The 112353-nt window shown below is 61.6% G+C and carries 117 protein-coding genes and 1 riboswitch (2 of these 118 cut by a window edge); of the genes, 55 read left to right on the top strand and 62 right to left on the bottom strand.

The window, feature by feature from the left end; genetic code table 11:
• Positions 1–22: the 5' portion of a glycine--tRNA ligase subunit alpha gene (locus tag ASG47_RS06215; RefSeq protein WP_061907854.1), read on the bottom strand. Its footprint begins 902 nt before the window's first position; 22 of the gene's 924 nt are visible here — the first part of the coding sequence; its start codon is at positions 20–22; its stop codon lies beyond the left edge, outside the window.
• Between the two features lie 87 nt (positions 23–109).
• Between ASG47_RS06215 and ASG47_RS06210 the strand changes: the two genes are divergently transcribed.
• Complete coding sequence (locus tag ASG47_RS06210) at positions 110–931, top strand: phosphotransferase family protein (RefSeq protein ID WP_162243225.1); 822 nt, start codon at positions 110–112, stop codon at positions 929–931.
• Between the two features lie 28 nt (positions 932–959).
• On the opposite strand, the gene ASG47_RS06205 is transcribed toward ASG47_RS06210, so the two are convergent.
• The 3 genes from ASG47_RS06205 to ASG47_RS06195 are packed head-to-tail and all read right to left on the bottom strand — an operon-like array spanning position 960 to position 2747.
• Positions 960–1181, bottom strand: coding sequence for a hypothetical protein (locus tag ASG47_RS06205; RefSeq protein WP_061907852.1), 222 nt, complete (start codon positions 1179–1181; stop codon positions 960–962).
• 12 nt (positions 1182–1193) lie between these two features.
• Entirely contained in the window at positions 1194–2036 is an 843-nt protein-coding gene (locus ASG47_RS06200) for a S49 family peptidase (protein WP_061907851.1), read from the bottom strand.
• A 45-nt stretch (positions 2037–2081) separates the two neighbouring features.
• Entirely contained in the window at positions 2082–2747 is a 666-nt protein-coding gene (locus tag ASG47_RS06195; protein WP_200913567.1) for a tRNA1(Val) (adenine(37)-N6)-methyltransferase, read from the bottom strand.
• A 209-nt stretch (positions 2748–2956) separates the two neighbouring features.
• On the opposite strand from ASG47_RS06195, the gene ASG47_RS06190 reads away from it, so the two are divergent.
• Positions 2957–3976 (top strand): polyprenyl synthetase family protein, encoded by a 1020-nt coding sequence (locus ASG47_RS06190; RefSeq protein WP_061907849.1) that lies wholly within the window; start codon positions 2957–2959, stop codon positions 3974–3976.
• A gap of 3 nt (positions 3977–3979) precedes the next feature.
• Here the strand turns inward: ASG47_RS06190 and ASG47_RS06185 are convergent, their stop codons facing one another.
• From ASG47_RS06185 to ASG47_RS06175, 3 genes are all read right to left on the bottom strand, one after another.
• Positions 3980–4855, bottom strand: a complete 876-nt coding sequence (locus ASG47_RS06185) for a 4-(cytidine 5'-diphospho)-2-C-methyl-D-erythritol kinase (protein ID WP_061907848.1) — start codon at positions 4853–4855, stop codon at positions 3980–3982.
• A gap of 5 nt (positions 4856–4860) precedes the next feature.
• Entirely contained in the window at positions 4861–6579 is a 1719-nt protein-coding gene (locus tag ASG47_RS06180) for a tetratricopeptide repeat protein (RefSeq protein ID WP_061907847.1), read from the bottom strand.
• Between the two features lie 96 nt (positions 6580–6675).
• Positions 6676–8322, bottom strand: coding sequence for an electron transfer flavoprotein-ubiquinone oxidoreductase (locus ASG47_RS06175; protein WP_061907846.1), 1647 nt, complete (start codon positions 8320–8322; stop codon positions 6676–6678).
• Positions 8323–8388: 66 nt separating this feature from the next.
• Between ASG47_RS06175 and ASG47_RS06170 the strand changes: the two genes are divergently transcribed.
• From ASG47_RS06170 to ASG47_RS06155, 4 genes are all read left to right on the top strand, one after another.
• Entirely contained in the window at positions 8389–9198 is an 810-nt protein-coding gene (locus tag ASG47_RS06170) for a uracil-DNA glycosylase (RefSeq protein WP_061907845.1), read from the top strand.
• A gap of 300 nt (positions 9199–9498) precedes the next feature.
• Complete coding sequence (locus ASG47_RS06165; protein WP_061907844.1) at positions 9499–10830, top strand: MFS transporter; 1332 nt, start codon at positions 9499–9501, stop codon at positions 10828–10830.
• Positions 10808–11344, top strand: a complete 537-nt coding sequence (gene moaB, locus ASG47_RS06160) for a molybdenum cofactor biosynthesis protein B (protein ID WP_061907843.1) — start codon at positions 10808–10810, stop codon at positions 11342–11344. Before ASG47_RS06165 ends, moaB begins: the two co-directional genes overlap by 23 nt.
• 108 nt (positions 11345–11452) lie before the next feature.
• The gene (locus tag ASG47_RS06155) at positions 11453–12406 is read left to right on the top strand and encodes a glutathione S-transferase family protein (RefSeq protein WP_061908089.1); all 954 of its coding nucleotides are present in this window, start codon (positions 11453–11455) and stop codon (positions 12404–12406) included.
• Positions 12407–12449: 43 nt separating this feature from the next.
• On the opposite strand, the gene ASG47_RS06150 is transcribed toward ASG47_RS06155, so the two are convergent.
• The gene (locus ASG47_RS06150; protein ID WP_061908088.1) at positions 12450–13931 is read right to left on the bottom strand and encodes an MDR family MFS transporter; all 1482 of its coding nucleotides are present in this window, start codon (positions 13929–13931) and stop codon (positions 12450–12452) included.
• Between the two features lie 353 nt (positions 13932–14284).
• Here ASG47_RS06150 and ASG47_RS06145 point away from each other — a divergent pair, with 353 nt between their 5' ends.
• Positions 14285–15433, top strand: a complete 1149-nt coding sequence (locus ASG47_RS06145; RefSeq protein ID WP_061907842.1) for a PA0069 family radical SAM protein — start codon at positions 14285–14287, stop codon at positions 15431–15433.
• 102 nt (positions 15434–15535) lie between these two features.
• Here ASG47_RS06145 and ASG47_RS06140 read toward each other — a convergent pair whose 3' ends face one another.
• Complete coding sequence (locus tag ASG47_RS06140; RefSeq protein WP_061907841.1) at positions 15536–16210, bottom strand: HAD family hydrolase; 675 nt, start codon at positions 16208–16210, stop codon at positions 15536–15538.
• A gap of 79 nt (positions 16211–16289) precedes the next feature.
• Positions 16290–16871: a hypothetical protein gene (locus ASG47_RS06135; RefSeq protein WP_061907840.1), complete on the bottom strand. Its 582-nt coding sequence runs from the start codon at positions 16869–16871 to the stop codon at positions 16290–16292.
• A gap of 177 nt (positions 16872–17048) precedes the next feature.
• On the opposite strand from ASG47_RS06135, the gene ASG47_RS06130 reads away from it, so the two are divergent.
• The 3 genes from ASG47_RS06130 to ASG47_RS06120 all read left to right on the top strand — a co-directional run bounded on the left by ASG47_RS06130 (position 17049) and on the right by ASG47_RS06120 (position 19873).
• Complete coding sequence (locus tag ASG47_RS06130; RefSeq protein WP_061908087.1) at positions 17049–17633, top strand: ribonuclease HII; 585 nt, start codon at positions 17049–17051, stop codon at positions 17631–17633.
• A gap of 106 nt (positions 17634–17739) precedes the next feature.
• Positions 17740–18873, top strand: coding sequence for a site-specific DNA-methyltransferase (locus ASG47_RS06125; RefSeq protein ID WP_061907839.1), 1134 nt, complete (start codon positions 17740–17742; stop codon positions 18871–18873).
• 190 nt (positions 18874–19063) lie between these two features.
• Positions 19064–19873 (top strand): alpha/beta hydrolase, encoded by an 810-nt coding sequence (locus ASG47_RS06120; protein WP_244487045.1) that lies wholly within the window; start codon positions 19064–19066, stop codon positions 19871–19873.
• 2 nt (positions 19874–19875) lie between these two features.
• On the opposite strand, the gene ASG47_RS06115 is transcribed toward ASG47_RS06120, so the two are convergent.
• The 5 genes from ASG47_RS06115 to ASG47_RS06095 form a co-directional block, all read right to left on the bottom strand.
• Positions 19876–20109, bottom strand: a complete 234-nt coding sequence (locus ASG47_RS06115) for a hypothetical protein (RefSeq protein WP_061907837.1) — start codon at positions 20107–20109, stop codon at positions 19876–19878.
• Between the two features lie 63 nt (positions 20110–20172).
• Positions 20173–20637 (bottom strand): GNAT family N-acetyltransferase, encoded by a 465-nt coding sequence (locus ASG47_RS06110; RefSeq protein ID WP_156464007.1) that lies wholly within the window; start codon positions 20635–20637, stop codon positions 20173–20175.
• Positions 20638–20644: 7 nt separating this feature from the next.
• Positions 20645–21178, bottom strand: a complete 534-nt coding sequence (locus ASG47_RS06105; RefSeq protein WP_061907835.1) for a YcxB family protein — start codon at positions 21176–21178, stop codon at positions 20645–20647.
• Between the two features lie 20 nt (positions 21179–21198).
• Positions 21199–22209 carry a hypothetical protein gene (locus ASG47_RS06100; RefSeq protein ID WP_061907834.1) on the bottom strand — a complete coding sequence of 337 codons (1011 nt, stop codon included), beginning with the start codon at positions 22207–22209 and terminating at the stop codon, positions 21199–21201.
• Positions 22206–23033: a hypothetical protein gene (locus ASG47_RS06095; protein ID WP_156464005.1), complete on the bottom strand. Its 828-nt coding sequence runs from the start codon at positions 23031–23033 to the stop codon at positions 22206–22208. The genes ASG47_RS06100 and ASG47_RS06095 overlap by 4 nt, the downstream gene beginning before the upstream one ends.
• Positions 23034–23434: 401 nt before the next feature.
• Here ASG47_RS06095 and ASG47_RS06090 point away from each other — a divergent pair, with 401 nt between their 5' ends.
• A complete protein-coding gene (locus ASG47_RS06090; protein ID WP_061907832.1) occupies positions 23435–23650 on the top strand; it encodes a cold-shock protein in 216 nt (71 codons plus the stop codon).
• A gap of 81 nt (positions 23651–23731) precedes the next feature.
• Positions 23732–23911 carry a hypothetical protein gene (locus ASG47_RS06085; protein WP_061907831.1) on the top strand — a complete coding sequence of 60 codons (180 nt, stop codon included), beginning with the start codon at positions 23732–23734 and terminating at the stop codon, positions 23909–23911.
• Positions 23912–23941: 30 nt separating this feature from the next.
• Here ASG47_RS06085 and mutY read toward each other — a convergent pair whose 3' ends face one another.
• Positions 23942–24970, bottom strand: coding sequence for an A/G-specific adenine glycosylase (gene mutY / locus ASG47_RS06080; protein ID WP_413813452.1), 1029 nt, complete (start codon positions 24968–24970; stop codon positions 23942–23944).
• Positions 24971–25395: 425 nt separating this feature from the next.
• Between mutY and ASG47_RS06070 the strand changes: the two genes are divergently transcribed.
• The 14 genes from ASG47_RS06070 to gcvPB all read left to right on the top strand — a co-directional run bounded on the left by ASG47_RS06070 (position 25396) and on the right by gcvPB (position 39121).
• Entirely contained in the window at positions 25396–25914 is a 519-nt protein-coding gene (locus tag ASG47_RS06070; RefSeq protein ID WP_061907829.1) for a DUF721 domain-containing protein, read from the top strand.
• Between the two features lie 90 nt (positions 25915–26004).
• Positions 26005–26844: a thioredoxin domain-containing protein gene (locus ASG47_RS06065; protein WP_061907828.1), complete on the top strand. Its 840-nt coding sequence runs from the start codon at positions 26005–26007 to the stop codon at positions 26842–26844.
• Positions 26845–26900: 56 nt separating this feature from the next.
• On the top strand, positions 26901–30362 hold the full coding sequence (locus ASG47_RS06060; protein ID WP_061907827.1) for a chromosome segregation SMC family protein: 3462 nt from the start codon (positions 26901–26903) through the stop codon (positions 30360–30362).
• 51 nt (positions 30363–30413) lie between these two features.
• Positions 30414–30677 (top strand): ribbon-helix-helix domain-containing protein, encoded by a 264-nt coding sequence (locus ASG47_RS06055; RefSeq protein WP_061907826.1) that lies wholly within the window; start codon positions 30414–30416, stop codon positions 30675–30677.
• The gene (locus ASG47_RS06050; protein ID WP_061907825.1) at positions 30677–31006 is read left to right on the top strand and encodes a type II toxin-antitoxin system RelE/ParE family toxin; all 330 of its coding nucleotides are present in this window, start codon (positions 30677–30679) and stop codon (positions 31004–31006) included. Before ASG47_RS06055 ends, ASG47_RS06050 begins: the two co-directional genes overlap by 1 nt.
• A 315-nt stretch (positions 31007–31321) precedes the next feature.
• Entirely contained in the window at positions 31322–31705 is a 384-nt protein-coding gene (locus tag ASG47_RS06045) for an AtpZ/AtpI family protein (protein WP_061907824.1), read from the top strand.
• An 18-nt stretch (positions 31706–31723) separates the two neighbouring features.
• A complete protein-coding gene (locus tag ASG47_RS06040; RefSeq protein ID WP_061907823.1) occupies positions 31724–32494 on the top strand; it encodes a F0F1 ATP synthase subunit A in 771 nt (256 codons plus the stop codon).
• 65 nt (positions 32495–32559) lie between these two features.
• On the top strand, positions 32560–32787 hold the full coding sequence (locus ASG47_RS06035; RefSeq protein WP_046103481.1) for a F0F1 ATP synthase subunit C: 228 nt from the start codon (positions 32560–32562) through the stop codon (positions 32785–32787).
• Positions 32788–32888: 101 nt separating this feature from the next.
• Entirely contained in the window at positions 32889–33527 is a 639-nt protein-coding gene (locus ASG47_RS06030; RefSeq protein ID WP_082461110.1) for a hypothetical protein, read from the top strand.
• A gap of 5 nt (positions 33528–33532) precedes the next feature.
• Positions 33533–34021: an ATP F0F1 synthase subunit B gene (locus ASG47_RS06025; RefSeq protein WP_200940862.1), complete on the top strand. Its 489-nt coding sequence runs from the start codon at positions 33533–33535 to the stop codon at positions 34019–34021.
• A 428-nt stretch (positions 34022–34449) separates the two neighbouring features.
• Positions 34450–34540, top strand: a riboswitch (glycine riboswitch).
• Positions 34541–34686: 146 nt separating this feature from the next.
• Positions 34687–35844, top strand: coding sequence for a glycine cleavage system aminomethyltransferase GcvT (gcvT, locus tag ASG47_RS06020; RefSeq protein WP_061907821.1), 1158 nt, complete (start codon positions 34687–34689; stop codon positions 35842–35844).
• A 9-nt stretch (positions 35845–35853) separates the two neighbouring features.
• Entirely contained in the window at positions 35854–36219 is a 366-nt protein-coding gene (gene gcvH / locus ASG47_RS06015) for a glycine cleavage system protein GcvH (RefSeq protein WP_061907820.1), read from the top strand.
• A gap of 2 nt (positions 36220–36221) precedes the next feature.
• Positions 36222–37577: an aminomethyl-transferring glycine dehydrogenase subunit GcvPA gene (gene gcvPA, locus ASG47_RS06010; RefSeq protein WP_061907819.1), complete on the top strand. Its 1356-nt coding sequence runs from the start codon at positions 36222–36224 to the stop codon at positions 37575–37577.
• On the top strand, positions 37574–39121 hold the full coding sequence (gcvPB, locus tag ASG47_RS06005) for an aminomethyl-transferring glycine dehydrogenase subunit GcvPB (RefSeq protein WP_061907818.1): 1548 nt from the start codon (positions 37574–37576) through the stop codon (positions 39119–39121). Before gcvPA ends, gcvPB begins: the two co-directional genes overlap by 4 nt.
• Positions 39122–39170: 49 nt before the next feature.
• Here the strand turns inward: gcvPB and ASG47_RS06000 are convergent, their stop codons facing one another.
• The 3 genes from ASG47_RS06000 to ASG47_RS05990 form a co-directional block, all read right to left on the bottom strand.
• Positions 39171–39749 carry a hypothetical protein gene (locus tag ASG47_RS06000; RefSeq protein ID WP_061907817.1) on the bottom strand — a complete coding sequence of 193 codons (579 nt, stop codon included), beginning with the start codon at positions 39747–39749 and terminating at the stop codon, positions 39171–39173.
• Between the two features lie 19 nt (positions 39750–39768).
• On the bottom strand, positions 39769–40263 hold the full coding sequence (locus ASG47_RS05995; protein ID WP_061907816.1) for a peroxiredoxin: 495 nt from the start codon (positions 40261–40263) through the stop codon (positions 39769–39771).
• Between the two features lie 85 nt (positions 40264–40348).
• The gene (locus ASG47_RS05990) at positions 40349–41167 is read right to left on the bottom strand and encodes a protein-disulfide reductase DsbD domain-containing protein (RefSeq protein WP_061907815.1); all 819 of its coding nucleotides are present in this window, start codon (positions 41165–41167) and stop codon (positions 40349–40351) included.
• Between the two features lie 109 nt (positions 41168–41276).
• On the opposite strand from ASG47_RS05990, the gene ASG47_RS05985 reads away from it, so the two are divergent.
• On the top strand, positions 41277–41852 hold the full coding sequence (locus tag ASG47_RS05985; protein ID WP_061908084.1) for a YqgE/AlgH family protein: 576 nt from the start codon (positions 41277–41279) through the stop codon (positions 41850–41852).
• A 25-nt stretch (positions 41853–41877) separates the two neighbouring features.
• Here ASG47_RS05985 and ASG47_RS05980 read toward each other — a convergent pair whose 3' ends face one another.
• The 12 genes from ASG47_RS05980 to coxB form a co-directional block, all read right to left on the bottom strand.
• The gene (locus ASG47_RS05980) at positions 41878–44751 is read right to left on the bottom strand and encodes an EAL domain-containing protein (protein WP_061907814.1); all 2874 of its coding nucleotides are present in this window, start codon (positions 44749–44751) and stop codon (positions 41878–41880) included.
• Between the two features lie 182 nt (positions 44752–44933).
• On the bottom strand, positions 44934–45551 hold the full coding sequence (locus ASG47_RS05975; RefSeq protein WP_061907813.1) for a GNAT family N-acetyltransferase: 618 nt from the start codon (positions 45549–45551) through the stop codon (positions 44934–44936).
• Positions 45552–45554: 3 nt separating this feature from the next.
• The gene (locus ASG47_RS05970) at positions 45555–46817 is read right to left on the bottom strand and encodes a M16 family metallopeptidase (RefSeq protein ID WP_061907812.1); all 1263 of its coding nucleotides are present in this window, start codon (positions 46815–46817) and stop codon (positions 45555–45557) included.
• A gap of 60 nt (positions 46818–46877) precedes the next feature.
• Positions 46878–48272, bottom strand: a complete 1395-nt coding sequence (gene thrC, locus ASG47_RS05965) for a threonine synthase (protein ID WP_061907811.1) — start codon at positions 48270–48272, stop codon at positions 46878–46880.
• A 70-nt stretch (positions 48273–48342) separates the two neighbouring features.
• The gene (locus ASG47_RS05960; protein ID WP_061907810.1) at positions 48343–49107 is read right to left on the bottom strand and encodes an SURF1 family protein; all 765 of its coding nucleotides are present in this window, start codon (positions 49105–49107) and stop codon (positions 48343–48345) included.
• Positions 49104–49457, bottom strand: a complete 354-nt coding sequence (locus tag ASG47_RS05955; RefSeq protein ID WP_061907809.1) for a DUF983 domain-containing protein — start codon at positions 49455–49457, stop codon at positions 49104–49106. The genes ASG47_RS05960 and ASG47_RS05955 overlap by 4 nt, the downstream gene beginning before the upstream one ends.
• Positions 49458–49526: 69 nt before the next feature.
• Entirely contained in the window at positions 49527–50363 is an 837-nt protein-coding gene (locus tag ASG47_RS05950; RefSeq protein WP_061907808.1) for a cytochrome c oxidase subunit 3, read from the bottom strand.
• Between the two features lie 2 nt (positions 50364–50365).
• Positions 50366–50932: a cytochrome c oxidase assembly protein gene (locus ASG47_RS05945; protein ID WP_061907807.1), complete on the bottom strand. Its 567-nt coding sequence runs from the start codon at positions 50930–50932 to the stop codon at positions 50366–50368.
• On the bottom strand, positions 50932–51096 hold the full coding sequence (locus ASG47_RS20590) for a hypothetical protein (protein WP_156464004.1): 165 nt from the start codon (positions 51094–51096) through the stop codon (positions 50932–50934). The genes ASG47_RS05945 and ASG47_RS20590 overlap by 1 nt, the downstream gene beginning before the upstream one ends.
• Before the next feature lie 14 nt (positions 51097–51110).
• Positions 51111–52046 carry a heme o synthase gene (locus ASG47_RS05940; RefSeq protein ID WP_410494050.1) on the bottom strand — a complete coding sequence of 312 codons (936 nt, stop codon included), beginning with the start codon at positions 52044–52046 and terminating at the stop codon, positions 51111–51113.
• Positions 52047–52115: 69 nt separating this feature from the next.
• The gene (ctaD, locus tag ASG47_RS05935; protein WP_061907806.1) at positions 52116–53810 is read right to left on the bottom strand and encodes a cytochrome c oxidase subunit I; all 1695 of its coding nucleotides are present in this window, start codon (positions 53808–53810) and stop codon (positions 52116–52118) included.
• Positions 53811–53831: 21 nt separating this feature from the next.
• Positions 53832–54821, bottom strand: coding sequence for a cytochrome c oxidase subunit II (gene coxB, locus ASG47_RS05930; protein WP_082511598.1), 990 nt, complete (start codon positions 54819–54821; stop codon positions 53832–53834).
• Positions 54822–55143: 322 nt separating this feature from the next.
• Here coxB and ASG47_RS05925 point away from each other — a divergent pair, with 322 nt between their 5' ends.
• Together ASG47_RS05925 and ASG47_RS05920 are read left to right on the top strand one after the other, a co-directional pair.
• Positions 55144–55647, top strand: a complete 504-nt coding sequence (locus tag ASG47_RS05925; protein ID WP_061907805.1) for an invasion associated locus B family protein — start codon at positions 55144–55146, stop codon at positions 55645–55647.
• A gap of 14 nt (positions 55648–55661) precedes the next feature.
• Positions 55662–55907, top strand: coding sequence for a hypothetical protein (locus ASG47_RS05920; RefSeq protein ID WP_061907804.1), 246 nt, complete (start codon positions 55662–55664; stop codon positions 55905–55907).
• Between the two features lie 3 nt (positions 55908–55910).
• On the opposite strand, the gene ASG47_RS05915 is transcribed toward ASG47_RS05920, so the two are convergent.
• From ASG47_RS05915 to ASG47_RS05905, 3 genes are all read right to left on the bottom strand, one after another.
• A complete protein-coding gene (locus tag ASG47_RS05915) occupies positions 55911–56474 on the bottom strand; it encodes a shikimate kinase (RefSeq protein WP_082511597.1) in 564 nt (187 codons plus the stop codon).
• Between the two features lies 1 nt (position 56475).
• Positions 56476–57291 carry a class D beta-lactamase gene (gene blaOXA, locus ASG47_RS05910; RefSeq protein ID WP_061907802.1) on the bottom strand — a complete coding sequence of 272 codons (816 nt, stop codon included), beginning with the start codon at positions 57289–57291 and terminating at the stop codon, positions 56476–56478.
• A 204-nt stretch (positions 57292–57495) separates the two neighbouring features.
• The gene (locus ASG47_RS05905; RefSeq protein WP_061907801.1) at positions 57496–57759 is read right to left on the bottom strand and encodes a DUF1127 domain-containing protein; all 264 of its coding nucleotides are present in this window, start codon (positions 57757–57759) and stop codon (positions 57496–57498) included.
• Positions 57760–57899: 140 nt separating this feature from the next.
• Between ASG47_RS05905 and ASG47_RS05900 the strand changes: the two genes are divergently transcribed.
• From ASG47_RS05900 to ASG47_RS05885, 4 genes are all read left to right on the top strand, one after another.
• Positions 57900–58787: a LysR family transcriptional regulator gene (locus tag ASG47_RS05900; RefSeq protein WP_162243224.1), complete on the top strand. Its 888-nt coding sequence runs from the start codon at positions 57900–57902 to the stop codon at positions 58785–58787.
• Positions 58788–58857: 70 nt separating this feature from the next.
• Positions 58858–60474, top strand: coding sequence for an exodeoxyribonuclease VII large subunit (gene xseA / locus ASG47_RS05895; RefSeq protein WP_061907799.1), 1617 nt, complete (start codon positions 58858–58860; stop codon positions 60472–60474).
• Positions 60475–60522: 48 nt separating this feature from the next.
• Positions 60523–60744 (top strand): DUF2093 domain-containing protein, encoded by a 222-nt coding sequence (locus tag ASG47_RS05890; RefSeq protein WP_061907798.1) that lies wholly within the window; start codon positions 60523–60525, stop codon positions 60742–60744.
• Positions 60741–61904 (top strand): glycosyltransferase, encoded by a 1164-nt coding sequence (locus tag ASG47_RS05885; protein WP_061907797.1) that lies wholly within the window; start codon positions 60741–60743, stop codon positions 61902–61904. Before ASG47_RS05890 ends, ASG47_RS05885 begins: the two co-directional genes overlap by 4 nt.
• Here ASG47_RS05885 and ASG47_RS05880 read toward each other — a convergent pair whose 3' ends face one another.
• Together ASG47_RS05880 and ASG47_RS05875 are read right to left on the bottom strand one after the other, a co-directional pair.
• Positions 61905–62144 carry a DUF4170 domain-containing protein gene (locus tag ASG47_RS05880; protein WP_061907796.1) on the bottom strand — a complete coding sequence of 80 codons (240 nt, stop codon included), beginning with the start codon at positions 62142–62144 and terminating at the stop codon, positions 61905–61907.
• Positions 62145–62147: 3 nt separating this feature from the next.
• Entirely contained in the window at positions 62148–63002 is an 855-nt protein-coding gene (locus tag ASG47_RS05875) for a 3'(2'),5'-bisphosphate nucleotidase CysQ (RefSeq protein ID WP_082511596.1), read from the bottom strand.
• A 271-nt stretch (positions 63003–63273) separates the two neighbouring features.
• Between ASG47_RS05875 and ASG47_RS05870 the strand changes: the two genes are divergently transcribed.
• The gene (locus ASG47_RS05870) at positions 63274–63789 is read left to right on the top strand and encodes a DUF6101 family protein (protein WP_156352083.1); all 516 of its coding nucleotides are present in this window, start codon (positions 63274–63276) and stop codon (positions 63787–63789) included.
• A 264-nt stretch (positions 63790–64053) separates the two neighbouring features.
• Here the strand turns inward: ASG47_RS05870 and ubiA are convergent, their stop codons facing one another.
• Positions 64054–64983 carry a 4-hydroxybenzoate octaprenyltransferase gene (gene ubiA / locus ASG47_RS05865; RefSeq protein WP_082511623.1) on the bottom strand — a complete coding sequence of 310 codons (930 nt, stop codon included), beginning with the start codon at positions 64981–64983 and terminating at the stop codon, positions 64054–64056.
• Positions 64984–65104: 121 nt separating this feature from the next.
• Between ubiA and ASG47_RS05860 the strand changes: the two genes are divergently transcribed.
• From ASG47_RS05860 to ASG47_RS05845, 4 genes are all read left to right on the top strand, one after another.
• Positions 65105–65854, top strand: coding sequence for a 16S rRNA (uracil(1498)-N(3))-methyltransferase (locus ASG47_RS05860; protein ID WP_061907793.1), 750 nt, complete (start codon positions 65105–65107; stop codon positions 65852–65854).
• A gap of 75 nt (positions 65855–65929) precedes the next feature.
• Positions 65930–67300 carry a glutamate--cysteine ligase gene (locus ASG47_RS05855; RefSeq protein WP_061907792.1) on the top strand — a complete coding sequence of 457 codons (1371 nt, stop codon included), beginning with the start codon at positions 65930–65932 and terminating at the stop codon, positions 67298–67300.
• A 72-nt stretch (positions 67301–67372) separates the two neighbouring features.
• Positions 67373–68644 carry a phosphoribosylamine--glycine ligase gene (purD, locus tag ASG47_RS05850; RefSeq protein ID WP_061907791.1) on the top strand — a complete coding sequence of 424 codons (1272 nt, stop codon included), beginning with the start codon at positions 67373–67375 and terminating at the stop codon, positions 68642–68644.
• Positions 68645–68786: 142 nt separating this feature from the next.
• On the top strand, positions 68787–69665 hold the full coding sequence (locus ASG47_RS05845; protein WP_061907790.1) for a patatin-like phospholipase family protein: 879 nt from the start codon (positions 68787–68789) through the stop codon (positions 69663–69665).
• Between the two features lie 100 nt (positions 69666–69765).
• Here ASG47_RS05845 and ASG47_RS05840 read toward each other — a convergent pair whose 3' ends face one another.
• Positions 69766–70212, bottom strand: a complete 447-nt coding sequence (locus tag ASG47_RS05840) for a helix-turn-helix transcriptional regulator (protein WP_156464003.1) — start codon at positions 70210–70212, stop codon at positions 69766–69768.
• A gap of 98 nt (positions 70213–70310) precedes the next feature.
• On the opposite strand from ASG47_RS05840, the gene ASG47_RS21055 reads away from it, so the two are divergent.
• Positions 70311–71018 carry a LuxR C-terminal-related transcriptional regulator gene (locus ASG47_RS21055; RefSeq protein ID WP_156464002.1) on the top strand — a complete coding sequence of 236 codons (708 nt, stop codon included), beginning with the start codon at positions 70311–70313 and terminating at the stop codon, positions 71016–71018.
• A 4-nt stretch (positions 71019–71022) separates the two neighbouring features.
• Here the strand turns inward: ASG47_RS21055 and ASG47_RS05830 are convergent, their stop codons facing one another.
• Positions 71023–71472 (bottom strand): nucleoside deaminase, encoded by a 450-nt coding sequence (locus ASG47_RS05830; protein WP_061907787.1) that lies wholly within the window; start codon positions 71470–71472, stop codon positions 71023–71025.
• A 109-nt stretch (positions 71473–71581) separates the two neighbouring features.
• On the opposite strand from ASG47_RS05830, the gene mutL reads away from it, so the two are divergent.
• From mutL to ASG47_RS05815, 3 genes are read left to right on the top strand one after another with little or no spacing between them, the layout of a single operon-like run.
• Complete coding sequence (mutL, locus tag ASG47_RS05825) at positions 71582–73402, top strand: DNA mismatch repair endonuclease MutL (RefSeq protein ID WP_061907786.1); 1821 nt, start codon at positions 71582–71584, stop codon at positions 73400–73402.
• Positions 73402–73908 (top strand): metallophosphoesterase family protein, encoded by a 507-nt coding sequence (locus ASG47_RS05820; RefSeq protein WP_061907785.1) that lies wholly within the window; start codon positions 73402–73404, stop codon positions 73906–73908. The genes mutL and ASG47_RS05820 overlap by 1 nt, the downstream gene beginning before the upstream one ends.
• The gene (locus ASG47_RS05815) at positions 73905–75443 is read left to right on the top strand and encodes a VOC family protein (RefSeq protein ID WP_061907784.1); all 1539 of its coding nucleotides are present in this window, start codon (positions 73905–73907) and stop codon (positions 75441–75443) included. The genes ASG47_RS05820 and ASG47_RS05815 overlap by 4 nt, the downstream gene beginning before the upstream one ends.
• Here the strand turns inward: ASG47_RS05815 and ASG47_RS05810 are convergent.
• Positions 75440–76507, bottom strand: a complete 1068-nt coding sequence (locus ASG47_RS05810; protein WP_061907783.1) for a citrate synthase — start codon at positions 76505–76507, stop codon at positions 75440–75442. The two genes, ASG47_RS05815 and ASG47_RS05810, sit on opposite strands and share 4 nt — an antisense overlap.
• 84 nt (positions 76508–76591) lie before the next feature.
• Here ASG47_RS05810 and ASG47_RS05805 point away from each other — a divergent pair, with 84 nt between their 5' ends.
• Positions 76592–77740: a citrate synthase gene (locus tag ASG47_RS05805; RefSeq protein ID WP_061907782.1), complete on the top strand. Its 1149-nt coding sequence runs from the start codon at positions 76592–76594 to the stop codon at positions 77738–77740.
• Positions 77741–77832: 92 nt separating this feature from the next.
• Here the strand turns inward: ASG47_RS05805 and edd are convergent, their stop codons facing one another.
• From edd to ASG47_RS05780, 5 genes are all read right to left on the bottom strand, one after another.
• On the bottom strand, positions 77833–79647 hold the full coding sequence (gene edd / locus ASG47_RS05800; protein ID WP_061908081.1) for a phosphogluconate dehydratase: 1815 nt from the start codon (positions 79645–79647) through the stop codon (positions 77833–77835).
• 124 nt (positions 79648–79771) lie between these two features.
• Complete coding sequence (gene pgl / locus ASG47_RS05795) at positions 79772–80467, bottom strand: 6-phosphogluconolactonase (protein ID WP_061907781.1); 696 nt, start codon at positions 80465–80467, stop codon at positions 79772–79774.
• Positions 80464–81948 carry a glucose-6-phosphate dehydrogenase gene (zwf, locus tag ASG47_RS05790; protein WP_061907780.1) on the bottom strand — a complete coding sequence of 495 codons (1485 nt, stop codon included), beginning with the start codon at positions 81946–81948 and terminating at the stop codon, positions 80464–80466. Before zwf ends, pgl begins: the two co-directional genes overlap by 4 nt.
• A gap of 12 nt (positions 81949–81960) precedes the next feature.
• A complete protein-coding gene (locus tag ASG47_RS05785) occupies positions 81961–82902 on the bottom strand; it encodes a BadF/BadG/BcrA/BcrD ATPase family protein (protein WP_061907779.1) in 942 nt (313 codons plus the stop codon).
• Positions 82903–83072: 170 nt separating this feature from the next.
• Complete coding sequence (locus tag ASG47_RS05780; RefSeq protein WP_061908080.1) at positions 83073–83720, bottom strand: DUF2161 domain-containing phosphodiesterase; 648 nt, start codon at positions 83718–83720, stop codon at positions 83073–83075.
• A 174-nt stretch (positions 83721–83894) separates the two neighbouring features.
• Here ASG47_RS05780 and cobU point away from each other — a divergent pair, with 174 nt between their 5' ends.
• The 3 genes from cobU (at position 83895) to ASG47_RS05765 (ending at position 86179) form a co-directional block, all read left to right on the top strand.
• The gene (cobU, locus tag ASG47_RS05775; RefSeq protein WP_061907778.1) at positions 83895–84428 is read left to right on the top strand and encodes a bifunctional adenosylcobinamide kinase/adenosylcobinamide-phosphate guanylyltransferase; all 534 of its coding nucleotides are present in this window, start codon (positions 83895–83897) and stop codon (positions 84426–84428) included.
• A gap of 185 nt (positions 84429–84613) precedes the next feature.
• On the top strand, positions 84614–85510 hold the full coding sequence (locus ASG47_RS05770) for a cation diffusion facilitator family transporter (RefSeq protein WP_061907777.1): 897 nt from the start codon (positions 84614–84616) through the stop codon (positions 85508–85510).
• Between the two features lie 192 nt (positions 85511–85702).
• Positions 85703–86179, top strand: coding sequence for a hypothetical protein (locus ASG47_RS05765; RefSeq protein ID WP_061907776.1), 477 nt, complete (start codon positions 85703–85705; stop codon positions 86177–86179).
• Here ASG47_RS05765 and ASG47_RS05760 read toward each other — a convergent pair.
• Together ASG47_RS05760 and ASG47_RS05755 are read right to left on the bottom strand one after the other, a co-directional pair.
• Complete coding sequence (locus tag ASG47_RS05760; RefSeq protein WP_061907775.1) at positions 86146–86742, bottom strand: hypothetical protein; 597 nt, start codon at positions 86740–86742, stop codon at positions 86146–86148. The genes ASG47_RS05765 and ASG47_RS05760 overlap by 34 nt on opposite strands.
• A gap of 5 nt (positions 86743–86747) precedes the next feature.
• Positions 86748–87404 (bottom strand): hypothetical protein, encoded by a 657-nt coding sequence (locus tag ASG47_RS05755; protein WP_061907774.1) that lies wholly within the window; start codon positions 87402–87404, stop codon positions 86748–86750.
• Between the two features lie 105 nt (positions 87405–87509).
• Between ASG47_RS05755 and ASG47_RS05750 the strand changes: the two genes are divergently transcribed.
• Both ASG47_RS05750 and ASG47_RS05745 read left to right on the top strand, forming a co-directional pair.
• Entirely contained in the window at positions 87510–87764 is a 255-nt protein-coding gene (locus ASG47_RS05750; RefSeq protein WP_061907773.1) for a DUF2164 domain-containing protein, read from the top strand.
• 81 nt (positions 87765–87845) lie between these two features.
• On the top strand, positions 87846–88202 hold the full coding sequence (locus ASG47_RS05745; protein WP_061907772.1) for a DMT family protein: 357 nt from the start codon (positions 87846–87848) through the stop codon (positions 88200–88202).
• On the opposite strand, the gene ASG47_RS05740 is transcribed toward ASG47_RS05745, so the two are convergent.
• From ASG47_RS05740 to ASG47_RS05730, 3 genes are all read right to left on the bottom strand, one after another.
• Entirely contained in the window at positions 88195–89412 is a 1218-nt protein-coding gene (locus tag ASG47_RS05740) for a GTP-binding protein (protein WP_061907771.1), read from the bottom strand. The two genes, ASG47_RS05745 and ASG47_RS05740, sit on opposite strands and share 8 nt — an antisense overlap.
• A gap of 54 nt (positions 89413–89466) precedes the next feature.
• Positions 89467–90651 (bottom strand): zinc metallochaperone AztD, encoded by a 1185-nt coding sequence (gene aztD, locus ASG47_RS05735; protein WP_061907770.1) that lies wholly within the window; start codon positions 90649–90651, stop codon positions 89467–89469.
• 140 nt (positions 90652–90791) lie between these two features.
• Positions 90792–91739: a zinc ABC transporter substrate-binding protein gene (locus tag ASG47_RS05730; protein ID WP_061907769.1), complete on the bottom strand. Its 948-nt coding sequence runs from the start codon at positions 91737–91739 to the stop codon at positions 90792–90794.
• A gap of 115 nt (positions 91740–91854) precedes the next feature.
• On the opposite strand from ASG47_RS05730, the gene ASG47_RS05725 reads away from it, so the two are divergent.
• From ASG47_RS05725 to ASG47_RS05715, 3 genes are all read left to right on the top strand, one after another.
• The gene (locus tag ASG47_RS05725) at positions 91855–92658 is read left to right on the top strand and encodes an ATP-binding cassette domain-containing protein (RefSeq protein WP_061907768.1); all 804 of its coding nucleotides are present in this window, start codon (positions 91855–91857) and stop codon (positions 92656–92658) included.
• A gap of 167 nt (positions 92659–92825) precedes the next feature.
• Positions 92826–93644 carry a metal ABC transporter permease gene (locus ASG47_RS05720; RefSeq protein ID WP_061907767.1) on the top strand — a complete coding sequence of 273 codons (819 nt, stop codon included), beginning with the start codon at positions 92826–92828 and terminating at the stop codon, positions 93642–93644.
• On the top strand, positions 93634–94050 hold the full coding sequence (locus ASG47_RS05715; RefSeq protein ID WP_061907766.1) for a Fur family transcriptional regulator: 417 nt from the start codon (positions 93634–93636) through the stop codon (positions 94048–94050). The genes ASG47_RS05720 and ASG47_RS05715 overlap by 11 nt, the downstream gene beginning before the upstream one ends.
• Before the next feature lie 3 nt (positions 94051–94053).
• On the opposite strand, the gene ASG47_RS05710 is transcribed toward ASG47_RS05715, so the two are convergent.
• The 7 genes from ASG47_RS05710 to ASG47_RS05680 form a co-directional block, all read right to left on the bottom strand.
• On the bottom strand, positions 94054–94431 hold the full coding sequence (locus tag ASG47_RS05710; protein ID WP_061907765.1) for a GFA family protein: 378 nt from the start codon (positions 94429–94431) through the stop codon (positions 94054–94056).
• A gap of 52 nt (positions 94432–94483) precedes the next feature.
• Positions 94484–95047 (bottom strand): 16S rRNA (guanine(966)-N(2))-methyltransferase RsmD, encoded by a 564-nt coding sequence (gene rsmD, locus ASG47_RS05705; protein ID WP_061907764.1) that lies wholly within the window; start codon positions 95045–95047, stop codon positions 94484–94486.
• A 3-nt stretch (positions 95048–95050) separates the two neighbouring features.
• A complete protein-coding gene (locus tag ASG47_RS05700; protein ID WP_061907763.1) occupies positions 95051–96931 on the bottom strand; it encodes a pseudouridine synthase in 1881 nt (626 codons plus the stop codon).
• Between the two features lie 106 nt (positions 96932–97037).
• Positions 97038–97742 (bottom strand): hypothetical protein, encoded by a 705-nt coding sequence (locus ASG47_RS05695; protein ID WP_062630150.1) that lies wholly within the window; start codon positions 97740–97742, stop codon positions 97038–97040.
• An 85-nt stretch (positions 97743–97827) separates the two neighbouring features.
• A complete protein-coding gene (gene lspA, locus ASG47_RS05690) occupies positions 97828–98394 on the bottom strand; it encodes a signal peptidase II (RefSeq protein WP_061907761.1) in 567 nt (188 codons plus the stop codon).
• Positions 98395–98530: 136 nt separating this feature from the next.
• Positions 98531–101503 carry an isoleucine--tRNA ligase gene (gene ileS / locus ASG47_RS05685; protein ID WP_061907760.1) on the bottom strand — a complete coding sequence of 991 codons (2973 nt, stop codon included), beginning with the start codon at positions 101501–101503 and terminating at the stop codon, positions 98531–98533.
• A gap of 75 nt (positions 101504–101578) precedes the next feature.
• Positions 101579–102760, bottom strand: a complete 1182-nt coding sequence (locus ASG47_RS05680) for a hypothetical protein (protein ID WP_061907759.1) — start codon at positions 102758–102760, stop codon at positions 101579–101581.
• Positions 102761–103228: 468 nt separating this feature from the next.
• On the opposite strand from ASG47_RS05680, the gene ASG47_RS05675 reads away from it, so the two are divergent.
• Positions 103229–104359 (top strand): helix-turn-helix transcriptional regulator, encoded by a 1131-nt coding sequence (locus ASG47_RS05675; RefSeq protein WP_061907758.1) that lies wholly within the window; start codon positions 103229–103231, stop codon positions 104357–104359.
• Here the strand turns inward: ASG47_RS05675 and ASG47_RS05670 are convergent.
• From ASG47_RS05670 to ASG47_RS05660, 3 genes are all read right to left on the bottom strand, one after another.
• On the bottom strand, positions 104356–105330 hold the full coding sequence (locus tag ASG47_RS05670) for a bifunctional riboflavin kinase/FAD synthetase (RefSeq protein ID WP_061907757.1): 975 nt from the start codon (positions 105328–105330) through the stop codon (positions 104356–104358). The two genes, ASG47_RS05675 and ASG47_RS05670, sit on opposite strands and share 4 nt — an antisense overlap.
• Before the next feature lies 1 nt (position 105331).
• Positions 105332–106210, bottom strand: a complete 879-nt coding sequence (locus ASG47_RS05665) for a TIGR01459 family HAD-type hydrolase (RefSeq protein WP_061907756.1) — start codon at positions 106208–106210, stop codon at positions 105332–105334.
• 89 nt (positions 106211–106299) lie between these two features.
• Positions 106300–107580: an EAL domain-containing protein gene (locus ASG47_RS05660; protein ID WP_061907755.1), complete on the bottom strand. Its 1281-nt coding sequence runs from the start codon at positions 107578–107580 to the stop codon at positions 106300–106302.
• A 195-nt stretch (positions 107581–107775) separates the two neighbouring features.
• Here ASG47_RS05660 and ASG47_RS05655 point away from each other — a divergent pair, with 195 nt between their 5' ends.
• From ASG47_RS05655 to ASG47_RS05645, 3 genes are all read left to right on the top strand, one after another.
• Positions 107776–109206 carry a sigma-54-dependent transcriptional regulator gene (locus ASG47_RS05655; RefSeq protein ID WP_244487044.1) on the top strand — a complete coding sequence of 477 codons (1431 nt, stop codon included), beginning with the start codon at positions 107776–107778 and terminating at the stop codon, positions 109204–109206.
• Between the two features lie 465 nt (positions 109207–109671).
• Complete coding sequence (locus tag ASG47_RS05650; protein WP_061907754.1) at positions 109672–110211, top strand: outer membrane protein; 540 nt, start codon at positions 109672–109674, stop codon at positions 110209–110211.
• 157 nt (positions 110212–110368) lie between these two features.
• Positions 110369–111157, top strand: a complete 789-nt coding sequence (locus tag ASG47_RS05645) for a class I SAM-dependent methyltransferase (RefSeq protein ID WP_061907753.1) — start codon at positions 110369–110371, stop codon at positions 111155–111157.
• Between the two features lie 2 nt (positions 111158–111159).
• Here ASG47_RS05645 and ASG47_RS05640 read toward each other — a convergent pair whose 3' ends face one another.
• A complete protein-coding gene (locus ASG47_RS05640) occupies positions 111160–112146 on the bottom strand; it encodes a DMT family transporter (protein ID WP_082511591.1) in 987 nt (328 codons plus the stop codon).
• 27 nt (positions 112147–112173) lie between these two features.
• Positions 112174–112353, bottom strand: the 3' portion of a protein-coding gene (locus tag ASG47_RS05635) for a hypothetical protein (protein ID WP_061907752.1). It continues 15 nt past the right edge of the window; 180 of the gene's 195 nt are visible here — the last part of the coding sequence; the start codon falls outside the window, past its right edge; its stop codon occupies positions 112174–112176.

Genomic DNA, 112353 nt, shown 5'->3' with positions numbered 1-112353 from the left:
TGTGAGCGGGGCGGTTGGTCATCGGTAAAGTCCTGCACTTGTGCGGGACAAACCTCTAGTTTGACCGCATGGTCGGGTCAATGGCGCAGAGTGGAGGCTGAAACGGGTGTTGGACGACGCAGCGGTGTTGGCGGCTCTCGGTTTTCCCCATGCTCCACTCCTGGGCTCGGGCGGCGAGGCTTGTGTTTATAGCTTAGGGAGCACTCGTGTTCTGCGCCTTATGCGACCGGGCGCGCGCTTTTCTGATGCGCAAGCGAAGGCGCGCCTCCTCAAAGCCATCAAGTCCAATGCCCGGCATCTTGATTTTCTCACACCAGAAGTGCTGGCCATCCATAAAATAGGCAAGCGCATCGCGGTTATCGAACCCACGCTACCCGGCGTCCCGGTGTCGAAGATGCTCGAGATAGTTTCGGGTCTGGAGCGGGTTCGCCTCATCCAAAATTATCTCGACGCCGCCGCGTCTATCTTTTCCATTGTCCTGCCGGCGAACGGCTTCGGGCCACTCACGGGAGATGATGCTCTCCGCCGTGGTTCTTGGAGAGACTACGCAAAGACCCGCATCCTTCGGAGCGCCGGGCATTGTCCCGAGGACCTCCGTGCCGCTGTTCTGGCTCAGGCGGATAGTCCGTTGGATGAACCATCAAAGCCGGCTCTGGTCCATCTGGATTATTTTCCAGCCAACGTTCTCGCCGAAGGAGAACGCATTACGGCCGTTCTCGATTTTGGCGCGTCGTCCGTAATCGGTGACGCTCGTTTCGAACTCTGGAGTGCTGTGGCCTATCTTGATGCAGAGATTTCACCAGCCGCAACCGACGCTGACAGGCAGCAAGCACAGTCATGGCTGGCTGACGCGGGTTTGATGATGGGTTCAGTCCAGCGAAACGATGGCTCGCTGCTTACTGGTCTTTCGCCGCCGACGATGCCGCCCTGATGGCGTGGTGCCGGCGAATTCTTCTGACCTAGCGGTCGTCCCGATCATTCGGCCTGAACGTTCCATCCTTATCGCGTTTGAGGTCGATGACGTCGGGGCGCTGGCGTTCGGCCAGGTCGCGCTCGCGGCGCAGGCGCTTGGCGTCTTCCGCGTCATTGTCGAACTTGCTCGTCCAGTCGCGCCAGATGCGCCTGACGCCGAGATAGACGATGACGGCGAGTGCCGCGAAAATCAGAATGCGTAACGGCATGACACTCTCGACCTAAAGTCCCAGCCGCGCCCAGAGCGCGCGATCCTCAACACTTGTCGCTAGTTCCTCTACCACACCGCTCGCCGAAAAGCCGAGGCGGGGCATGGCAAAGAACGGGCGTTTTGCCGCGATGGGTTTGAGCACAATGTTCTGGCCATAGCGTTCGCGCAGCACCGTGTGGAGTTCACCAAGACTATCCACCAGCCCAAGATCGAGGCCGCGCAGGCCTGGCCACCATTCGCCGGTAAAAAGCACATCGTCATCGGCCTTGAGCCGACCGGCGCGATGCCGTTTGACGTGCTCGATAAAGACCTGATGGATGTCTAGCTCAAAGCGCTTGATGCGTTCGACGTCTTCGTACTTTTCGGGCAAGAACGGATCGAGTGTCGATTTATTGCGCCCAGCGGTATGCACGCGCCGTTCGATGCCAAGCTTTTCAAGCGCCCCGACAAAGCCGAAGCCAGCCATGATGACGCCGATCGACCCGACGATCGATGAGGGATCGGCAATGATCTCGTCGCCCGCCACGGCAATGAAATAGCCGCCCGATGCGGCCGCATCTTCGACGAAGACGAGTACGCGCTTGCCCTTCTGGTCGGCCAATTGCCTGATGCGATTGGAGATCAACCGGCTCTGCACCGGCGAGCCACCCGGCGAGTTGACGACGATGGCGACCACCGGCGCCGCCTTCATATCGAAAGCGCGTTTGAGGAGCGGATCGACCGAGTCGATATTCAGCCGCCCAGGCCGCTGATCGGCAGCAATCACACCTTGCAGGCGAACCACAGGAATGACGGGAGGGCGGCGCAGCAGCCGGGCCAGAAAATTAGGCTTGGGGGCGACCGTCTCAACCATGTCCTCTCCTTTATTTTCCAGTGATTTAGGCATGGTTTTAAGGATTTACCAGTCGAGCGCTGCCTGCCCACGGAAAATTGCGTCGAATTCGGGTGCCAAATCGCGCCCTGCCGCGCCGTGCAAGGCGCGGGTGGCCTTCAGTGTCAGCGGCGCCCGCGATCCTTTTGTGCCGCGCACCAGCAGGCGCGTCGCGTCTTCGCCGCTGCGCGGCGAGATCGGCAGCACGGTGACGCCGCCGAAGCGTGGCGCTATGGCATTGAGCAAATGCACGAGGCCTTGCGCAGGATAAATCACGATTAATTCGCCGCCGCCCCTCGCGCACCCTGCCGCGCAGCGCGCCCAATTTTCGAGTGCCGAGCCATCCATGTGCCGCGCGTCCGCCCGGCTTGTTTCGGGCGCCAGCGTCCCCTGCCCCGCCTCGAAAAATGGCGGATTGGCGATCACGACGTCGAAAAAATTCTCAGCCAGACCCGCCGCGCGCTTCATGGGTCCAGGCGACATAATGTCGAGCGGGAGAACTCTCGCCCTCTCGCCAAATCCGTTGTCGTCAATATTTTGTGCGGCAAGGTCAGCCGTCGCGACATCCCGCTCCACCAGTACGGCCTCTTTAGCCCGGTCGAGCGACAGCGCCACGAGCCCAGCCGTCCCTACGCCGGCACCAAGATCGAGAAGTTGTCCCGTGCCCGCCCGCACCGCAGCGCCTAAGAGCACGCTGTCCAAACCAGCCCGAAAACCCTTTTGAGGTTGCGACAGAGTGATCCGGCCACCCAAAAAGGCATCGCGCGTTGTGGTTTGGTGTTTTACAAAGTCACTTGGCTGGTCTAGGGACATCGCACCCTGATGGCTGGTTCAGCGCGAGTTTATTGCGCTGATCTCACAGGCTCAACCGATTTGCTGCCGTGCGGCAAACGAGGACGGTAATGGCGGTCTCTGTTCTGACCCAAAAGAATGACATCCCGGCAGGCAATGCGGTCGACAAGCTGTTGGCAGCAACCGCCGATGACATGGCTAGGGTCAATAGCCTGATCCTGAGCCGTGCCGATTCCCATGTCGAAATGGTGCCCGAGCTCGCGCGCTACCTCATCGAGAGCGGCGGCAAGCGTCTGCGCCCGATGTTGACGGTCGCTGCGGCCCTGCTCTTCGGCAAGGGTGTGGGCAATGAGGTCAATTTCGCCGCCGCCGTCGAGTTCATGCACAATGCGACGCTGCTTCACGACGATGTCGTCGATGAAAGCGATATGCGCCGCGGCAAGCCAGCGGCCCGCATGGTCTGGGGCAACAAGGCCTCGATCCTTGTCGGCGATTTCCTCCTCGGCCAGGCCTTCATGATGATGGTCGAAACCGGCGATATCGAAGCGCTTGGCGTGCTTTCTGCCGCATCCGCCGTCATGGCCGAAGGCGAAGTGTTCCAGCTTGCCAAGACTGGCGACCTGACGACCACAGAAGCCGATTATGCCGAGGTCATTCGCGCCAAGACGGCGATCCTCTTCAAGGCGGCCTGCGAAGTCGGCGCCATGTCGGGCGGCGCCGATGCCGCCGGGCGCGCTGCACTCGCCCAATATGGCCTCGAACTCGGCAATGCCTTCCAGCTTGTCGATGATGCCCTCGATTATGGTGGGCAGTCCGGTGCGCTCGGCAAGAATGTCGGCGACGACCTCCGCGAAGGCAAGATGACCCTGCCGGTGATCCTCGCGCTTGCCGATGGCAATGAAGCCGAACGCGCGATCATTGCCGGCGCTCTCGGCAAGGCCGATGCGTCGGAGCTCGAAGTCAATCAGGTGGTTGCGATCTTCAATCGGCACAACACGCTTGGTCGCACGCTCGAAAAGGCACACGCCCACGCCGAAGCCGCTGTCGCCGCCCTCGCTTCCTTGCAAGACAATGAGATGAAGACCCTGCTCGCCGATGTGGTGATGCACAGCGTCAGCCGCGCATCGTAACGCTTAAGGCGTCAGCAATGGCGCCGCTGCGACCCAATGATCGGGGTTGCGCTCGCGCATGAGTTGCGCGGCCTGATAGGCCTGTCCCTCCGAGCCGAAGAGCCCGAACACCGTCGCGCCTGATCCCGACATGCGCGACAGGATGCAGCCTTGGGTCTGCGCGAGATCGTCGACGATCTCCCCGATCACAGGCACGAGCTTGACCGCAGGTGGCTGCAAGTCATTGCGCGTTTCAGCCAGCCACAGCCCCAATTGCGCCGGTCGCGTCATCGGTTCCGGAAGCGCCGGCAGGGGGTAATTGTCATGCGCCCGTAGCCGCCGAAACACGTCTGGCGTCGAAACCGGCACGAGAGGATTGACCAAGACGACATGGCAATCGGGAAACTGCGGCAGCGGCGACAGGATCTCGCCCACGCCACGCGCCACCAACGGCCGGCTGATCAGGCATGCCGGCACATCGGCACCAAGTGTCGACGCGAGATCAGCCAGTTCCGAAACCGGAATGGGCGCCGAGGACATGTCCGCCAGAATGCGGAGGGCCGCAGCAGCATCCGCCGAGCCGCCACCGATGCCGGCCGCAACCGGCAGGTTCTTGACCAGATGCACCGCGATCCCATCGGGCACAGTTCCCGGCCAGCGCTGCCGGAAGGCGCCGATGGCGCGGAGCACGAGATTGACGCCACCGCCGCTCAGTGCCGATGCGAAAGGGCCCGAAATATCGAGCCTATCTGCGTCGGCGGGCACGGCCTCCAACTCGTCCGCCACATCGGCGAAGACGATCAGGCTTTCAAGGTCATGGTAGCCGTCTTCACGGCGACGGGTAACGTGCAGCGCCAGATTGATCTTGGCTGGCGCTGCCTGAACGACCGGTTCAGTCATGCAGTTTATTCCGTCGCGGTTTCCGGCGTGAGACCCTTGGTCAGCTTGGCATCGACGCGCTGGGCAACATTGCCCACTTCGTCGACCGACCGGGCGACCTTCCACTGGAATTGAGCCTCAAGGTGCCGTCCGGCCTTCCAATAGGCGTCGCCCAGATGGTCGTTGATCTCGGCATCATTGGGTCGCAGCATGACGGCGCGCTCAAGCGTTTCCACGGCTTCGTCGATGCGGTTGAGCTTGTAGAAAGCCCAGCCCAGCGAGTCGACGATATAGCCGTCCTGCGGCTGCGCGTCGACGGCCTGCTCGATCATGGTCAGCGCCTCGTCGAGGTTCATATCCATGTCGATCCAGGAATAGCCGAGATAGTTGAGAACGGCCGGCTGGTCCGGATTGAGCTTGAGCGCCTTGAGGAAATCGGCCTCAGCCTTGGGCCATTCCTTGGCGCGCTCATAGGCGATGCCGCGGACATAATAGAAGCGCCAATCGGCCGGTGCTTCGCCACCCGAAATTTCGAGCGCCTTGGTGTAGGCGTCAGCGGCTTCGGTATATTGTTCGTCATAGCGCAGGAGATCGCCGAGCACCGAAACGGCGTCGAGATCGTCAGGGCTCGTCGATACGATATTGCGCAACCGGCGCAGCGCTTCGGCGCGGTCACCCATGGCATCGAGATTCTGGGCAATGCGCACAACCGCAGTCGGCTTCATAACCGACGAGGCGGGAATGGACTCGTAGATCTTATTGGCCGCATCGTGCTGGGCGTCGGTATCGAGCAACTGCCCGACCGCGAGCGAAATCACGTCGGCGTTGGGCTCGAGGTAACGGCCCAGCTGCAGAAAGACGAGCGCCAGGTCCTTGCTCCCATCGCGCGACAGCGCCACGCCGATACCGTGGAACATCTCAGCCGCGCCGATCTGCACATTGGTCGTGAAGACGCCCGGCCGGCGCTTGGCCTCTACCGCTTCCTTGACCACGGTCACGAGCGGATGGGTCAGCCCTTGGTCTTCGAAAGTCTTGATGACTTCCGTAGCTTCGTCGAACTTCCCGTCATTGGCCAGCATCCGCGCATAGACTTCCACCATGCGCGCGACATAGGGCTCGTTCTCGAACGATTTGGCCGCCAGTTCCAGCGCCTTGGCCTTATCGCCCGAAGCTTCCGCCATCAGCGCACGGTGGAACACGAGGAAATCCTCGAGCCCCGTTGCACCAAGCTTGCTCATCAACTCATCGGCTTCGGCATAGCGTTTTTCGCCGACGAGAGCCCAGGCCCGAAGAATACCAGCGGTAATACCGGTAAACGTATCTTGCGAGATGGTTTCGAGCGCGTCTTCAGCCGCAGTATAGCGGCGCTCTTTTAGCGCCTCGGTCGCAACGACCAAATCGGCGAGTTCATTTTGACCAACCAGCTCGATCAGGCGCTTCGCGACCTGCGAGGCCTGCCCCATGTCGCCATTGGCGGCAAAGGCAATGAACGAGCGTTCGACCAGAACCGGATTGTCCCAATCGCTCTGCGCCGCCTGGTTGAAATAGCGGGCGGCTTCATCGGTGCGCAGTTCATTGAGCGCCTGGCGCCCGGCGAGATAAGAGCCGGTGGCGCTGGGCTTGAAGAGCTGCAGCATGTCTAGGAGGCCCTTGGTATCCGTCTGGGCGGAAGCGGCGGGCACGAGTGACATGGCCAGGATCGCCGCCATGAAAGGCCGCACCAGTCGGTTGGAAAGCAAGGTCACGTTGCAGAAGTCTCCCTATGCCGCAGGCGGCACGATTTGGCGGCAAAGATTGTCTGTTTTACGGCCGCGCCGCAAGGCCACGCATGATTTGACCGGTCACATTCCGCTGTAATTGGGCCCGCTACCACCTTCCGGCGGCACCCAGGTGATGTTTTGGGCCGGGTCCTTGATGTCGCAGGTCTTGCAATGCACGCAATTTGCCGCGTGAATTCTAAAGACCGGCCGCCCCTCTTCTTGGGCAACTTCATAAACACCCGCGGGGCAATAGAGCGGCGCCGGCTCGCCATAGAGCGGCAGGTTTTTCTCGATCGGAACGCTGGGATCGGCGAGGCGCAAATGCACCGGCTGATCCTCGTCATGCGCGAGATTGGCGAGAAACACTGACGACGTCCGATCGAACGTCACTTTCCCATCGGGCCGTGGATAGCTGCGCCCCACCACATCCTTACGCCGCTTGAGTTTTGCATAGTCCTGCGCCCCGTGCTTGGTCAGCTTGATCGGCGAGCGACCAAAGATCGAGGCGATCCAGAGATCGGCGCCAATCGCCAGCGACCCCGCAATCGTCCCCAACTGCCCCCAGAGCGGCTTGGCATTGGCGACGCCCTTCAATTCCTTCTCGATGCCGGTGCGCATGATACTCTGCGCAAAATCCTCAAGCACATCCTGCTGCCGGCCTGCTGCAATCGCCGAGCCCACCGCATCCGCCGCACCAATCCCCGAGAGAATGGCATTGTGAATGGCCTTGAGGCGCGGGGCATTCATGAAGCCAGCCGAACAGCCGATCAGCCCACCGCCCGGAAAGGCCAGCGTCGGAATGGATTGCCAGCCCCCAGCCGTCACCGCCCGCGCGCCATAGCTGACGCGTGTCCCGCCATCCAGAAGCTTAGCAACGGACGGATGCGTCTTGAACCGCTGAAATTCATCAAAGGGCGATAGGGTCGGATCGGCGTAATCGAGATAGGTAACGAGGCCGACATAAAGCTTGTTGTCCTCGGCATGGTAGACAAAGCCACCGCCCGCCGTGCCGTTGTCGAGCGGAAAGCCGAGATAATGGTCGACCTGGCCCGCATGGTGCTTGTCGCCCGGGATTTCCCAGACTTCCTTGATCCCGAGCCCATATTTCTGCGGCTCCTTGCCGAGCGCAAAGTCGCCGATCAAGGCCTTGGCAAGCGAACCGCGCGCGCCTTCCGCGATCAGCGTATATTTGGCCTTCAGGGCGATGCCCTCGGCAAAGCCTGGCTTGGGATTGCCCTCGGCATCGCGCCCGAGATCCCCGGTAATCACCCCGCGCACCGGCCCATCGCCGCTGCGCAGCACATCGACCGCCGCGGTCATCGGAAAAATATCGACGCCCAATTCCATCGCCTGTTCGCCGAGCCACTGCACCAGCCGCCCGAGGCTGACGATCACCGCGCCCGGCGTCTTCATCTGCGGCGGCACCAAAGCATGGGGCAGCGCAAAATCGCCCTTGGCCGTCAGATAGTGGTAGCTGTCCTTGGTGACATTTGGCCCCACCGGCGAACCCTTCAGCCGCCAATCGGGAATGAGCGCGTCGAGCCCCACCGGGTCCATCACGGCGCCCGAAATGATGTGCCCACCGATCTCGGCAGACTTTTCCACCACCGTGACGGCGATGTCGGGATGGCGCTGCTTGATGCGAATGGCCGCGGCCAGCCCCGCAGGACCGGCGCCGACGATCAATACATCGGTCGAAAGCGTCTCGCGATTGCCCGCCTCAGCCATCTTCTCTAGTCCTCGTGAATTTTAGGCGACTGGTCGCCTCTCGCGCGGTGTGACATAACGAGCCTCATGTCTCAAGTTCGAGAACTCGACAAGGCCGAACTGCTTGCCGTGCTGGATTGGTATCGCGCCGCCGGCGTGGATCTTGCCGTTGGCGAAGACCCTGTCGACCGCTTTGCCAAGCCCGCCGCGCCGCAACCTGCCCAACAGGCACGCCAGGCCGCAACGCCCAATGCCCCCGCCCCGATCCCGGCCACCGCTGCGATCACCGGCGACCCCAGCGAAGCACGCCGCCTTGCCGCCACCGCGCAGTCGCTCGACGAGTTGCGTACCATTCTCGAAGCCTATAACGGCTGCAGCCTCAAATTCCGCGCCACCCAGCTCGTCTTTGCCGATGGCAATCCCGAGGCCAAGATCGTTCTGATCGGCGAAGCTCCCGGCGCCGAAGAGGATCGCCAGGGCAAACCTTTTGTCGGCCGTTCGGGTCAATTGCTCGACCGCATGCTTGGCGCCATTGGCCTCGATCGCACCAAGGTCTTCATCGTCAACACCGTCCCCTGGCGCCCGCCCGGCAATCGCACGCCGACGCCCGAGGAAATGGAGCTTTGCCTCCCCTTCCTCAATCGCCAGGTCGAACTCGTCGCCCCGCGCCTCGTCATGACGCTCGGCGGCCCCGCCATGCAGACCGTCTTCAAGACCACCTCCGGCATCATCAAAATGCGCGGCCGCTGGCAGGATGTGTCCATCGGCACGCACGAGGTCCCGGCGCTGCCAACGCTGCACCCTGCCTATCTGCTGCGCAACCCGGCGGCCAAGCAGCAGGCCTGGGCGGATCTGCTGAGTTTGAAGATGAAGATGGATAGTTTGGGGCTGAGTTGAGCGCCCCGCGCCATCGAGTTTGCCGACACCCCCTCCCATCCTCCCCCATCTAGGGGGAGGTGCTGGATCGAGTTTGGCGCACCTTCTCGTCAAAACCACCAGCACGACACCTCCCCCTTGATGGGGGAGGCCGGGAGGGGGTGACCCACGCTCACTGCATGAGCGCCTCCATCAGCAGAAGCTCACCCACCCAACTTTTTCCCGCCCGTCCCTAATTCCGCCCTATCGTTTCAGCTTTGTCGCGTTATGGTCACCCTCGCGTGATTTGCAACGTTTGACCGCCCACATATTTCGAGCGCCATGGCTTCCGTCGTCAAAATCTATGCCCTTTTTCTTGGCTCGGCTCTGTTGATGTTCGGAGGTGGCCTGCAGGGGCTGCTGCTCTCGGTGCGCGGCGCGGAGGAGCACTTTTCGCTCCTCGCTCTTGGTCTGATCGGCACAGGCTGGTCGGTAGGCTTTGTCGCCGGCTCCATCGCCGTGCCGCTGATCGTGCGCAAGGTCGGCCATATCCGCGCCTTCTCGGTCATGGCCGCCATCGGAACCATCACCATCCTGCTCAATCTCTTGTGGATCAACGACGTCGGCTGGATCGTGCTGCGCGCCTTGTCCGGCTTCTGCTTTGCCGGCGCCGCCATGATCGTTGAAAGCTGGCTCAACGAAGTCGCCGACAACAAGAGCCGCGGCACGATCTTTTCGATCTATGTGACCATCAACCTTGCCGCCTCGACCGTCGGCCAGATGGCCATGTCGATCACCGGCACCGCCGGCTACCTGCCCTTCGTCATCGGCGCCATCAGCTTCATTTGCGCCCTGATGCCACCGGCCCTCACCTCGAGCCCGCAGCCGCGCCCGCTGGCCTCCGCCAAGCTTGACCTGCCACTTCTTATAAAAACTTCGCCCGTCGCTGCCGTTGCTGCCTTTTGCTGCGGCATGGCCAATGGCGCGTTCGGCACGCTGGCCCCGGTCTATGGCTATGAGCAGGGCCTTGATTCCACCGGTATCGCGCTACTCTTTGCCATCGCCGCCATTGCCGGCGCGGTCGCGCAAATCCCATTCGGCCGTCTCTCGGACCGCATCGATCGCCGCCTCGTCATGATCGGGCTCGCCGCCTGTTCGGCGGTCGTCGGCGTCCTCATCGTCGCCATCAATCCAGCCGCGGGCTGGATGATGTATATCCTCTTTGCCCTCTATGGCCTTGCCGCCAACCCGCTCTACCCAATCGCCGTGGCTCATGCGAACGACTTTGCCAGCGACGGCAATTTCGCCAAGATTGCCGGCGGCATGTTGCTCATCCTCGGCGTCGGTCTCGCCATCGGCCCAGCAATCGCCTCGGTACTGATGAGCAATATCTCGCCTGCCGCGCTCTTTATCATCACAGCCATCTTTCACGCTGTCGTCGCGGTCTTTGCCTATCTCCGCATGCGGGTGCGCAAGAGCGTCGATGCTTCGGAACGCGCGCCGTTCCAGCCTATGGGCAATGACAAGCAGGTTACGCCAGAATCGATTGTGCTAGATCCGCGCGCTGATATGGATCAGGAAGAAGAGATGGTGCTGCGGTCCGAAGCTGCCGTGCCCGATGAACTGATCGAGACCCCGGAGAATGAGCGCCATGTTCAAGACGGAACAGTTTGAAGACCGGGCGTTCAAGCCGCTGTCCATCGCCGTCATTGCCGTGTCGGATACGCGCACGCTCGAAACCGATACCGGCGGCGCGCTGCTGAAGTCGCTCCTCGAAGCCGATGGCCACAGCTGCCATGACCGACAAGTTGTGCGCGACGATATCCAGCTCATCCGCGCGGCCGTTCAGGCTTATGTCGCCGATCCGAAAGTCGACGTCATCCTCACCACCGGCGGCACTGGCTTTTCCGGCCGCGACGTTACGCCGGAAGCGGTCGAGCCACTGTTCGACAAGCGGATGGAAGGGTTTTCCGTCCTCTTCCATCAATATTCGGCAACAACGGTCGGCACCAGTTCGCTCCAGTCCCGCGCTACGGCGGGCCTCATCGGCACCACCTTCGTCTTCTGCCTCCCCGGTTCGCGTGGCGCCTGCCGCGATGCCTGGGAAGGCATTCTGACCCATCAGCTCGACTACCGGCATAAGCCCTGCAACTTCGTCGAACTGATGCCGCGCCTTAGCGAACGCTGATTTTCAATCCCTGTCGAACAACCCGTTCGGCAATGAGGCCTTTACCCGATCCGCATTGAGGCGCACTTGCAGGGCAAGGAACAGCGCAATGCGGAAAGGGTTTTTGCCATGCTCGTCAACGGAAAATGGACTGCCGACTGGCAGCCGGTTCAGGGTGTCGACGCCAAAGGCGGCTTCGTGCGCCAGACCTCGTCCTTCCGCAATTGGGTCACGCCAGACGGCAGCGCCGGTCCCACTGGCGAAGCCGGCTTTGCCGCAGACGCCGGTCGCTATCACCTCTATGTCGCGCTCATCTGCCCCTGGGCCTCGCGCACACTCATCGGTCGCACTCTAAAGGGCCTCGAAGGGGTCATCAGCGTTTCGATCGTCGAGCCCGAGCTCAGCGCCGAAGGCTGGCGCTTTGCCCAGCCTGATCCGATCAATGGCGCGACCTATATGCATGAGATCTACACCAAGGCCGATCCGCAAGTGAGCGGCCGCGCCACCGTGCCGGTGCTCTGGGACAAGAAGCTTGGCACCATCGTCAACAACGAGAGCGCGGATATCCTCCGCATGCTCAATTCCGGCTTCGGCGCCTTGGCGTCCAACCAATACGATCTCTACCCGGAAACCTTCCGCGCCGAGATCGACGCCCTCAACGACTATATCTATCCGCGCCTCAACAATGGCGTCTATCGCGCCGGCTTTGCCACCACCCAGCAAGCCTATGACGAAGCCTATGTCGATGTCTTTGAAGCGCTCGACACGCTTGAAGACAAGCTCGAGGGCAAATCATTCCTCTTCGGCGAAGCGCTGACCGAGACCGACATCCGCGCCTTCGTGACGCTTGTCCGGTTCGACGCCGCCTATCACGGCCTCTTCAAGACCAATCTCAAGCGCATCGCCGATTATCCGAACCTGCAGGCCTACATGCTGCGCGTGCTCGACGTGCCGGGCGTGCGCGCCACGGTCGATATCGACCACATCAAGCGCGGCTATTATTCGATCAAGACGCTCAACCCCAATGGCATCGTCCCACGCGGTCCCGCCATTCCTGGGCTTTACGAGCCAGCCGCCAAATAGGGCAAAGAAAAAGGGCCGGGGTTGAACCCGGCCCTTCGTGTTTCTAGTGGCCCATTGCCGGGCCGCCGTGACCGCCTTCCGGCCTCTTCACGAAGAAGGCCGCGACGATCATCAGCACCGAAACCACTGCACCGCAGAGGAAGCCCGCACGAATACCGGCGGCCAGTGCATCGACTTCACCAAGCCCAGCGGCAGCACCCGAAGCGGTCTGCAGGCTCATCACCGCCACGAAAAGCGCGATGCCCGCAGCACCCGCCACCTGCTGTACCGAGCCCAGAATAGCGCTCGCATGCGAATAGAATTTTGGCGGCACCGAGCTCATCGACGAGGTGAAGAGCGGGGTGAAGGTGAAAGCCAGACCAATGCTGAGGACGATATGGCCGGCGATCACGCCCCAGATCGGGGTATATTGGCTGACCATGGTCAGCGCCCACATCACCGCCGACACGGCGATTACGCCGGGCACCAGAAGCGGCCGCGGCCCCACCCGGTCATAAAGCCGGCCGACGACAGGCCCAAGCACACCCATGAGCAGGCCGCCCGGCAGCAGGATCATGCCCGTCTGCAGCGTATCGAGGCCAAGCACCTTCTGGGTATAGATCGGCAAGAGGATCGAGCTACCGAGCAGCGCCACCATCGCGATCGCCATGGTGATCAGCGCCAGCGTATAATTCCGGTGCTGGAGGGTCCGCAGATCGAGCAGCGCCTTGTCGTCATTCTGCAGGCCGAACTGACGCTGCACAAAGAGCGCCATTGAAACCACACCCACGACAATCGGAACCCAGGCCGGGACCGCCGAGCCATGCTCTGCGCCTTCCCCGAGGCTCGAGAGCCCATAGACGATGCCGCCAAAGGCAAAGGCCGAGAGGATTACCGACAGGATATCGAGCGGCGCGAAGCGCGGCGTCGACACATTGCGGATACGGCTCGCCCCGATCACGAGCGCTAGGATCGCGATGGGCAGGGTGAAATAGAACATGAAGCGCCAGTCGAAATGGGCAAGGATAAACCCGCCGATGGTCGGGCCGATGGCCGGCGCCACCGACATGACAATCGAGATATTGCCCATGATTTTGCCGCGGCTTTCGGGCGGCACCAGCGTCATGACGGTCGTCATCAGCAGCGGCATCATGATGGCCGTACCAATGGCCTGCACCACGCGCCCGGCGATCAGCAGTTCGATCCCTGGCGACACGGCGCAAATAGCCGTACCCACGGCGAAGACGGTCATGGCGATCATATAGATCGGCCGCGTGTTCAGCCGCTGCAGCAGAAAGCCGGTGATCGGGATCACCACGGCCATCGTAAGAAGAAATGCCGTCGTCAGCCATTGCGCGGTGCTGGCGCTGATATCGAGATCGGTCATCAGGTGCGGAATGGCGACGCTCATGATGGTTTCGTTGAGAAACACCACGAAGGTCGACACCAGCAAAAGCGCGATCACCAGCCGATTGCGCGCGGCATTGTCCGGATGGTGCGGTGCGCTTTGCGGCAAGCCGTCGAAGCCAACAGTATCAGTTGTCATTTCCAAACCCTCTCTCAAGCGCGCGACATCCGTACGACGCTCCGCGTCTTTACGGTTCGACATCGCTCTTTTATTTTTTCTGCGACAGGGGATGTCAGCAGCCACAAATTGCTGGCCGATTGGAAGCATATTCAGGCCCGATCGTCTGGTCCCGATGCGCCACCCCTTAAACAGTTGCCCTTGATAGGATCTCCGCTTCAAAGCGTCCAGTCCGAGCGTCGCAACGCTGCAATGCGAAACAAAAAGTGAGAACATAAGTAGAACTTTGTTCTTGTTGCGTTCCACTCCGATTGCTAGATTCGGTGCTGTTCCCGGTTCGATTCCGAAGCGTGCTGGGATTAGGGAGATTTCTCATGGCCCTCTATCAGGCCCCGTCTTTCGAAGCGCTCGAACGCTTGAGCCAGAGCCGCGATGCGGACCTCGCCCGGCGCGAGCTGCTCAATTCCGATCGCATCCGCGGTCGTGGCGCCCAGACCAACCGGTCCGGGCGCTTCGAAATCCATGCGCGCGAGAATTTCGACGATGGCTGGGGTTCGGTCGAAACGCTGCCGACCTTTGAAACGGTCGAACATGCCGAGCGCGCCAAATCCATCATCACCAGCAATGACAGCCCCGATATCGGTTTCGAGCGCTCGATCAACGCTTATCGCGGCTGCGAGCACGGCTGTTCCTATTGCTATGCCCGCCCCACTCACGCCTATCTCGGCCATTCGGCGGGCGTCGATTTCGAGCGCGAAATCTACGTCAAGACCAATGCCGTCGAAGCCCTGCGCGCCGAATTGTCGGCCAAGTCCTATCGGCCCAAACCCATCGCCATGGGCACCAATACCGATCCCTATCAGCCGGCTGAACGCAAGCATAAGCTGACCCGCTCCATCCTCGAGGTCATGCTCGAAACGCGCCATCCGGTGATGATCACCACCAAGTCGGCGCTGATCCTGCGCGATCTCGATCTCCTGACCGAATTGGCCAAACTGGGTCTCGTGAAAGTCGCGATTTCGGTGACATCGATGGATCACAAACTCAGCCGCAAGATGGAGCCGCGCGCGTCCTCGCCTTCCCGTCGCCTCGAAGCCATCCGGCTCCTCAGCGAAGCCGGCGTGCCCACCGCGATCTTTGCCTCACCGATGATCCCGGCGATCAACGACATGGAACTCGAACGCATTCTCGATGCCGGCAAAGCCCAGGGCGCGCTCAGCGCCTCGATGATCCTCCTCCGCCTTCCCGGCGAAGTCCGCGACGTGTTTCGCGAATGGCTCCTTCGCCACTTCCCCGATCGGGTCCGCCACGTGCTCTCGCTGGTCCGCGACACCCGCGGCGGGAAAGACTATGACTCCCGTTTCGGCACCCGCATGACCGGAGAAGGCCCCTACGCCACCCTCCTCCGCCAACGCTTCGAAAAAGCCCGCGAACGTTACGAACTCGACGCCAAACTCCCAAGCCTGCGCACCGACCTCTTCATCCAGCCCCAGCTGGAAAGCAAACAGATGAGTTTGTTTTAGCGGTTGGCAATGGCCCCTCTTATTCCTCTCCCCCTCGGGGAGAGGTGGCTCGGCCGAAGGCCGAGTCGGTGAGGGGGATTTCTCAGTGAGCTCCAAGGTCCACTAAGCTAAAACGCGACCTTTGACAAACTCCAGCAACGCCGCATCCCGATAATCCCGCGCCGCCAGCGTCGCACCGGCCTCGACCAATTGCGCCGGCTCAAGCCCCGTCGCCATGCCGATCGTCGCAATTCCCGCCGACGTCGCCGATTTCAGCCCCGCGCGCGAATCCTCGAACGCCACACAGTTCGCCGCTTCCGCCCCCAATATCCGCAGCCCTTCGAGATAAGGCAGAGGATGCGGCTTGCCGTGTTCCAGCTCGTCCGCGATCACCAGCCCCTTGAAGCGAGGCCGCGCGCCGATCGAATTCAACAACTGCTCGGCATTATCCCGCGGTGCATTGGTCACCGCCACCGCCGGCAAACCGATCGAATCCGCCCAATCGAGCAATTCGAACAGCCCATGCACTGGTTCGATCCCTTCAGAAGCCAGTTCGCGGAACAGCGCTTCCTTGCTCATCATGATGTCCCACTGCCGCTCTTTGGTCTCGCCCGGCAAAAAGCGCGCGCCGATCGCCTCATTAGCGAGCCCCTGCAACTCCCGCCCAAAGCGCTCGCGATCGAAATGATGACCATAGGGCGCAAAGGCTCGGTTGAAAGCCTCAAGATGCAGCGGATCGCTTTCCACGAGAGTGCCGTCGATATCGAAAAGCAGGCCAGCGCCAGGCTTGAGTGTCATGGTTCGTCCCTAAATAAGCGGCGCGAAACCACACGAACGCAGCGCATTCGTCAACAGCTCTGTTGGCGTAGGGGATGCCTCAGTACTGCGCGATCTTGCGCGCATTGGTCGCCATGAAATCGAGCGAGGCCATGACGCCCTGTAGCGACAGCCAGATTTCAGCCGGCTTACCCTCGCCGACAATCGGCACGACGAGCTTGAGCGATGTGCGCTCTTTCATCTGCTCGATCAGGCTCAGCGCCAGCTCGGGATCGGCGACGAAATACTGGTTGGTCGTGTTAAAACGCGTCTCGATTTCCGCGCCCATATTGAGCATCACCGGAACCGAGCCGGAAAACAGCAGCCGCATCGGCCGCGTTTCGTCATAGGCGGTTTTGTCGGTCGCAATGGTGATCGCCACATCGAGCGTGCCGTCGAGCCGGTTGCGGATCAGCGTCAGCTTATAGGCCGGCAGATTGGCGCTGTTCCTCGTCTGGCTCCCTGTGCTGGCAAAGCAGGAATAGCCATAAAAGTCGGTCGCATCCTCGTTGATATTGTCCGGGCACGAGGCGAGCCAATCGCGAAAATATTCCCGCCATTCTCCGCTCGAATGATGAAACGGCTCGGCAAAGGCAGGCGAAGCGAAGGCGATCAAGGCCACAAGGGCCGCGGGCAAGCGCATAACAAACTCTCGTCTTTGCCCCCCGGCCAGACTCTTATACCAGTGCGCTTGAGAAAAAGACCAGACGATGACCGGCAGGAGCTGATGGCACGCAAGGCGGCAACAGCAGCAATTTTGGAAACCAGCGCAGAGCTCTTCGCGCCCGAGGTTGATTTCCCCGACTTTTCCCACGAAGCCATGGCCTATGCCCGCGGCGCCCATTGCGTCGTGGGCGTTGATGAAGCCGGCCGCGGCCCCCTTGCCGGGCCCGTCGTCGTTGCCTCCGTGCGCCTCGATCCCGAGCGCATCCCGCAGGGCCTCAACGACTCCAAAAAACTCACCGCCGAGCGGCGCGAAGAGCTCTTTGCCGAAATTCTCGCCGTCGCCGATGTGTCAGTCGTCAGCGCCCCGCCCTCGGACATCCTCAGTCTCAATATCCGCGGCGCGACCCTTGCCGCCATGGCGCGCGCCGTCCGCGCCCTTCCCTGCGCTGCCGATTGCGTCCTCGTCGATGGGCGCGACGTCCCCCCCATGCTCCCCTGCCCCGGCATTGCGCTGATCGGCGGCGATGGTCGCAGCGTCTCGATCGCCGCCGCCTCCATCGTTGCCAAAGTGATGCGTGATCGCATGTGCGCAATCATGGATTGCGATGCGCCAAATTTCGGCTTTGCCGGCCACAAGGGCTATGGCACGGCGGCCCACCTCAAGGCGTTGAATTTGCACGGCCCTTGCCGCCATCACCGCTCGGCTTTTGCCCCGGTAGCCGCGCTTCTCGTCACGTAGACCGTGGTTGTAGTCGAGAGTTAACCCCTCGCTAACCCCTTGCGAACGCTCCATTAACCCTGACAAAGTACAAAGGCAGGGTTAGTACTGCGTTAGGGATAGTTGCATGTTGCGTACCGCGCGTACGGCCCCGTTGGCCGATGCGGAGGAGGCTGTTCGCCTTCCGATCGACACCATTCTTGTGGGCGATTGCATCGACCACATGAATGCCTTGCCGGCCGGCTCCGTCGATCTCATCTTTGCCGATCCGCCCTATAACCTGCAACTGGCCGAGGGGCTCACGCGCCCCGACCAGTCAAAGGTCGATGCGGTCGATGATGATTGGGACAAGTTCGATTCGTTTGCCCACTATGACGCCTTTACTCGCGGCTGGCTGAAGGCCGCCCGCCGCGTCCTGAAGCCCGATGGCGCCATCTGGGTCATCGGCTCTTATCACAATATCTTCCGCGTCGGCACGGCGCTCCAGGATCTCGATTTCTGGATGCTCAACGACGTCATCTGGCGCAAGGCCAACCCGATGCCCAATTTCCGCGGCACCCGGTTCACCAATGCGCACGAAACGCTGATCTGGGCCTCCAAAAGCCAGAAGAGCCGCGTGACCTTCAATTATGAAGCCATGAAGCTTGCCAATGACGACACGCAGATGCGGTCCGATTGGCTCTTCCCGATCTGCACAGGCGCTGAACGTCTCAAAGACGAAGACGACGGCAAGGTCCATCCGACCCAAAAGCCTGAAGCCCTGCTTTTCCGCATTCTCAACGCGACGACCAAGCCGGGCGATATCGTGCTCGACCCGTTCTTCGGCACCGGCACAACCGGAGCCGTGGCGCGCAAACTTGGCCGCCACTTCATCGGCATCGAGCGCGAGGACACCTATGTCGCAGCGGCCCGCCAGCGCATCGCTTCGATCCGCCCTGCAGTGTTCGATGCGCTGCAATCGGTCACCCCGAAGCGCAAGGAAACCCGTATTCCCTTCGGGTCTCTCGTTGAACAAGGCTTGATCGAACCGGGTGCGCAACTTTTCGACTTAACGAAACGTTACTCTGCTATGGTTCGTGCAGACGGCTCGCTCGTCTCAGGTCCGCACCAAGGGTCGATCCACAAGGTCGGCGCATTGGTTCAGGGCGCTGAGGCATGCAACGGGTGGACCTTCTGGCACCACGACTTTCTTGGCGTAACCGAGCCCATCGATGTCCTCCGGGCAAGTGTGCGCCAAAAACTTGATTTGCTTTCTGCCTGATCCTGACCTCCAATCACTCAGGCTCTTAAACTGGCCGCTGGTTTGCCCCAGCGGCCTTTTTGTTTTCGGAAATCGTGATGCCGCGCCCCGCGGCGATAGCCATTCAATAAATCGATGCGCGGACAAACAGGAGACGAAACATTTTCGTCCTCGCTGACGTTGCTGCGTCGGTTTGATGAGGGCGTTAGCCGTGTGGTCGTTGCTTCAGATATTCAATGCGTTAACGCCCAAGGACGCGGGGGCTGAGAAGATCGCACGCGACCTTGCCTATGGCGCTGAGCCGCGCCAAAAGCTCGATATCTATGCGCCGCGCAACGCTTCTCGGCCGCTGCCGGTGGTCTTTTTCATCTATGGCGGCTCCTGGATGGATGGGGATCGGCACAATTACGATTTTGCCGGCCGCGCGCTCGCGGCCCTCGGCTATGTAACCGTCGTCGCCGATTATCGCCTCCTGCCCGAAGTCGAATATCCGGCCTTCCTCGATGATTGCTTCATGGCTTTGAAATGGGTCGAAGCCACTATCTCGGAATTTGGCGGGGACTCCTCACGGATCGGCCTGATGGGCCATTCGGCTGGCGCCTATAACGCCATCATGCTCGCGCTCCATCCGAATTATCTGGCGCAGTCAACCATAACCAAGAGCGTGCGCTGCGTCGTCGGGCTGTCAGGGCCATATGATTTCTTTCCCTTCGACGGCAAAATCACCATGCGCACCTTTGGCGCCGTCCCAAATCCGCGCGACACCCAGCCCATCGAGCATGTCAGGAACACGGCCGCCCCCATGTTCCTCGCAACCGGCGACAAGGACGGGCTGGTCTACCCAAGAAACACCGTAGCCTTGGCCAAGCGCTTGCGCGGTGTAGGTGTGACCGTCGAGGAAAAACACTATCCGCAACTCGGCCACCCACAGACCCTCATCGCCTTCAGCCGTCCGGGACGACGTATGGCCCCGGTGCTCGACGACGTGGCGAAATTTCTAGACTCCAACCTCAAGGTTTAAGCCTACCAGTTGGATTCCAGAGCTTGTCGCACCTGCGCATCCGACCATTCCGCCGGCACCCACACGGCCACTTGCTGCCCACCCTGCTCGACATAGGCATGGCGCATCGGCGTCGCCCCTTGCGCGCCGGGGTGTTCGTCATGATCGTATTCGGCAAATTCGTGGCTGAAATCCTTGCCCTGCCAATCACCCTCATGCAGCCAGCGACCCGTAAAATTTCCCTTGGAAGCATCCATTCGCATCTCCTCTTTGAAGAAGAATGCGCGAACCTGCCCGTCGCTCCCAGGAAAATGGTTTGGTCAGCCAAACCCGTTTCGGGGCAGCACCATAGTGATCGATCGAGTCGGCGTACCCATCTCGGAGGCATCACATTCTTCGGTTTTCTGCCAACCGCGATGCTGGTAAAAGTCTATGGCATTCCTATTGAAGACGCGAACGTCAAGCACGGCCGCGCCATTCTCCTCCGCATGGTCCATCAAGGCTTTTCCCAAGCCGCTCCCTATCGCCTCGGGATGCACGTGAATTGCATGCAGATATGATGCGTCTAGGTCAAACATACCGAGGACAACGCCATCGCGCTCGGCGACCACAAAGTTCTGCAAACGGGAATCGACATAGCCATGCGCCGGGCGTTCGCCCCGATAGCGCATTACGGATGCGGCATGCACATGAGGCGCCCAATGGGTCAACCACGAGAGATCGAGAAGACTTTTGAGTGCGTCTTTGTCTCTAACGTCGGCCGGCCGAATGCGGATAAGGGTCACGGATACCTCATTTCCATTTCCGCGCCATCGCCTGCGGCGCAGCCGCTGCGATGACGCCTTCGATGTCGGCGCGCTGCTCGGGTGACAGAAAGCGTAGTGGAATGATGCGGCGCAGGTTCTGCGATTCAAAGAGCACGATCAGCTTGTCGTTGTGCTCGACGCGGAAAAGGTCGCTCCAAGGCAGCTTCGTATTGCCGAGATCGGAATGAGCCAGATAGTGGGCCTCGTCCCAAGCGATCGAGTAGGGTTTTCTAAGGCTCACCTGCTGTTTGAAAATCCGGCGCGCTGTGCCCGGGTTGATGACCCAGACCACAAAGGCCGGCCCGGCAAGCACGGCCAGCGGCGAAACGATTGTGAAGGCGGCAATGGGGAGGGCATTTCCCGCGTCCCAAACCAGAAGGCCGAATATCGTCGAGAGGGCAGCCGAGAGAAACAAAACGCTCAAAATCCCGCGCGGCCGCCGCAATGAATTGATGAATTGCAGCTTGTTGGCGTCGGCCAGATCGTGCGGAAGCAGTTGGATGTCGGCGGTACGGTTCATTCTGATCTCGGGATTGAATGTCAGCAATCGGCAAAAGCTGGTCCGATATCGAGCGGACAACCGATCTGGTCCGCAAGGTTTTGCGCAAATTCATTGAGCCCATCGGTCTTGGGATCGGCGGCAAGAAAGAGCGACTGGCCCTCGGAGTTTGGCGCGGCACTGTCGCAAATGGCGTAGAGCGTGGCGCCGCCGCTGCCTTTGGCAGGTGTCAGGCGGACAACCTCCAGTCGGCGAATGGCCGATCGCGGGATGACGTAGAGTTGGCTCGAGAGAACCACCAAGGCCTCGCCGCCTGCCGCTATGCTCAGCCTGGGCTCGGTACTAATCCCCGCCTCCAGTCGACGGGCATATTCGAGCTGCGTCTCCAGTGGCGCGCTGGATTGCGGTGGAGTGCCGCCAATCGAAAGGGGCCGGAGCCGCTGGCTCGACGAAACCCATTGCCTCTCCACTTCGCTCAGCGTCAGGCAAAGCCCCGTGGCAATTTCCATATGGCACGCGGACCTAAGGCGCGGATTGTGCTCCTCCGCCGGGTTCTGGAGCTTGTCCGATTGCAGATGCGGCGGCCACGCCGTCAGCCGGATTTCCGCCAGGTCCGAGGTCCAGGCCGCCACAACCGTGTTCCAGCGACGGCCGATCGGCGCGGGGCCAAGGGTTTTGGCGATATGCTCGGCGGTGCAACGGAGATTGAAATCCGCATCGTCCGCAAGCCAGACAAGGCCGCTAAAGCGGCTGATCGGGAATTGCGGCGGTGTGCGATCATGGACATAGGCCGCCCATGGCCGCATTGCCCCCGGCAATTGCTCTGCCTCCGGCAGCAGCAAAGTCGGCCAATTATAAATCGGGTCCGAAACGATGCCATTGCGCGCTTCGATCGCCGAACGCGGCTCATCGAGCGGCAGCCCCCAGGCAGTCAGCAAGGCCGTGATCGGATTTTCTCTTCCGCTACCGGCAAGGTCCCGCGCAGGCGGACCGTCCGGCGCGGACACAGCCCTCTTCGGCTTTGGTCCGAAAAGGTCGCGCAGGATATTCATGGCCGCGGCGTTTCGTAGTTGCAAAGCGGTGGACGCGGCGTGCCCCTTTCGGTCGCGCTCATGCCCGCATACCAGCCCGCGCCCATGGCGATGAACCTGACCTCCGCAAACAGCCACGCATTGGTATTTTTGCCCTTCGTGCGCTCGGCAGCGAGTTCCATGAAGGCAATGCCCGGTCCCCCATCCTCCTCACAGCCAACTTTCCTCGCGTTTTCGCGGATGAGATCATCGAAATAGCGATCGCGCAGCCCCTGATTGGCCCGAATTTCGGCGATATTGGGCACATCGGCGCAGTCGCCGGTCAGCACTTGGATGCCCACCGGCGTGCTCAGTGGATCGTCCTTGAAAAAGGCAATCGTGCCCGCCCGTAGGTTCTCGGCAAGGAAGCGCAGATATTCCGTGTTGGCGGTTTGCGCATCCCAGCCTCGTGTCTGTTGCACCGTGCTGGGCAGCCCAGGACCATCAAGGAAGCAGCCGCGCTCGCCCAATTCAGCATAGTCGTCAATCCCCGAGGTGACGGCCGCGACCTCGGGATCGTCAATCCGGATCTGACTTTTCACAGCCGGCGGCGCAATGACGCAAAGGCTCGACGGCAGCAAAATCCAGTCTCCCGTCCGGACTGTTTCCGGATTTTCTTCCGCTTCGGCAACCACCGCGCTCATTGCGTCTGCGGAAAACCCTGCCGCGACAGCAAGGTCGGTGGTCTCCGGGCCAATCGCGCAACCCTGCCCCACCAAAAAGTCGTCGAGGTCCTCTGCCAAAGCTGCGCTCGCTCCGGGAATTTGGGCGAAGAGGCAGCAAAGGGCAAAAAGGGCGCGCTTCATCAAGACACATCTCACAGTCCAATCGAACGGAACCATGATGGCGCAGATGGGGCTATAATTCGACCGCTGCTGGAAAAAAAGCATTTAAAAGCCGACGGCGTTCAAGACCACAATAGAATGCCGCCTCGTCCTGTCGTTTGAGACCAAAAGCGACGGTCTCTTTTTTACGAACAATATCTTAGGTCTTTGCCGGCCTCCGAGGCTGACAAACGCCCGCCTTGCCAAAGACACGATTGAATGCGATAAGTGCAGCATACGTTTTCAGCCTAAGTCGGCTGTGTCTGCCGGTCATTTCCGGTCCTCGGCGCTCTGATCTACTTGCGAACGTTCTAGACCCTCTTGCATGTCGCAGGGGGAAACCGCTCGTTTCGCTTCGGCTCCGAGCTACCCAGGAATACAAAATGTCCCGCATCAACGGCACTGTAAAATTTTTCAACGCCACCAAGGGTTTTGGCTTCATCACGCCCGAAACCGGCGGCAAGGATCACTTCGTTCACATTTCGGCTGTTCAGCGCTCGGGCGTTGATGGCCTCTATGAAAACGACAAGGTCAGCTACGAAGTAGAAACCGGTCGTGACGGCCGTGAATCTGCTATCAATCTCACGCTCGCTCAGTAAGCAGCGTTCTAAAGCTCACGGATAGGCCGCCCTCCGGCGGCCTTTCTCGCCCCGATTGGGCTTTCAACCACGGGGAAACATATGAAGCCAAATATCACCGCTCTCGAACGCGCGTTCGAGCTTGCCAAAAGCGGCAAATTCACCAGCGTCACCGAAGTAAAGCAGGCTATTGCGCGCGAAGGCTATTCCGCCAGCCAGCTTGAAGGGCCGATGCTCGCGCGCCAGTTGCGCGCTCTCGTCAAGGCGAGTTCGCCGGAATAGGCGCGTCTCTGCGCCGGGCGTGCAAGTGCGTTATTCCAACCCCGCCTGAGCCAGCACCTTTCTGAACAGCGTCGGCAATGCCTCGCCTTTTAGCGCGCTCGCGGGTGCCCACCAGCCATTTTCAAGTTCATCTGGCATAACTTCGGCCGACCATATTTCGAGCTCAAGCCGGAAATGGGTAAAGATGTGGACCACCTGTCCCCGGTGCCGCCACTCCGCTGCGACGGGATGCATCACCGCTCCAGGCTCTGCGCTCCATTCCGATGTCGGCACCTCGGTCATGCCCGCAAGAAGCCCTTTGCCCGGTCGAGACTGGAGATAAACGTCGCCGCTCGCGTCGGTCATGACGAAGGCATGGCCACGTCGGGTCGGACGTTCCGCCTTTACCGGCTTAATCGGAAACATGGTTGGATTGCCCGTGCGGGTGCCGAGGCAATCGGGCTGCAGCGGACAAATCAGACAAGATGCGGTCCGAGGCGCGCAGATCGTGGCGCCCAAATCCATCATGGCCTGCGCAAAATCACCCGACCTCTTTGGCACGCTCAGTTGCAGGGCGGCCCGCAACTCCTCCTTCGCCTCACGCACCGGAACCGGCAGCGCATAGTAGCGCGCAAGGACACGGTCGAGATTGCCATCGAGCACCGCAATCTCCTCATCAAAGCAGATCGCGGCAATCGCAGCGCTGGTATAGGCGCCAATCCCCGGTAGCGTCTGCAGCCCGGCCGAAGTGTTGGGAAACACGCCGCCATGCTGCTCCACCACCGCCTGGGCGCAGGCATGAAGATTGCGCGCCCGCGCATAATAGCCAAGCCCAGCCCATTCGCGCAGCAATGCGTCGAGCGGCGCCGCCGCAAGATCATGCACCGTCGGCCAAAGCGCGGTAAAGCGCAGGAAATAATTGCGAACAGCGGCAACGGTCGTTTGCTGCAGCATCACTTCGCTCAGCCAGACCCGATACGGGTCCGGCCTGACCCCTCGCGCTCGATCAGAAGGCGGCACGCGCCACGGCAAATCCCGCGCATGCCGATCATACCAGACAAGAACTGCAGCAGCGTCGATGGGATGGGGATCGATGAGGGGCATGGTGCAGGGATATAGGCTCCGGCCAATGCGCCGCAAGTCCAGTGATTGCGGGCACCTCCTCAACTATTCGTTCCACCCCAAGTCCTCGGCGTCATTCCCGCGAAAGCGGGAATCCAATTCCTCGGAGGCAAGATTCCACCTTTGCGAGAATGACGTCGTGAAGTCAGGCGACAATTTGACGTCTTCACCGCCCCTACCCCACCCACTGGACTTCCCTCGGGCTTGACCCGAGTGCCAATGCGGGAGGCACAAGTATTTAAGCGAAAGCAGGTGACCCTCGGGCCAAGCCCGAGGGAAGTCCATTAGGTAGGGCGTAGACGTGTCGCACTTATTGGAGCCAGCAAGAGTGACGCCGCACCCGCCCCCTTGCCCCAACCCGCCCCACTCGCTACTTCCCATCCATGGCCGAAGAAAAGCTGCCCGAACCAAAACGCCGCAATCGCACGCTCAGCGTTGCCGATGTGCTTTCGGGCGCGCTCGATCCGGTGTTGAAAAAGCGCGGTTTCGCCACGCGTGACATCATCACCCATTGGCGGGTCATCGCGCCGCGACCCTATGATCAGACGACCATGCCAGACAAACTGGTCTGGCCCCGCAGCGCCGGCCATGGCCATGAGGGCGCGGTGCTCTATCTCCGCTGCGGCCCTGGCCAAGCCCTCTTCGTGCAGCATGCCGCGCCCGAGATCGCCACGGCGGTCAATCGCTATTTCGGTTATCTCCTCGTCAACGAAGTCAGGCTCTCGGCCGAGCCATTCACCCCTGGTTCAGGTGCCAAGCGGCAAAAAACCCGCGAGCCAAGCCAGAACGAGATCGCCAAGGTGGGGGCCGCAGTTGAAAAAATCGACGATGAAGATTTAAAGGCCGCCTTGCGTGATCTGGGCCTGGCGCTGGCCGGCCGATCGGAGCGTAAGGACGGATAGTCCGTTCACCCCCAAGTGATAATCGTGCCCACTTGCCGACATCAACGCCATGTGTAGTGTCGCGCAGACAATGTTCAGGAGCCTAAAGCCGTGAAATTCAATCGCCGTGAGACCCTTATTCTTGGTGCGGCCGCTTCGGCGCTCAGCCTTTCGGGCATCAGCGCAACGCAAGCCGCGGACGGCGATGTGGTCGATCCGGCTAAGCTTGCCGCTCCTGCTGGCAATATCGCCGACAAGGTCGAAGGCTCCGCCGACGCCCCGGTCACCGTCTACGAATATGCTTCGCCGACCTGCCCGCACTGCGCTGAATTCCACAACAACACTTATGCGCCCTTCAAGGCCGCTTATATCGACACCGGCAAGGTCAAGTTCGTGGTGCGCCCCTTCGTGCGCAACGTGCTCGACGCCGCCATCTTCATGCTGGCCGAAGCTGCCGGCGAGACGAATTACGAAAACGTCCTCGCCACCTATTTCCGCACCCAGGGCGAATGGGGCGTGTCGCAGACGCCGCGCGACGCGATCTTCACCATCGCAACCCAGCTTGGTTTCACCCAGGAGACCTTTGACGCTGCCCTGACGAATCAGGACCTGTTCGCTGGCATGGAAGCGATGCGCGATCAGGCGCTGAACGATTTCGGCCTTCAGGGCACTCCGACCTTCTATATCAATGGCAAGACGCTGTCGGGCGCGCAGACGCTGGAACAGCTCTCTGCTGAAATCGACCCGCTGGTCCCGGCCGATTTCCAGCCGACCACCGGCACCACCACCGAAACTCCGGCCGCAACCACCCCGGCTGCTCCGGCCACCGATGCGACGACGCCGGCAACGCCTGCTCCCGCGACCACCACGCCGGCACCGGCAACGCCCGTCACCCCGACCGATACGATGGCCCCGGCCGATACCATGACGCCGGTCACCCCCGCTCAGTAAGATCTTTGCAAGATCCCCGCCCCTAGTGGCGGGGATTATGCTATTGGGGTGGCTCCATGAAGTTCACCCGCCTCAAACTCCACGGTTTCAAATCGTTCTGTGACGAGACAGTGCTCGTCATGGAACCTGGGCTGACCGGCATTGTCGGCCCCAATGGTTGCGGCAAGTCTAACCTTGTCGAAGCCATGCGCTGGGTCATGGGCGAAAATTCATACAAGGCCATGCGCGCCTCGGGCATGGACGACGTCATCTTTTCCGGTTCCGGCAATCGGCCCGGCCGCAACAGTGCCGAAGTCACCCTCGTCCTCGACAATATCGACCGGACAGCACCCGCCGCCCTCAACACCGCCGATGTCCTCGAAGTCACCCGCCGCATCGAGCGCGAACAGGGCTCGGTCTATCGCGTCAATGGCAAGGAAGTGCGCGCCCGCGACGTTCAATTGCTGTTTGCCGATGCCTCGACCGGCGCCCATTCCCCCGCCATGGTCCGTCAGGGCCAGATCGGCGAGCTTATCGCCGCCAAGCCGACCGCCCGTCGCGCTCTCCTGGAAGAAGCCGCCGGCATTTCCGGCCTCCACTCGCGCCGGCACGAAGCCGAATTGCGCCTGAAGGCAGCCGAGGCCAATCTCGAGCGCGTAGACGACGTCATCGCCCAGATCGAGACCCAGCTCGAAACCTTAAAACGCCAGGCGCGCCTTGCCATCCGCTATCGCGGTCTCTCGGGCGATATCCGCCGCGCCGAAGCCACGCTCTTTCACATCCGCTGGGTCGCCACCCGCGTCGCGGAAAAAGACGGCGAAGCGGCCCAGGCCGTGCTCATCCGCAAGCTCGCCGACGCCACCCATGCCGAGCGCCTGGCGCAGAAAAGCGTCGAAGAGGCCGAAGCCGCTCTGCAGCCCCTCCGCGAAAAAGAAGCCGTCACCAGCGCCATCCTGCAGCGCTACAAGATCCTCTACGAGCAATTGAGCGATGAAGCGCGCCGCATGAGCCAGCGCCGCGCCGAACTCGAAGAGCGCCTGCGCCAGATCGCCGAAGACGGTACCCGCGAACGCGCCCTTGTCGAAGAAAGCCAGGAAAGCCTCGCCGCCTTCGCCGAAGAAGAAGCCCAGCTTGCCGCCGAGGAAGAAGACGCCGAAGCGGGCCTAGAAACCGCGCGTCTCGCCACCAACGAAGCCCGCGACGCAGCCCTTGCAGCCGAAGCCGACGTGCGCCGCCTTACCGACGCCCTAGCGCAAATCCGCGCCCGCCGCACCCAATTCCTGCGCGCGGCGCAGGATGCCCAGATCCGCCTCGACCGGCTCGAACGCGAACTCGCAACCGTCGAAGCCGAGAAATCCGAACTCGCCCTCAGCCTTAACAGCGACGATCGCGTCATCACCGCCCGCGAAGGTCTCGCCGAAGCGCAAGCCATCACCGAAGCTGCCGAACAAGCCGCCCTCACCGCCGAGGAAGACGCCGCCATAGCCCAGGCGCAACTCGACCACATGCGCCCGCGCCTTGCCGAACTCGATGCCTTCCTCGCCGGCCTCGAATCGGAAGCGTCCACCTTGGGCAAGATGCTCAATGTCGGCTCCAGCCTCTGGCCGGCCATCGTCGATGAACTCAAGGTCGAGCCCGGCTACGAAACCGCCCTTGGCGCCGCGCTCGGCGATGATCTTGACGCCTCTTCCGATGCCGGTGCGCCGCTCCACTGGTCCATCGCCATCGAAGGCTATGACGATCCGCCCCTCCCCCAGGGCGCTGAACCCCTCTCGCGCTATGTCACCGGCACACCGCTCCTCAAACGGCGCCTGGACCAGATCGGCCTTGTCAGCGAATTCGACGGCGAAGGCCTCATGCCCGCTCTCTGGCCCGGCCAGCGTCTCGTGACGCTCAACGGCGCCATGTGGCGTTGGGACGGCTTTGTTGCCGCCGCCGATGCCCCGACCGCTGCCGCCCTTCGCCTCGCCCAGCGCAATCGTCTCGCCGAACTCGACGAGGAAATCCTCCGCGCCAAGGCCGAACGCAACGCCTACCGCCGGGACATCGACGCCCAAACGCAAAAGCTTGACCTCGCCCGCCAGGAAGAGCGCCTCCGCCGCGAAGACTGGCGCAAGGCTCAGCATGGTATCGGCGTCGCCCAGGCCGAACTCGATACGGCCCTCAAAGCCCAGGGCGAAATCGCCACCCGCCATTCAGCCCTCGTGGAAGGCGAAGCCCGCCTGCGCACGAGTCTCGAAGAAGCCGTCGCCATTCGCGAAGAGGCCGAAATCGCCCTCGAAGACCTCGGCGACGAAGACGACAACAGCGCCCAGCTCGACGCTGCGCAAGCTCACCTTGCCCGCCTCCGCGAAAAAGCGAACGAAGCCCGCCTCCGCCTCGGCTCTTTTGAAAACGCCGCCCGCATGCGCCGCGCCCGGCTCGACCAGATCGCCCGCGACAGCGCCGCCTGGCGCCGCCGCCATGAAGCAGCGTCCGCCCAATTGGCGACACTTGACCAGCGCGTCGCCGCCATCAATACCCAGATCGTCGAAATCGACACTGCCCCAGACGGCTTCGCTAATCGCCAGGCCCAACTCGAAGACCAGATCAGCGACGCCACGCTCGACTACCAGGAAGCCAGCGACCGCTTCGCAAAAGCGCAAACCGCCTGGCGCGACCACGAAAAGAGCCTCCGCACCGCCGCCGATGCTCTTTCCGAAGTCCGCATCGAGCTGACGCGCATCGAAGAGCGCCTCAAGGGCACCATGGCCCAGCGCCAGCAGATCGAGCGCCAGATCGAGGAAACTCTCGGCATCCCCGCCAGCAAAACCCTCGAAGCCTCCGGCATCCGTCCCGAAGAAGCGCTCCCGCCGGAATCAAGCATCGAGCAAAAGCTTGAACGCCTCAAATCCGAGCGCGAGCGCCTGGGCGGCGTCAATCTCTCCGCCGAAAAGGAAGCAGCCGAGGTCCAGGAAAAGCGCGACACCATGGTCGCCGATCGCGACGACCTGATCGAAGCCATCGCCAAACTGCGCAGCGGAATCTCCGCCCTCAACCGCGAAGGCCGCGCCCGACTTTCCGAAGCCTTTGAAAAAGTGAACGCCTTCTTCCAAGAACTCTTCACCACCCTTTTTGGCGGCGGCACGGCCGAACTCACCTTTGTCGAAAGCGACGACCCGCTCGAAGCCGGTCTCGAAATCATCGCCCGCCCGCCCGGCAAGAAGCCACAGACCATGACGCTCCTCTCCGGCGGCGAACAGGCGCTGACCGCCATGAGCCTGATCTTTGCCGTCTTCCTCACCAATCCCGCGCCCATTTGCGTGCTCGACGAAGTCGATGCGCCCCTCGACGACGCCAATGTCGAGCGCTTCTGCAATCTCCTCGAAAGCATGCGCCAGCGCACCAATACCCGCTTCATGGTCATCACCCACAACCCCATCACCATGAGCCGCGTCGACCGCCTTTTCGGCGTCACCATGGCCGAACGCGGCGTTAGCCAACTGGTCTCGGTCGATTTGCAGACGGCAGAGAGTTTTCGCGAGGTCGAGCAGGCTTGACGTTGCAGCACGGGCACGCCTGTATTACTTGTAATACAAAGGAGAACCGTGATGGCTGAGCTTTCCGATCCCGTTACCTTGCGTCTCCCGCAAGACATCCTGAGAGACGTCGAGAGAATCGCCGCCGGCTCTGAGCGAACGCGAAGCTGGATCATCGTGCGCGCGCTCAAATATTACCTCGCACAAGAGGCAGAGGGCGGTATCTGCCTTTCGGTACTGCGCGGCCGTGAAGAAGCGGCCGAGGGCGGTGGCGAAGACCTGGAAGATGTCATCGCCGAACTGGACGAGATTATTCGCAAGGGCAAAGCGGCCTAATGCGCGTCAAGGTTTCGAGAGAAGCCAAGCGCGATATTCAGCGTGAAATCGATTATCTTAAGGGAAAGACGATCTCGGGTATCCTAACCTTTCGCTCGATCATTGAACGCGCGCGTCAGCTTCTCGCAAGTCAGCCATCTGCCGGTCGAGCGCGCGCGAGCCACCTTCCGATCCGCGGCGCGCAGCGCATCATAGTTGATGGCTGGTGCTTCGATTATGACGTGATTGACGGCTCTGTCTGGCTACAGCGCGTGACGCACTCGATTGCTACACCTTCGTTGAAATACGACGACGACTTCGATTACGAAAAAGACGATCCGGACAGTTAGACCGTCGCGCGATCGGCCCGCGGTCGAAGGCCATGATTGCGTGGTCTACCTACCGCCTGCCACCACCGACATGGCCGCACAAGTTGCCCGCTTTGCAACCCAGCCCCTCCCGGGAATCTCTCCTTGAGCCACGGCTTTACCACAATTGACCTGTGGACAGCATGCCGCACCCGTGGATTTCGCGAAAACATAACGCAAAATCAAGAACTTACATCTTCGTCACTTGCCTTGACACCTTTTGGGGCCACCACTATGTTGCGCCCGACCTGAAAAGGCACCGGAAATTCCGGAACAGGCGGGCCAGGGAGAAACGGGATGGCAAAGCCGCCCAATATCCAGGGCAAGCCGGAAAAAGACAGCGAAGTGACTCGCGATCTTGCATCGCGCATTGCTTCTGCCAAGCGGGAACAGGTACTCAAGGACGCTAGAGCCTCGGGTGGTGTCTCGGGCGATATGAGCGGAATGGCGCGCGGTATGCGCATCGCCACCGAATTCATAGCTGCCATTCTGGTGGGGACCTTTGTCGGGTATCTCATCGATCTTGGCCTGGGGACCAGCCCTTGGGGTTTGCTCATCCTGTTCATGGTGGGCTTCGCCGCTGGAATCCGAAACGTCATCCGCGTGGTGACGGACCTGAATGCCGCATCGCCTCCCCCGCCTTCATCGGGCGCGGAAGACGAGAAGCGGACCGATAGTTGATGACGCTTAGAGGGCTCCATGGCCGGTACTGACCCGATCCACCAGTTTGTCATCTATGACCTTTTCCCGATTCATATCGGGGACGAGGCTGCGGGTAACGCCCTCAATCTTTCCTTCACCAATTCATCCCTGTTCATGGTCGTGACCGTCGCTGTCCTGACCGCGTTCATGGCGATGTCGGCCTCCAAGGCCAGCATGGTGCCGGGCCGTTTCCAGCTCGCGGGCGAATTGGCCTATAGTTTCGTGGCCAATATGCTTCGAAGCTCGGCTGGCACCGAAGGCATGAAATTCTTCCCGTTCGTGTTCTCGCTTTTCGGCTTCGTGCTGGTGGCGAACCTTCTCGGGATGTTCCCCTATTTCTTCACCGTCACGAGCCACATCATCGTCACCGCAGCGCTCGCACTGCTCGTGATTTCGGTGGTGATCCTCTACGGTTTCTTCCGCCACGGTCCGAAATTCCTCAAGCTTTTCGTTCCGGCAGGCGTTCCGGGCTATGTGCTGCCCATCGTGGTGCCGATCGAAATCATTTCGTTCCTGTCGCGCCCGATCAGCCTTTCCGTTCGTCTGTTCGGCAATATCCTTGCCGGTCACATCACCCTCAAGGTGTTCTCTGGTTTCGTGGTCAGCCTTGGTGCCCTCGGCGCTCTTGGTTGGCTCGGCGCTCTGCTCCCGCTCATCATGACGGTGGCAATCACGGCGCTAGAACTGCTCGTCGCAGTGGTGCAGGCCTATGTGTTTGCAGTGCTGACGTCGATGTACCTCAACGACGCGGTCCACCCATCACACTAAGACGTTGAGTCCCTCAAACGGCGGCTTTTCGCCGGTAATACTTTGACCCTCGAAAGGACAAACAAATGGATGTTGAAGCCGCAAAGATGATCGGCGCTGGTATCGCAACCCTGGGTATGGCTGGTGCCGCCCTCGGCGTGTCGAATATCTTCGCAAACTTCCTCTCGGGTGCCCTGCGCAACCCATCCGCAGCTCCGAGCCAGACCGGTAACCTGATTTTCGGTATGGCCATGACCGAAGCTCTGGGCATCTTCTCGTTCCTGGTTGCTCTGATCCTGCTGTTCGTCGCCTAATTCGCGACCAACGAATTTTATCGCAGCCGGACACAAGGGTTCGGCTGCGGTTGCATTCGGCGCCCGCGCTGGATGACCGGATTTAACGGGATCTCGACCAGATGGTAACGCAAGCCTACGCTCAAGAAGCGGTAACGCCGACCGAGGAAAACCTCGACCACGCTGTCGACGCCACCCATGGCGAAGGCGTGGACGCGCACGATCCGACCGCCGACACTCATGCCACCACCGAAGCGCATGGCGAGGGGCATTCCGATGTCTTCCCGCCCTTCGATCCGGCAACTTTCCCCAGCCAGTTGCTCTGGCTCGCAATTTCCTTTGCCGCGCTTTATCTGTTGATGAGCAAGGTCGCCCTGCCCAAGGTCGGCTCCATCATCGAAAAGCGCCAGGCAACCATCGACGCCGATCTCCAGGCAGCCGATGCCGACCGTCAAAAGACCGACGCGGCCATCGCTTCCTATGAAAAGGCACTCGCTGAAGCCAAGTCCAAGGCTCAGGCCATCGCCACACAGTCGCGCGATGCCATGCAGGCTGATCTCGCTGCCAAGCGCAGCGCGGCTGAAGCCACGCTCGCCACCAAGGTCAGCGAAGCCGAAGCCCGCATCACGACCACCAAAAACGCCGCTCTCGCCCATGTCGACGAGATCGCTGCCGAAACGGCCCAGGCCGTCGTCGGTCAGTTCGTGGGTGACGTTTCCGCCGACAGCGTCCGCGCTGCCGTTGCCAAGGTGAAGGGATAATCGCCATGCCCACTTGGATGGATAACAGCTTTTTCGCGCTTGTCGGCCTCGTCATCTTCATCGGCGTGCTGATCTATGTCGGCGTTCCCCGCATCATCGGCGGCATGCTCGACAAGCAGATCAAGAAGATCGAAACGGACCTGAGCGAAGCCAAGCGCCTTCGCGAAGAAGCCGCAGCTCTCCTCGCCGAATATGAGCGCAAGCGCATCGCTGCCGAAAGCGAAGCCCAGGGCATCATCGCTGCGGCCCAGGAAGAAGCGGCTCGCATGACCGCCGAAGCCCAGACCGCCCTGACCGACCTCGTCGCCCGCCGCACCAAGGCCGTGGAAGACAAGATCGCCCAGGCTGAAGCCCAGGCCATCGCCGACGTCCGCGCCCGCTCCGCCGACCTCGCCGTCGAAGCCGCCCGCGTCGTCCTCACCGACGAAATGAACGCCAAGGGCGGCCAGATCGTCGACAAAGCCATCGCCGACGTCGCCGGCCGCCTGAACTGATTTTTTTGGTTTTTTTGGATTTTTGAAGGCGGGCCCTCGGGTCCGCCTTTTTTGTTTGTTTGTCGCATTTGGCGCCACACCAACCAGCCTTACCCTCGCCCCTTGAGGGAGAGGGACAGGAGTTTCTTCGTTCAGAAGAAATTCCAGGGTGAGGGGTATTCTCTCCTCCGCAGAGGAGCAGGCGGCAGAACGCAGCCCGTCCCTAACTGCTGCCCTTCCCCCCTCCTACCCACCGCCGTCATTGCCGGGCTTGTCCCGGCAATCCATCTCGCCTCCGCATGGACCACCGGGACAAGCCCGGTCGTGACGACCGACGAAAAAGCGCCCTGACAGCTGAAGGCGCCTAGACTGTCTCCTCACCATACCCACGCCTCCCGTGCACATCCCCACGGCTGCCGTTGACGCCACCACAAATCTCCCCCATGGTGCCAACGACTGCGGGAGAGACTGGCTGAAAATGCCAGCGCCGAAGGAGCAACCGCCCCGGAAACTCTCAGGCAACCGGACCGCAGTCAGGTCAAAACTCTGGAAAGCAGGCCCTCACGGCCTCTCCGAAGGAGCAACCGGCGCTCAGCCGGGAAATCTCTCAGGGCAAGGACAGAGGGGGCACGCACTCCGCCATTTCGGCAGAGCATAGTCGTGTCGCCTTTGAACCCGAGAGACCCATGGCCGAACCTTCGACCGAAGACCTCAAGCAGACCCCGCTCTATGAGCGTCACGTCAGTGCCGGCGGCCGCATCGTGCCCTTCGGCGGCTATGCCCTTCCCCTGCAATATCCCACCGGTATCATGACCGAGCACAAGTGGACCCGCGACCACGCCGGCCTCTTCGACGTCAGCCATATGGGCCCAAGCTTTCTGACCCTCAGCGCACCGACGAGCGACACCGCCGCAGACCACGCAGCAATCTCTGCGCTGATCGAGCCCTTGGTCTGTGGCGATATCGCTGGCCTAAAACCCGGCCAATTGCGCTACACGCTCCTTCTCAACGACAAGGGTGGCACGGTAGACGATCTCATGATCGGTCGCGCTACGGAAGGCGGCACGCTCTACGTGATTGTCAATGCCGGCACCAAAGACGGTGACTTTGCCCTGATCGCCAAGACAGTTGGTGATAAGGCTATGCTACACCGCGCCGACGATCGCGCCCTCCTAGCCCTCCAAGGCCCCGAGGCCGTCAACGTGATGGCCGCGCTCATGCCCGAGGCGACCGACCTAGGGTTCATGCAGTTCGGTGACTTCGACTGTAACGGCGTTCCGGTCACCATTGCGCGCTGCGGCTATACCGGCGAGGATGGTTTTGAAATCCTGGCTCCGGCTAGCTCGGCCTCAGCCCTCTGGGATGCTCTTCTCGCCGATCCACGCGTAAAACCAATGGGCCTCGGCGCCCGCGATAGCCTGCGCCTCGAAGCCGGCCTGCCGCTCTATGGCCACGACCTCGACGAAACCATTTCCCCCATCGAGGCCGATCTCGGCTTTGCCGTCTCCAAGCGTCGCCGCGAAGCTGCCGACTTCCCCGGCGCCGAGCGCATTCTTGCCGAACGCGAGGGCCAACTCACCCGCAAGCGCGTAGGCCTCCTCGTTGAAGGCGCTCCCGCGCGCGAAGGCGCCGAAATCCTCGATGCGTCCGGCGCAGTCGTCGGCGTGGTCACCAGCGGCGGTTTTGCCCCTTCGCTCGGTAAGGCCATCGCCCTCGGCTTCGTGCCCCCTGCCCTTACGACACCCGGCACCAAACTCCAGGTCTCCGTCCGCGACCGCGCGCAGCCGGCCGAAGTCGTCCCGACCCCTTTCGTTCCCCATCGCTATTTCCGCAAAGCCATCTGAGGCCCGCTCATGACCACCAAGTTCACACCCGACCACGAATATATCCGCGTCGAGGGTTCGACCGGCATTGTCGGCATCACGCCCTATGCGCAGGAGCAACTCGGCGACATCGTCTTCGTCGAGCTCCCCGCCGTCGGCAAGGTGCTCAAGAAGGGTGAGGAAGCCGCCGTCGTCGAATCCGTCAAGGCCGCCTCCGAAATCTACGCGCCAGTAACCGGAACGGTCATCGAAGTTAACGGAATGCTAACAAACGAGCCCGGTTTGGTGAACACAGACCCTGAAAATGCAGGCTGGATGTTCAAGATCGAAATCGCCGACGCCAGCGAAATCGACACTCTCCTCGATGCCGACGGCTATGCGGAATTGACCCTCTGATCATGCGCTACCTCCCCCATTCTGAAACCGAGCGCGCCGAGATGCTTGGCGTCATCGGCGCCGCCGATATCGACGCGCTGTTCTCCGCCGTTCCCAAATCCGCTCTCAAAAGCTTCGATCTTGGCTTGCCCGCGCATAGCCCGGAATTCCTCGTCGAAGCCCATGTGCGCGCCCTCGCGGCCAAGAACCACGCCGCTGGCGATGGTCCATTCTTCGTCGGCGCCGGTGCTTATCGCCACCACGTGCCGGCAACGGTCGATCATTTAATCCAGCGTTCCGAATGGCTTACGGCCTACACGCCCTACCAGCCGGAGATCTCGCAGGGCACCCTGCAGATGCTGTTCGAGTTCCAGACCCAGGTCGCCAAGATCACTGGCATGGACGTCGCCAACGCTTCGCTTTATGACGGCTCGACCGGCACCGCCGAAGCCGTGTTGATGGCTAAGCGTCTGACGAAAAAGAGTAAAGTCGTTCTGTCCGGCGGCCTCCACCCGCACTATCGCGATGTCGTCAAAGCCTATCTCAAAGACGATCCGGACCTCGTCTGCCTCTCCCCCTCCCCCGAGGGCCAGGGCGATATCCTAAGCCAGATCGACGGCAACACCGCCGCCATCGTCGTCCAAACCCCTGATTTTTATGGTCATCTTCGCGACCTCAAAGCTGCCGCCGATGCCGCCCACGCCCAGGGCGCGTTGCTCATCGTCGTCATCACCGAAGTCGTATCCCTCGGCCTCCTCGAAGCCCCGGGCGCGCTTGGCGCCGACATCGTGGTCTGCGAAGGCCAATCCATCGGCAACGCCCTCAACTTCGGCGGCCCCTATCTCGGCCTCATGGCCACCCGCAAGGATTTCATTCGCCAGATGCCCGGTCGCCTCTGCGGCGAAACCGTTGATGCCGATGGAAATCGCGGCTTCGTGCTGACGCTCTCGACCCGCGAACAGCATATTCGCCGAGAGAAGGCGACGAGCAATATCTGCACCAATTCAGGCCTCTGCGCCCTCGCCTTCTCCATCCACATGTCGCTCCTCGGCGAAGCCGGCTTCACCCGCCTGGCTCGCCTCAACCACCACAACGCGGTCAAGCTCGCCCGGATGCTCGGCACCGTTCCAGGCGTCGAATTGCTGAACAAGAGCTTCTTTAACGAGATGACGATCCGACTGCCTGTTCCGGCTGCTCCAGTCGTCGAAATGCTGGCGCAAGCTGGAGTTTTGGCCGGTGTGCCGGTCAGCCGGCTCGAACCGGGCTATCCGGATGTCGAGAACCTGATCGTTCTCGCCGCAACGGAACTCACCACCCACGCCGATATCGAAATGCTGGCCGAGTGCCTCCACGCCGCCATTGAGGAGGACGCGCAATGAGCATGAACACCCAAGGCCGCCCAACCGGCATCGGCACCAGCGGCAGCACCGCCGCCTCCGGCTCGGCGCTCATCCCCGATGAACCGCTGCTGTTCGAGATCGGCGACACCGAACATTCCGGCGTCGACCTCCCCGAAGTCAAAATCGACGGCAGCTTCCTCGACGGTTTCGAGCGCAAGACCAAGCTCGATCTCGCCGGGCTCACAGAGCCCGAAGCCATGCGCCACTATGTGCGCCTCTCGCGCATGAACCATTCGATCGACAGCGGCATGTACCCGCTAGGTTCGTGCACCATGAAGCACAACCCGCGCCTCAACGAAAAAATGGCCCGCCTGCCGGGCTTTTCGGACATCCATCCGCTGCAGCCGGTCTCGACCGTGCAGGGCGCGCTCGAGCTGATGAACCAGCTTTCGCACTGGCTTCTTACCCTCACAAATACCGCCGCCGTAGCCCTCTCACCTAAGGCCGGCGCCCATGGCGAACTCCTCGGCATGATGGCGATCAAGGCGGCTCAGGAGGCTGCGGGCCAGGCGCATCGCACCATCGTCCTCGTCCCCGAAAGCGCCCATGGTACCAATCCGGCGACTGCGGCCTTCCTCGGCTACACGGTGAAACCCGTGCCCGCCAAGGCCGATGGCACAGTCGATGTGGAAGCGGTCAAGGCGGCGCTCTCGCCGGAAGTCGCGGCGATCATGCTGACCAATCCCAATACCTGCGGCCTCTTCGAACCACAGGTGATCGAGATCGCCAAGGCGGTGCACGATGCGGGCGCGTTCTTCTACTGCGATGGCGCCAATTTCAACGCCATCATGGGCGTTGTGCGTCCGGGCGATCTCGGCATCGACGCCATGCATATCAATCTCCACAAGACCTTCTCGACGCCCCATGGCGGCGGCGGGCCGGGTGCGGGCCCCGTCGTGCTCTCCGAGGCCCTAGCACCCTTCGCGCCGGTTCCTTTCGTGCGGAAGGGCGAAAAGGGGCTGGAGCTCGTCGAACATGTCGAAGAACATGCTCTAGGCCGCGTAACGGCGTTCCACGGCCAGATGGGCATGTATGTCCGTGCGCTGACCTACATGCTGAGCCATGGCGGCGATGGTCTGGCCCAGGCGGCGCAGGATGCGGTGCTCAACGCCAACTATATCAAGGCGCGTTTGCAGCACATCTTCTCGGTGCCCTTCCCCGATTATCCGACCATGCATGAGGCGCTTTTCGACGACAGCTTCATCAAAGACGCAGGCGTCACGACGCTTGATTTCGCCAAGGCTATGATCGACGAGGGTTTCCACCCGATGACCATGTATTTCCCCTTGGTCGTCCATGGCGCCATGCTGGTCGAACCCACGGAAAGCGAGAGCAAGCAGACGCTCGATCGCTTTTGCGACGTGATGGTGGAACTGGCGACAGACGCCAAGGCCGGGAACACCGCCCGGTTCACCGCAGCTCCGGCCAAAGCGCCGCGGCGGCGTTTGGATGAAACCCGTGCCGCACGGCAGCCCGTGCTCAAATGGGAAAAGCCTGCGGATCTGCCGCAGGCGGCAGAATAAAAAATGGCGGCCCGAAAGGCCGCCATTTTCATTTCTCTGGTTGGAGCGATCAGCCCCGCGTGTCGAACCCGACCCAGATCGTGATGCTCTCCCCGCCGAGATAGGGGATAGCGACGTTTTCGACGACCTTGACGAATTCGGCCGACTGGGCTGGCGGCGTCAGGGCGACGGGGATGGTGTATTTTTCCGAGAAGATTGCCTGGCCATCGCGCTCGACTGCGAAACGGATTGGGGCGTTGACCGAACTCTGGCTGCCGGCAGGCCCGAGCAAAACGCGGCCGGAAGCGCCCATATTGACGGTGATGACGCCGTTGGAGACGACGCAATTGCGCGTCACTTCGTCGATCACGCCTTGATATTGCAGCGCTTTGGCATCGCCTGTACGCCCGCCGCCATAATAGAACATCGCCTCGCCGCCGACACGCACCTTGATCGGCGGACATTCGGTGGCAATCGCTGGCAGCGCATTGGTCTGTGCCTGAGCCACAGCCTGAGGTGACGCAGTCGCATTCTGAAGATTGGCGCTGGTCGATGGCCCGCCGCCGAACATGCTGCCCATCGAGCACCCGGCGAGAGCCGCTGAGAGGCCGGCAAGAGCGACAAGTCGCAGAACGGTCGGCTTGGTCATGGTCACTTCCTGCCTCAAATTACGCATTGGCTGCTTCTAGCGCCATCAGGATGGCCGGCGCACCGCTGGCGTTGACGCCGGGCGCGTCCTCCACAAAAATGTCGAGCACCTTGCCATCCCGCACGATCATGGCCGAGCGCGCATAGCGCGTGCCCATGCCATTGGCGGAGAAATCCTTGGCGAGGCCAAGCGCCTTAGCGAGATCGGCATTGCCATCGGCAATGAACTCTACCTTGCCCAGGGCATCGCTGGCTTCGGCCCAGGCCTTCATCACGTGAGCGTCGTTGACGGAGGCACAGACGATGCGCTCGACGCCGTGCGCCCGGAATTTTTCTGTATTGGCGAGGAAGCCCGGCAAATGGTTGACGTGGCAGGTGGGCGTAAACGCACCCGGCACCGCGAAGAAGACGACGGTCCCCGAGCCAAGGACCACGTCACTGGTGGTGTCGTGCGTGCCGGAAGCCGTTACGAGCTTGATCCCAACAGCCGGAATCGCATTGCCACGTTCAATCATGCGAGGATTTGCCCCATGCCCCAGGCGAGAAGATCGCCTTACTCCAAAACCATCCCGCTGGCGGCTTGGCCGCTCGTCTCCGGGACTACTCGTTCGCCGGCTCTGCCCCGACTGTCCGGCGAAGCTCGAATGCTCCCATACCGGTCATGAATGACAACTGAACGTCTTGGCCGGTCAGGTCAATATTCTCGGTTTTCGCCAGAATGGGAAGCAGCACTAGGTTCGCTTGCGGGCTTTTTTGCGGCATGCCGAACAGCGGCTCGCCACTATCGGTCGCAACGATGATCGAGCCGGGGTCGATATCATCGGTTGCGAGAGACACTGCCAGGGTCTGTTCGTCTTTGATAAATTCGACTTTGCCGATTGGTGCCGGGCCGTCGTTCCACGGAATGGGCGCTTCGGCCACTGCCTGCTTGATGCGGAGGCCATTGGGCCGATCAGGCGCCGCATCCGCTGCAGGGAGGCTGAAACTCGCTTGCGCCGGAATGCATATATCGGAGCAAATGCCAAGCAGCGCCGAAATATCCACTTCGGCTGTCTTGTCGGCCACGGTCAGTTCGATGGGCAACAGGGTTGGCCCAAAATAGGCAAAGTCGAGATAGCCGGAGCTGAGATCGACGATCGGGTGCGGCCAGAGAATCTTGCCCGCGCTGACACCGCGAGACGCGGAAAAATCGAGCTCGGTCGGAAAACCCGTTTCGCCAGGCACGCGCCAATAGGTTTTGGTATTTTCCGGCATATCGATTTCGAGGCCGAACAGGGTCGTGCCGTCGGGCTTAACGACGCCGGTGCTGACAAGCCGCAACTTTACGCCCGGCGTTACCTCTTGCCACGGCGTTTCGCCGGCAAAAACCGGGGCAACGAGAGCGGGCAAAAAGGCGGCGGCAAGAGCAATTGATCGCATGGCTCGGCATTAACGCAGGAGATGGTGAAGGAATAGCTGACGCGCCTTCAGGCCTTCGTGAAGAGGCACGAGACTTGGCTTCACCCCGCCCAGCGCATAGACTTGGTTGATGACTTATCTTGAAGGACAATTCCTGGTCGCCATGCCGGGCATGGAAGACGAGCGCTTCGCCGAAAGCGTGATCCTGCTCGTCGGTCATGGCGAAGAGGGCGCCATGGGTCTGGTGGTCAATCAGAAATTGGCCAATCTGCGGTTTGCCGACATTCTCGACGAGCTCGATCTAGGCGATCCCGATGCCGTCATTCGTCTGCCGGACACGATCCGTGACCGCACGGTCATGCGCGGTGGGCCGGTCGAGAAGGGGCGTGGCTTCGTGCTGCATTCCGCCGACTATCACAGCGGCAATACCTATAAGGTCACCGAAGATATCGGCCTTACCGCCACCCTGGATGTGCTTCGCGCCATGGCGTTCGGCCCGGCACCGAAAGCCTCATTTTTTGCGCTTGGCTGCTGCGGCTGGAGCCCCGGACAACTCGAACGGGAGATCGCCGAAAACGGCTGGCTGACCGTGCCATTCACGCCGGAGCTGGTGTTCAATACTCCGGTGGAGAAACGCTACGAGAAGGCGCTGGAAAGCCTGCACATCACGCGGGCAACGCTGAGCAGCGACGCAGGCCACGCCTAAGCCAAACTGTCGTTAGCGTCGAGCCTTATCGCCCCGCCTGCGCCATCAGCTTCTTCGCCAATTCCTGCCCAGTCATAGCGGCCCCAAACGCAAAGCCTTGCGCAAAACGGCAGTTCATTTGTCGCAGCCGCTCGATTTCGTCGAGCGTTTCGACACCCTCGGCAATCACCATCAGATCCAGATCTTCGGCAAGCCCGACGATGGCGCGGATGATCGGTGCCTGCGTGTGTGGATTGCCCGTCTCGGTGCCCATCTTCACGAAAGCGGCCGGGATTTTGATCGTGTCGAACGGGAAGCGATGCAGGTAGCTCAGCGACGAGTGGCCCGTGCCGAAATCGTCGAGCGCCAACCCCAAGCCCAAGCTACGGAGCGCTTCAAGCATGTAGGCGGAGTGCTCGGGATTGCTCATCACCTGGCCTTCGGTGATCTCGAGCTTGAGGTGGGTAGCCAGCGTCTTGTCCTGCGCGACGAGATTGCGCATGTCGTTAAGCAGCGTCTCGGTCGCCAACTGCGTCGGCGAGAGATTGACCGAGATGAAGAATTCTTCGCCGAGCCCAATCGTCGCCGACCATTCGCGGGCTTGTGTGGCCGCCTGTTCGAAGGCCAAGCGTCCGAGCTTTTCGATCTGGCCGGACCGTTCGGCAAGCGGCACGAATTCGTCCGGGTTGACCACGCCACGCGTCGGATGGTTCCAGCGCATCAGCGCTTCGGCCCCAACGATTTGGCCAGACGCGATGTTCATCACCGGCTGATATTGCACCGAGAGTTCGCCTTGGCGCATGCCGCGTTCGAGATCTTCTTCGCTGGCGCGGTTGTAGTTGGCGATGGAGCGCGCCGAGGCGCGATAGGCTTCGATACGGTCTCCGCCGAGGCGCTTGGCGTAATACATGGCCAGTTCGGCATCGCGCAGCACGTCGGGGGCTTCTGCGGGATTGCCGTCGTAGATCGTGACGCCGATCGAAGCCGTGATAGTGAGGTCACGGTCGCCGAAGTTGAACGGGGCCTTCAGCGCCTTGCGGATTTGCTCAGCGCTTTCGGCGATCTTCCCGGCCGTCTGCTCGGAGGCGAGGATCACTGCGAACTGATCGCCTGAAATACGCGCCACGGTATCGAGTGGCCGCATGACGCGGGAAATGCGCCGGGAAATGGCCAGCAGCACCGAATCGGCCGCGGAATGGCCGATGCGCTCTTCGAGCTCCATGAACCGATCGATATCGATGAGGAAGACTGCCGGCTTGATGCCGCCCGGGGTGCGCGCGCGGGCTAGCGAACGCTCAAGCCGATCGAGCAGGAGTTGGCGATTGGGTAGGCCGGTGAGGCTGTCGTGCACAGCATCGTGAAGCAGGCGCTCACGGGCGGCTCGATCCTCGGTCACGTCCTGCAGCGTGCCGACGATGCGGTTGACCTGACCATCGCCGCCCAACACCGGTTTTACGCGCATGCGGAAGGTGCGGTAATTGCCATCATGGCCCGCCACACGCAGGTCCGAAGAAACCTTGCCACGGCGTAGTTCCACCAGCGTATCAAAAGCGGTGCGGAAGCGGTCGCGGTCATCAGGATGAACCCGGTCGAGCCAGCGCTTGATGGCGCCGCGCAGCGCCCCGCGCTTTTCGCCGAGACGGGTTGTCAGTTCGTCGCTGACGGTGACGCGGTCACGGTCGATGTTCCAATCGAAAACGAAATCACCCGAACCGGTCAGCGCCAAAGCGCGGCGCTCGACTTCGCTGAGCGTACCGATCGTCACCTGCCCTTCGGCAAAGGCGTGTTGAACGGCCGTGAAGCCTAGAAGCATGACGACAAGCACCAGACCGCCGCCTACGGCTGGCTGGGCAACGTCATTGGTCACCTGACCGGAAATGACGAGCCAGGAATAGAATAGCCAAGCAATGAAGATGATCCAGGTCGGGACGAGCAGCACGGCGCGATCATAGCCGCGGAGCGCCAGCAACAGGATCAGGAAGAAGCCGGAAAGGCCGAGCAGCGCCAGAACGAGACGCGCGATGGTGGCGGCAATTGCGGGTTGGAAAAAGGCAAAGCCGAAGAGCGCGAGAAAAAGCGCCGAGAGCCCGAGCGCCAGATGGATGAAGCGCAGATGCCACCGGTGGAGATTGAGATAGATGAAGAGGAAGCCGGCAAGCGTCGTCGCTATGCCCGCCTCCGCCGCGGCCCTGAGTGGTTGGAGCCCGCCGGCCGATATGCCGAAAAGGCGGCCAAAGATGGCGAAGTCGATGAGGAGATACGCGAGCACCGCCCAGGCGAAAGCGGCCGTGGCCGGGAATACGCCCCTGCCCTTGACCACAAACATGATGGTCAGAAACACGGCCGCGAGCGATGCAACGCCTAGCACCACGCCCCGGAACAGCGTGAAGGAATTGACGTAGTCGCGATAGGCGTTGGGTTGCCAGAGGTAAAGCTCCGGCAATTCGCCCGAGGTTAGCTCGGCAATCAGCGTCACAGTCGCGCCGGGATCGAGCGTGACCTCGTAAACGTCGGCTTCAGGGTCGGCCAATTGCACCGGACGAATGCCGGCGCTTGGGGTCACCGCCGAAATGCGCGCATTGCCGAGATCGGGCTGGAAAACGCCTGACGCCGGTAGCCGGTAGAATGGCGCGACGAGAAGGCGCTCGATCTGCTGATCGGAATCATTGCGGAGCGCAAATAACGCGAAAGACGGGTTGGTGCCCTGCTCGCTTGCCAGAACCTCGATGCGCCGGATGATGCCGTCGGCGTCAGGCGCGGTCGAAAGCTGCAGACGCCCATTCGTGCCCGGCACGATTTCGACGATATCGGACAGGTTGACGGCATTGACGTCTTCGGGGACCGAAATGACTTCGAAAGCCCGGGCTGGCTGCGAGAAAGCGAACGCAAGGATGATTGCGAGAACAAGAAACGGACGCATCAAGAGCAGCTAATTCCCACACAAGGCTTCATTGTGGCGGCAGTCGGCCGCGGATAACGCGGGGGGACAAGCCTTTGGCTTTGGTAACCTCCAAAGGGGGCGCACCTTTGGTACGAGAGATTGACCCTTGCGGCAAGCGGGGTGGCGCAGTGCGATGTGGAACGTGATGGACGTCCCACCGGTCAGGCAACACGATGATGTGGACTTGCGAAGCGGAAACTGTCCCAGCGCTCGCGCGTCAGCCCCATCAGCACATGGTCTTCCCAGCGGCCATTGATCTGCAGGTAACGTTCGGCAAAGCCTTCCTCGACAAAGCCATTTTTTTCGAGCACCCGCCGCGATGCAATATTGTGCGGTAGGAAAGCAGCGTGGACGCGATGGAGGTCGAGCGTTTCGAAGGTGAAGGCGAGCGACACCTCGACGGCTTCGCTCATCAGCCCCTTGCCGGCATAAGACTGGCCCATCCAGTAGCCCAGATTGACGAATTGCGCCGCACGACGCCGGACATTGGAGAGGGTTATCCCGCCAACCAAGGTATTGCTGCCGTCATCGAGAAAAATAAAAAACGTGTAGTCGGTTCCCTGCTCGGCTTCCTGCCGCGCCCGGCGCACCCGCATGGAGAACACGCGACGGCCAAGATCGGCCTCGGTCCAACGCGGCTCGAAGGGTTTGAGGAAATCCTGGCTGGAGCGGCGCAGATTATACCAAGCCGTATAGTCGCGCATCTGCGGCAGGCGCAAAGCGATGCTGCGCCCGCGTAGCGTGATCAATTGCTCCGGCGACGACCAGGGCCAGAGCATGATTTAGCGCTTGAGCGTCTCGCCGATGCTTTCGACATCGGCCAGCCGGCTGATCGGCCCAATACCGGCAAGTGTCGGCGTCGAGCTGGTGAAAATCTGTTCGGCCACCTCGCGCACACGCTGCGCGGTAATGCGGTTGATGCGCTCGACCGTCTCTGCCATCTGGATAGGGCGGCCCCAGAGGATCTGCTGGCGTGCCAGCTGACCGGCGCGGGCCGAAGGGCTTTCGAGCGACATGAGGAGACCGGCGCGGATCTGGTTGCGGACGCGCACCACTTCCTCTTCCGAGATGGTTTCAGCCGCGCGCTTGAGTTCATCGAGCACAACAGGGACGAGTTCAGAGACTTCGTCTTCGCCCGTCGCCGCGGCAACGCCGAAGACGCCGCTATCGGCAAAGGCCCAGTGGAAGGAATAGACGGAATAGCAGAGGCCGCGCTTTTCGCGCACTTCCTGGAAAAGGCGAGAACTCATGCCGCCGCCGAGAACAGAGGCAAGCACCTGCGCGGCATAAAAGCCATCGGAATTATAGGCACGGCCCTCAAAGCCCAGCACGATATGGGCCTGTTCGTGGTCCGAAATCAGCCGCTCTTCGCCGCCTTGATATTCGGCGCGCTGCGGCGCCGGCGCACCATTCGGAGTCAGGTCGGCAAAGCGCTGCTTGGCGACTTCGACGAGCTCGTCATGATCGACATTGCCCGCAGCGGCCATGACCATGTGGTCGCCCACATAGTTGCGGCGCATATATTTGCGGACCATTTCGGGTGAAAAATCCCGCACCGAATCAACCGTGCCCAAAATAGTGCGGCCAATGGGCTGGGTTGGATAGGCCGCCTGCTGAAACAGATCGAAGACGTGGTCATCGGGGTTGTCGCGCGCCGCGCCAATTTCCTGAACGATGACCTGCTGCTCGCGGGTCATTTCGTTTTCGTCGAAGGTCGAATTCTGCAAAATATCCGAGAGGATATCAGCCGCGAGAACGACGTCTTCCTTGAGCACGCGCGCAAAATAGCCGGTATGCTCGATCGAAGTCGCGGCATTGAGGTCGCCGCCGACATTTTCGATGGTCTCGGCAATTTCGAGCGCCGTGCGGCTCTTGGTGCCTTTGAAGGCCATGTGTTCAAGAAGGTGCGAAATGCCGTGCTCGGCCTTGCGCTCCGAGCGAGCACCGGCTTTTACCCAGACGCCGAGCGAGGCACTCTCGAGATGCGGCATGTCATCGGTCAGCACCACCATGCCGTTTTCGAGAGTCGTCGTTTGTACCGTCACACTCTTCCTCCTGAACCGCGCGGGGGCCTTTGGGCTCTCCCGCCATGGTCCGATTATGCTTCAGGCCGCGCGGGTGCGCGCCCCGATAAAGTCTTCCAAAATACGCTGGTCATTGGCCAGCAGTTCAACCCGTTCGGGCCGCTCATAAAGATCGGCAAGCCATGCCGGCAGCGGCGGCTCGATGCCCGAGGCGGCGTTTACGGCCGCCGGGAACTTTGCCGGATGAGCCGTTGCGAGCGTGATCATGGGCGTTGCAGAGCCCGAAAGGCTGCGCGCCACGCTGACCCCAACAGCGGTGTGTGGATCGAGAAGGTAGGACGAGTTCGCCCAGGTCTGGGCAATCGTCTCGCTCGTCGCCGCTTCATTGGCCGTACCAGCCGCAAATTCGGAACGGATGGCGGATATGGCGCCTTCCGGCAGGTCGAACCCACGCGATTGCTTGAGCGCGGCCATCATGCGGCCGACGGCACTGGCGTCGCGCCCGGCCGATTCGAACAGCAGCCGTTCGAAATTGGAAGAGATCTGGATGTCCATCGACGGGCTAATGGTGGGGGCAACGCCCTGCATCTCATAGCGGCCTGTATCGATGGTGCGGCGCAGGATGTCGTTGGAATTGGTGGCGATGACGAGCTTTTCGATCGGCAGGCCCATGCGCTTGGCGCAATAGCCGGCAAAGATATCGCCGAAATTACCCGTCGGCACAGTAAAACTGACCGGCCGATAAGGCGCGCCCAGCGATACGCCGGCCGTAAAATAATAGACGATCTGCGCGACGATGCGGCCCCAATTGATGGAATTGACGCCTGAGAGGCGCACGCGGTCGCGGAAGGCATGATGGTTGAACATCGCCTTCACGGCATCCTGGCAATCGTCGAATGTGCCGCTGAGCGCGATATTGTGCACATTGGCATCGAGCACCGTCGTCATCTGCCGGCGCTGCACTTCCGAAGTTCGACCCTCGGGATGCAGAATGAAAATGTCAGTGGTGTCGCGACCGCGGAACGCTTCGATGGCGGCGGAACCCGTGTCCCCCGATGTCGCGCCAACGATGGTAGCGCGGAGGCCACGGGACGAAAGGATATGGTCCATGATGCGGCTCAAAAACTGCATCGCCACATCCTTGAAGGCCAAGGTGGGACCATGAAAAAGCTCAAGCACGAAATGATTAGGCTCGAGTTCGACCAGCGGCGTCACCGACGGATGACGAAAACTCGCATAGGCGCCATCGATGATCGACTTCAGCGTCGCGGCCGGAATTTCGTCGCCGGTAAAGCGCGAGATGATGGCATAGGCGACATCGGCATAGGGTTTCCCTGCAAAGGCCGCGATTTCATCTGCGGAAAACTGAGGCCAACTGGCCGGCACATAGAGACCGCCATCGGAAGCCAGGCCCGCAAGGACCGCATCTGAGAAACCAAGCGCAGGCGCCTGGCCACGCGTCGAAACAAACTGCATCGGAAGGGAAAGCCCTTTTAGAATTGTTGCAACCTAGTGAAAGCGACGCTTCGCCGCAAGGTTTTGCCGATCACGCCGGTTTTGACGGCTGGCGGCTTTGGCGAAACAGCCAAAAGCCGAGCATGACCACAGCGACAATGGCAAAGCCATACCAGGTCAGAGCATAACCGAAATGGTTGTTGGGGAAGGTAACGACGGTCTCGCCCGCCTGAGGCAGATCGCCTGGGGCGCCGGCCGGCAGATCGATATAGAAGGGCGCGATCGGCGCAAGCGCTGGATCGGCAAGTTGGGCCAACCGCAAGGGATCGCGCACCCACTCGATCCGATTGGATGTATCGGCCTCAGGCGTCATGAAATCAGCCTGCTCGGGCGTACGGACCACGCCTGTAATGGTGACGATGCCAGGGTCTTCGCCGTGAAGATCGCCGAGCGCCGCCGCTTCCTGATATTGCTGCGGTACGAAGCCACGATTGACGAATACCGTGCCGCCGCCTTGCAGCTCGAACGGCGTCATCACCCAATAGCCGGGGCCTGAATATTGCCCCTTCGCACTGGCAAGACTCGTGAACACGGTCGACGTCTGGGTATAGCGATAGGCGCCGGTGAGCGTCACCGGTTGATAAACGATCGTTTGCGGATCAAGCGTCGACCACGATTCCGGGCCAGGCACGGGAACAGGGGCCGCGGTCAGGCGCGCATCGACCGCTGCGATGAGCGCCTCCTTTTCGGCCAGTCGCTGCATCTGCCAGTTGCCGAGAAAAACGCAGACGGCCGCCAGCACCAGCATGAGGGCGGCAAAAACCCATTCTTTTAGCCCGAGGCGACGCGTGGTCATTGATGTCCCTCGTGCGCATCGTGGAGAAACTGCAGATTGACGAGCACGCCTTTGAACGGCGGCAGCAGCGCGAGGCTCAAAAACACGGTTACCGGAATCCAAATCACGAGATGCATCCAGGGTGGCACGGTGGCGACAGCGCCGAGGATCAGCGCCATAACGAGCACCAGAGGAGCAACGAGAAAGATGACGAACACGGCGGGGCCATCACCGCTATCGGCAAAGGCGAGATCGAGGCCGCACTTTTCGCATTGCGGCGCCAGCTTGAGATAACCGGCAAAGAGCCGTCCCTCGCCGCAGCGGGGACAGCGGCAAAGAAGGCCGGTCAGGATCGGATTGGGCTGCGCCATAAACTGCTTCTTGATGCAAAAAGAGGCGCAGCCTTGGCCGCGCCCCCAAATTCCGGGCTCCCTGCCCGATCAGTGGCTGAGCGCCACGCCCCAGCTGCCCCAGACATAGATCGAGGCAAAGAGGAACAGCCACACCACGTCGACGAAGTGCCAATACCAGGCGGCAAATTCGAAGCCGAGGTGACGCTCGGGAGTGAAGTCGCCGCGTTCGGCGCGGATCAAGCAGACCGCGAGGAAGATGGTGCCGATCAGAACGTGGAAACCGTGGAAGCCGGTCGCCATGAAGAAGGTCGCGCCATACATGCTGCCCGCGAACGAGAACCCTGCATGGGTATATTCGAGATACTGCACGAACGAGAACAGCACGCCGAGCGCAACGGTGATCGCAAGACCCCAGCGCAGGCCCTTGCGGTCGTTTTCAAGCAGCGCATGGTGCGCCCAGGTGACGGTCGTGCCCGAGGTCAGGAGGATCAGCGTGTTGAACAGGGGCAGGTGGAAGGGATCGAACAGCTCAATGCCGGTCGGAGGCCAGTGGCCACCAGTGGCCGCGACGCGGGCATATTGCTCGACGTCGTCGAGGCGGAAGAAGCCATCGAAATAGGCCCAGAACCACGCGACGAAGAACATGACTTCGGAAGCGATGAAGAGGATCATGCCATAGCGGTGGTGCATCTGCACGACCGGGGTGTGGTCGACGCCGTTATTGGCTTCCTTCACCACATCGGCCCACCAGGCGTAGAAAACGTAGAGAACACCGGCGAGGCCGATGAAAAACAGCCACGGGGTCCACTGGTGCATCCAGAACACGGCACCGATCATCATGACCAGTACCGCGGCCGACATCGCAAAGGGCCAGGGCGACGGCTCTACCATATGGTAATCATGGTTCTTCTCAATGGCGGCCATGTTCAGCTTCCCTCACTGTCTGAAGCGTAGAATGTATAAGAGAGCGTTATCTCTTTAATCGTGTTGAGTTCGCGGTTGTCCGCGATATCGGGATCGACGAAGAAGACGATCGGCATATCGACCGTCTCGCCCGGCTGCAGCGTCTGCTCGGTAAAGCAGAAGCACTCGATCTTGTTGAAGTAGATACCGGCCTGCTCGGGCACGACGTTAAAAATCGCCTGGCCGGTTATCGGCTTATCCGAATTATTGGTCGCCACGTAGTTGACCGTATCGACGGCGCCGATCTTGTCGGTGATCGAGGCGGCCGGTTTGACGGTCCAGGGCAGCGTATTTTCGACGTTGACGTCGAAGCGCACGCGCATTTCGCGCGCTATGAAACCCTTCGGATTGGCCTCCGCCACCTGCGTCGTGCCGCCAAAGCCAGTGACCTGGCAGAACAACTGATAGAGCGGCACAGAGGCGAATGCGAGGCCCACCATGCCGGCAACCAGCACGGCAAGGCTCACGCCGATGCGGCGGTTCTTGCGTTCGCTGAGATTGTCTCGATGGTCAGGTGCGACAGAAGTCATTACAGCGCCCTGTCAAACAGCGCCGGGCCCATCTTGACGATGGTCAGCACATAAAAGGTGATCGCGAACAGCGCGAGGGCGCCGGCAAGGGCAAGCGACCGGCGGCGACGTACACGCTTCAGGGCTTCGGCAGCCTGCAGATCGGCAGCGCTTGGTTGGCTCACGGGGGTCTCAGTGCTCACAGCCAGAACCCTCCGAGGCGCGAAACGAAGGTATCGACGAGCAGCGCAAGGAACAGCACGAAAAGGTAACTCAGCGAATAGGTGAAAAGCCGGCGTGCCGCCTTCTTCATGTCGACGCTGTTTGGCGCACGAAGAATGCGGACCGCAAGATAGATGAAGGCAGCGCCGGTTGCCGCCGCAACGACACCGTATATCCAGCTTCCCACGCCCAGATAAATCGGCACGAAAGACGACACGGCAAGGATTACCGAATAGACGAAAATCTGGCGCTTGGTGGATGCCTCGCCAGCAACGTTCGGCATCATCGGTACGCCGGCCGCGGCATAGTCGCTCTGCTTATAGAGCGCCAGGGCCCAGAAATGCGGCGGGGTCCAAAGGAAGACGATGAGGAACAGCGAGAGGCTTTCCCAGGTGATGGTGCCGCTGACCGCAGCCCAGCCAATCATGGCTGGAAAGGCACCGGCCGCGCCACCGATAACGATGTTCTGGGGCGTCGAGCGCTTGAGCCACATCGTATAGATAACGGCATAAAAGAAGATGGTGAAGGCAAGGAGCCCGCCAGCCACCCAATTGGTCGCAAGGCCGAGAAGCGACACCGAGAAGGCCGAGAGAACGAGGCCAAAGCTCAGCGCTTCGCCTTCGGAAATCCGCCCTGCCGGGATCGGTCGGTTCTGCGTCCGGCTCATGATGGCGTCGATATCGGCATCGTACCACATATTGAGCGCGCCCGACGCGCCGCCACCGATAGCGATGCAGATGATGGCAATGAGCCCGATGATCGGGTTGATGCCGCCCGGCGCGACCAGCATGCCGACGAGTGCGGTGAAGACAACCAGCGACATGACACGAGGTTTGAGCAGGGCGAGGTAATCCTCGACCCGTGCCTCACCCGCCAAAGCGGGCATTCCCTTGCTGTCGTCGATATAGGTCACTGAACTCTTCCAAACTTTTGGTGTGAACCGCACACTTGGGCGCGATCCACGGACTTCTCAAACCACGACTTAGTGCGCGTTGGTCGATTCGATCTTCGGCAGCGTCGAGAACTGGTGGAAAGGCGGAGGCGAACTCAGCGTCCATTCCAACGTCGTCGCGCCTTCACCCCATGGATTGTCACCGGCCGGACGCTTCTTACGAACAGCTTCCCAGGTCGCGTAGAAGAAAATGACCATGGCGACGAAGGTGATGTAGTAGCCGATCGAGGACACGCGGTTCCAGAGTGCGAAGGCATCCGGATAGTCGATGTAACGGCGCGGCATGCCGGCAAGGCCGAGGAAGTGCTGCGGGAAGAAGATCAGGTTCACGCCAACGAACATGACCCAGAAGTGCAGCTTGCCCAGGAATTCGGAATACATGTGACCGAACATCTTGGGGTACCAGTAGTACCAACCGGCAAAGATCGAGAACACGGCACCGAGCGAGAGCACGTAGTGGAAGTGCGCCACGACGTAATAGGTGTCGTGAAGAGCACGGTCTGCACCCGCATTGGCCAGCACCACACCCGTCACACCACCAACGGTGAACAGGAAGATGAAGCCGATGGCCCAGAGCATGGGAATGCGGAAGGTGATCGAGCCGCCCCACATGGTGGCGATCCAGGAGAAGATCTTCACGCCCGTCGGCACGGCGATAACCATTGTGGCCGCAACGAAGTAGCGCTGCACGTTGAGGCTAAGACCGGTCGTATACATGTGGTGCGCCCACACGACGAACCCGACGAAGCCGATGGCGACCATGGCATAGGCCATAGCCATATAACCGAACACCGGCTTGCGGCTGAAGGTTGCCACGATGTGGCTGATGATGCCGAAGCCCGGCAGGATCATGATGTAAACTTCAGGGTGACCGAAGAACCAGAACAAGTGCTGGAACAATACCGGATCACCGCCGCCTTCGGGCGAGAAGAACGTCGTGCCGAAGTTGCGGTCGGTCAGCAGCATGGTGATCGCGCCGGCAAGAACGGGAAGCGCGAGCAAGAGCAGGAAGCCGGTGGTCAGAACGGCCCAGGCAAAGAGCGGCATCTTGTGGATGGTCATGCCCGGGGCGCGCATATTGAGAATGGTGGTGATCAGGTTGATAGCGCCAAGGATGGAGCTCACACCTGCCACGTGCAGCGACAGAATGGCAAAATCGAGCGCCGGGCCGGGATGACCAGCGGTCGAGAGCGGCGGGTAGACGGTCCAGCCGCCCCCAAAACCACCGACGCCACCAGCGCCTTCAAAGAAGAGGCTCATCAGCAGAAGGATGAACGCCACCGGCAAAAGCCAGAACGCGATGTTGTTGATGCGCGGGAAGGCGGTATCGGGCGCGCCGATCATCAACGGGGCAAAGTAGTTGGCAAAGCCACCCATGGTTGCCGGCATGACGGTGAAGAACACCATGATGAGGGCGTGGGCCGTCGTGAAGACGTTGTACATCTGCTTGCCGGCGTCGACGGCGGAGTCGCCCTGAACGCCATAAACCATGGATGCAAGGCCATGGAAAATCTGGATGCCGGGCTCCTGCAGCTCCATGCGCATGAAGCCGGAAAGGATGCCGCCGATCACACCAGCCACGATCGAGAACACGAGATACATGATCCCAATGTCCTTGTGGTTGGTCGAGAAGACCCAACGGCGCCAGCCGGTCGGGGTGTGATGGTCATGCTGCGATGCATAGTCATGCCCGGTGGCATGGGCCTCGAGGTGTGTTTCTGACATTATGGTCTCCCCTGACCCAGATTACTGAATTGCCGGCAGCAGGGCAGCGGCGGCGGCATAGTCACGACCTTCTGCATATGCCGAAATGAAGGTTTGGAATTCGTCTGCGGTCACCACGCGAACGGCGATCGGCATGAAGGCATGGTCCTTGCCGCACAGTTCCGAACACTGGCCATAGTAAAGGCCGGTCTCGCGGGCATTGAACCAGGTCTCGTTCAAACGGCCGGGAACAGCGTCGACCTTGATGCCGAAAGACGGCACGGCGAACGCGTGGATGACGCCGGCAGCGTCGGCGGTGATCTGCATGCTGACGGTCGTGTCGACCGGCACGATGAGTTCGTTATCGACGGCCAGAAGACGCGGCTGGTTCGGCTTCGCACTCTTGCGACCTGGGGTCGGCGCCCCGCCATTCACGCCCGGAACGTCTTCTTCCTGCATGATATTCTGGGTGAAACCGAGCGGCTGGTCGGCTGGCGCATCGGGGACGAAATTAGAGTAATCGACATACTCGTAGTCCCAGTACCACTGCTGACCCGTCGCCTTGATCGTCAGGCTTGCAGCAGGAACCTCGACTTCGCCGAAGGTGAAAATATTGGCGCCCAGATACTTGCGCTCGCCATCAGGCGTCGTCATCTGATCGGAGAGAACGCCGAAGGACGGGATGGCGATAACGATCAGGACGATGATCGGCACCACGGTCCAGATCACTTCGATCAGCGTGTTGTGGGTAAAGCGCGCTGGGACCGGATTGGCCTTGGCATTGAAGCGCACGGCAACGGCGATCAGGAGCGCCAGGACGAACAGCACGATGATGGTGATGGTCCACATCAGCGGGCCATCATGGAAAGCCACGATGGAATCCATGATCGGCGTGACCGATTGCTGCAGATGGAACTGACCTGGCTCGGGATGACCCTTGCCGATTTCCTGGGCAAAAAGGGAAGACGGCACCAGCGCCAGGGCGGCAGTCGCTGCTGTACCCAACTTCCTAACGAACTGACCGGTCACCATAAACCCCCTAAATACCAATTCTGGTGCACGCACACCGGGAAGAAGAGGGCAAAAAGCGGCATAGCTCACGCCGCCCCGACTCAACCTCGGAGCGCAAAACTCAATTTCGACCTAAATCACATTGATTGGCCCGAGTCTATTGCGGCCAAGCTCACTTATTGCGGTTTAAAACTGGACAAATCGAGCCGTCTTTGCCTCAAGGGCGCCGCAGTTCCGCTGCCAGAATGCCGCAAAAGCGGGCTTGGTTGACAGCCGGAACGCTGTAACAGAAACAGGCCGGGCGTGCCGCATATCCGCGAATCGGCAGGAGACCAGCAAAGTGATGCATTTTTCGAAGCACCTGATGGGCCTTGCCCTTGCGCTCACCGCTGCTTTGAGCGCGGCCCCTGCCATGGCGCAGGGCACGGTGCGCGGCGAATATGGCGACTGGCAGATGAGCTGCGACACCCCTCCGGGCGCAAGCGCAGAACAGTGCGCGATCATCCAGAATGTCATGGCCGAGGATCAGCCCAATGTCGGCCTCTCGGTCATCGTGCTGCGCACGGCCGATCGCGAAGCTAGGCTGCTGCGCGTTCTCGCCCCGCTTGGCGTGCTCCTCCCCAATGGCCTGGGGCTCAATGTCGACGGCAAGGATATGGGCCGCGTCGCCTTCGTGCGTTGCCTGCCCAATGGTTGCGTTGCCGAAGTCGAGCTCGATGATGACCTGATTGATGTGCTCTCTAAGGGGACGAGCGCGATTTTCGTCGTGTTCAAGACCCCTGAAGAGGGCGTCGGCATCCCCGTTTCGCTTGAAGGCTTCTCGGAAGGCTTTGCCGCCCTGCCCTGATCCCGGCCAACCCCATGACCGAAGAACGGCGCAAGGTTTATCGCAATCGTACCCTTAAGGGTGGACGCATCGTCACCAATGACGGCCACTCCACATTCGATTGCACGGTGCGCAATCACTCCGACAGCGGCGCAAAACTTGTCGTTGCCAGCATCATCGGCATTCCCCAGCATTTTGGGCTGACCATGCATGATGGCCGCAGCTATGCCTGCGAGACCATCTGGCACACGGAAACCGAAATCGGCGTGCGGTTTTTGTAGCCGCTAGGCGATCGCGAGCGTGGTGATGAACGCGTCTGCAATTGCCGGCGCGTCCGCAGTCGACACCACCAACGCGTCGCCGATCGTCTGATAAATCGGAAACCGCTGGCGGAATTTGCGCTCTTCGCTGCTTTGGACAAACCCGAAACCCCGCGTCAATTGCCGCGCTACGACGATATCGGTGGCGCGGTCAATATCGAGCGAAGGCAGCAGCGTCACGCCATACCCCTTCTCAACGAGAGCGGCGGCGCGCGTGAAATCACTCGAATCCGGCGGCGCGGCCAGAAATCCTGAAGAACTAACGAAAATGGCGGGCGACTTGAGATCGGCAAAGCACCGCTCGCCCAAGGCCAGATTTTCAGCGCGATAGTGATCATAGCCCTTTTGGGCAATGACCTCGCCGATATTGCCGATGACCGAACAGAAGAGTTCGTCGAGGTCGATCAGCACCCAACCCAGTTGACGCGAAAGCTCGCAGCCGAGCGTCGATTTTCCCACCCCACCAGGGCCAAGGAGAACAAGCGCCTCTCCAGACTGCCAGGGCCGACGGCAATTTATATAGACCACGCTAAAGTGCCTCTGCCGGAAGAGCGTCGACCATCATATCCCAGCCCTCAAGCAACTCATCGCGCGCCCGCACACCGCCGCCAACGGTGTGACGCTGCTCGTCCTGGTTGAGACGCGCGACAACAAGGGTCCGGCCGTCCTTTTCCGCCCATCCAACGAACCAGCCCCAGCCCTTGGCACGTTCGAACGTCCCATCGGCAAGCCGCGGAAAGGCCGAGCCGGTTTTCCCGGTAACGGTCCAGCCGTTTGGTGTAGACGAGCTTTCGAGCACCGCCGCGGTCATATCCATTGCATCAGTGCTGACCGGCAGCGTGCGGTTGACGAGGTTGCGCAGGAAAGCGACCTGCTCCACAGGCGAGATCTTGAGCGAGGACGAAATCCAGGCGCGTTCGAGCGCATTGTTTTTGCCTGGATCGCCCGCAAAATCGGCATTGCCATAGCCGAATTTTGCCGCATAATTCTCGAGCGTTGCGACGCCCAGGGCCTCGGTGATCCGCTGCGAATACCAGACGACGGAATATTTCATCCAGCGCGTCGGGTCAGTCGTCTGTTGCCATTCCTGTCCGCCCCAATCGGCATAGCCTTCTTCGAACGGAATTGCCGGCGTCGTGGTATCGCTCAGAAAACCCGCATCATAGCCCATGACGGCCAGAGGTATTTTGAAGGTCGACGCCGGGGTGACGCGCGTCCGGCAATCGCCGTTTTCCTCAAGCAATTCGCCCGTCCTGGCATCGGCCACAATCGTGCAGAGCGTCTTCGCTTCGGCAGCCGTAACGGAGAGAAGGGAGACAGAAAGGGCCGCGAAAGCAAGCTTCATGAAGAACTCCAGAGACGCTGCCAAGGCTTGGCACGAGGAGCCTCTAGACGACACTCGCGGCGAAAAAAAGCCGGGCGAGTGCAAGCACAAGCCCGGCAAGTCTTCAGGAAACGGGACCAGCGGCAAAACTGGCCCGGGAGATGGAACGAGCATAAACATGTTCGTTCCAAGGCTTGCGCTCCACATAGGGGCAGAGCGAAGAACTTAGCGCAGGGACCGTCGAGCCCGCGCCGTATTGAGAACCATGGTCGCGGTGCGGCCACCGCGCGCCGTCATGGCTTCATGGATATCTGCATGGGAGAGACCCAGATCGTCGAGACGATCGGCGTCCAATTCGAGCAGGCTTTGCAGCGCAGTCCGGCGGATACGATCAGCATTAGCCTTGGCGAACCATGCAAAGACGGTGCGCAAAGGCGTATTCGGCATGGCGGCCGTAACTGACCGCTCGCCGGGAAGCGAGAGAGCCATTTCAAATCTCCAAAAAACTGAGCCGGGGGGAGGTCGGCAATCGCCGTCGTTGGCGACGCTGTTGAATTAGCGCTCTGGACTTCCATTCGTCCAACAAATAGATTTCATCCATTCAATCAAATTGAGTGATGGAGGTGGCGATGGCTGCGCCGCTCGATCTCGACCAGTTGCAAAGTTTTTGTGCCATCGCCGATTGCGGCAGCTTCACCGAAGCGGCGCGCCGCGTGAACAAGACGCAGTCCGCCGTTTCGATGCAGATCAAGCGGCTCGAAGAGCGGCTGGGCCATTCTCTTTTGACACGCGATGGTCGCACCGTTGCGCTCACCCATCATGGCGAAGTGCTCTATGAGCGCGCGCGGAAAATGCTGCGCACGAATGCTGAAATCCTCGATCACTTCAATGATGGCGATTTAGCCGGCTCGATCCGCTTCGGCGTGCCGGACGACTACGCCGTGCGCCTTTTGCCGGTGATCCTCTCGAGCTTCCAGCGCACCCATCCCAAGATCGTTGTCGACGTTTCTTGCATGGCCTCGGAGCACCTGCTCGAAGGCATGCGCGCCGGGCGCTATGATCTCATCGTCTTTACCCAAGGCACCGAGCAGAATTTCGGCGAATTGTTCCGCACCGAAAAGATGTTCTGGGTGGCAAGCCACGGTGGCCGCGCGCTCGCCAGCGAACCCATCGCTATTGCCTGCGGCCCGCAATATTGCATCTGGCGGAAAGACGCGATGGACGCGCTCGAGCGCAGCAATACCGATTATCGCATTGCCTACACGTCCTCCAACGCCACGGCGATTTCCTCGGCGGTTCTCTCCGATCTAGCTATCGGCTTCCTGCCGGAAAGCGCCCTCCAGCCCGGCATGCGCGTCGTCTCCGACAATCGCGGCCTGCCGCCGCTCCCGGATGCACAAATGGCCCTCATGCGCGGCAGCCATGCCTATGGCGGCATCTACGACGCGCTGGCCACCCACATCGTCCAATCCATGGGCAATCTCGAACGCCCCATTGAAGCCGAGGCGGCGGAGTAGGACCGAAAGGTGCGGCGTTGAGTAATGGTCGCCCCTTGACCTCCCGTCTGCTTTCGACCACCAAGAACCTATGCCTCAAGCTCTGACAAATGCCGCCGAGTTCACCGTTTCCGAAGTCGCCCAGGCGGTGAAGCGGACGGTCGAAGATGAATTTGGCCATGTGCGCGTGCGCGGGGAAATATCCGGGTTTCGCGGCCAGCATTCGTCGGGTCATGCCTATTTCACCCTTAAGGATGATGGCGCCACAATCGATGCGGTGATCTGGAAGGGCAGTTATGGACGCCTTGCCTTCAAGCCAGAAGAAGGGCTCGAGGTTATCGCGACAGGCCGACTGACGACCTTCCCGCGCTCGTCCAAATATCAGATCGTCATCGAGCAGATCGAACCGGCGGGCGCCGGCGCCCTGATGGCGCTCCTCGAAGAACGCCGGAAAAAGCTTCTGGCGGAGGGACTGTTCGATCGGGAGCGCAAGCGGCCCCTGCCCTATCTGCCCCGCGTCATCGGGGTCATCACCTCGCCGACCGGCGCAGTTATCCGGGATATCCTTCACCGCCTCGATGATCGCTTCCCGAGCCATGTTCTCGTCTGGCCGGTGCGCGTGCAGGGCGATACCTGCGCTCCGGAAGTCGTCAACGCCATCGAAGGCTTCAATGCCCTTCTGCCCGGCGGCCGCATACCGCGTCCCGATATCCTGATCGTCGCCCGTGGCGGCGGGTCGATCGAGGATCTCTGGGGCTTCAACGAAGAGGCCGTGGTTCGCGCTGTCGCCGCTTCCGGCATCCCGGTGATCTCCGCAGTCGGCCACGAGACCGATACGACACTGATCGACTATGCGTCCGACATGCGCGCGCCGACCCCGACGGCGGCCGCCGAAGCGGCTGTGCCGGTTCGGGCCGAACTCATCGCCTATGTCGACGATCAGGGCAGCCGCCAGCGACAGGCCGCGCGCCGCAGCTTGATGAGCCTCAAAGACCGCCTCCGCGCCGCGGGTGCTGGGCTTCCCCGCGCGACGGATCTGGTTGCCACCCAGCGTCAGAGCCTCGACATGGCCTCAGCCCAACTGTCGAGCGGCCTTCGCCATTTCGTTCAAGCGCGCCGACTTGCCTTTTCGAAGGCTGCCGGCGCCATGCAGCCGCGTCTTGTGCGCCAGCGTTACGAGGATCTCGCCAAGCGTCTCGACCATATCGATCATCGTGCGCTCGCGGGCCTCAATAAAACCATCGAGCGCGCCAGGCTGACCTTCGATCCCCGTGCCACGCGTCTCCCCGGCAGCGTTGGCCAAGCGCTCGAACGCAAGCGCGCGCTCTTTGCCCGCGTCAGCCCGCGCCTCACCCCGCAGCCGCTCCGCGCTGAACTCCGGCAATCCCAAGCGCAACTTCAGCCGTTAGCGCAACGCCTCGGTCTCATTCCGGCACGTCTTACGTTTGACCGACGCCAACAGCTTTCCCAGCTGACAAAACTGCTCGATACCCTCTCCTATCGCAGCGTTCTCGCCCGCGGCTATGCGCTGGTGCAGGACGAGGCTGGCGAAGTCGTTAGCGCAGCCGCGCAGGTCAAGCCCGGCGATGTTTTGAAGCTGACTTTTGCCGATGGGGAAGTGGGCGCAAATGTTGCTGGCGCCCCACCGCAGAAACGCAAGCCGGGACGAACTTCATCCGATGACGGCTCGCAGGAAAGTCTCTTTTGAAACTCCGGTTTTGCCTCTATAGCGTAAGTCATTAGAAGGAGCCCGGCGGTGAATATCTTCGACAAGGGGTTTACGCCCTCCGAGGCGAGCGTCCGTTACCTCGATGGCGATTATGTCGTGATCAAACAAGGCACGTTCGTCCGCTGCGCCATAACCGGCAAACCCATTGCGCTCGATGAGCTGACTTATTGGAGCGTCGACCGGCAAGAGCCCTATGTCGACGCGACCACCGCGCACGAAGCGTTCCTCCGCTCCGGCAGAGGCAAGTGATCGTGACAGAGGCGGCGACGCGTCAGCGCTACCTCGTTATTTCCAATGGGCACGGCGAAGACGCCATCGGGGCAGCGCTCGTCAAGCGCCTCTCCCAATCCGCCCAGGTGGAAGCCTATCCCATGATCGGCAGCGGCAAGGCCTATGAAGGCGCCTGCCGCGTCGTCGGCCCGCGCGCCACGCTCGCCTCCGAAGGCTGGCGCAATGTCAAAGGCTCGCTCCGCCGCGACATCGTCACTGGTGGACTTCTCACCGTGCCGCCGGCTCTCAAATTCCTGCGCTCCGTGCGCGGCCATTATGACAAGACCATCGTCGTCGGCGACATGGTGGGCGTCATCGCTGCTCTCGCCATGGGCCTGCGCGATCTTATCTATCTCGATGTCTATAAGACCGGCGCCGCCCGGCTTTATTCATCCGGCGAAGCCTGGGCCATCAAGAAAAGCTGCCGAACCGTCTTTTGCCGCGCGGCAAACCTCGCCGATCGCCTCAAGACCGAAGGCGTGGACGCTCGCGCTGTCGGCAATATCATGATGGATGCCATTCCATATGGCGATTATGACGTTGCTACCCGTCGCAGGCGCCCCATGGCCGTCACGCTCCTGCCCGGCAGCCGCGCGCTGACCGCGGAGAGCTTTGCCATTCAGGTCGGCGCGCTTCGCCTTCTCCCCGAGGAAGAACGTCCCGACGTTTTTCTTGCCGTTGCCGGCAGCGTCAATGTCGAAGAATTGGCCAAGGCAGCAAGCCTGCGGCGCACTGCGCTCCTCAGCACCGAATCCGATGATCTCGGTGAACTGAGCGATGGCAACCTGACCGTCCACATGGCCCGCGGCGTCGCCATGGGCAATCTGGTGCTCGATTCAGATATCGTCCTCAGCCAGGCCGGCACCGCGACGATACAGTCGCTCGGCCTCGGACGTCCCGCCATCACCTTCATCAATCCGCGCGACAGGCGCTCGCGCTTTACCGACGAGCAAAACCTTTTTGGCGATGCGCGCAAGGTGACGGAAGCAAAACCGGAAGAGGTGGCGGAGGCCCTGCGCGAGCTTTTGCTCAACGAAACCAAGCGCCGGCATCTGGCCCAGATGGGCCATATTCGAATTGGCAATCCCGGCGCGATGGACAAGATCGTCGCCGAGATTACCGATCGTCAGGCTGCCTGATCAGGCAGCGGGTGTCTGCGGATCGAGCAGGCGATGCAGGTGCACGATGAAATAGCGCGTCTGCGCGCTATCGACAGTCATCTGCGCCTTCTGCTTCCAGGCGACCAGCGCCGACGCATAATTGGGATAGAGGCCCACGATGTCGACCTTGTCGAGATCGGCAAAGGTGATGCCGTCGATGCTCGACAGTTCGCCGCCGATCACCAGGTGGAGGAGTTGTTTTTCAGTCGCTTCAGCCATCGCTCAAGAGTCCATCGAGGTTGAGGAAATGTGTTCGGCCTCGCCCATCGGCTCGGCGGGACAGCCGTAAACCGTGATCAAAGCCGCGTGGACGAGGGGTTTTAGGCTCATGTCGCTGAGCGCCGCAAGCGCACCATGGCGCACATCTCGTCTGTTAAATTGTGGGAACCCGGTGCACACATCGGCGAAGTCTAGCCCGCATTCGCTCAGGATCACGGCGGCGGCCGCAATATCCCAATCCTGGCTGCCCCGCCGCGCCACGGCCGCATCGAGTTTGCCGGTCGCGACCTGGATCAGCCGATAGGCGAGCGAGGGAAACATTGGTCCGCGCGTATAATTGAGCCCGGCCGCCTGCAATTCCTGATGCACGGCACCCGGCGCGGGAATGAGCGGCGCAGATCCTGCGCGACGGTTCCGCACGAGCTCCACACCATTGAGCCTCGCCCCACCGCCAAGGCTTGCTTCATACATCTCGTCGCGCGCCGGCGCATAAACGACGCCCGCGACCGGAATGCCTTTTTCGACCACCGCGATGCAAATGGTCCAGCAATCCTCGCCGCGCAAAAAGGCTCGCGTGCCGTCGATTGGATCGACCACGAAGACCCGATCGCAATCGAGCCGGCTGGGATTGTCCGCAGTTTCTTCGCTCAGCCAGCCATAATTGGGCCGCGCATTGAGAAGGCTCGCCGCCAGATAGCGATCGACGACGATATCGGCTTCGCTCACCGGCGAGGCGTTTTCCTTGTTCCAGCTCTTTATATCGCGCCGAAAATAGCCCGCAGCAATAATGCCCGCCGAAACGGCAGTGGCGCGGAGCAATTCGAGATCGTCTTCATAAGGGGGGGCAAAGGCCGGCATGCGCGGCTTTTATGCCTCCTACGACTTTCGGACAAGGCCCGGGGGATCATGGTCCCCTCTTGATTGGCGAAGACCGGCCACAGTTGAGGTAAACAAGCTGCGATCCGATTGGGTAAACTCATCATGACCTACTGCAAGATCCCGCTAACCACCGCTGAAAACAACATAAACTTAACCGAACCCATTAAGGCGGCTGGTAATCCGACGCGCTAGATTGCCCTCACAAACGGAGCGCAAAAAACAGCTCTCGAAGTTACAGGAAGGCATCAAAATGGTTCATGGCGTAGCGATGGAAGGATCGTCAGTCGTTCTTGCTTTCGGCAAGCCTGCACTGGCGGAACGCCGCTTCATTGCGGCGAACGACAATGGGCCGCGCGATCCCGTCAAGACAGTGACCGTGCGCAAACAGCTTGAACAGAGCGGTGTCGCGATCAAGATCAAGGTTCCGGTCACCGAATTCATCGGTGTCGCCGTTGCCACAAGAATTTCAGAAGAAGGGCTGCTGACGAGCGCGATCGAACTGGTTCATCCCGATGGTGAGCTGACCTACAAGGTCTTCGAAGAAGAGGGCAATCACAACGTCGTCGCCGAATGGCAGAACTGGGGCAAGAAGCTCCGCCTGCCGCTCTTCATCAAGGCCGGCGATGGCGCTTATCTCCCCTATAGCCAGCAGGTCGATGGCGTCATGGTCGGACAGACGGCACCGCGCCGCAAGCTCGCCGCCGACGCCGCTCGCCGCCCCCGCTTCCTCAACCGCCGCAAGCCCGGCGAAGCCGAAGTCAATTAATCGTCTGCGCCTAACCGGCGCAACGAACGAATCCCCCTCCAAGGGCACGTCGACGGGATCAGCTGGTGGTGCGGCTGGTCCTTTTGGCGGTTTTGGTTTTTGGTCACTTGTTTGAACGCCGTCGCCGGCACTGAGGCACGACGGATTGTTGAAGTCCCTCATCCGCGGCCGTCACCCCGGACTTGATCCGGGGCCCATCCCGAAATCTCAAGATTGATCCCGGCCTTTGCGGGGATGACAGTCCGCGGTTGCGATACCGCGCGGCTACCACGCCCATTCCGCCATCAGCGCAAGAGAAATGGCGATCCCGACATAGTGGTTGTTCTGAAACCGCAGGAGCGGATTGCCTAAGTTTTGAGGATCGAGCGTATAAACCTGCCAGGCCATCAAGCCGCCCGCGACCAGCGAAAGCGCCACGAAAATCGCGCCACCGCCAGCTTGCAGGTTCGCTGCCTGCCAGAGCAAGAATGCCGCGATGTAAAGCACCGCAGCAGCCGGGCGCACATTCTTTCCAAAAAGCCTGGCTGTGGATTTGACGCCGACCAGCGCATCGTCTTCGACATCTTGCAGTGCATAGATCGTGTCGTAGCCGATTACCCAAAGGATCGTGCCTAGATAAAGCAGCACGGCGGGCCAGGCGAGGCCACCGGTCTGGCTCGACCAACCCACCAATGCGCCATAGGAAAAGGCCAACCCCAAGAAAAGCTGCGGCCACCAGGTGATCCGCTTCATAAAGGGATAAATGGCGACCAGCACCAGGGACGCGACACCCGCCCAAACCGTAAAGCGGTTGAATTGAAACAGGATAATCGCACCCAAAAGCGCCTGCGCCACAAGGAAAGCCAGCGCCTCCTTGGCCGTCACCTGCCCGGATGGAATTGGCCGCGATCGTGTGCGCGCCACCTTATCGTCGATGTCGCGATCGACGATGTCATTGAACGTGCACCCCGCCCCGCGCATCAGCCCCGCGCCGATCAGCATCAAAATGGCATGGTACCAACCAAAGCCCCAATCTGGCTGGGCGACCGCCGCCAAGGCCAGGCCCCAGATGCAGGGCCAGAACAGCAGCCAGACCCCGATCGGCCGATCCCACCGCGCGAGGCGCAGATAAGGTTTGGCAATGGCCGGCGCATAGCGATCCACCCAATTATCCTTCTGGGCATCGGCGACTGGGGCGGAATGGATCTCGGACATCTTGCCAAGCCTCATGGTTCGACTCGCCACGAGGTCTACTCTAAACGCTTGAGACAAAGTAGACCTCATCCTGAGCTAGTCGAAGGACGAGGGCGTGGCTTGGCCATGCCCGAAGGAAGAAATGCCACGCACCCACGCCACCCTGCCCCGCCTCTATGTCGACGCCGACCTCGTCCAATCTGGCGCCATCACGCTCAACAAGGACCAGTCGCTTTATCTCGCGGCCGTTCTTCGCAAGGCCGTGGGCGACGAGGTCGTCCTCTTCAACGGACGTGATGGTGCTTGGCTCTGTCGGCTGATGTCTGATTCGAAAAAGTCTGTCGCCCTCAACTGCGTGGAACAGATTGCGACGCAGCCGCCGCGCCTCGACCTTTGGTATGGCTTTGCCCCGCTCAAAAACGAGCGGCTCGACTATGTTATCCAAAAGGCTGTGGAAATGGGCACCGGCACCATCCAGCCCGTGATGACCCAATTCACCCAGGTCCACCGCCTCAAGACCGATCGGCTCCATGCCAATGCCATCGAGGCGGCCGAGCAATGCGAAGTGCTCAACGTGCCCGAAATTGCCCCCGAGATTACGCTCGAGCGGCTTCTTTCCGATTGGCCAACCGAGCATACTGACCGTCAGCTGATTTTCGCCGACGAGGCCGCAGCCTCGGCCTCCCCGCTTGAAACGCTGCAGGGTCTCAAGGCCCAAAAATTCGGTCTGCTCATCGGCCCCGAAGGCGGTTTCTCACCGTCGGAGCGCGAAAAACTTCTGTCGCTCCCCTTCGTCACTCCGATCAGCCTTGGCCCCCGAATCCTGCGCGCCGACACGGCTGCCGTCGCGGCCCTCGCGGTCATCCAATCGACCATCGGTGATTGGCGATAAAAGCCGATTGCATTCCGGCTTGCGCTCGCTATCTTGCCGGCCCAGTTTAAGCCTCACTTATGCAACGAGGATGCCATGGCCGGCGCCGATAGTTTTTCGCCACTGATCGAATCGCGGGCCGACCTCATCGAGGCCATGTCGCGCGGTGCCAAGCCGGAAGCGGAATGGCGCATCGGCACCGAGCACGAAAAGCACGTCTTTCACACCAATCCGCTGCGCCCCGTGACCTATGAAGGTCCGAACGGCGTTCGCGCTCTGCTCGATGGCGTCGAAAAAGAAACCGGTTGGACGCCGTTTTATGATGGCGAAAACCCGATTGGCCTCCGCAATGACGCCGTCGCCGGTGGAATTTCGCTCGAGCCCGGCGGCCAGTTCGAACTCTCCGGCGCGCCGATGGCGACGCTGCATGAGACCGCCGACGAAATGGCCGAGCATATGCGCGTCGCCAAAAAGGTCGCGGCCCCGCTCGATATTCATTTCCTTGGCCTTGGCGTCACCCCGCTCTGGGCAGTCAAGGACATTCCGGCCATGCCCAAGTCGCGTTATGGCATCATGACGCCCTATATGGACAAGGTCGGCAGTCTCGGTACGTCGATGATGTACCGCTCCTGCACGGTCCAGACCAATCTCGATTTTTCGAGCGAAGCCGACATGGTCAAGAAGCTGCGCGTCTCGGTTGCGCTGCAACCGATCGCCACTGCGCTCTTTGCCAATTCGCCCTTCGCCGATGGCCGCGATACTGGCTATCTCAGTTTCCGCAGCCATATCTGGCTCAACACCGACAATGCCCGCACCGGCATGCTGCCCTTCGCCTTCGATGAAGGTTTTGGCTTCGAGCAATATGCCGACCATGCGCTCGACGTGCCGATGTATTTTGTCATTCGCAATGGCGAATACGTCAACGTCGCCGGCGAAAGTTTCCGCGCCTTTTTGAAGGGTGAACTGCCGCAGCTCCCCGGCGAAAAGCCGACGATCAAGGATTGGGAAGATCACCTTTCGACCCTTTTCCCGGAAGTGCGCCTCAAGCAATTCCTCGAAATGCGCGGCGCCGATATGGGCGATGAAGCCCATGTTGTCGCGCTCTCTGCTTTCTGGACCGGCCTTCTCTACGATAGCGTCTCGCTCGAGGCGGCTTGGGAATTGGTCCGCAACTGGAGCGATGAAGACCGCGACTATCTCCGCCGCGAAGTGCCGCGCACGGGCCTCTCCACCGCTTTCGATCGGTCGAGTATTTTCGACGTCGCCGCCCAAGCCGTCGGCATTTCCGAAGCCGGCCTCGTCCGCCGCAACCGCCTTAACGCTACCGGCCAGGACGAAACCATCCACCTCGCGCCGCTCGAAGAAACCATCCGCACCGGCAAAGCCCCCGCAGAGCGATGGCTCGAAAAATTCCGCGGCGCGTGGAATCAGGATGTGACACCGGTCTTTTCTGAAGCGGAAATGTAGCGAAGGCAGGAATTCCTTGCCCTCCCGGCCACTTTCCTGCATCACGCCCGCAGCAAGAGCGTGGAGGCGAGAATGCGGGTTTTGGTCATCGGTTCGGGTGGACGTGAACATGCTCTCGCCTGGAAAATTGCCCAGTCGCCGCTCCTGACCAAGCTCTATTGCGCCCCCGGCAATGGCGGCACCGCCAATGTCGCGGAAAATGTCGCCCTCGACATTATCGACCACGCCGCCGTCATCGCCTTCGCCAAATCTCAAAACGTGGATTTCGTCGTCGTCGGCCCCGATGCCCAGGTGGTCGCCGGGCTCGGCGATGATGTCCGTACCGCCGGGATCACTTGCTTCTGCCCCTCGAAAGCCGCCGGCCAGCTCGAAGGCTCGAAGAGCTTTACCAAAGCCCTTTGCGACGAATTCGACATCCCGACTGCCGCCTATGCGCGCTTCGAAGATGAAGCCTCAGCCCTGGCCTATATCTACACCCAGGGCGCACCGATCGTAATCAAGGCCGATGGTCTTGCTGCGGGCAAAGGCGTGACGGTCGCCATGAGCGTCGAAGAGGCCGAAGAAGCCATTATCGATTGTTTCTCCGGCGCCTTCGGGGAATCCGGCACCGCCGTCGTCATCGAAGATTTCATGGAGGGCGAAGAAGTCAGCCTTTTCGTCCTATGCGACGGCGAAACGCTGCTACCGCTGACCACGGCCCAGGACCACAAGCGGGCCCATGATGGCGATACCGGCCCCAATACCGGCGGCATGGGCGCCTATTCGCCCGCGCCCGTCATGAGCGAGGAAGATTTTCACTTTGCCATGACCCGGATCGTCGAGCCGACGGCAAAGGGCCTCGCCAAGCGTGGCACACCCTATCAGGGCGTCCTCTATGCCGGTCTCATGCTCACCGACGAAGGCCCCAAACTCGTCGAATACAATGCGCGCTTCGGCGATCCTGAAACCCAGGTCATGATGATGCGCATGGACAGCGACCTGCTGCCGCTGCTGCTAGCGACCGCCAAAGGGGCCCTGAAAGGCCAGCACATCGTCTGGAAGGACGCCTATGCCTTGACCGTCATCATGGCGGCAAAGGGCTATCCCGGCTCCTACGAAAAAGGCAGCGAAATCCGTGGCGTCGATCGCCTCGACACCGATGACCTGACGGTCTTTCACGCCGGAACGAAGCGTGAAGGGGAGCGTTTAATTGCCAATGGCGGGCGCGTGCTGAATGTCACCGCGCTGGGCTCATCGGTGAAAGAGGCGCAAGGCCGTGCTTACCAAGGCGTTCACGCGATTGATTGGCCCGAAGGCTTTGCCCGGAGCGACATTGGATGGCGTCAGGCCGCCCGCGAAGCCTGAACCATTCTTCAATCTTACCGTCCTAAGCTCCTTGCGGACCGTCTTCGACGAGACGCCGCCCGAACGCCCGCCTACCCCGTTGCAATTGCGCGGCAAGGCTTTGGTTGAACGGCTGCGCTCCAAGGGAAGGGAGCGAGGCGGAATGACAACGATTTCCGGCCCCCGCATCGGCGTCGCCTTAGGTGGCGGCTCGGCGCGCGGGCTGACCCATATTCCCTATATCGAGGCCATGGACGAACTTGGCCTTCGGCCCTCCGTGATCTCGGGCACCTCGATCGGCGCACTGATCGGCTCAGGTTGGGCCGCCGGGATGACCGGTAAGGAACTGCGCGAGCATTCCTACGACGTGCTGGGCACGCTCCGCACCATCGCGACACGGCTCTGGTCGACGCAGATGAAGGGGCTCGGCGGTCTCCTCCGCAATGGCATCTCGATGCAGCTCGATCCGATGCACATCGTCGATGCCTTCACGCCGCCGAGTTTTCCCAATGAGTTCAGCGAACTCAAGATCCCGCTCTATGTGGTCGCGACGGATTTCCAATCCTGGCATCAGGTGGTGTTCAACTCCGGGCCGCTACGCCCGGCCATTGCCGGCTCGATCTCCATGCCGAGCATTTTCAAGCCCGTGATTCACGGCAATCACATCCTCGTCGATGGGGCCGTGGTCAATCCGCTGCCGCTCGATCAGGCCGATATCGGCACGGATTTCCTCATCGGCATCGACGTCAATGGCGACCCTTCAGCCGGCATTTCCAAGACCGACCATCGCCCGCTCGATATCTGGTTCGGCTCAGCGCAGATCATGATGCATTCACTGATCGCGCATTCGATGGCCGCCTATCCGCCGGACATTTATATTCGCCCGCATGTGGCCAGCTTCGGCGCCATGGAATTCTGGCGCGTGCGGGAAATGCTCACCCATGTGGAAACGGAGAAAGACCGCTTCAAACACATTCTGACCCGCAAGATCGAGGCCTATATCCAGAATAAGGTGGAGCCGATCGGGAGCGCGCGGCGCTGAAGACTAGAGGAGAGGCGCGCCTGGGAATGCGCTAGCGCGACACGCCTCTCCAATCAGGTCCGGTGCTGTACGAACACCCGGCCCAAACTTTTCCGGGACCCTATTCAAGCCGACGCGATGGCGCGCCGAACCCATAGGCCATCCCTAGATCCTCGACATAGACGACATCCGCCCGCGGCGGCATGGCCGGCATTTCGGCAAAGAGCAGCAGCATATGCGCGAGGGTCGCTACACCGAGCTTGCCGAAGATCCGGTCGATGTCGGCCGTCAATTCGTCGATCGACACGTCTCGCAAGAGCGCGATTTCAGGCAGAGACCGGCCACCTGCCAGCGCTTCCGCGATGGAAAACTCATCGCGCGTCAACTGTCGAAAATGTGCAGGGGCGCGCTCATCGCACGCGTCCTGATAGTCCAGAGTGATGTCGAGGGCGGACATCTCTTCGATCCCAGGGCAAGACCAAAACGTGCCGTGATGATAGCGCTTGGGGACGATCGTGAAAATTGTCAGGAATGCCACTGTGACATCTGCCATTGGCAATTTTGACATGTGGATTATTCCAATGGGAGAAATCTCGTCAGTAAAATAGGCATTTCCATCCAAGAATCGTATCATCCTGTGTTATATCGATTTTCGACGAGACTCTGGTGTGGGAAGCAATGCTCGCTCTTGCCGAACCCTATTTGACCGCCTTGGCCGCCGCCCGCACCGACAGCGATTTTGTCGAAATCGCCGGACGGCTGGCGCGCGACTTCGGCTTTCGCAGCACGTTTCTCGTCGAATATGGCGAGCGGCACCTTGCCGTGGTCCATGTTCTCGATAGCGATTCACGGCGGCTCGATTGGTGGAAAGATTATCTCTCAAGCGGCTTGCGGCAGTCGACATCCTATCTGCAGGGCATCATGGCGCGCTCACCGGTACAGCGCATGAGCCTTGATCGTTTCGGCGATCCCAACGATCCGCTACTGGGCTATGCGCGGCGCATGGATCTCGTCGATTTCACCATGATCCCGGTGAGCCACAATAATGAAGTGGTCGGCGTCGCCGGTTTCTGTGGCGATACCGAGCTCGACGAGCGGCATAAGGCCGCCTTGCAGATGATCGTTTACACGCTCTTCGCCCATGTGCGGCGGGATCGGCGCATGGGCATCGTGACCGCGCCCGAGCCGCTGACGCCACGCGAGCGCGAGGTGATCGGCCTCAGTGCCGAAGGGCTCACCTCTATCGAGATTGCGGAACGCCTGGGCCTCTCCGCCCGCACGGTCAACCAACACGTCGATAATGTCGCGGAAAAGCTCGGCACCAAGAATCGCGCCCACACGGTTGCCGAAGCCGTCCGCCACCGCATGTTTTGAGCGGTCAGCGAAGTTTTTTAAAAAAGTCCGTCAGCAGCGTCTCAGCCCGCGACGCAGACACCCCGCCGATGACCTCCGGCCGGTGGTGGCAAGTCTGCTGCTCGAAAAGCCGAATGCCATTCTCGACAGCCCCAGCCTTGGTGTCCTCAGCCGCAAAATAGACCCGCCGCACTCGCGCATGCGCGATAGCGCCCGCACACATGGCGCAGGGCTCGAGCGTCACATAGAGATCGCACCCATCGAGCCGCCCCGTGCCCCGCACCTCTAGGGCTTCCCGGATCGCCATCATCTCGGCATGGGCCGTGGGATCACGCAGCGCCTGCATCCGGTTACGCGCCGTCGCGAGTACTCGCTCCCCCTCCATCACCACTGCCCCTACAGGCGCTTCGCCATGCGCCGCTGCTTCTTCGGCAAGCGAGAGCGCAAGGTCCATGGGTGAGAGAGGCGGGATCATGGCCTTTCACTAGCCCGCAAGCTGTCGCCGAGCAAGAATGGGCACAAATCCTGATGCGGGTCGGAAAGTGCCGCGGCTTTCCCTATATTGGCCTCAAGGAGAATCGCCCTTGCCCATTCGCCAGCTTCCAGAAGACCTGATCAACCGCATCGCTGCCGGCGAAGTGGTCGAGCGACCGGCGAGTGTCGTCAAGGAACTGGTGGAAAATTCCATCGATGCCGGCGCGCGCCGCATCGTCATCGCCACAGCGGGCGGCGGCATCGATCTCATCCGCATTACCGATGACGGCCACGGCATGGACCGGACCGATCTTCTCCTCTCGGTCGAGCGGCACGCGACGTCCAAACTCTCGGCCGACGATCTCGACGATATCCGCACCCTTGGCTTTCGCGGCGAAGCCCTCGCCTCGATCGGTTCGGTCGCCCGCCTCACCGTCGCCTCGCGTCCCGCCGACGCCGAGTCTGGCCTCATCATCACAGTCGATAATGGTCGCCGCTCGGGCCCCGTGCCGCAGGCGATGAATCGCGGCACCGTCATCGAAGTCCGCGATATCTTCGCGCTCATTCCTGCCCGCCGGAAATTCCTCAAGAGCGCCCGCTCGGAAACGGCCGCGATCACCGATGTGGTCAAGCGCCTCGCCATGGCCAATCCCGAGATCCACTTCATCCTCGAGGGCAGCGATCGCAATCCATCAAACTGGCCGGCCGTCACAGGCGAAGGCGCCCTCGCCGCCCGCCTCGGCCAAGTCATGGGCGGCGATTTCATCGACAATGCCGTGCCCCTCGCCATGGCCCGCCACGGCGTCGTCGTCGCGGGGCTTGCCGGGCTCCCCACCTATACGCGTGCCAATTCGCTCTCCCAGTTCTACTTCGTCAACGGCCGCTCGGTGCGCGACAAGGTGCTGGTCGGCGCCATTCGCGCCGCCTATGCCGATTATGTCTTCCGCGATCGTTTCCCGGTCGTCGCGCTCTATCTCGCCGTCGACCCCGGCGCGGTCGACGTCAATGTTCACCCCGCTAAGGCCGAACTGCGCTTCCAGGATCAAGGCGCCATTCGTGGCGCCGTCATCCGTGCCATCGGCACGGCGCTGGCCGCCGCAGGGTTCAAGGCATCCACAAGCGTTGCCGAAGACATTCTGGGCGCCTTTACCGCACCGGAAATGGCCGAGGCTCCCGCTCCGGTCTACGAACCCGCGACCGGCTTCAACGATGCACCACGCGCAACGAGCTATAGCTATCGCGCCGAGGCCGCCCCGCTCTATCTCGACCGCGCCCCTGGCCGCCTCTCGGGCTTCACCGCCCCCAGCGGCCGCGTCGAAACCGTCATCGAACCCGCCGAACCGGTCGATTATCCCCTCGGCACCGCCCGCGCGCAGATGTTCGACAATTACATCATCGCCCAGAGCGACAAGGGCCTCCTCCTCGTCGATCAGCACGCCGCCCATGAGCGCCTGGTCTATGAGCGCTTCAAGGCCCAGATGGCCTCCGGCCCGGTCGCCAGCCAGGCGCAACTGATCCCGGTCATCGTCGAACTGCCTGAAGAAGACTGTGCCCGTCTCGAAGAGGCTGCCCCCGAACTCGAACGCTTCGGCCTCTATCTCGACCGCTTCGGCCCCCGCGCCATCGCCGTGCGCGAGACGCCGGCCCTCCTCGGCAATACCGATATTTCCGGGCTTGTCGGCGATCTCGCCGATGGCCTCGCCGAATGGGACAGTACCGCCGCGCTCAGCGACCGGATGGAAGCCATTATCGGCCGCATGGCCTGCCACGGCTCGGTGCGCTCCGGCCGCCGCCTCCGCGTCGACGAAATGAACGCCCTTCTCCGCGACATGGAAGCAACGCCCCATTCCGGCCAGTGCATCCACGGGCGCCCCACCTATGTGGAACTGAAAAAGGGCGACATAGAACGCCTTTTCGGGCGCAGCCGCTGATGCTCTGGTTCACGAGCGACAATCATTTCGCTGATCCCCGCGTCCTCCGCATCGACCGTCGCCCCTTCGCCAACATGCCCGAGCATGACGCAGCGCTGATCGCCAATTGGAATGCCGTCGTCGCGCCGGATGACGAGGTCTGGCACCTCGGCGACTTCGCGCGCGGCACCACCGAAGAGGTCGAAGCGCTCCTCGCCCAGCTCAACGGCACGAAGCACCTGATCATCGGCAACAACGATCCGCAAACAACGCTTGATGCGAAAGGCTGGGCTAGCATCCAGCATTATGTCGAGCTTACCATCGACGGGCAGCTCTTCGTCATCTGCCACTATCCCTTCCGCACCTGGAACAAGATGGGCAAGAAGTCGATCAATCTCCACGGCCATTCCCATGGCAAGCTGACGCCTATCCCGCGCCAGTTCGATGTCGGCGTCGACGCGCAGGACCTCCGTCCGCAGAGTATCGAAGACGTCATCGCGCGGCCGCGCCGCAAGGCAAAGACATGACCTCAGGTATTCACCACGTCACCCTGATCACTGGCGACGTCCAGGCCAATGTCGACTTCTATGTCGGCTTCCTCGGCCTCCGCCTCGTCAAGCGCACCGGCGGCTATGAAGACGCGCGCCAGCTTCATCTGTTTTATGGCGACTATGCCGCCAGCCCCGGCTCGCTCATCACCTTCCTCGTCTGGCAGGGCGGCTCAACGGGCCAGGCCGGCGCCGGCCAGGTCAGCGAACTCGCGCTCGCCATCGCCCCCGGTTCGATCGGCTATTGGCTCGAACGCGCCCTTACCCATCAGGTCAAGGTCGACGGGACAAGCCAGGAATTCGGCGAGACCGTCCTCCGTCTTCGCGATCCCGATGGCGTCATCGTCAAACTCGTCAGCGCCAATCTGCCCGCACTGACCATGCCTGCAACCGATATCCCCGCCGAACACGCCATCCGCCGCATACGCGGGGTGACGCTCCTCTCCGAAGTGCAGGAAGAAACCACGGCCTTCCTCACCCGCCATTTCGGCTTCCGCTCCGGCCCCGTCGAAGGCCCGATCCAGCGCCTCGTCTCTGACGTGGGCGATGTCCTCGACATCCGCGACGCCGCCGGCTTCTGGCCTGGCGCACCGGGCACCGGCACCGCCGACCACGTCGCTCTCCGCGCCAGCGACGCTGCAGCAGTCGAAGCCACCGCGACCGAATTGCAAAAACTCAATTCGAGCCTGACCAATTTCCACGACCGGCAATATTTCACTTCGCTCTACGTCCGCGAGCCCGGCAATGTTCTGATCGAAATGGCCAGCGACGGACCCGGCTTCACGCTCGACGAAACGCTCGAAAAACTCGGCCACACGCTCTTCATGCCGCCCAACACGCCCGATCCAGAAGCGATGGAAGTCATGCTGCCGCAGTTCGGCCTGCCCGGCGAAGAGCGCACCGTTTATCGCGACCTCATCTACAAGCACCGTTTCTTCACGCCCGAGGATGCAGACGGCACCACCATCGCTCTCCTCCATGGCACCGGGGGCGACGAAACCGACCTCATGCCGCTCGCGCACCGGGCCGCGCCGAAGGCGACTCTCCTCGGCCTCCGTGGTCGCTCGACCGAAAGCGGCGTGCAGCGCTGGTTCCGCAGCTTTGGCCCCTCGATCTTTGACCAGAAGGATATCCGTTTCGAATCCCGCGCCCTCGATGCCTTCTTCCAAGAAATCCGCAGCACCTATCGCCTCGAGCCGGAAAAGACCGTGGCCCTTGGCTATTCCAACGGCGCCAATCTCCTCGGCGCCGCCCTCTTTCTCCATCCCGGCGTCGTCCGTCGCGCCGTCCTGATCCGCCCCGTCATGGTGCTGGACGCGGTGCCGGAGACCGACCTCACCGGCACCAGCGTCCTCATTCTCCTCGGCGAGACCGATGCCTTCCGCCCTCAGGGCGAAAGACTCGCTGACGCGCTTCGTAACAATGGCGCAACTGTCGAGGTTCGCCTTATCGCCGCGGGCCACGACCTCAGTGACGAGGACGCGCCAGCGTTTGGGAATTGGCTTTCAGCCTAAGCCGCCTTGGGCCCGACATAGCGCGACTGCGGCCGGATCAAGCGTCCCTTCTCCACCTGCTCATGGCCATGGGCGAGCCAGCCGCCGACACGACCAGCAGCGAAGACGCCCGTAAACGCCTCGCGCGGAAAGCCCAGTGCTTCGAGCAGCAACGCCGTGAAAAACTCGACATTGGTTTCGAGCACGCGATCGGGCTTCCTGGCCTTGAGCAGCTTCAACGCCTCGCGCTCCACCGCTTCGGCCAGCGCCAGCCGCCCGGCATCCATCCCGCCCGCTGCGCCCAACCGCGCCAATGCGGCCTTGAGCGCATCTGCGCGGGGATCGCGCACACGATAGATCCGGTGACCAAAACCCATCAACCGTTCGCCGCGCGTCAGTTCGGCTGAGAGCCAAGCCTCTGCATTGCCAGGTGTTCCCACAGCATCAAGCATGTCGAGCACCGGCCCCGGCGCCCCGCCATGCAGCGGCCCTTTAAGCGCGCCGAGCGCCGCCAAGACCGCCGACGTGTAGCCCGCCCGCGTCGAAGCGACGACCCGCGCCGCAAAGGTCGAGGCATTGAGCCCATGATCCGAAACGGTCACGAGATAGGCATCGAGCGCCGCGGCGGCCTCCTTGCTCGGCGCCGCACCATTGAGCATGGCCAGCATATCGGCAGCATGACCAAATTCCGGGTTCGGCGCAATCGCCGCCCTCCCCGCTTTGCGCCGCACTAAAGCTGGCACGAACACGGCAGGCGCCGCCGCCAAGAGCAGCGCCGTTGCCGCATCCTCGCCATCCGGCAGCCGCGCCATCAGCGCACGTAGCCCCTCGGTGATCGACAGCGCCAGGATGCCATCATCGATCCAGGCCACCTCCGCAAAGGCGCGCAACCGCGCCATGCCCAGTTTGGATTTCAGTGTCGCGCCCGGCAGCAGGTCGCCGCCAAGCAAACCCAGCACGTCCTCCCATGACTTGTGCCCAGCCAGCTCCTCCAGGGTATATCCGCAAATTACCAGGCGGCCATTCAGCCCGTCGACCTCTGAAAGCGTCGTCTCAGCGGCAATGACATCATCCAATCCAGACATGTTGCGTCTCCTTCGTCTTTGACGATAGATTGGCCTTATCAAGATTGACGTCAATCTTGACGCAATTGATCAATGTGAGGCCCCATGAGCTGGATATCGGCCGATCAAGCCCTGAGTCTACTCGGCACCAAGCCGCAGACGCTCTACGCCAATGTCAGCCGCGGCCGCATCGCCGCGCGTCCTGATCCCGATGATCCTCGTCGCAGCCTTTATCGTCAGGACGATGTCGAGCGTCTCGCCGCGCGCCAAAAAGGCCGCCGCCCCGCAACGACCGTCGCCGCCGAAAGCATCGCCTGGGGCGAGCCAGTCCTCGAAACGGCGATCTCAACGGTCGCCAATGGACACTTTTATATTCGCGGTAAGGACGTCGCCGCACTCGCCAAATCCGCCACGCTCGAGGACATGGCGGCGTTACTCTGGAACACGTCCGGCCCCATCGACTTCGCCGCCATCACCAGCAGCGGCAGCAGCGCCGGCCTGATCGCGGCCTATCGACAGATCGCCGAACTCGCCGCCACGCAAATGCCGCCCATCGGTCGCGCCCGCAGCGTCTTGATCAAGGACGCGACCCTCGTCGTGTCGCTCGTCGCTTCGGCCATTACCGGCGCCCGTTCCGGTCCAGTCCACGAGCGCCTCGCTATGCAATGGCAGCGCCCCGACGCCGCAAACAGCCTCCGCTGCGCCCTCGTCCTCTTGGCCGAACACGAACTCAACGCCTCGACCTTTGCCGCCCGCGTCACAGCCTCAACCGGCGCACCTTTGGCCGCCGCGGTCCTTTCAGGCCTCGCAGCTTTATCTGGTCCCCTCCACGGCACCGCCAGCCTCAGCATGGGCGCCCTCGTCCGTGACGCCAAGCGCCACGGCGTCGAGGCCACGATTTCGAGCCTCCTCCGCCAAGGCCGCCCCCTGCCCTGCTTCGGCCACCGGCTTTATCCTGACCACGACATCCGCGCACCAGCACTAATGGCGACGTTCGAAGTCCCAAAACTCTTTGCAGAACTCGCCAAGGTCGGCGAAGCCATGAGCGGCGAAAAGCCGAATATCGACTTCGCCCTCTCCGCCTTAGTCGCGACCTGCGATCTCCCCGAAGACGCCCCGCTGCAAATCTTCGCGCTGGCGCGCAGCGTCGGCTGGCTGGCCCATGCGCTGGAGCAGATCGAAACCGGCGCGCTGATCAGGCCAAGGGCGCGGTATGTGGGCGTGCCGACACCCCCACCCAACCTCCCCCTCTAGGGGGAGGAGTGAATCGGGGCTCCCAAAAATCTCGGCAAACTCGATAGATCCCTCCCCCTACCAGGGGGAGGTTAGGTGGGGGTTATTCAGCCTCAGCCGAATACACTCGCTCCACGATCGGCCACACCAACCAGACTCCGGAACCCGGCAAACAACTCCCGGCCCATGCCAAAATGCTGCGGCCGCAGGTCTTCCAAGGCCGGGGTGCGCGAGAAGAATTCCTTCTCGTCGCCGAGGAAAGTCAGCGTGCCTTCATTGGCATCGAGCCGGATCATGTCGCCATCGCGGATCTTGCTGATCGGGCCGCCATCGACGGCTTCCGGGGTCATGTGGATCGCCGCCGGCACCTTGCCCGACGCGCCCGACATGCGGCCGTCCGTCAAAAGGGCGACCTTGAAGCCGCGATCCTGCAAAATGCCGAGCGATGGTGTCAGCTTGTGCAATTCCGGCATGCCGAGCGCCTTGGGGCCCGAAAAGCGCACAACAGCGATGAAATCACCAGTCAGTTCGCCCGCCTTGAACGCCGCCTGCATGCCATCCTGGCTATGGAACACGCGCGCCGGCGCTTCGACCACGCGATGCTCCGGCTTGACCGCGGAGACCTTGATCACCGAGCGGCCGAGATTGCCGGTCAGAAGTTTCAAACCACCCGTCTGCTGGAACGGCGTCTTGACGCTGGTCAAAACCTTGGGCAGCGCGCTTTCGGCCGGCGCCGGTTCGAAAGCGAGCTTGTTTTCGATCAACTTGGCTTCGACACTGTAATTGGACAGCCCCGCACCCCAGACGGTCTTGACGTCTTCGTGGAGATACCCGCCCTCGAGCAATTCGCGGATCATGAAGCCCATGCCGCCCGCGGCGTGGAAATGGTTCACGTCAGCAACGCCATTGGGATAGACGCGCGCCAGGAGTGGGGTCGCATCCGACAGGTCGCTCATATCGTCCCAGGTCACCTGCAGGCCCGCTGCCGCAGCCATGGCGATCAGGTGCATGGTGTGATTGGTCGAGCCGCCCGTCGCATGAAGGCCGACCAGCCCGTTGACGATGGCCTTTTCATCGACGATGTGGCCGATCGGCGTATATTCATTGCCCTGCGCCGTCAGCGACAGCGCCCGCTTGGTCGCCTCGCGCGTCAGCGCATCGCGCAGCGGCGTACCCGGATTGACAAAGCTCGCGCCGGGCAGATGCAGGCCCATGATTTCCATGAGCATCTGGTTCGAATTCGCCGTGCCATAGAAGGTGCAGGTACCCGCCGAATGGTAGGACTTGCTTTCGGCTTCGAGCAGTTCGGCCCGGCCAACCTTGCCCTCGGCATAAAGCTGGCGAACTTTTGCCTTTTCGTCATTGGGAATGCCTGACGGCATCGGGCCTGCAGGCACGAACACAGCCGGCAAGTGCCCAAAGGTCAGCGCGCCGATGACGAGGCCGGGCACGATCTTGTCGCAAATCCCGAGATAGACGCCGGCATCGAACATATTGTGCGAGAGCGCGATGGCCGTTGCCATGGCAATCACATCGCGCGAGAAGAGGCTCAAATCCATGCCCGGCTGGCCCTGGGTTACCCCGTCGCACATGGCCGGCACGCCGCCCGCCACCTGGGCCGTCGCGCCCATTTCACGCGCCGCTTCCTTGATGATGTCGGGATAGAATTGGTAGGGCTGATGCGCCGAGAGCATGTCGTTGTAGCTCGTGACGATGCCGAGGTTCAGCGTCTTGTTTCCGGCCAGCGCAGCCTTTTCCGAGGGCGCGCATGCGGCAAAGGCGTGGGCCAGGTTGCCGCAGGAAAGGCTCGAGCGATGCACGCCTGCTTCCCGGGCTGACTCGATGCGCGCGAGATAGTCGCGGCGCGTATCCTGGCTGCGGGCCGCAATGCGGTCGGTCACGTCCTTGATGGCCTGGCGGACGGTCATGGTCATTTCTCCATATAGGGCAAGGACGCGCCAAAGGGGGGGGCCGCTGGCGCGGAGAAGCCTTGCAACGATGACTAGCCACCAGGCGCGGCCGGAGCGGTCGATTGGGGACCGCCCCAGGGGCTCAAGGAGACCAGTAAACTGAAAGCGGCGCGCCCGAGCGCAGCACAGCGCGGATCGGCATCTCGTCGACCGGTCCGTCGCCGAGCGCCTTTTCGAGCACCGTGGCCTTTTCCTCTCCCTCGATGTGAAGATAGAGGCCATCGGTTTCCAAAAGGCGCGGCAGGGTAAAGGTGATGCGCGGTTCGCCCGCGCCCGGCGCGTGAATAGCAAGGGTCGGGCCCGTTGCCGTCAGCGCTTCGTCAAGCGTATCGCCGCCCGGAAAAAAGCTCGCCGTATGTCCGTCATTGCCCATGCCGAGGATCACGGCGGCAAAAGGCTTTGGCAGCGCGCCGACGAGTGCATTGGTCTTGGCCACGGCATCGGACGTCGGCTCGTCGCCACCCGAATATAGCGGCACGAACCGGGCGACGGCCGCCGGGCCTTGCAGCATCTTCTCGTTGACCAGCAGCGCATTGGAACGATCGCTGGTTTCGTCGACCCAGCGTTCATCGACCAAGGTCACGATGACCTTTGTCCAGTCGATGTCCCTGAACTTACCCAGCGCCATGAAGAACTTACCGGGCGTCGAACCACCACTGACGGCAATCGCCGCCTCGCCGCGCTCGGCAATCGCGGTGCGAATGCGATCGGCTACGGCTTCCGCCAATTCCTTGGCGAGGGTCGGCCGGTCGGCAAAGGTGCGGCGATCGAGGGTCACGAGAGCGCACCCTCATACCAGGAGCGGCCATCGCGCTCGATCAGCGCCACGGCGCCGCTCGGGCCCCAGGTGCCGGCCGTATAGGTCTGCGGCGGCTCGCTCGAGCGATCCCAGGCTTCGCGGATCGGATCGACCCACATCCAGGCCGCTTCCAATTCGTCGCGACGCATGAACAGCGTCTGGCTACCGCGCACCACGTCCATCAGGAGGCGCTCATAGGCCTCCGGCGTACGCTCGGCAAAAGTCTCGGCAAAGGAGAGGTTGAGCGGCACTTCGCGGAGGCGCATGCCGCCGGGCCCTGGATCCTTGATCATCATGAGGAGCTTGACGCCCTCATTGGGTTGGAGGCGCATGATCAGCTTGTTGGGCTTGGGCGCGCCCTCGGCATGGTCGAAGATCGAGTGTGGAATGGGCTTGAACTGGATGCAGATTTCCGAGACACGCTCGGCCATGCGCTTGCCGGTGCGGAGATAAAACGGCACGCCGGCCCAGCGCCAGTTGTCGATATTGGCCTTGAGCGCCACGAAGGTCTCGGTGCGGCTGCCCTTCTTTTCTTCCGGCAGTTCGTCCTGATAGCCGGCAACCGAAGTCGCTTCCGAGGACACGCCGCGATACTGGCCGCGCACGGTCGATTTGGCGACTTCGCCATTGACGATCGGCCGCAGCGCCCGCAGCACCTTCAGCTTTTCGTCGCGCAGCGCATTGGCTTCGTCCGAAGCCGGGGGCTCCATGGCCACAAGGCAGAGAAGCTGCAGCATGTGGTTCTGGATCATGTCGCGGAGCGCGCCGCTCTCGTCATAATAGCCGCGCGTACCGGCGCCGACGCTTTCGGCCACGGTCAACTGAACGTGGTCGATATGGGCCGAATTCCAGACTGGCTCGAAGAGCGTATTGGCAAAGCGCAGGGCCAGGAGGTTCTGCACCGTCTCTTTGCCGAGATAATGGTCGATGCGATAGACCTGATCTTCCTTGAAGATCTTGGCCACGCCGTCGTTGATTGCCTTGGACGAGGTGAGATCGTGGCCGAGCGGCTTTTCGATCACGACGCGCGCGTCGCGGCGATAAAGCTTCTTGGCCGCCAGATATTCGGCGATCGGCTCGAACAGGTCCGGCGCCACGGCGAGGTAAAAGGCGCGCACGATCTTTGGATCATTGCGCAGCGCCTTGCCGAGATCGCCCGATTCCTCGGGCTTCGAGGCATCAACCGGCACGTAGGTGCAGATCTTGACGAAGCGCTCGATGGTCGCTGCGTCCTGATATTCCTTTTCGACGAACTGGCTGATCGCATCGCGAACGGACGTCTGGAAATCGGCTTCGGTCAGCTTTGAGCGCGACGCGCCGATGATGCGGCTCTGTTCGTCGAACTGGCCGTCCTTGAAGCGGTGATAGAGCGCAGGAACGAGCTTGCGCTTGGTCAGGTCACCCGTGGCGCCAAACACCACATAGTCAAAGGGCTGGACGGGGATGATACGGCTGGACACGGGGCAAGGTCCCTAGTTTGAAGCGACATTTTGCTTGGCGAGGATGACCGCGCCATGCAGGGGCTCGAATTGCGGCAGGGCGACAAAGTCACCATAGCGTTCGGTGAGGCGCGGAAAGAGCCGCTGCCCAAGGCCACCAACAATGGCCATCACCTTGGCATCGTGCGATTTGAACCAGCGCACATAGGTGTCGATATAGCTCATCTGGATATCGAGCAATTTGAGCGCGACTGGATCGTTCCGCTCTAGATGTTCGAACCAGAGCGGCATGAGTTTGCCGAACTCGCCGGGCGCGCGGCCGATCAGGGCGTCATCGCACCCTTCGCTGTCATCGCGGCTCAAGAGTTTTAAATCCATTTCGGTGGCAAAAGACCAGGTCATCACGGCCTGATTATCGCCGCCCAGCGCAGCTACCACCGCTTCGGTCAGCGGCGAGCCTTCGACGAGACCGTCTTCTGCCTCGACGGCATAGCGCGCCAGTTCCCGGCCAAGAATCGCGCCCGACATCTGGTCGCCGATATGAAAGCCCCAGCCGCCAGCCTGATAGCGCTTGCCGCCAACGATCGACATGGCAGCAGAGCCGGTGCCGATGATAACGACCCCGCCTTCGCCGCCCGCAAGCGCGCCGGCATGGGCAATGTCGATATCGTCGTAAACTGTGACGCCGGCAAAGGGCCAAGCGCGCGCGGCGAACTCGGCCCGCGCCGTATCCATACGCCCACCCGCCATGCCGAAGCAGGCATAGGTATTGGCGGTCTCGGCATAGTCGATCCCGGCCGCTTTGAACACATCGCGGGTACCGTCGAGGATCGCCTTATAGGCCGGTTCACCATCGTCGATCTGCAGATTGGAACGGCCGTTCTTCACTTCGGCCAGCGTCACCAGATTTTCGTCGGCCAAACGCACGCGGCAATTGGTGCCACCGCCGTCAACGCCAAGATAATATCGGGCCACGCGGTTTCTCCGTGAAAGGGATGGGGCTGCTTGATTCGGCGCGAAGCGGCGTTCACCCGAAGCGGCCACACCCTAAGGTGTCAGTTTCGCGCGGACCATAGTGCGAAAGAAGCTAAGACGAAAGTAGTATAAGGCAGAAAAACGACCACCTTCTCATCGCTGCGGTCCGATTATTCCTGCGGCTGCACCGCGGCCCGGCCGAGATCGGTCAGGCCATAGATGCCCCGGCTTTCCCGCACGAACCAGCCATAGACATTGCTCCGCAGAATCGTTGCGGCCCGCGCCACGAGTGGCTTCAATTGTTTCGGGCTCTGCGACCCGCTCAAAAGTGCCGTGGCGCAGAGGATGCAGTCTTGCCGATAGGCGGTCATGATCGGCTTGCCGCGTCCCCCGCCCTTTTGCGGATCACCGATGCGCCGCTTGTGTTCGTCAAGAAGGCGCGATCGCTTCTTGGCATCCTTGCGTGGCGTCACCGCAAAGGGCGCCACCACGACATTGACCGCTCCAGCCTCGGAAACCGTCAGCATCCCAAAGCCCAGCCGCCGGCAGAGATTGCGAAAACGCGCATCGTGCTCGCGCCCCTTCGCTGTTTTCGCCGCCCGCGCCGCGAGCCACACTTCATCGGTATAGGTCGCGCGCTGCACCGCCTGCATGACAAGCTCGAGATTGAAGGCCAGCTTCATTTCGCAAACGACGATCACTGGCGGATCGTCATTGGTCACCCCGACCAGATCGCATCCATTGACCTCGCCCTTGACCACATATCCCGCGCTTTCCATAAAGGCTTTGAGCGGCAGATAGAGGTCGGTTTCGGCCATGGGCGCGTTCATATCCATATGCGTTTGAGCCTCATCTAACTGAGTCTCTCACTCAGAACAGCAGCCGGCTTACCTCCATCCATTTCACGAAACCCGGGAACATCTCGGCCCCGCAAATGGTTTTGAGACGTCTTGCTGCCGCGCTGGTGGCGGCGGCATGCGGAGGAGACTTCCATGCGGCACACATTGGTTTTGGGTGGAGCCCGGTCTGGCAAGACCGCCTTTGCCGAACGACTGGCCATGCGCTCAGGCAGCAAACCGCTCTATCTCGCAACCACCGAAGCGCTTGATGATGACATGCGCGACCGCGTGCAAAGCCATCGCGCCCGCCGCGCCGGCCGGTTCGATCTGCGCGAGGAGCCCATGCAGATCTCGCACGCCATTCTCCAGGCAGGCGAAAAGCACGATGTCATCCTGATCGATTGCGTAACGCTCTGGATCAACAACATGCTCGTATCGGGCGAGGACGTCGCGACTGCCGTCAGCGAACTTTGCGCCACGCTCGTCGAATTCAAAACCTCGAAAGTCGTGCTCGTCAGCAATGAACTCGGTCTCGGCATCAGCCCAGAAGATCCCCTGACCCGCACTTTTCGCGATCTGGCCGGCTCGACCCATCAACGCCTCGGCGAAATCTGCGACGATGTCTACTTCATCGCCGCCGGCCTGCCGCTCACTCTCAAGGGCGAGACGCCGCCGATCGAAAACTGACAGAAATATTCGCGGGCTTTTGAGGGACATTCACCGATCCCTCGAGAAGAAAGCATGCGAGATCAAGGGCTTGCCCTGCGCCCGCCCAGATAGAAATGCTTCTGAAAATCACTCGCAAATACAAGCACTTGCGGGCAGAAGACATTGCCGCTATGGGCCGCGCTCACGCTTGCGGAGTTCCCATCATGGCCGTCACCAATAGAACGCTGACCATAGCGGCGATCAGCCTCGGCGTCGGCATCCTGGTGCTTGGCCTAAAACTCCTCGCCTGGCGCTTCACAGGCTCGATCGCGCTTTATTCCGATGCGCTGGAATCAATCGTCAACGTCGTCACCGCCATTCTGGCGCTGATCGCCGTGCGCCTCTCGCAGCGCCCGGCCGACGCCTCCCTGCCCTATGGCTATCACAAGGCTGAATATTTTTCGGCTGTGCTCGTTGGCGTCATGATCATCGTCGCCGCGATTCTGATCCTCCGCGAAGCCTATTTTGGCTTCATCAATCCCGAGCTCCCCGAGGCGCCCGTCGAAGGCATTGCCATCAGCGTCTTCGCGACCCTCATCAATCTCGGTTGGGCGCAATATCTCCGCCGCTATGGCAATCGCGTCCGCTCCCCGGCGCTCGTTGCCGACGCCAAGCATCTGATGACCGATGTGGTCTCGACCTTCGGCGTTATCGTCGGCCTCGCGCTCGTCTACATGACCGGCATTGCCGCGCTCGACGCAGTCCTCGCCGCCCTCGTTGCGCTCAACATTCTCTGGTCCGGTTGGGGCGTCATTCGCGAAAGCGTCGGTGGCCTCATGGACGTCGCCGTGCCGCCCGAAACCCAGAAATCCATTCGCGACGTCATCGCCCAGAACGCCGATGGCGCCATCGAAGCCCATGACATCCGCACCCGCCAGGCCGGCAAGCTGACCTTCATCGACTTCCACCTCGTCGTCCCCGGCGCCATGACCGTCGATACCGCCCACAAAATCTGCGACGACATCGAAGCCAAGCTGCGCGAAGCCGTCGAAGACGTGCAGATCACTATCCATGTCGAGCCCGAGAACAAGGCGAAGCATGCAGGGATCGTGGTGCTATAAGCGATAGGCAAGGCCCCCTCACCCGCCGGCAAACGCCGTCGACCTCTCCCCCCAGGGAGAGGTGGGAGTTTGCCTATGTCGCGGAGCGCCACCTCTCCCTCTGAGGGAGAGGTCGGCCAAAGGCCGGGTGAGGGAGCCTTCCCTTACGCACCGGCCCTTGCCTAACCCTAACTCCACAGGCATCCTCCCGCCATGCGCATCCTAGCCCCCCTCTTCGCTCTCGCCCTCCTCGCCCTGCCAGCAACCGCTCAGGAAACCTGGAGCGCCTACGAAAACCCCGCCTTCAACTATACCGTCGATATCCCGCCCGGCTTCGAGGGTCAGGGCGCTGACGCCAATGGTTCGGGCGAAACCTTCCTCTTCGATGGCCGCGTCGGTCGCCTCAAGATCTGGGCCTCGCCGCTCGGCGCCAGCGGTTTTGAAACCGAATCCTACGGCCAGCTCGCGTCCGACATGGCCTCCGGCTGGGGCGTCACCGAGCGCTCGACCACACCGACCTGGGCCACATGGTCCGGCGCCAAGAAGGATCGCGTGCTCAAGCAGCACATGATCGCTTTATGCGATGGCAAAGCCTATGCCGCGCTCCGCTTCGACTATGCCCAGACCGACCGCAGCAAATTCGACCCTCTGGTCGATCAGCTCGTCGCTTCCCTCAAGGCCGATTGCTGAGCCGCAACTAGCCCGGCATGGGCGATGATCTGCCGTGCCGCCTCCTGCGGTTCGATTTCCGACGTATCGAGATCGAACCGATTGGGATGCGTAACGCGCAGAATTTCCCTTGCCCTCGCGGCCAGTGCCCCGTCGACATCGGTCATTTTCAGCCGCGTTTCGCGCTCGGCTGACGGCACCCGCACCGCATGCGCCGCGTCCGATGCCCTGAGGATCACCGGCACAAACACCCCGCCCCGCTTCTCCGAAGTCGCGACGCCCTCGTCGAACGCCTCCCGATCCATCGGATCCTCTTCCATCAAGGCATTGGTCAGAACAAAGCTCGCCCGCTCCGGCGCGATCTCGGCCATCGCCGTCAGCGCCTGCCGCCGGATGATTGTGATCAAGTCCCAGGCCCGTTCCGGAATCTTCGTCCGCCCATCCTCGCGGATCAGCGAAAAGATGACATTGTTGGCGAGGTGATTGTCGAACACCCGCGCACCCGTCTGCGCCGCGATTTCCTGGGCGATCGTATATTTGCCGACCCCATAATGGCCGATCAGATAGATGATCGTGTTCCGCATCGGCCTCAATAGTCCTGCTTGGGCAGTTCGTCAGGATAGGGATAGCCGAGCGAGATCGACTGCACGCGCACATCGAGCGTTTTCAGCAGCGGTTCCGAAGACGGGACTGTCACTTCGCCCGAAACGGCGTCCACATTCAAATCCGAGGGATACTCATCCTTGGGCGCAAAGCGGATCCAGAAGCCGCAGCCATCCTCGGGATTGACAAGCCTGCCCTTCTCGAACACGGCATTGCCGCCATAATCCCACCAGAAGCCGCCGACGGTAAACGGCGCGCCATTGATCGCCTCGACCTCGGCCACGGTCATGCCGATGCGCACGCCCGTCGGCGTCTGCTGGCTGGGCGACAGATCGACCGAGCCGAGATATTCGAGCTTGTCCTCGTCCCACCAGCTGAATTCGATCACCCGCTGCGGATCGTCGGGATAGACCGTCGTCGCCATGAATTCCACGCCCTCGGCGCCATAGGCCATGCCGGTTTTGACGTTGTCGGTCCCAAACGTCTCCTTGACCAGCGCGTCCGAACTCTTGCGGCCATAGACGCCGTCGCAGGTGACGGTTTCTGCCGCAGACGGTTCGGCCTTGGCCTTTTCCTTGGCCGCAAGCGGCATGGTCGCAACCAGAGCCAGTGACAAAGCGGCAAATGACAAACGAGCGAACATGGCAAAATTCCTCCCAATCCCCGAGGCCCATTCTGTCCGAGCCTGCGCATGTCCGCAATTGGCGACTCGCGCTATGAACGGGGGCTGAAAAGGAGCCCGCCGATAATGGAAAAGATCAAATTCAGCCGCGAAGAGACCAAGGCCATCGTCGGCGAGATCCAGGATTATTTTCGCGAAGAGCTCGATCAGTCCATCGGCACCATCCCTGCGGAAATGCTGATGCAGTTTTTTGCCGAGCGCATGGGCAGCTATTTTTACAATCGCGGGCTTTATGACGCTCAGGCGCTGGTCAAAAAGCAGGTAGATAATCTCACCGACGAAATCTTTTCGCTGGAACGCCCAACAAATCACCTGCGTTAATGAGCCTTGCCAAGACCGGGTGCGCCGCACGAAACATGCGAGGCGCGCCCGACCGGGCCGATTCTCCCCTACGGTGTTTCAATGGGCCTCAATTTTCCCACCCTCGCCCCCATCGGGCTGCTGCTCGCGTCCAATCTCTTCATGACATTCGCCTGGTATTGGCACCTCAAATATCATGGTCTCGTGCTCTGGGTCGTGGTGCTGATCAGCTGGGGCGTCGCGTTCTTCGAATATTGGCTCGCCATCCCCGCCAATCGCATCGGCAGCGCCGTCTATTCGGCCGCAGAGCTCAAGACCATCCAAGAGGTCATCTCCCTTTCGGTCTTCGCGCTCTTCGCCGTCTTCTATCTCGGCGAAAAGCTGACCTGGAACCACGCCATCGGCTTTGCCTTCATCGGCATCGGCGCCCTCTTCATCTTCAAGGGCCCGCTCAAGTAGCCTGCCAGGACGGGAACGGATCAGGCAGCACGGTCCAGGCGTCGGGCGTCATCGTCCGCGCCGGCACGAGGCAGGCATCGAGTCGGCGGCGGATATCGGCCTCGTCCATCAGGTCGGTGCCGATAAAAACCAGTTCCTGGCGCCTGTCGCCCCAGATGGGATCAAGATAAGGCGCCATCGACTCCCGCCATTCCACACTGTCCGGCCAGCGCTGCGCAGGCACCGCTGCCCACCACATGCCCCGCCGCTGCGTCCGCACCAAAGCGCCGGCCTGGCTCAGTTCACCGACCAGATCAGGCCGCGTCGCCAGCCAGAAAAAGCCTTTGGCGCGGATCACGCCATGCCAGGCCGAATTGATGAACCGATCGAGCAGCAGCGGATTGAACGGCCGCCGCGCCCGATAGACGAACGAGCGCACCCCATATTCCTCGGTTTCGGGCAGATGATCCTTGAAGCCATTGAGCTCCTTGAACCAGAGCGGATTGGTCTCGGCCACCTCGAGGTTGAACAGTCCGGTATCGAGCACCTCATCCAGTGCCACCTGGCCGAAATCGGTCTCGACGATCTTCGCCGCCGGGTTGAGCGCCTTGATGATCGTCCGCGCCGCCTGCCGGTCTGCCTCCGGTGCGGTCGAGATCTTGTTGAGCACCACCACATCGGCAAATTCGATCTGCTCGACCAGAAGATCGACCAGCGCCCGCTCGTCGCCCTCCCCCGCCGTCTCGCCGCGATCGCGCAAAAAATCGGTCGAGGCATAGTCTTTGAGAAGGTTCGCGCAATCGACCACCGTCACCATGGTGTCGAGCCGCGTCACATCCGAGAGCGAAAAACCGCGCTCATCGCGAAAGTCGAACGTCGTCGCCACCGGTAGCGGCTCGGAAATGCCGCTCGATTCAATCAGCAGATAATCGAAACGGTTCTCGCCCGCGAGCCGCGTCACCTCCGCCAGGAGATCGTCGCGCAGCGTGCAACAGATGCAGCCATTGCTCATCTCGACCAACGTTTCTTCGGTCCGGCTCAAATTGGCGCCGCCATCGCGCACGAGCGCCGCGTCGATATTGACCTCGCTCATATCGTTGACGATGAGCGCGACCTTACGCCCCTCGCGATTGTTGAGAATATGGTTGAGCAACGTCGTCTTGCCGGCGCCGAGAAAGCCGGACAGCACGGTGACTGGGAGTTTTTTGGCACTTTGATGGTGGGGGGCCATGACAGTCTCCATTGGAGAAGACCCCGCCGCCGAGCCGGGCGGCAGGGCATAAATTTAGTGCTGAGCGCCGGAGCCGCCGACGGCGACGATCGTATAGGGCGCGCCCTCGACGGGGATATCGCCGGAAATGGCAAAGCCTGCGATATCGACGAGGTGCACCAATCCCCTGAGCGGATCGGTCACGGCGACCTTATCGCCGACCACTGCCAGTCGCGGCCGCGGCAGACTCCATTCGCCATCCATCGAATAGGGCTCGGTCACCTTGAGCGCCTGGGTCAGCTCACCCTTGACCACGTCGAGCTGCCGCAAGAAGCCGTCCTCGGTAAAAATATAGGCAAGGCGCGGCCGGCCGGGATCGGTGACAAAATGCACTCGTCGCGTCGGCAACTCGACCAGGCGATAGGGCTCAGCCTCTGCCGGGTCGATGATCACGACCTTGTCCGGCCCATAATTGCCGAGGAAATATTGCATCCCCTGCCCGCCGACGAGCGTCGTCGTCTTGCCGTCCGGAAGCCCGGCATAATCGAGTTTCTTAACCTCCGGCGCGCCTGAGCCGGAGACGACCAGCACGCCATCACCGCAACCGATCGTCAGCAGATTGCCTGATGCCGCCTCGCCATGAAGGTCCGGACAGGCATAGGTTTCACCCACTTGCTCGCCCCTGGCATCGAGCACATTGAGCCCCACGCGCGGCTTCTTTTCGTCTTCGGCATTGGCCGTCGACACCAGCGTATAATCGCCCCACGGCACTGCCAGCCCATGATGCGCTGTGCCGCTATCGAGCTGAGCCGGCGTCACCGTGCCTTCATGAACCCACTGCCCGGCGTCGAAGAGATCGACCTTCCCCGACCCATCGAAAAACAGCGCCACCTTGCCATCATGCTCGACAAAGTGCGCCGGCTTTTCGCCCGTGATCACCGCATCCACCAATGAAGGCGCCGAAACCGCGATATCGCCGTGGTCGCCATGATCTTCGAACGCGATACCGGAGCGAATAGCCGAGACCTGATTGCCGGCGCCCTGCACCGCAAAAACCGCATCGCCCGATGCACTGGCATAAAGCGATGCGGGGCTCTTGAGGGCAAAACTATCAAGCACCTCCCCGCTCAACGCATCGATCGCCGTCACCTTGCCCTCGGCATGATCGCCGACGAACAACCGCCACGCGGTGACATCATCGGCCAAAACCGGCCCCGTCAGTGCCGTGGCAAAAAGCAGGGGAGCAAAAAGAAATCGCATGTCATTTTCGTTATGTTAGAACGTAACTATTGGGTTTGTAGGCGTGCGAAAACCCGTCCGTCCCAAGGGACAGATGGATCATCTGCGAAATGAGAGGAAAGGCCGGCGGCTTAAATCGCCACCGGCTCATAATCTAGTGGTCAGCCGAGGCAATCAACGAGGCCGGTCGCAAGCCCACGCAGCAAGTTGGCGTAGAGATCGGGGCCTTCGGTCAGCGCGCTGCCTTCCGGATCAAGCACGCCGGCCTTGGCATTGGTGCCCTCGATGATCGTCTTGACAATCGTCGGCTCGAAATTAGGCTCGGCAAAGACGCAGGTCGCGCCAAGCTCTTGCACCTTGGTGCGCAACTGATCGACCCGCGCCGCGCCGGGCATCACCTCGGGCGAAACAGTGATCGAGCCCGCCACATCAAGCCCAAAGCGCTTTTCGAAATATTGGTAGGCGTCGTGGAAGACGATGAACGGCTTGTCCTTCACCTCGATCAAACTGGCATTGATTTCGGTCTCGAGCGCACCAAGCGCCGCTATTTCGGTCTCGGCATTGGCATTGTACTTTGCCGCATTGTCCGGGTCTGCCGCCGACAACACCTTGGCAATATCGATCACCATCAGCTTGGCATTTTCCGGATCGAGCCAGAAATGCATATCCCCTTCGCCCTCTTCATGGGCGTGGTCATGCTCTCCGTGCTCGTGCCCTTCTTCGGCGTGCTCGTCGCCATGGGAATGATGCTCGAATGCCCCGCCCTCGCGCACCGGCAGGAGCGTAATCCCCTCGGCATCGGCGAGCTCGACCGTCTCGGCTTTGGTCGAGAGCGTCTCGAGCGCATCGGCAAGGAACAGCTCCATCCCATGCCCGGTCCAGAACACGATATCGGCATTTTCGAGCGCGGCAGCATCGGAAGGACGCAGCGAATAGGTATGCGGCGATGCCGATCCCTTGACGATCAGGCCGGGCTCGCCCACCCCCGCCATCACCGCCGCCACCAGCGAGTGGACAGGCTTGGTCGAGGCCACCACATTGGGTACGGCCAAGGCCGTGCCAGTCAACATCAGGCTCGTCAGAGCCACAAAGGGAAGAAGCCGGGTCATGTCAGACACCTCTTGTCGGCAGGATCATGCGCAACAACATGTTATATTATTACGCTTGCGGCGGTGTTATGCTATAACGTAAATCTCAGCGTCAAGAGCACAGTTGGAAAGTTTCATGAATATGCGTGCCAAGGGCGAAACGCTGATCACGCTGGCTGGTGCCGGCGTGCGGAGCGGTGGCCGTGTCCTCGTCGAGGGCGTTGATCTGTCAATCTCCCGCGGTGAGATCGTCACGTTGATCGGCCCCAATGGCTCGGGCAAGTCGACGACCGCCAAGATGGCAACTGGCGTCTTGAAGCCGACGACCGGCACGGTCACGCGCAAGCCGGGCTTGAAAATCGGCTATGTCCCGCAAAAGCTCAGCATCGACTGGACGCTCCCCCTGACGGTCGAGCGCCTCATGACTTTGACCGGCCGTTTCTCTCGCCCCGAAATTGAATCCGCCCTCGAAGCCGTCGGCGCCCGCCGCCTCCTCGGCGCAGCCGTGCAGGAGCTGTCGGGAGGCGAGTTCCAGCGCGTGCTCTTTGCCCGCGCCATGATCCGCAAGCCCGATCTTCTCGTCCTCGACGAGCCCGTCCAGGGCGTCGATTTCTCCGGCGAAGTCGCGCTTTACGAACTCGTCCGTCAGATCCGCGACGTCACTCAGGCCGGCATCCTGATGATCAGCCACGACCTTCACGTCGTCATGGCCGAAACCGACACCGTCATTTGCCTCAACGGCCACATCTGCTGCCGCGGCACCCCCGCCGCCGTCAAACGCAGCCCCGAATATCTCGCATTGTTCGGCACCCGCGCTGCCGAAACCCTGGCAATCTACGAGCATCACCACGATCACGAGCACCACGACGATGGCTGTGTGGTGGGCAAGGGTGGCAAGCACGACCATCATCACGAGCATGCGGGGCATCATCATGGGTGAGCGCATGCGCGTGTTGCCCCACCCCCTCCCATCCTCCCCCATCAAGGGGGAGGTTTCGGGCCGGTGGCTCTGGTCAGATGTTGCCCAGCACTCGATCTGCACCTCCCCCTCGATGGGGGAGGTTGGGAGGGGGTGCTCCCACGTACCAGCGCGGCAAGGAGTCCTCCATGCTCACTGATTTCTTCTCCCGCGCCATCGCCGCCGGCATCGGCCTTGCCTTCGTCACCGGCCCGCTCGGCTGCTTCGTCGTCTGGCGCCGCATGGCCTATTTCGGCGATACCATGGCCCATTCGGCCCTGCTCGGCGTCGCCATTTCGATCCTCCTCTCGATCAACATGACCCTCGGCGTCTTCGCCGTCGCCGCCATGGTCGCTGGCGCCCTCCTTCTGCTCCAGCGCCAGAACACGCTCTCGACCGATGCCCTTCTCGGCATTCTGAGCCACTCGTCCCTCGCCGTCGGCCTCGTCCTCGTCGGCTTTCTCACCCAGGTCCGCATTGATCTCATGGGCTTTTTGTTCGGCGATATCCTGGCCGTCTCGATGGACGACATCATCATCATCTATGCCGGCGGCGCCGCGATCCTTGCGCTTCTCGCCTTGAATTGGCGCCCGCTCCTTGCCGCCACAGTCAGCCCAGAACTGGCCGAAGCCGAGGGGCTCAATCCCGAGATCAGCCGCATCCTTCTCATGCTGCTTATGGCCTCGGTCATCGCCATCGCCATGAAGCTCGTCGGCGTGTTGCTGATCACCTCGCTTCTCATCATCCCCGCCGCCACCGCGCGTCGTCTCAGCCCTACGCCCGAAATCATGGCGCTGGTTGCTGCGGGCCTCGGTGCAGTCTCCGTGGTCGGCGGCTTGTATGGGTCCCTGACCTGGGATACCGCTTCGGGACCATCCATCGTCGTGGCGGCCCTACTCATTTTCCTCGTTTCGCTTGCGGTGCCGACCGCACGATTGTTCGGCAGGAGAGAATCTCATGGCACATAGCCACGACATGCCGACCGACCTGACGCGTAATCAAGAACTGGTGCTTGGTACGTTGACCGCATCGATGGGTCCGCTCAGCGCCTATGATATTCTCGACAAGCTGCGCGCCGATGGCCTCCGCGCCCCGCTCCAGGTCTATCGCGCGCTCGAAAAGCTCGTCGATCGCGGCCTTGCCCACAGGCTTGAATCGCTCAACGCTTTCGTTGCTTGCGCCGATACCCATTGCCACCGCAAAGGCCTCATCGCTTTCGCCATCTGCGAAAGCTGCGGCAAGGTCGACGAGTTCGCCGACGCGGTCATCGAAGAGCGCCTCGGCGCCTGGGCCGGCAAAGAGGGTTTCAAGGTCGAACGCACCACCATGGAAATCCGCGGCCGCTGCGCCGAGTGTTTGCAGAAGGCGGCATGACCGTCAGGGATCTTCCCGCATCATCGGCATGCCGGCAATCACCGGCAGCCAAGGCTCGCGCCTGACGCACCAGCCCTCGACCTGAGGCTTGATGTCATTGGGCGCATCGTCGAGAGACCCGAGGTAAATCTCGACGCCCTCTTCATTGCGATTGAAAAGCCGCGATCCACAGGTCGGGCAAAATGAGCGCCCCTCATAGGTCTCGACCTTGCCCTCAGAGCTGAACTGATGGCTGAGCCAATCAGCATAGGCGAGAAACGACGTCCCCGTCACCTTGCGGCAATCGGCGCAGTGGCAAAGCCCGGATTTGAATGGCGCGCCGCGCACCTCATAGCGCACCGCTCCGCAAAGACACCCACCCGTCCGCACCACTTCCGCCATCACTCATCTCCAGACAATTGCCGGGGACAAACTCGGGGACGCGGCGGAAAGTTCAGTCTGCTGTACCAAACGTGAGAAACCGTACCGCCGCCGCGCCATAGGTCCGCTCGTCGTCGAGCGCGAATCCCTCGGGAACGGTCACCGCCGCGTCGGCGCTTTCCTCCCAGACCAGTGTCGCGCCAGGCTTGAGCCAGCCATTGGCCGCCAGTTCCGCCATCGCCTTTTCACCCAGCCCCAACCCATAGGGCGGATCGAGGAAAACGAGATCAAATTGCCCAAACGTGCCCGGTGCCCCAAGCGCCGTCGCATCGCGCCGCAAGAGTTTGGTGATCCCCGCCACGCCAAAAGCCTGGATATGATCGCGCACCAGTCCGCGCGATTCCGCGCCGGTATCGACAAAGGTTACATGCGCCGCGCCGCGCGACAGCGCTTCGAACCCAAGCGCGCCGGTCCCGGCAAAGAGGTCGAGCACCTTCAGGCCCTCGAAGACCGGTCCCAGCCGCGACCCCAAAATATTGAACATGCTTTCGCGCACGCGGTCAGCCGTCGGGCGAATGGAATCGTCCGACGGTGAATTGAGCTGCTTGCCGCGAAATTTGCCGGCAACGATCCGCACCGCTTAACCCCGCGGCCTGCCGCCACCAGGCCGGCCACCCGTTGGACGGGAGCCACCTGTCGGACGCCCACCACCCGTGGGACGCCCACCACCCGTGGGACGGCCACCACCGGCGGGACGACCTCCAGTCGGTCGGCCGCCACCTGGATTCCCACCAAACGGCTTGCCGCCGGGACGGCCACCGCTAGCAGGCCGGCCACCTTCGGGCCGGGCGCCGCCAAAGCTCTTGCCCGCGGGGCGACCACCCTGTGGGCGGCCCTGACTTGGCCGGTCATCGCGGCGCGGACCACGATTGTCGTCGAACGAACGCTGCGGACGATCCGAACGCTGCCCCCGCTCCGGCCGATCGCCAAACGAGCGTGCGGGCTTGTCGCCATAGGAACGCTGCGGACGATCGCCGCGGCTTGGACGATCCTCGAAGCTGCGAGCCGGCTTGTCCCCAAAAGACCGAGCCGGACGCTCGCCGCCACTGCGCTGTGGGCGCTCTCCACCGCCAAAGCCGTGGGCTGGCTTATCGCCAAAGTTACGCTGCGGGCGCTCCCCACCGCCAAAGCTGCGCTGCGGGCGTTCGCCGCCGCCACGCCGCTCATCATCGCGCCGCTGCGGACGCTCGCCAAAGCTGCGCGCGGGACGCTCGCCACCCTCGGAGCGGCTGCGTTGCGGCCGATCCCCATAGGGCTTGTCGCCGTAAGGCTTGCGGTCGCCATAAGGCTTCTTGTCGCCAAACGACTTCTTCTCGCCATAGGGCTTCTTATCGCCAAACGACTTCTTGTCGCCGTAAGGCTTCTTGGCGCCAAACGACTTCTTGTCGCCAAACGATTTGCGATCGCCTTCCGGCTTTTCTTCGCGCGGTGCGCGGATAGGGGGGCGGCCATAATTGCTCGCCGGTTGATCATCGGGATCTACGCGGCCCCGGCCCGGACGATCCGGCCCCTTGGGTTCATATTCTTCCGGCGCCCGGCCATCGTCGTCAAAGTGAATCCGGCGCGGCCGCACCGGGCGGTCCTCGTCGCGATCATCGAACCCAGCGCGCGTTGCAGGCTTGCGGAAACCGCGGCTGCGCGGGCTTTCGCTCATGGCGCGCGGTGGCGGGAACAGGCCTTCGGGCATTTCGCTGTCGAAGTCGACATTCGCGGCTTCGGCCAGCTTCTTGCCCAGCTGGTCCTTGAGCATCTTGGCCTTGACGACCTCGATCGCGCCTTCCGCGAGATCACCAAGCTGGAACGGACCATAGGACACGCGGATGAGGCGATTGACCTCAAGGCCGAGCGCGCCGAGCACGTTCTTGACTTCGCGGTTCTTGCCTTCGCGCAAACCGACGACAATCCACATATTGTGGCCCTGCTCGCGCTCGATCGTCGCTTCGATCGGCCCGTAATTGACGCCTTCGACGGTGATGCCATCCTTGAGCGCATCGAGCTGCGCCTGGGTGACATAGCCATAGGCGCGCACGCGATAGCGGCGCAGCCATCCGGTGGAGGGCAGTTCGAGAATGCGCTTCAGCCCGCCATCATTGGTGAGCAGCAGCAGGCCTTCGGTGTTGATATCGAGCCGGCCGACAGTGACGACGCGCGGCAGACCCTGTTCGTCGAGCGCTTCGAAAATCGTCTTGCGCCCTTCGGGATCCTTCTCGGTCACCACGAGCCCGGCAGGCTTGTGATAGAGCCAGACGCGCGTGCCCTGGCGTTCAGCCAGCGGCTGGCCGTCGACGGTGATCTTATCGCGGCTCGTCACGTTGAAGGCTGGGGTGATGACCTTCTTGCCGTTGACGGTGACGCGGCCGGCGGCGATCCAGCCTTCGGCATCGCGGCGCGAGCAGAGCCCGGCGCGGGCCATGACCTTGGCAAGACGGTCGGCGGTTTCGGGTTTTGGTGTGTCGCTCATGGAGAGGACTTTCATGACATGCGGGACCCATTATGGGCGGCGCGGAGAAAGCGAAAGGCGGCCGGGTCATCCGGCCGCCCAGAAGGCAGGAAGCTCGCTGCGGAGCTTAGTTTTGCAGCGTCGTTTCCGAGTTGGTCAGCTTGGCGCCGGGACCGGTGCTGAGCTGGCTGGCGCCCGGACCGGACGTGCGCATGGCGCGACGGACTTCGTCGGGGCAGCGCGCATCGCTGAGCGGCACCAATTCGCCATTTGCCGTGCGGCAAACAAGGTTCGCGTCGCCGACGCGCGTGAAATATTCATCCGGTGGCAGATAGAGCGGACGCTCGGCCGCCGAGGAAACCTGCATGCCGGCAGCGCTCATGCGCGCCGTCAAGGAGCGAGCCTCTTCCGCCGTCAACGGGCGACCTCCCAGAGAGCGCAGATCGACCACCTTGGCATTGCGCAGGCGCTGAATATCGGCCTCGCTCATTTTGCTCGTATCGACGCGCACCGTATCGCTATTGGCGGGCAATTGAGCCGTTGCCACTTCCGTCGTCGGCGCCGGCAGGCTCGCCGTGTCGCGCGGCAGCGCCAGCGGCGCACGTGGCTTGGTCAGATCTTCCTTGGGCGCATCGCCGGGAATAAGGCCCACACCGCGCGCCGTCGTGTTCAACACTTCGCGTTCAAAGGTGCCGGCATCGGTCAGCGCATTGGTGCCTTCCACCGTCGTGCACGCGCCAAGGGCAAGCGTTGCGACGAGGGCTAGGCCCGCCAACACCGCACGCGCCGGGGCCGAAATGCGGCTCTGGTGGCCGGTCAATCCAATACGCATGAAACGTCCCTTACGATAGTGGCGGCGCTTATACCGCATTTCTGCCCCTAAGGCCAGATTTGGGCAGCACAATGATCGCGCAGCGTTAAGTGGCTGGCGTGTGGCGCAGCCGCCCCACCCCCAGCGCATCGAGCAGCAGCAGGATGACGCCGAGCGTGATCGCCACATCGGCGATGTTGAAAATATAGAACGACCACGTTCCCCAGTGGAAGTGGAAGAAATCCGCCACCGCGCCATAGATCAGCCGATCAAGCGCATTGGATAGCGCCCCGCCAATGGCAAAACCGAGCCCCAGCCTCACCAGCGGGGCATTGGTCCGCCACCACCAGATCGAGAGCCCTACGATCGCCACCATCATGATGGCCCCGAGTGCCCAGACCGGCAGCCCATCGAGCAGCCCATAGGAAATGCCGGTGTTCCAGACGAGCACATAATCGAAGAACGGCGTCACCGGCACGATCTCGCCGCCCCGCCATCCCGTCATCGAAAACGGGATGAAGTTGGAAAAAACCGACACGCAATTGGCCTGCCCCAACGCATAGCAATCAGCCGCGATATGATAGCCCTTTTGCGCCCGGTCTATGCCGAAGGCGAGTACGGCGACGAGGAGCGAAAGGTAGACGGACCGGATCGAAAACTTGTTGATCATCATGTGAGCGCCCCTTCCCAGCCTCCCCCGCAAGGGGGGAGGTGCAGGCCAGCGTAAATGGCACAGTCCAGCAACAAACGCGATGCGGCACCCTCCCCCTTGCGGGGAGGGTTGGGGAGGGGGACGGGAGCCACTGAGCTCAAATCCCCGCCGCCGCCAGTTCGCGCAAGGCCTGAGCATCGCGCAGCGTCACGTCCGGATATTCGGCATCCGTCCCAACTTCGGGCAACACCTTCCAGGACCGGGCACAGCGCGTCCCTTCGGCCAGAGCCGGCGTCACCGCAATGCCCGGCACGTCATCGAGCTTGAACGCTTCGGCCGGACCGTCCGCCTGCTTCACGACAACAGCCGAGGTGATCGCAATCTCGGCCAGGTCCTGGCCTTCGAGCGCATCGATATACCGCGCATCTGCGATGAACACGGTCGGCGCGGCCTCCAGCGACGAGCCGATCCGCTTCTCGCGCCGCTCAATTTCGAGCGACCCGGTCACGACGCGGCGCACCGCGCGAATAAGCTGCCATTTGCTCGCAAGCTCATCATCGAGCCACTCGCCCGGAATCTCGGGGAACAAGCGCAAATGCACCGATTCCATCTCGCCCGGATGCCGTTCGAGCCAGCACTCTTCCATGGTGAACACCAGGATCGGCGCCAGCCAGGCCGTCAGCGCGTTGAACAGATGATCGAGCACGGTCAGCGCCGAGCGGCGCTTCACCGAAGAGATCGGATCGCAATAGAGCGTGTCCTTGCGGATATCGAAGTAGAAGGCCGACAGCTCGATATTCATGAAGTTGGTCAGGAGCGACACAACCCTGCGATAATCGTATTCCTTATAGGCCGTCCGCACCGCGCCATCGAGCTGCGCCAGACGGTGCAGCATCAGTCGTTCGAGTTCGGGCATGTCGCGGAAGTCGACGACGTCTTCCTTTTTGAAATGCGCGAGATTGCCCAGCAGCCAGCGCAGCGTATTGCGCAGCTTGCGATAGCCGTCGACCGTGGTCTGGATGATTTCCTTGCCGAGCCGCAGATCCTCGGAATAATCCGAAGACGCCACCCAAAGGCGTAAAATATCGGCGCCGTATTGCTTGATGATGTCCTGCGGGGCAACGGTATTGCCCAAGGACTTGCTCATCTTCTTGCCTTCGCCATCCATGGTGAAACCATGGGTGAGAACGCTGTCATAGGGCGCATAGCCATTGGTCGCGCACGATTCGAGCAGCGAGGAATGGAACCAGCCGCGGTGCTGATCCGAGCCTTCGAGATACATCGAAGCGGGGAATTTGAGGTGCGGCCACTTCTGCTTGTTGCGCAAGACGAAGGCGTGGGTCGAGCCGGAATCGAACCAGACGTCGAGCACGTCGGTCACCATCTCGTAGTCGTCGGCCTTGCGGCCCTCGCCAAGATAGCGTTCGGCAGCACCCGGCTTATACCAGGCGTCCGCACCCTCTTCTTCGAAGGACTGCGCGATGCGGTGATTGACCGCCTCGTCCCGCAGGATTTCGCCGCTTTCTTTATGGACAAAAACCGTGATCGGCACGCCCCAGGCGCGCTGGCGCGACAGCACCCAATCGGGGCGGTCGGCGATCATCGCCCGGATCCGGTTCTGCCCGGCTGCGGGATAGAATTTGGTCTTGTCGATGGCGCGAAGCGCACGCACGCGCAAAGTGTCGCCTGCAGCACCCTCGATGTCCTTGTCCATATAGACAAACCATTGCGGCGTGTTGCGATAGATCACCGGCTTCTTGGAGCGCCAGGAATGCGGATATTGGTGCTTTACGCGGCCACGGGCGATGATATTGCCGTGCTCGGCGAGCGCGGCGATCACCTTGTTATTGGCGTCGCCCTTCTTACCATTGTCGTCGATGACGCGCGCGCCATCAAAGCCCGGTGCGTCCTTGGTGTAAAAACCATCGTCGCCGACGACATAGGGGATCGTCGGATCGATACCGCGATCCTGCAACAGGCGCGTCGATTCCATCCAGATCCCGAAGTCATCGAGACCATGGCCGGGCGCGGTATGCACAAAGCCGGTACCGGCGTCGTCGGTCACATGCTCGCCATCGAGCAGCGGCACGTCAAAGGAATAGCCGCCACCAAAGCCGCGCAGCGGGTGATAGGCCGCAATGCCTCCGAGCACCGCAGCAGGCACTGTCTGCAGTCGCACCGATGCCGCTACCTTGGCCTTGGCAAAAACTTCGGCCGCCAGCTTGTCGGCGATGATCAGCTTGTCGCCCACCTTGGCCCAGTTTTCAGCCGGCGCTTCGGTGATCTCATAAAGGCCATAGGCGATCTTGCTCGAAAACGAGATCGCGCGGTTGGCCGGGATAGTCCATGGCGTCGTCGTCCAGATCACGACGCTGGCCCCGGTCAGGTGCTCGCGATGCGCGATGACGTCATCGGTGTCCTTGCCGTCGACCGTCTGGATGCGCGAAACCGGGAACTTCACCCAGATCGTATCGCTCTCATAATCGGCATATTCGATTTCGGCTTCGGCCAGCGCCGTGCGCTCGACCACCGACCACATCACGGGCTTGGACCCGCGATAAAGCTGGCCCGACATCGACACCTTCATCAGCTCGCGCGCGATCTGCGCTTCGGCGTCAAAGCTCATCGTCAGGTACGGGTTGTCCCATTCGCCCAGGACGCCGAGGCGCTTGAATTCCTCGCGCTGGATATCGACCCACTGCTCGGCAAAGGTGCGGCATTCCTGGCGGAATTCCACCACCGGAACTTCGTTCTTGTCCTTGCCCTTGGCGCGATACTGCTCTTCGATCTTCCATTCGATCGGCAGGCCGTGGCAATCCCAGCCTGGGATATAGGCGGCATTGTGCCCCAGCATCTGCATGGATCGGGACACCATATCTTTCAGCGTCTTGTTGAGCGCATGCCCGATATGGATATTGCCGTTGGCATAAGGTGGGCCGTCATGGAGCGTAAACAGCGGCCGGTCCTTGGCCTGCTCGCGCTGCAGCGCATAAATATCCATGTCCTGCCAGCGCTCGAGCCAAATCGGCTCACGATCGGGCAAGCCCGCGCGCATCGGAAACTCGGTTTCGGGCAGGAAGAGCGTGGCCGAATAGTCTTTTTCGGTCGCGCCGGGAGCGGTGTCGGTCATGGATCGGCGTTTCGTTCAGAAGAAGTGCGCGCCTTTTAGCAAGGTGGGGCCCATGGGGCAAAGGGTGATTTGCCTTCAGCCGATCAGCGGCAGGAGACGTTCGCGCGTGATGGCGCCGATATCGCCAAAAAGGTCATTGCCCAACCGCATGGCCACACCCCGCGCATGGGAAGATGCCGCATCGTCGCGATAGGCCGCTTCGATCACCCCCGCGATGTCGTCCGCCCTTGTCATACTAGGCCCGATGATGCTGACCGGCGCCAGCGCAGCCGCCTTTCTGGCATGAAAAAGATGCTCGAGATGCTGCGGGATGGCAATTTGCCCCAGGCCCATGCCGAGCGCGAGGCACAGCGAACCATGCTGTCCCGAATGGATCATCAGCCGCGTGCGCCGGCCGATATCCTCAACCGGCACTGGCGCCGGCTCGACCACAATACCGGCCGACGCGAAGCGCATTTTCGTCTCTCCATCTTCGCCTGGGAGGAAGGCGCGCACGGGCAGCCCAAGGCCCAAGACCGCGTCGACAAGTGCTTCGTTTTCGGTCTCGCTCGTTGAAAAATAGACAAAGATCTCGTCGCCGCTCCCGTCAGGCCGCGGCAATTTTTCATTGAGCGGCGGCAGTAGTGGCGCCGCTCTCATCCCATCATAGGGATCAAGGCCCGCAATAGTGCGCGGCATGGCGCCTCCGCCGCTATAAATATCGGAGAGGTGTTGCAGCGGCGCGGACCCAAAATGCCGGAGTGCGCGGTTCACCGCGTCGAGCAGTTCGCCCTCGTCATAGATAGAAATGGCATATTCAGGCAGCAGCACCGGAAAACGCTCAAGCCCACTGGGTGGCACGGAGTAACCCGTCCCAACGGCGATAGAGGGAATGCCGGCAATCAGGGCGGCCAATTGCGCGCAGGGCGCAAAATCGGCCACGACCAGTCTGCTCTGCCGGGCCCTGATTACCGCGAGCCACCAGCCGATCTGGGTGATCAGGAATTGCGGATCCCAAAAATTGAGATCGCCGAGAAAATCGCCCCAGGTTGCGGTGTGCGGATTGCCCATCGCCTCGCGTCTTGCCCGGTTCGGCCAAAGCCGGGCTCCGGCAAAGACGCCGTCGCAAAAGGGCGCGATCTCTGCCGCATGCTCCATGCGGCAGAGGGCGGCATCGCAAATGGCGGCGGCGCCGAGTGCTTCTGCAATGACCTTTGACGTCACCACATGGCCGCGCCCGGCGCCGCCTTCCCAGGCAAGGAGGACACGCGGCGCCATGGCTCAAGTCGCGTAGCAGGACCCGCAGGCACACGGATCGGGTGCTGGCGGCGGTGGCGGTGGGGGTTCGACGACCGGGGGCGGTGGCGGCTCGGCCGCGACGACCGGCGGCACAGGCGGCGCTGGGGGCGCGGGAGGAGCTGGCGGCGCCACTGGCTGAGTGTCGCTGCCCCCTGTCGACTGGATCGACCCGAACGGCCCCGGCACCCGGTTCGGCTGGCAGTTAGCCTTATGGTCGGCGGGCGAACTCAGCATCATGTCTAGGCATTCGAAGAAATGGTGCACCTCGCGGCGCACATTCTCGACGGCATAGCCCGGCACCGTGCTGACGCTGGCCAGCAACATGCCTACGAGCCAGGCATACGGCCTGCTCTTTCTTCTCAAAGTCATCGTTTAACACTCCCGGTCCGGAGCGAGCCTGCGCTGGAGGCAGCGTCGGTCACCCCTTCGATTGACCGGACTTTTTTATTGGCCCATGCTGGCGTGGACATCGAACAGACGTTCGATGCGGAGCGTGGCGTGATGGCCGGTATCGACGCGATCATCGGGACCATAAGGCAGGCTGCCGAGGACGATGCGGCTTGGCCCGCAATGCTGGAGCATTTGTCCGATTATCTCGGCGTCGTTGAAGCGACGCTCGGTGGCGGCATTGCCGGCGCTGCCCCTGAAATCCTCGCGCCGCGCACTGATCCCGCCCAGATCGCGCGCTATTTTTCGACCTATGCCCCGCGCAACATGCTCATGCGTTTCATGCTGTCCCAAAGCCCGGGGCAACTCGTCGTCGATGAAGCCATGGCTGACTTCGACGGCTTCGTGAGAGACAGCTTTTACAACGAGTGGTGCGTCCCGCAGGGCTACCGCCGCGGCGCCGGCCTCGTCCTCACCACACAAAATGGCTGGACTGGCGCGTTGATGCTCAATTCCCGCGCTCCGCTCGAAACTGATCAGATCGCGCGCTTCGAAGCCATTCTCCCCACCGTCCAGCAAGCGCTCGAAACCAATACGCTGCTGCGCCGGTTCCGTGGCCTGGCCCGGTCGAGCCTCGATGTCCTCGATCTCTCGGGCCAGGCGGCCATCCTGCTCGATGGCCGAGGCCTCTTGCTCGACGCAAATGCCGGCGCCGCTGATCTTCTGGAAAGCGGCCGCCTCGTTCTCCGCCAGCGGCGTCTTGGCTGTGCAGATGGGGCAGCAGACCGGCGCCTGTCGCGCTTGCTCGCCCTATGCCTTTCTGCGCCCGACCATAGTTCCGGCGGGCGGCTCGATATCCCGACGCCGCAGGGCGTTCTTTCGGTGCACTGCGCGCCTTATCCAGGTGGTCGGCTTTTCCCATCAGGGAGACGGCCAGCCGTGATCGTGATCATCACCGATCCCCAGCAGAAGCTGCGCCGAAAACTGCTCGCCCTGCGCCAGAAATTTGGCCTCACCGCCGCCGAAGCCGAACTGACGCTAGCGCTTGTCGAAACCGGCAGTCGCAAGACCGCCGCTGCGGATCGCGGCGTATCGGACGCGACCGCACGGGCGCAATTGACCAGCATTTTCGACAAGACCGGCGTGCGCCGGCAGACGGACCTCGTCCGCCTGGTCCTCGAAAGCGATTAGCCGAAAAAGCCCAGATGCGTGTCGAGCACGCCAAGCGGACCGCATTCGGCAATCATCGCACGCGACTTGCGGCTATCCCGGTCCATGGCGGCGATCAGATCGTCGAGACCCTTGAACACTTCCTGTCCGCGGATATGACCGACCAGCGCCACCGAAATGGTCTGGCCATAAAGATCGCCGGAAAAATCGAAGAGATGCGTTTCAAACGGCGGCCGGTGATTGTCGAACATCGGCTTGCCATAGGCGGCAACGCCATCGAGCAGATGCCGCCCGACCTTCGCCCGCACCGCGTAAACGCCTTGCGCGAGCTGAAAGCCATCCGGGGTCACCGTATTGGCCGTCGGATAGCCCAGTTCCCGCCCGCGCTGGTCCCCCTGGACCACGCAGCCATCGAAAAACCAGTGATAGCCGAGCAGCCGATTGGCCGCCGTCACCGCGCCTTCGGACAAAGCCGCGCGGATGCGGGAAGATGAAATCGGCTCATCCGCCTCATCGACGAGATCGAGCGTTTCCACGGCAAAGCCCCGCGCCGCTCCCTGCTCGCGCAAGAAGGCCGGCGTCCCGCGCCGCTGGCGGCCAAAATGGAAATCGGAACCGATGATAACGCCGCGCACACCGAGCGCCTCGACCAGCACATCGGCGACGAAGCTTTCCGCCTCCATCTGCGAAAACGCCGTGTCGAAAGGCAGGATGATGATCCCGTCGAGCCCCAGCGCCTCGGCCAACCGCGCCTTGGCATCGCCCAGTGTCAGCCGGAACATAAAGGGCGCCGGCGCAAAGACATCGCGCGGATGCGGCTCGAAGGTCAGGATCAGCGCCGGCACGCCGGCCGCCGAAGCGCGTTCGCGCAAAGCTGCGATGACCTTCTGGTGCCCGCGATGCATGCCGTCGAAATTGCCGATCGCCACATAGGCGCCCTTGAGCGCCGCAGGGAGCCCGGCATAGTCGGACAGGCGGACGAAAGTGCTCATGTCACGCAGACCAGGAGAGACGTGGCAAGAAGCCCGCGACCCGCGCCCGGCTCGGCGCGACGAGATCGGCAATCGCCTGCGGATCGGGCTTGCCGAAAGCATCGAGCTCGGCCGCATGGATCGAGCCGGTGATGAACAAGAGATCGATCCCGAACTGCGCCGCGCCCGTCGCATCGGTGCGCACGCTGTCGCCGATCGCCAGCACCCGGCTTTTGTCGAGTGTCTTGCTCGCCGCCAATTCCGCCAGCCGGAACGCTTCTTCGTAAATCGGCTGATAGGGTTTGCCGGCCATCAGCACCATGCCGCCCATGGCCGCATAGAGATCGCCGAGCGCCCCGCCGCAATAAATGATCTGGTCGCCATGCTCCACCACCCGGTCGGGATTGGCGCAGATCATCGGCAGCTTTCGCGAGAGCCAAAATTTGGCGCGGTCGCGATACATTTCGGGCGTATCGTCATCGGTGTCGAGATCGGTCACGACCACGACCTCGGCCTCCTCCGGCCCGGTGCGCCTCAGATCGAACCCATCGTAAAGCGCGTCGTCCTCGGTCTTGGGCCCCACATGGTGGATGGCCTTGCCCCGATACTTTGAAATCATCGTCCGCGTTGCATCGCCCGATGAGACGATGGCGTCATAAGCCTCGCGCGGCACGTTAAGCCGGTCGAGCATGGCGACGATCGGCGGCGATGGCCGCGGCGCATTGGTGATCAACACCACCTTGCCGCCCGCACGCCGATATTGCACCAGCGCATCGACAGCCTCGGGAAAGGCGGAAACGCCATTGTGGATAACACCCCAGACATCGCTCAAGACCGCATCATAGCGCCCTGCGAGATCGGCAAGGCCGGAAATAATGGGCAAAGGCGCTGGCGCGGACATGGGCTTGAACTTCCCGTAGTTGTTCTTCTCGTCCGCTATGGGACAGATTGCGCCGCCCGATCAAGCCCGAAACGGCGCTGGGTCCGAATTCAGACCTCTGCGCGGCGACGCGGCGGTAGTGCCGGCTGCGGCACGACGGTGCGCGCCGGCTCGAGCAGCAGGTCCTGCCGCACTGGCCCGGCCGGGGCGATATGATTGCCCTGCACCAGCATGATTTCATTGTCGAGCAGCTCGACGATCTGCCGCTCGTCGGTCACGCCCGTTGCCAAGAGCGTCATGTCGAACCGGCCGACATAGCTCGCGATATCGGAGAGGTGGAAGTCGGTATAGACCTCGGGTGAAGCGATGAGCCGGGATGCATTGACCCGGATCGAACGCACGCCGATTTCCGAGAGCTCGGTGAAATTAAGCCGCAGCGAGGTGGCATAGGAGAGCGAAAAGCCCGCGCCGCGCCGCTGGATCGCCTGCAGTGCCGGCCGCGCCTTCTGCAGCAGCATCTGGAAATCGACTTCGGGCACGGTGAAAACGAGATTAGTCGCGATGACGCGATTGGCGTCGAGCGTCGCCAAAACCTGTTCCATCGCCGCGCTGTCGCGCAAAGTCGCGGCGCTAAGCGGAATGAACAGCGAAATCGATTGGCCGCCGGTGCGCGCCCGGCGCGCAATGGCAACGGCCTCGTTGAGCGCGGTGCCCTCGATGCGCTGCACCACGTCTTCGCCGCCTTCACGCGGCATGAAATCATCGGGGTCGCTGAAATCGCCGTCTTCGAGCATCAGGCGCGGCACCAGATCATAGCCGGCAGCACGGCGCTGCGGCAGCCGGGCGACGGGCTGGATATGATAGACGAGGTGCTGTTCGGCCATGGCCTGGCGAACAAGCTCAAGCGGAATGATCGGATCGGCGCGATCGTCGGCCACAGGCTTGGCCTGTGCATGGGGACGCGCGCTCTCGCCGCTGAACCGCTCGGCATGGCCATTGGAAAGGGCGGCGGGCGCAGCGACGCTTTTCTCTTCGATTTCTGCAACAGCCTCAGCCACCTGCCGAATCACCGTGCCAAGCACGGAAATATCGGCCTCGATGGTTTCGAGCCGCTGGCCTGGGTTGAGTTCTGAGAGCGCGTTGATGCGCCGTCCAAGCACTGAACCGGCCTGCGCGTCGGTCGCCAAAAGCCGCGACAGATCTTCGATGCCGCGCTCCAGCCGGCGTTCGGCGCGCAGCCGCAAACGGCGCTCCATCACCAGCGTGCCAATGCAGAGGGCCACCAGGGCAACCAGGATTGCTTCCGCCAAAGTAAAGGCCAAGCCAAAGTAGGCGGCCGCACCCAGAGCAACTCCGGCAAGCGCTATAAACAGATAGACGAGGGCCTGCATTGGCATCCCAGGTTAAGAAAAGTGGCCAGATTCGACATCCCGTCATAGCATCGCCTCTGTGACGGAAAAAGCACCGAGACGCGTTCGGTGGGGTTAAGAACGGATTATTTACCCTGTTCGCCAACAATCGCCACAAAGGTCAAGACCGGTTCGAATCCGTTCGAACCCGCGGGCACACTTGGGGAAAATGGCGCAATGGCAATGATTTCGGGCGTCGAGCACGCGCTGAGTGGACAACTTCTGCTGATCGATGCCGATGCAGTTGCTGCCGCCCAGACCGGCGAATCGCTCAGCCAAGCCATGCTCTGCACGCCGGAAGTATCGGTCGCCAAGTCGGGCCGTGAAGCGCTCGACATGCTTCGGGCCGGTCGATTCGACATTATTCTTGCCGATATGCCGAGCCTGGCCGATCTCGGCGAGCGCGATGAAGACGGCATGGGCCGCATCGTGCGCCTCGCCGAAGGCGCGCTCGTCGTCGCCATGGCCGGTGGCGCTTCCATCACCGCGGCTGTCGGCGCCATGCGCGCCGGTGCCCACGATTATGTCGCCAAGCCCGTCGCTGCCGCCGCTCTCGCCAATCGCATCGGCGAGCTCGCCCAGCGCCACGGTCGCCCGCGCTCGCTCGGCATCGACACCGCCCGCCCGCAAGCCATGGCCGATTATGCTGGCTTTGTCGGCGCGTCGAACGCAATGCAGTTCATCTACGAGCAGATCGGGCGCGTCTCGACCTCCTCCGCTCCGGTGTTCATCACCGGCGAAAGCGGCACCGGCAAGGATGTCTGCGCCGAAGCGCTTCACAGCCAGGGTCCGCGCAAGGCCAAGCGCTTTGTCGCCATCAATTGCGCCGCCATTCCGCGCGATCTCATGGAAAGCGAATTGTTCGGCGTCGCTCGCGGCGCCTTCACCGGCGCACATGAAGATCGCAAGGGCGCTGCCGAGCTGGCCGATGGCGGCACGCTGTTCCTCGATGAAATCGGGGAAATGGATCTGTCACTCCAGTCCAAGCTTCTGCGCTTCCTCCAGACCGGCACGATCTCGCGCGTCGGCGAGGCCAGCGTGCGCAAGGTCGATGTTCGCGTCATCTGCGCCACCAATCGCAATCCGCTGCAGATGATTGCCGAGCGCAAATTCCGCGAAGACCTCTTCTATCGCCTCCACGTCCTCCCCATCCACCTGCCCCCGCTGCGCCAGCGTCCGACTGATATCATGGTGCTCGCCCGCCATTTCCTCGATCGCTACGCGCGCGAAGAACATAAGAGCTTTGGCGGCTTTTCCAATGAAGCGGCCCAGCAACTGACCGCCGCCGATTGGCCGGGCAATGTGCGCCAGTTGCAAAATCTCGTTCGCCGCATCGTCGTCATGTTCGATGGCGGCGATATCGACCACATGATGCTCGGCGCCGCTGACATCGAATCCCAGGCTTTTGCCCCAGCAGAAACCCCTGCCCCGCGCGCCGAAACCCGCCGCGCCATCCTCCCCATGTGGCAGCAGGAACAAAAGATCATCGAAGACGCCATCGCCGCCTTCGCCGGCAATATTTCGATGGCCGCCGCCGCACTCGAAATCAGCCCGTCAACCATCTACCGCAAGCGCCAAACCTGGGCCGAAATGCAAAAAGCCAGCTGATCTTTTTTCAAGGTTTTGCACCTCCGCAAAAATCAGACCTCACCTAGCGCGTCATTCCCGCGAAAGCGGGAATCTCACCTCTCTAAAAACCGGATTCCCGCTTTCCCGGGAATGACGCCGTGTTTTGGACGGCCTTGAGCCGAGATCAATCTCGAAATGAACCGGTGCCTTCGCCGCAACTGTTCACGTCGCTGCATGTGTCTCCCATAAGTGTTCTCACCCACTGTGCTTCCCTCGGGCGTGACCCGAGGGCCTATGCGGGAGCCACAAGCGTTCATGCATGGGAAAGTGCCCCTCGGGTCAAGCCAGAGGAAGAATGAGACGTCAGGCGATCAGCTCCACACACCGCCCCCTCTAACCAGCTCACCCACCCAGAAAATCTCGATCACGTTTTTCTATCATAACCAAATAGTAACCATAAACATGTTTGGTAGCAGTCATCATTCTACAGTTGATCGAGAGAAAATGATCCGCACTGCACTGGCAATTACTGCCGCACTTCTGTCTACCGCGGCCGTCAGCGCCGCCGATCTGATTATCCCGACGAGCCCTGAGCCAATTTATGAAGCTGGTGGCGTGAGCTGGGAAGGCCTTTACGTTGGCGCGCGCGCTGGTGGCCAGTGGTTTACCGCTGCGACCTATGGCGTCGTCGGCGGCGTTGTCGGCTTCAACTTCATGCCAGCCGATCACGTCGTACTCGGTGCTGAAGCCACCGCTGACTACACCTGGAATAACGTCCGTCAGGGCGGCGAATACTTCGTCAATATCCGCGGCGGTTTCCTCGCCAGCGAAGCCGTGCTGATCTACGCACTCGGCGGCCTTGGTGTTTACAACAGCAGCGACCGTACGGTTGGCATCTTCCAGCTCGGCGGTGGTGTCGAATTTGCTCTGACCGATGCCGTTAGCATCCGCGGCGAAGTCGTTGGCCAGGGTGACTACGCGAACAACAACAGCCCCTTCTTCGACACTGCCAAGGCAACTGTCGGCGTCGCCTACCACTTCTAAGTCTTAGCCTGACAGAGTTAGAAAAAATCTCTGAAAAGGTCCGCTTGGGCGGGCCTTTTCTATTATTCAGCCAAAATAACCTACGGCAGCTACACTGTCTTTTCTTGGTCTTGCGCAGCGTCTAAAACCCCCGGCCCACGAACCGGAGGAGATTTAGATGGACGCAAAAACCGTTGCCGCCCATTGGGAGGCCAATGCCGAGAACTGGACACACTATTCCCGCGCTGGTCACGACAAATACCGCGACGCCCTCAATACGCCGTTCTTCCTCGCCTTTCTCCCCGAGATTGAGGGCCTGACCGGCCTCGACCTCGGCTGCGGCGAAGGCACCAATACGCGCTCCGTCGCGGCGCAAGGCGCCAAAATGACAGGGCTCGACATCGCCCCCACGTTCCTCCGCCATGCGCAAGAGACCGAAGCGTCGGACCCGCGCGGCATAACTTACGTGCTCGGCGATGGACTCACCCTGCCCTTCCCCGAAGCGTCCTTCGATTTCGCCACGGCTTTCATGTCGATGATGGATATGTCCGATCAGGCCGGTGTCCTCCGCGAAGTTTTTCGCGTCATCCAGCCCGGTGGCTTCTTTCAGTTTTCCATTCTCCACCCGTGCTTCGTGCCGCCGCGTCGGCGCAATATCAGGAACGAAACGGGCGAGCCGATCGCGGTCGAAATTGCGGACTATTTTCGCGAGACCAACGGCGACGTCGAGACCTGGATCTTTTCGTCAATCCCCGCTGAAGAACGCGCCAATCTGCGCGCCTTCACCGTTCCGCGCTTTCACCGAACATTATCAAGCTGGGTCGGTATGATCGTTGCGGCCGGCTTCACTATCGAAGCACTCAACGAACCCATGGCCGACGAAGCGACCGCCGCCGCCGTCCCAACCGTCGCCGACACCCGCATCGCGCCGCTCTTCTTGCATTTTCAATTGCGGAAGGCGGCGTAGCGCTAAGGCGTATTGGCTTCCTTGGCCTTGATCCGATCAAGGCCAAGGCGGTGTTCGCGAAGAATGACTGCGATGCCCGAGCCGATGATGATCAGCGCCCCAATGACCATGGTCACCGTGGGCACTTCGGCAAAGACGAAAAACCCAATGAGGATCGTCAGCAGCAGCGACACATATTCGAAAGGCGCGATCACCGACATATCGGCATAGCGATAGGACGAGGTCATCAACAACTGACCGATGCCGCCGAAAAAGCCGGCGCCGATCAAGAGCGCCGCCTGCTGCGGCGTCGGCCATATCCAGCCAAAGGGCAGCGTCATCAGCGAGATGACGCTGGCGCTGATGAAGAAATAGGTGACGATGGCTTCCGTGCGTTCGGTATGGACGAGATTGCGCACCGCCATCATGGCAAAGGCCGAAACCACGGCCGCAAGGAGCGCCGCGATCGCGCCCACGGCTTCCGCGTCTCCCAGCGCCTCGCCGCCGGTAAAAACCGTCAGCCGCGGCCAGAGAATGACGACGACGCCGAGGAGCCCGACGACGACTGCAGTCCAGCGGAAGACATGCACCCGCTCATGCAGCAACACGGCGGAGAAAATGACGATCAGGAGCGGGGTCGCGTAATTGATCGCCGTCGCTTCCGGCAGCGGCAGGCGCGTCAGCGCGAAGAACCCCAGGCTCATCGAGGTGACGCCAATCAATCCGCGCAAGATATGCCCGACCGGGCGCTTGGTGGTGAATGCATGATGCAGACGCCGCTTCCAGCCGAGATAGGCGAGCACGGGCAAAAGCGCGAAGAAGGAGCGGAAGAAAACCATCTCGCCCGAAGGCACGGTTTCCGTCGCCTTGAGCATCGTGGCCATGACCACGAAGAAAAAGACGGAAATGACCTTGAGCATGATCCCGCGCATGGGATCGGCGGCCGCTGGGGCCGCAGCATGCACGGCCGAGGCCGCTACACGCGCGGGATCTTTTTTGGAAATAGGCATGGCACTCAGACCCGGCCGAAGGCGGGCTTATTTGGACTGGGACTGTTCCAGCTTTTCCTTGGCGACACGCGCCGTGGCGAAAGCCTTGTGCTCCGGTCCGACAGCGCTGCCGGTCTTGACGACCGTGCCGTCTGCGTCATGGATTTCCCAGTGCCAGTTTGCATTGGGACCGCTGCCGCCCTTGAGGCGCAGCTTGATCTGGTAAGA

The organism is Devosia sp. Leaf420 (assembly GCF_001425445.1).
Taxonomy (GTDB): domain Bacteria; phylum Pseudomonadota; class Alphaproteobacteria; order Rhizobiales; family Devosiaceae; genus Devosia.
This window is presented reverse-complemented; position numbering and strand designations above follow the sequence as displayed.

Coding starts and splice junctions, on each gene's coding strand:
- ASG47_RS05640 (WP_082511591.1), bottom strand. CDS start 112,146: ATGCCTATTTCCAAAAAAGATCCCGCGCGTGTAGCGGCCTCGGCCGTG.
- ASG47_RS06040 (WP_061907823.1), top strand. CDS start 31,724: ATGGCCGGTACTGACCCGATCCACCAGTTTGTCATCTATGACCTTTTC.
- ASG47_RS06165 (WP_061907844.1), top strand. CDS start 9,499: ATGGCTTCCGTCGTCAAAATCTATGCCCTTTTTCTTGGCTCGGCTCTG.
- ASG47_RS05995 (WP_061907816.1), bottom strand. CDS start 40,263: ATGATTGAACGTGGCAATGCGATTCCGGCTGTTGGGATCAAGCTCGTA.
- ASG47_RS06155 (WP_061908089.1), top strand. CDS start 11,453: ATGCTCGTCAACGGAAAATGGACTGCCGACTGGCAGCCGGTTCAGGGT.
- ASG47_RS05720 (WP_061907767.1), top strand. CDS start 92,826: ATGCTCACTGATTTCTTCTCCCGCGCCATCGCCGCCGGCATCGGCCTT.
- ASG47_RS05770 (WP_061907777.1), top strand. CDS start 84,614: ATGGCCGTCACCAATAGAACGCTGACCATAGCGGCGATCAGCCTCGGC.
- ASG47_RS05760 (WP_061907775.1), bottom strand. CDS start 86,742: ATGCGGAACACGATCATCTATCTGATCGGCCATTATGGGGTCGGCAAA.
- ASG47_RS05815 (WP_061907784.1), top strand. CDS start 73,905: ATGACCTCAGGTATTCACCACGTCACCCTGATCACTGGCGACGTCCAG.
- cobU (WP_061907778.1), top strand. CDS start 83,895: ATGCGGCACACATTGGTTTTGGGTGGAGCCCGGTCTGGCAAGACCGCC.
- ASG47_RS06140 (WP_061907841.1), bottom strand. CDS start 16,210: ATGACACTCAAGCCTGGCGCTGGCCTGCTTTTCGATATCGACGGCACT.
- ASG47_RS05725 (WP_061907768.1), top strand. CDS start 91,855: ATGAATATGCGTGCCAAGGGCGAAACGCTGATCACGCTGGCTGGTGCC.
- ASG47_RS05695 (WP_062630150.1), bottom strand. CDS start 97,742: ATGCGTATTGGATTGACCGGCCACCAGAGCCGCATTTCGGCCCCGGCG.
- coxB (WP_082511598.1), bottom strand. CDS start 54,821: ATGGTGACCGGTCAGTTCGTTAGGAAGTTGGGTACAGCAGCGACTGCC.
- ASG47_RS06105 (WP_061907835.1), bottom strand. CDS start 21,178: ATGAACCGTACCGCCGACATCCAACTGCTTCCGCACGATCTGGCCGAC.
- moaB (WP_061907843.1), top strand. CDS start 10,808: ATGTTCAAGACGGAACAGTTTGAAGACCGGGCGTTCAAGCCGCTGTCC.
- ASG47_RS05740 (WP_061907771.1), bottom strand. CDS start 89,412: ATGGCCCCCCACCATCAAAGTGCCAAAAAACTCCCAGTCACCGTGCTG.
- ASG47_RS05875 (WP_082511596.1), bottom strand. CDS start 63,002: ATGCCGGCCTTTGCCCCCCCTTATGAAGACGATCTCGAATTGCTCCGC.
- ASG47_RS05830 (WP_061907787.1), bottom strand. CDS start 71,472: ATGATCCCGCCTCTCTCACCCATGGACCTTGCGCTCTCGCTTGCCGAA.
- ASG47_RS06025 (WP_200940862.1), top strand. CDS start 33,533: ATGCCCACTTGGATGGATAACAGCTTTTTCGCGCTTGTCGGCCTCGTC.
- ASG47_RS06090 (WP_061907832.1), top strand. CDS start 23,435: ATGTCCCGCATCAACGGCACTGTAAAATTTTTCAACGCCACCAAGGGT.
- ASG47_RS05975 (WP_061907813.1), bottom strand. CDS start 45,551: ATGCTCTGGCCCTGGTCGTCGCCGGAGCAATTGATCACGCTACGCGGG.
- ASG47_RS05860 (WP_061907793.1), top strand. CDS start 65,105: ATGCCACGCACCCACGCCACCCTGCCCCGCCTCTATGTCGACGCCGAC.
- ASG47_RS06135 (WP_061907840.1), bottom strand. CDS start 16,871: ATGCGCTTGCCCGCGGCCCTTGTGGCCTTGATCGCCTTCGCTTCGCCT.
- xseA (WP_061907799.1), top strand. CDS start 58,858: ATGCCTCAAGCTCTGACAAATGCCGCCGAGTTCACCGTTTCCGAAGTC.
- ASG47_RS06055 (WP_061907826.1), top strand. CDS start 30,414: ATGGCTGAGCTTTCCGATCCCGTTACCTTGCGTCTCCCGCAAGACATC.
- ASG47_RS05710 (WP_061907765.1), bottom strand. CDS start 94,431: ATGGCGGAAGTGGTGCGGACGGGTGGGTGTCTTTGCGGAGCGGTGCGC.
- ASG47_RS06145 (WP_061907842.1), top strand. CDS start 14,285: ATGGCCCTCTATCAGGCCCCGTCTTTCGAAGCGCTCGAACGCTTGAGC.
- ASG47_RS06115 (WP_061907837.1), bottom strand. CDS start 20,109: ATGGATGCTTCCAAGGGAAATTTTACGGGTCGCTGGCTGCATGAGGGT.
- gcvPA (WP_061907819.1), top strand. CDS start 36,222: ATGCGCTACCTCCCCCATTCTGAAACCGAGCGCGCCGAGATGCTTGGC.
- ASG47_RS05665 (WP_061907756.1), bottom strand. CDS start 106,210: ATGTCCGCGCCAGCGCCTTTGCCCATTATTTCCGGCCTTGCCGATCTC.
- ASG47_RS05870 (WP_156352083.1), top strand. CDS start 63,274: ATGGTTCATGGCGTAGCGATGGAAGGATCGTCAGTCGTTCTTGCTTTC.
- ASG47_RS06185 (WP_061907848.1), bottom strand. CDS start 4,855: ATGACTGAACCGGTCGTTCAGGCAGCGCCAGCCAAGATCAATCTGGCG.
- ctaD (WP_061907806.1), bottom strand. CDS start 53,810: ATGTCAGAAACACACCTCGAGGCCCATGCCACCGGGCATGACTATGCA.
- ASG47_RS06190 (WP_061907849.1), top strand. CDS start 2,957: ATGGCGGTCTCTGTTCTGACCCAAAAGAATGACATCCCGGCAGGCAAT.
- aztD (WP_061907770.1), bottom strand. CDS start 90,651: ATGCGATTTCTTTTTGCTCCCCTGCTTTTTGCCACGGCACTGACGGGG.
- ASG47_RS06150 (WP_061908088.1), bottom strand. CDS start 13,931: ATGACAACTGATACTGTTGGCTTCGACGGCTTGCCGCAAAGCGCACCG.
- ASG47_RS06130 (WP_061908087.1), top strand. CDS start 17,049: ATGGCCTATGCCCGCGGCGCCCATTGCGTCGTGGGCGTTGATGAAGCC.
- ASG47_RS05755 (WP_061907774.1), bottom strand. CDS start 87,404: ATGTTCGCTCGTTTGTCATTTGCCGCTTTGTCACTGGCTCTGGTTGCG.
- ASG47_RS06125 (WP_061907839.1), top strand. CDS start 17,740: ATGTTGCGTACCGCGCGTACGGCCCCGTTGGCCGATGCGGAGGAGGCT.
- ASG47_RS06035 (WP_046103481.1), top strand. CDS start 32,560: ATGGATGTTGAAGCCGCAAAGATGATCGGCGCTGGTATCGCAACCCTG.
- ASG47_RS05660 (WP_061907755.1), bottom strand. CDS start 107,580: ATGCAGGCCCTCGTCTATCTGTTTATAGCGCTTGCCGGAGTTGCTCTG.
- ASG47_RS05980 (WP_061907814.1), bottom strand. CDS start 44,751: ATGCGTCCGTTTCTTGTTCTCGCAATCATCCTTGCGTTCGCTTTCTCG.
- ASG47_RS05990 (WP_061907815.1), bottom strand. CDS start 41,167: ATGCGATCAATTGCTCTTGCCGCCGCCTTTTTGCCCGCTCTCGTTGCC.
- blaOXA (WP_061907802.1), bottom strand. CDS start 57,291: ATGAAGCTTGCTTTCGCGGCCCTTTCTGTCTCCCTTCTCTCCGTTACG.
- ASG47_RS05920 (WP_061907804.1), top strand. CDS start 55,662: ATGACCGAAGAACGGCGCAAGGTTTATCGCAATCGTACCCTTAAGGGT.
- ASG47_RS06050 (WP_061907825.1), top strand. CDS start 30,677: ATGCGCGTCAAGGTTTCGAGAGAAGCCAAGCGCGATATTCAGCGTGAA.
- ASG47_RS05900 (WP_162243224.1), top strand. CDS start 57,900: ATGGCTGCGCCGCTCGATCTCGACCAGTTGCAAAGTTTTTGTGCCATC.
- ASG47_RS05745 (WP_061907772.1), top strand. CDS start 87,846: ATGGGCCTCAATTTTCCCACCCTCGCCCCCATCGGGCTGCTGCTCGCG.
- lspA (WP_061907761.1), bottom strand. CDS start 98,394: ATGATGATCAACAAGTTTTCGATCCGGTCCGTCTACCTTTCGCTCCTC.
- ASG47_RS05645 (WP_061907753.1), top strand. CDS start 110,369: ATGGACGCAAAAACCGTTGCCGCCCATTGGGAGGCCAATGCCGAGAAC.
- ASG47_RS05925 (WP_061907805.1), top strand. CDS start 55,144: ATGCATTTTTCGAAGCACCTGATGGGCCTTGCCCTTGCGCTCACCGCT.
- gcvH (WP_061907820.1), top strand. CDS start 35,854: ATGACCACCAAGTTCACACCCGACCACGAATATATCCGCGTCGAGGGT.
- ASG47_RS06000 (WP_061907817.1), bottom strand. CDS start 39,749: ATGACCAAGCCGACCGTTCTGCGACTTGTCGCTCTTGCCGGCCTCTCA.
- ASG47_RS06175 (WP_061907846.1), bottom strand. CDS start 8,322: ATGGCTGAGGCGGGCAATCGCGAGACGCTTTCGACCGATGTATTGATC.
- ASG47_RS05750 (WP_061907773.1), top strand. CDS start 87,510: ATGGAAAAGATCAAATTCAGCCGCGAAGAGACCAAGGCCATCGTCGGC.
- ASG47_RS06200 (WP_061907851.1), bottom strand. CDS start 2,036: ATGGTTGAGACGGTCGCCCCCAAGCCTAATTTTCTGGCCCGGCTGCTG.
- ubiA (WP_082511623.1), bottom strand. CDS start 64,983: ATGTCCGAGATCCATTCCGCCCCAGTCGCCGATGCCCAGAAGGATAAT.
- ASG47_RS05730 (WP_061907769.1), bottom strand. CDS start 91,739: ATGACCCGGCTTCTTCCCTTTGTGGCTCTGACGAGCCTGATGTTGACT.
- ASG47_RS05985 (WP_061908084.1), top strand. CDS start 41,277: ATGACTTATCTTGAAGGACAATTCCTGGTCGCCATGCCGGGCATGGAA.
- ASG47_RS05655 (WP_244487044.1), top strand. CDS start 107,776: ATGGCAATGATTTCGGGCGTCGAGCACGCGCTGAGTGGACAACTTCTG.
- gcvT (WP_061907821.1), top strand. CDS start 34,687: ATGGCCGAACCTTCGACCGAAGACCTCAAGCAGACCCCGCTCTATGAG.
- ASG47_RS05765 (WP_061907776.1), top strand. CDS start 85,703: ATGCGCATCCTAGCCCCCCTCTTCGCTCTCGCCCTCCTCGCCCTGCCA.
- ASG47_RS06095 (WP_156464005.1), bottom strand. CDS start 23,033: ATGAAGCGCGCCCTTTTTGCCCTTTGCTGCCTCTTCGCCCAAATTCCC.
- ASG47_RS05945 (WP_061907807.1), bottom strand. CDS start 50,932: ATGACTTCTGTCGCACCTGACCATCGAGACAATCTCAGCGAACGCAAG.
- ASG47_RS06070 (WP_061907829.1), top strand. CDS start 25,396: ATGGCCGAAGAAAAGCTGCCCGAACCAAAACGCCGCAATCGCACGCTC.
- ASG47_RS05845 (WP_061907790.1), top strand. CDS start 68,787: ATGACAACGATTTCCGGCCCCCGCATCGGCGTCGCCTTAGGTGGCGGC.
- gcvPB (WP_061907818.1), top strand. CDS start 37,574: ATGAGCATGAACACCCAAGGCCGCCCAACCGGCATCGGCACCAGCGGC.
- ASG47_RS06085 (WP_061907831.1), top strand. CDS start 23,732: ATGAAGCCAAATATCACCGCTCTCGAACGCGCGTTCGAGCTTGCCAAA.
- ASG47_RS05950 (WP_061907808.1), bottom strand. CDS start 50,363: ATGGCCGCCATTGAGAAGAACCATGATTACCATATGGTAGAGCCGTCG.
- ASG47_RS05700 (WP_061907763.1), bottom strand. CDS start 96,931: ATGAGCGACACACCAAAACCCGAAACCGCCGACCGTCTTGCCAAGGTC.
- ASG47_RS05670 (WP_061907757.1), bottom strand. CDS start 105,330: ATGAGCACTTTCGTCCGCCTGTCCGACTATGCCGGGCTCCCTGCGGCG.
- ASG47_RS05780 (WP_061908080.1), bottom strand. CDS start 83,720: ATGGCCGAAACCGACCTCTATCTGCCGCTCAAAGCCTTTATGGAAAGC.
- ASG47_RS05650 (WP_061907754.1), top strand. CDS start 109,672: ATGATCCGCACTGCACTGGCAATTACTGCCGCACTTCTGTCTACCGCG.
- ASG47_RS05855 (WP_061907792.1), top strand. CDS start 65,930: ATGGCCGGCGCCGATAGTTTTTCGCCACTGATCGAATCGCGGGCCGAC.
- ileS (WP_061907760.1), bottom strand. CDS start 101,503: ATGACCGACACCGCTCCCGGCGCGACCGAAAAAGACTATTCGGCCACG.
- edd (WP_061908081.1), bottom strand. CDS start 79,647: ATGACCGTCCGCCAGGCCATCAAGGACGTGACCGACCGCATTGCGGCC.
- ASG47_RS06100 (WP_061907834.1), bottom strand. CDS start 22,209: ATGAATATCCTGCGCGACCTTTTCGGACCAAAGCCGAAGAGGGCTGTG.
- purD (WP_061907791.1), top strand. CDS start 67,373: ATGCGGGTTTTGGTCATCGGTTCGGGTGGACGTGAACATGCTCTCGCC.
- ASG47_RS05880 (WP_061907796.1), bottom strand. CDS start 62,144: ATGGCTGAAGCGACTGAAAAACAACTCCTCCACCTGGTGATCGGCGGC.
- ASG47_RS06205 (WP_061907852.1), bottom strand. CDS start 1,181: ATGCCGTTACGCATTCTGATTTTCGCGGCACTCGCCGTCATCGTCTAT.
- thrC (WP_061907811.1), bottom strand. CDS start 48,272: ATGCAGTTTGTTTCGACGCGTGGCCAGGCGCCTGCGCTTGGTTTCTCA.
- ASG47_RS05905 (WP_061907801.1), bottom strand. CDS start 57,759: ATGGCTCTCTCGCTTCCCGGCGAGCGGTCAGTTACGGCCGCCATGCCG.
- ASG47_RS05810 (WP_061907783.1), bottom strand. CDS start 76,507: ATGTCTGGATTGGATGATGTCATTGCCGCTGAGACGACGCTTTCAGAG.
- ASG47_RS06060 (WP_061907827.1), top strand. CDS start 26,901: ATGAAGTTCACCCGCCTCAAACTCCACGGTTTCAAATCGTTCTGTGAC.
- ASG47_RS06045 (WP_061907824.1), top strand. CDS start 31,322: ATGGCAAAGCCGCCCAATATCCAGGGCAAGCCGGAAAAAGACAGCGAA.
- ASG47_RS05960 (WP_061907810.1), bottom strand. CDS start 49,107: ATGACCACGCGTCGCCTCGGGCTAAAAGAATGGGTTTTTGCCGCCCTC.
- ASG47_RS05805 (WP_061907782.1), top strand. CDS start 76,592: ATGAGCTGGATATCGGCCGATCAAGCCCTGAGTCTACTCGGCACCAAG.
- ASG47_RS05715 (WP_061907766.1), top strand. CDS start 93,634: ATGGCACATAGCCACGACATGCCGACCGACCTGACGCGTAATCAAGAA.
- ASG47_RS06030 (WP_082461110.1), top strand. CDS start 32,889: ATGGTAACGCAAGCCTACGCTCAAGAAGCGGTAACGCCGACCGAGGAA.
- ASG47_RS05820 (WP_061907785.1), top strand. CDS start 73,402: ATGCTCTGGTTCACGAGCGACAATCATTTCGCTGATCCCCGCGTCCTC.
- ASG47_RS05955 (WP_061907809.1), bottom strand. CDS start 49,457: ATGGCGCAGCCCAATCCGATCCTGACCGGCCTTCTTTGCCGCTGTCCC.
- ASG47_RS05680 (WP_061907759.1), bottom strand. CDS start 102,760: ATGGCGCCGCGTGTCCTCCTTGCCTGGGAAGGCGGCGCCGGGCGCGGC.
- ASG47_RS05840 (WP_156464003.1), bottom strand. CDS start 70,212: ATGTCAAAATTGCCAATGGCAGATGTCACAGTGGCATTCCTGACAATT.
- ASG47_RS06170 (WP_061907845.1), top strand. CDS start 8,389: ATGTCTCAAGTTCGAGAACTCGACAAGGCCGAACTGCTTGCCGTGCTG.